This is a genomic window from Neisseria sp. HMSC078H04, assembly GCF_001838135.1.
Classification (GTDB): Bacteria; Pseudomonadota; Gammaproteobacteria; order Burkholderiales; family Neisseriaceae; genus Neisseria.
The window spans coordinates 96,048-210,514 of record NZ_KV835822.1 but is presented as its reverse complement, the minus strand read 5'-3'; the positions used below and the strand labels follow the sequence as shown (position 1 = coordinate 210,514).

Below are 114,467 nucleotides of genomic sequence, written 5' to 3'. Positions count from 1 at the left end.
GGCCTGGGGAGTTGAAGTTGACGGCTTCAACGACTTCGCCTTGTGCAGCTTCGGCACAAATGGCTTTCACTTGTTCGTCTTCCAAACCCAAAATAGCGGCCATTGCGCCTACGCCTTGCGGTACGGCAGATTGCATGAGTTCGGCGCGCAGGCGGACGAGTTTGACCGCGTCTGCGAAATCCAATGCACCGGCAGCGACGAGGGCGGTGTATTCGCCGAGGCTGTGGCCTGCAACGACGGTAGGGATTTTACCGCCGGCTTCCAAGTAGGCGCGGTAGGTGGCAATGCCGGCAGCCAGCATGATGGGCTGGGTGTTGACGGTTTGTCCGATTAATTCGGCATCTTCGCCGTTAATCATTGCCCACAGGTCTTGACCCAATACGGCGGAAGCTTCGTCAAATGTGGCTTTAACGATGGCTTGCTCGGCAAAGCCGTTCATCATGCCTAGGCTTTGTGAGCCTTGTCCGGGGAAGAAGAATGCGAAAGACATGGTAATTCCTTATTGGTTTGAATGTTTGAGGGTATCTGCCAGCAGAAGGAGGGTGGCGACAGTATTGGTTACGGTGGTCAGCCGGAAGGTGCGGACAAAACTGAGTTTGCTGGTTTTGTGCCTGAATGCGAGGCTGCCGCAATAACCGCCCGGCCAGCCACCAAGCAGGTTGAGCAGATGCAATTTTGCTTCGGGTATGCGCCTGCCGTGGTTGCGTGCGCGCTGTTTGTCTCGGTAGTAAAGCAGGAAAACGTATGCACTCAGTGCGAGATAGGCGATTGCCAGTTTGGGCAATATTACAGCCGTTATGCTTAAAAACAGGCTGCTGATGCAGAATGCAAACGTTAGGGATTTCATGGGTTTTAGCAGAATAGGCCGTCTGAAAGGGATGTTCAGACGGCCCAATCGTTAGTATTTCACCAAAACTGCACCCCAGGCAAAACCGCCGCCGATACCTTCGAGCAAGAGGTTTTGTCCGCGTTTGATTTGGCCGTTTTTAATACCGACATCCAGTGCCAGTGGAATGGAGGCTGCGGAAGTGTTGCCGTGGTCTTGGACGGTTAAGATCACTTTATCCATGCTCAAGCCCAAGTGTTTGGCGGTAGAGTCGATAATGCGCTTATTAGCTTGGTGCGGCACAAGCCAATCGATTTGATCGGTGGTGTAACCGGCTTCTTCGATAACGTCATCTGCGATTTTGGACAGCATTTTGACGGCAAACTTGAATACGCCGGGACCGTCCATGCTGATGTAGGGCGAACCGCAAATTTGGCCGTTGGCGATTTGTCCGGGGACGTTCAAAAGGTTGAGGTAGTTGCCGTCGGCTTTGAGTTTGCTGTGGATGATGCCCGGTTCGTCAGATGCGCTTAAGACAACCGCACCAGCACCGTCACCAAAGAGGACGCAGGTGGTGCGGTCGTTCCAATCGACGATGCGGCTGAAGGTTTCCGCGCCGATCACCAAAGCGTTTTTCGCCATGTCGCTTTTGATATAGGCATTGGCAGTGGTCATGGCATACATAAAACCGGCGCACACGGCTTGGACGTCAAAGGCAGGGCAGCCGTTGGTTATGCCTAATTTTTGCTGCACGATGGTTGCCGTAGAAGGGAACTGCATATCGGGAGTGGCTGTGGCGACGATAATCAGATCGATATCGTCAGCCTGCAAATCGGCATCTGCCAAGGCGCGGCGTGCTGACTCGGCGGCCAAGTCGCTGGTTTTTTCGCTGTCGTCTGCAATATGGCGAAATTTGATACCTGTACGCGTGGTAATCCACTCGTCGGAAGTGTCCACTTTTTTGGCAAGGTCGTCATTGCTGACGCGGTTGGCAGGAAGGTAGCTGCCTGTACCGGAAATTTTGGCATATTGCATGAGAACGGCCTTTTTAGAGAGTTGATTCAGATAGTCGGGTATTGTAAGCGAAAATGGGAAAATTCCCAATATTAAGAATGAAGTCGGTGATTAAAGATAAAAACAGGCCGTCTGAACATTTTGGAGTTTCAGACGGCCTGTATATATCAGCCTTAAGCTTCCGTTGTTGGAGTAGCGGTTTCTTCCAGTTCAGCTGCTGCTTTGGCGGCTTCCAAAGCAGCCAACTGGGTGGCTACGCCTTGTTCGATTTGAGCGAGGCCGGCAGATTTGGCTTCGTGATAGGCTTCTTCCAAAGCATAACGGAAGCCGACTTCGTCGGTTCCACCGTGGCTCTTAATCACAATACCGCGTAAACCAAGAAGGATGGCACCGTTAAATTTGCGCGGGTCCAATTTGCCTTTCAAACCTTTGAGTGCGGGCAGGGCGGCAATGGCGGCAAGTTTGTTGAACAGGGTGCTTTGGAATTCGCGTCGGATGGCGCCGCTCATGAATTTAACCGCACCTTCAATGGTTTTGAGCATAACGTTGCCGACAAATCCGTCTGCGACAACGACATCGGCTTCGCCATACAAAACGCTGTTGCTTTCGATATTGCCGATAAAGTTGAGTTTGCTGCTGCTCAACAGTTTAAAGGTTTGTTTGACGGCATCCGTACCCTTGATGTCTTCTGTGCCGACGTTCAAAAGGGCGACACGCGGGCTGCCTTTTTCAGGGTGCAGCGCGTGTACCAGCTCGCTGCCGATGATGGCAAATTGAACCAGTTGTTCGGGCGTACAGTCAACGTTGGCGCCCAAATCCAAAGCCAAAGTAACGTGTTCGCTGTCGGATGGCAGGAATTTGGCGATGGCAGGGCGCTCAATGCCGGGAATGGTTTTGAGGACGAATCGGGCGGTCGCCATCAGTGCGCCGGTATTGCCTGCCGATACGGCGGCTTGCGCGTTGCCTTCTTTGACTTGGTTGATGGCGATGCGCATGGATGATTCTTTTTTATTTTTCAGCGCAGATTGAGGCGCTTCATCCATTTCAACGACTTGCGCTGCATGGCAGACGGTAATGCGGTCCATAGGCGCGCCTGCCGAGCTTAATGCTTGGCGGACTGCTGCTTCATCTCCGACCATAATCAGATGTACGTCGGATTGCTGTTTCAGGAAATCCACTGCACCGGGGACGGTAATCGCAAGGCCTGCATCTCCGCCCATGGCATCTACGGCCAGTGTAATCATGTTGTTCTCCGGTTTGTGTGTTTCAGACGGCCTCAAACAATCGGAAAAGCACACTCATCCGATTTTCAGGAGATTGAATGGAAAATCAGATGAAAAGGCTTGTTGCGATGGTCGTACCAGATTTATTGGTTTTGCGCGGCCAATTTGTTGTGTTCGTCGATGTCCAGCGCGTCCCAAGGATAGTTGATCCACCAGTCTTCAACGGTAATGCCGCTGAAATAAGGGACACCTTCAGGAATTTTACCGACTTTGGCTTTGATTTTTTCATGCAATACTGCCACGCCGACAGTGCCGAAATCTTCTTTCAACAATTCGTTCAGGCAGAACTCCATGGTAACGCGGCTGTCGTCCACTTCGTCAACAACCAGTACGTTTTTGCCTTTCAGGGCATCTGGAACGGGATCAAGCCATTGGACTTTTTTTACTTCCTCGGTCACTTGACCTTCGTTATCGCTGTCGTAGTAGGCTGTGGTGACGGCGTAAATTGGAATTTCCAAGAAGCAGCGCAACATGCGGGCAGGGATAAAACCGCCGCCGCCAATGGCAATCATGGCATCGTATTTAGTGCCGGAGTTTTGGATTTTTTCCGCCAATCCTTTGATTACGCGGTGGATGTCGTCGTAGGTGTACCAGATTTTACGTTTCATGGTGTGCTTCCGAAGAGGAAAATACAGGGTGCAATGCAAAAAAGCCAGTCATTGCATGGCAATATTCTGGCTTTTTCAGTCAGACGAACGGATTATTCGCCTTTAGCTTTTACCACTTTACGGCCACGGTACATACCGTTTGGAGAAATGTGGTGTGGACGATGTACTTCGCCGGTTGCGCTGTCAACAGACAGAGAAGGCGCAGTCAGAGCGTCGTGTGAACGGTGCATACCGCGTTTAGAAGGGGATTTTTTGTTTTGTTGAACGGCCATTTCAAGCTCCTAGATAAATAAACTGTGTCCTAATTAACTGCTTTTCAAACCTGCTAAAACAGCGAAGGGGTTTGGTTTGTCCCGATTGACTTCGTCCAGTGTTCCATTGTTGCCGCAGTCTTCGTGTCGAGGGGAGAAAGGGAGCGACATCAGGATTTGGTCTTCAACCAGAGTCCGCACGTCAAGCTCTTCTTCGAGCAGCATGCCTTCCAATTCTTCATCGGCAAGCATGGCTTCGTCCAAACTCTCTTCATCGGCAAACAGGACGATACGGCTGGTTTCATCGAGTAGAAACGGCATGGGCGTAATGCAACGCTGGCAAATCAGGGGCATGTCGGCTTTGACGTTTAAATCGAGAAACAGACGTTGCAGCCGGTCGCGACCGCCTTGCAGCGTAAACGACACGCGTGTCTGTTTGTCGGCCGGATAATCGTGCGAACTGACTCGTTCATCCAATTCTTCGAGCAGGAAGCTGCCTTGCAGATTCTGCCCTTCGGCGGCGAAAACTTCTGGGTCAATCAAATTAGGGTATGACATAAACGGAGTATGATATAATTTCGGCAGTCTAACGTCAATGTTTTTAAGTAAAAATATGGAAGTAAAACTGCCTTTGGTTTTAGGGTCGAGTTCGGTTTTCCGCTGCGGACAGCTTCGCCGTTTGGGTATCGATTTTCAGACGGCATCGCCTGATTTTGATGAAACGCCTATTGAGGGCGAGCATGCAGGCGAGACGGCGTTGCGTTTGGCGGAAGGCAAAGCCCGTTCATTGGAGGCAACTTTTCCTGCCACGCTGATTATCGGCGCAGACCAAGTCGCATGGTGCGAAGGACGGCAGTTGGGCAAGCCGATGAACGTCGCAAATGCACAACAGATGCTGGCGGACTTGAGTGGAAAACGGATTGAATTTTACAGCGCAATCGTGCTTTTGAATACTGCTACGGGCAAGGTTCAGCATCATATCGATCATACGGTGGTTGCCATGCGACAGTTGACGCAGGGACAAATCAGCCGATATTTGGAACGCGAGCCGGATGCGGTTTATTGTGCCGGTGCGGCGAAGAGCGAGGGTTTGGGCGCCGCTTTGTTGGAGCGGATTGAAAGTACGGATCCGAATGCTTTAATCGGCCTTCCAATTTTCCGTCTGATTGATTTTTTGAAAAACGAAGGTGTGGAAGTTTTATAGTTTGAGGCCGTCTGAATGTGTTCAGACGGCCTGAGATTTTTTGGAGCTGGAAGAATGAAACCGATTTTGTATTTGATTCCTACCCCTTTGGGTGCGCCTGATACGCCATGCCTGTTGCCGCATGAACAACAGGCGATTGTCGGGCTGACGGATTTTGTCGTGGAAGCGGAAAAAACAGCGCGTGCGCATTTGAAACATTTGGGCGTGACTACGCCTATCCGCGAGCTGAATTTGCAAACGCTGAATGAACACACGGATTTGAAGACTTTACCGGAATTGCTGAAACCTTTGCAAGAAGGGCGCAGTATGGGCATTGTCAGCGAGGCAGGTTGCCCGGCTGTTGCCGATCCGGGCGCGAATTTGGTGGCATTGGCGCATAAACACGGTTTTGAAGTACGGCCTTTGGTCGGCCCTTCCAGTTTGTTGCTGGCACTGATGGCTTCGGGTGCGAATGGGCAGAACTTTGCGTTTAAGGGTTATCTGCCGTCTGAAAAAAATGAGCGCATTCAGAGTTTGAAGGCTTTGGAGCAACGTTCACGCCAGCAAAATGAAACGCAGCTGTTTATCGAAACGCCGTATCGCAACGATGCGTTGTTGGCTGATGCGGTGGAAAACCTGCATCCTGAAACGCGCTTGTGCGTGGCTACGGACTTGACCTTGCCGACACAGGAAATCATCAGCCAGACGATTGCGCAGTGGCGAAAAAGAAAAGAAATGCCGAATTTGAAAAAACGCCCGACTATTTTTGTGTTGCATGCCGCGTAAAACTGGATTGGGTTCAATTTCAAACTATATTAGTTTGAGGAAATAAAAAAAGGCCGTCTGAACAACAGACGGCCTTTGTGTTGCCTAAGCTTTTATCAAGAAACGACTTCGCCTTGGGTGCGTTGTTTTTCGATGCTGCGGTTGATGTGCCATTGTTGGGCGATGGTCAAGAGGTTGTTGACTACCCAGTACAGAACCAAGCCGGCAGGGAAGAAGAAGAACATGATGGAGAAAACCAAAGGCATGATTTTCATCATTTTCGCCTGCATAGGGTCGGTTGACGGCGGATTCAGATAAGTTTGTGCAAACATGGTTACCGCCATAATCAAAGGCAGGATGTAGAAAGGATCCGGACGGCTCAAGTCGGTAATCCAACCCAACCATGGCGCTTGGCGCAATTCTACGGAGGCGAACAATGCCCAGTATAGGCCGATGAAGACGGGGATTTGCAACAACATAGGCAGACAGCCGCCCAGCGGATTGATTTTCTCGTCTTTGTAAAGCTGCATCATGGCTTGTTGTTGCGCCATGCGGTCATCGCCGTATTTCTCTTTGATGGCTTGCAATTTAGGTGCGGCGGCACGCATTTTTGCCATAGAGCGGTAAGAGGCGTTGGTCAATGGGTACAGTACGGCTTTGACGATGATGGTCAAAACGATGATTGCCCAACCCCAGTTGCCGATGATGTTGTGCAGTTGGTTCAAGAGCCAGAAGAGCGGGGAGGCGAACCAGTGTACTTTGCCGTAGTCTTTGGCCAGTTGCAGTTTGTCGGCGATGTTGGCGATAACGGAAGTGGTTTGCGGACCGGCATACAGGTTGATGGCAGTTTCGGCTTTTGCGCCGGCTTGGATGGCGGCTAAAGGCACGCTGACGCTTGCGCTGTACAGGTTGTCGCCGCGACGTTTGATGTCGATGTTGCATTCGCCTGCAGAGCATACGCTTTGGCCGTCTTTAGGCTGCAAAATCCAAGTGGACATGAAGTGGTGTTCAATCATGCCGAGCCAGCCGGTCGGAGTTTTGCGGATGTATTCGGCTTCGGGTTTGCCGGATTTGGCATCGTCGTCCAAATCAGAGAAGCTGACTTTTTGGAAGCCGCCTTCAGGAGTGTAAACCACCGGGCCGACATAAGAGCGGGTGAAGTAGCCTTGGCCTTCAGGTTCGCTGTGGTCGCGGACGATGCGGTAGTCTGCGCTCAGGTTAACGGGTTGGCCGTTGCTGTTGGTAATGTCAAAGCGGACGTTAACCAAGTAGCTGCCTTTGGTAAAAGTATAAACTTTGTCGATTTTCAGGCCGTTGGTTTCAGGTGCGCTCAGGCGGACTTCAACTTTGTCACCTTCCAAACTGTATTGTTTTTGCGGAGCAGTAAAGTTGACGCCTTTCAGAACGTTGTTGCCTTGTGCGTCCAAAAGCTCGGATTGGGCAACGTAGGTGTAGTCTTTGCCGTCGTTAAACAGGACGAAAGGTTTGTGTTCGTCGCCGGTTGCTTTGTATTGCAAGAGGGTCAGCTGACGCAGGTCGCCGCTTTTCTCATCGATGACGGCTTTAACCGTGTCTGTGGTAACGGTAATGGGAGAGGCCGGGGCAAGTGCGGCTTCGGCAACGGCTTTTGCCGGAGCGGCGGCCGTTTGCTGTTGCGCAGCTTGTTGCGCCGGATTAGGTTTGGGGCTGGGGAAAAAATGTTCCCAGCCGGCAAAGATTGCCACTGAAATGGCAAAAAACGCCATTAGTCTTTTAAAATCCATAAGAGATTCCTGGAATTGACGGATAGGTAATCGAGATGAAAACTGCTTCAGACGGCATTATATAGAAACCGACGGGAAATTAAAGGAAATCGTGTTCTTTAAATGGTTGACAGCAGCATTATGGAACAGGGTCATGACCGTGTCCGCCGAAAGGATGGCATCGTGCGATGCGTTTGATTGCCAGCCATCCGCCTTTGAATGCGCCGTATTTTTTGACGGCTTCGACTGCATATTGTGAACAGGTCGGGGTATAGCGGCAGCGCGGTGGAATGAGGGGGCTGATGCAGTATTGGTAAAAGCGGATGAGTGCAAGGAAGAGCTTGGAAAGCAGGGTATTCATCGGCGTTTTTTCATCAGCTGGGCAAGTTGGTTTCGGGCTTCCGGAGCAGTTTCCCGATTAAACGCCTGACGCACGCGCACAACAAAATCATGTGGCGGCAGCTGGTGTTGATTCAGCCTGAACCAGTCGCGGATGACGCGCTTCATATAATTGCGGTCATGGGCGCGTTTGGCGGTCTTTTTGCTGACGACCAAACCAAGGCGCGGATGGCCGAGCGCATTGTCTGCGGACTGGGAGACTTGCAGCAAATCGCGGCTGCGTCGGTTTTTCAACGCAAAAACGGATGAAAAATCATCCGTTTTTAATAAGCGATACTGCTTCGAGAAGCCGTAATTCAAAATTATACAGCCAGGCGTTTGCGGCCTTTGGCACGACGAGCAGCCAATACTGCGCGACCACCGCGGGTTTTAGAGCGAACCAAGAAGCCGTGGGTGCGTTTGCGTTTGGTAACGGAAGGTTGATAAGTGCGTTTCATGATGTTTCCTAAAAATTGGTAGATAATTAAACCGTGAATTACACTCCAATTTGCTGCTTTTGTCAATCAATATAAAAACTTTTCGTTGGCCAAAGTGTGACAACGGGTTTGATGCATTGATAGAATTTGTGGATAAAATTTTGCGGCGGTTGTGGATAAAAAAGAGCGGAATGGGTATAATCGCCCAACCTTGCTTTTCTCTGTGCGCAAGGCCGTCTGAAAGCAGCGGGCGTGTCATAAAAATCTGATTTTTATTGGATTGCCTGTCTGCTCCGCCTTCTTGTATTTCCCAAATCTTCCATTTTCCGAGCTTAATCTCATGACGTTAGCTGAATTTTGGCCGCTGTGCCTTTGCCGCCTTCACGAAATGTTGCCTGCCGGGCAGTTTGCGCAATGGATTGCGCCTTTGACCGTGGGTGAAGAAAACGGCGTATGGGTGGTGTATGGTAAAAACCAATTTGCCTGCAATATGCTCAAAAGCCAGTTTGCCGCCAAGATTGACGCCGTGCGTGCCGAATTGGTGCCTCAGCAGGCTGCTTTCGCGTTTAAGCCGGGCGTAGGTACGCATTATGAAATGGCGGCTCAGGCTGTTGCGCCGGTGCAAGTGCAAGAAGTCATTGAAGTTGAAGAATGTGTAGAGCCTGTTCAAATGCCTTTGCAAACTGCTGCGGCAATGGAAGAAGATAGGCCGTCTGAAACGGTTTCCAAGCCTGCTGCTGCCATGACGGCTGCCGAGATTTTGGCGCAGCGCATGAAAAACCTGCCGCATGAGCCTCAAGTGCAAACTGCTGCTCCGGCTGAGTCTAAAGCAGTTGCCAAAGCCAAAACCGACGCGCAACACGATGCGGAAGAAGCGCGCTACGAACAGACCAATCTGTCGCGTGACTATACATTTGAAACCTTGGTGGAAGGTAAGGGCAACCGCCTTGCCGCCGCAGCCGCCCAAGCGATTGCTGAAAATCCGGGGCAGGGCTACAACCCGTTTTTCTTATACGGCAGTACCGGTTTGGGTAAAACCCACTTGGTGCAAGCCATCGGCAACGAATTGCTGAAAAACCGTCCTGATGCCAAAGTGCGCTATATGCACTCGGACGACTATATCCGCAGCTTTATGAAGGCTGTGCGCAACAACACTTATGATGTGTTCAAGCAACAATACAAACAATATGACCTGCTGATTATCGATGATATCCAGTTCATCAAAGGCAAAGACCGTACGATGGAAGAGTTCTTCTATCTGTACAACCATTTCCACAACGAGAAAAAACAGCTTATCCTCACTTGCGACGTATTGCCTGCCAAAATCGAAGGCATGGACGACCGTCTCAAATCCCGTTTCTCATGGGGTTTGACTTTGGAACTCGAACCGCCCGAATTGGAAATGCGCGTGGCGATTTTGCAGAAAAAGGCAGAAGCGGCCGGTATCAGTATCGAAGACGAAGCCGCTCTGTTTATCGCCAATCTGATCCGCTCCAATGTGCGTGAGCTGGAAGGCGCGTTCAACCGTGTCAGCGCCAGCAGCCGGTTTATGAACCGTCCTGTCATCGACATGGATTTGGCGCGTACGGCTTTGCAGGATATTATTGCCGAGAAACACAAAGTCATTACCGCCGACATCATCATCGATGCGACAGCCAAATACTACCGTATTAAAATCAGCGATATATTGGGCAAAAAACGCACGCGTAACATTGCCCGTCCGCGCCAAGTTGCAATGAGCCTGACCAAAGAGTTGACCACGCTCAGCCTGCCTTCTATCGGTGATGCCTTTGGCGGCCGCGACCACACGACTGTGATGCACGGTGTCAAAGCGGTGGCAAAACTGCGCGAAGAAGATCCCGAATTGGCGCAAGACTACGAAAAACTGCTGATTTTGATTCAGAACTGACCCAATGCAATTTCAGACGGCCTGATGTCAATATGAGGCCGTCTGAAAACAAAAAATATTTTAAAATACCCAAATCAACCGATTTCAAATTCAAAGGAATGGAACATGCTGATTTTACAAGCCGATCGCGACAGTCTGCTCAAGCCGTTGCAAGCCGTTACCGGTATTGTCGAACGTCGCCATACTCTGCCGATTTTGTCCAATGTGTTGCTGGAAAGTAAAGACGGACAAACCAAACTTTTGGCAACCGACTTGGAAATCCAAATCAATACCGCCGGCCCTGAAAGTCAGGCAGGCGATTTCCGCATTACGACCAACGCTAAAAAATTCCAAGACATCCTGCGCGCCCTGCCTGACAGTGCGCTGGTGTCACTGGATTGGGCAGACAACCGTTTGACTCTGCGCGCGGGAAAATCCCGTTTTGCCCTGCAAACCCTGCCGGCCGAAGACTTTCCGTTGATGAATGTCGGCAGCGACGTCAGCGCGACTTTCTCGCTGACTCAAGAAACCTTCAAAACCATGCTTTCGCAAGTGCAATACAGCATGGCGGTTCAAGATATCCGCTATTACCTCAACGGCTTACTGATGCAGGTTGAGGGTAACCAACTGCGCCTTGTTGCAACCGACGGCCACCGCCTTGCTTATGCGGCCAGCCAAATTGAAGCAGAACTGCCGAAAACGGAAGTAATCCTGCCGCGCAAAACGGTATTGGAACTCTTCAAGCTGTTGAACAATCCGTCCGAGTCCATTACCGTTGAGCTTTTGGACAATCAAGTACGCTTCCAATGCAATGGCACGACTATTGTCAGCAAAGTCATCGACGGCAAGTTCCCTGACTTTAACCGCGTGATTCCTTTGGATAACGACAAGATTTTCCTCGTATCCCGTACTCAGCTTTTGGGTGCGCTCGAACGTGCTGCCATTCTTGCCAATGAAAAATTCCGCGGCGCGCGACTGTTCTTGCAACCAGGTTTGCTGAGTGTCGTATGTAGCAACAACGAGCAGGAAGAAGCGCGCGAAGAGCTGGAAATCGCTTACCAAGGCGGAGAACTCGAAGTCGGTTTCAACATCGGCTACCTGATGGATGTGTTGCGTAATATCCACTCCGACGATATGCAGCTTGCTTTCGGCGATGCCAACCGTTCAACGCTGTTTACTGTGCCGAACAATCCGAATTTCAAATACATCGTGATGCCGATGCGTATTTAATTAGCGTATTTAATTAGTATGTGAACAAACAAAAAGAGCGTGTACGGTACACGCTCTTTTTTATAGGCTTGGATCAAAAGGCCGTCTGAAAATTGTTTTTCAGACGGCCTTTTGATTAAACCGGGATGATTCGGTTAAATAGGAAAACTGGGATTAACGTGGACGTGGTTCGCAGTTTTTCACCAGGAATGAGCCGTTAGGGGCGTTCACGCCAACTACTTCAGAAGTAGTGTGGGTGTTTTTGTCGATGAAACCGGCAGACATTACATAGCCTTTACGGTTGGTGAAAGTAGTGCCAGTGCTGTCAGAACGTTTTTTGTCGACAACCAAAGAGGCTTTTTTGCCACCGGCGTTTACGTCAGCAGTAACTGCACGGCCGCTACGGTCAAAGCCGTACATCACGTTCAGTGATTTGCCACCGTCACAACGGTAAGAAACGAAGCCGGCAGGTGCAGCGGCAGCAGAGAAGGAAACAGTAGCCAATGCGGCTGCAGTGATAACAGAAAGTAATTTCATGATCTAAGCTCCATATGAGGGTTGTGTGTTATCTTGCAAAGTGAGAAAGGATTTCCGTTTGCAGATGAAGCGTATTTTAGGCGTTTTGTCGGTAGTGGCAATTAGGTAAATTGCAAAACAGTGTTTACTTATGATTACCTGATTGTTTATTAATAGAAAGTTGTTTGTAATTTGGTGTTGCAAAGTGGTTATGTGGGTTGTTGCGGAATATATACATTAATGATTCTTTAAGAAATATAGCGAAAGAATACAAAAAAGGCCGTCTGAATATTCAGACGGCCTTTGATATGAAGCGGTTTACAAGAAGAAAATTGCAGCCACAGTCACGGCGATGATGCCGTAGATGGTCATTGGGATGACAGTTTTCTTAATGATGGCACCTTCGGCGTTGTTCACGTTCAATACGCTGCACACGGCGATGATGTTGTTGATGCAGACCATGTTGCCCATTGCGCCGCCGACAGATTGCAGGGCGAGGATGAGGGTAACGGACAGGCCGGTATCAAGCGCGATTTGTTGTTGAATCGGACCAAAAGTCAGGTTGGATACAGTGTTGGAGCCGGAGAAGAATGCACCGATTGCGCCCAAGTATGGGGAGAAGTACACCCAGTGTTCGCCTGCCATCGCTGCAAATTCTTTACCGATGATTTTCACCATGGAGTCATCGCCGCCAACCATCATCAGTTGAACCATAATCAACGCACCCATCAGGGCAAGCAGAGGTTTTTTGGTTTGGTTGAAGGTTGCAGCGTAGAAAGACCATGCATCTTTGAATTTGGTTTTGTACAGCAGGATGCAAATCCAAACGGTGAAGACAAACGGAATCCAGGCCGGAACGTAGAGGGTTTGGTAGGAAGCGTTTACGCCTTGGCCGAAGATGTTGCCGAAGGTGATGGTCAGGGAGTCGCTGACGGTGATTTTGGACAAATCAAACGGCAGTTGGAAGCTGAACCATTCTTCTTTGCTGGTCAGCAGGCCTTTGATGCCCAGCTGTTTGATACGGGTGACCACCAGCATACCGATCAGCATGCCCAAAGGAGCCAGTGCTTTGGCAACTTGTGCGAAAGGTACTTTTTCTGCATTCGGGTCTTTGGCGTAATCTTTGCTCAAGCCCCAGCCGCGGTTTGCGGCGAATACGGACACCATCAGGCCGATTGCGCCGGCAACCAGAGATGGGAATTCTTCATTGACCATCGCCAATGCAACGTAAGGAAGGGTACAGGAGAATACGGCGATACCGATGAAGCCCAAATTTTTGCGGATTTCAGCCCAAGGTACGATGAAGCTCAAGCCGATAACAGGGATGATGAAACCTGCAAAGAAGTGCATTACACCGGTTTGCATACCGATTTCCATAATGCTCTTTTGATCCAAGCCCAAAGGTGCGAAGCCGAACCAAGTCGGGGTACCTACTGCACCGAAGGAAACAGGCACGGAGTTCATCACCAAAGCGAAGATGGCTACTTTCAACGGATTGAAGCCCAAGCTCATCAGGATTGGCGCGGCAATGGCGGCAGGCGTACCGAAACCGGACGCACCTTCAATCATAAAGGCGAAAGACCAGCCGATGATCATCAACTGGGCAATCGGATTCGGGCTGATGGTAGCCAGCCATTTGCGGATGACGTCGATACAGCCGGTGGTTTCCATCATGCGGTTGAACATAATGGCACCGAAAATCACGGTAATCGGGGTCAGGGTAGAAACGAGGCCTGATGCTGCCGTTGCATTGAGCAACATGGCGTTGTCGCCGAAATAAAACAGTTTGATGACGTAAATCAGCGCAGCGGTAATTGGCAGCGCAATGTAAGACGGCATACTGTTTTTCTTAATCATCAGCCAAATCAGCAGGATGATGGGGAAAATGCTGAGAAAGAGAGCCATAGGAATATCCTCGGGGCAACAAGCACCATAACCGTCAATCAATGGCGGTTTGATGCGATGTGTTGAGTAATAGATGTTTTTCGAATAAGGATTGCCACCTTTTTAGATGCAATCAGTTATCAGGTAAATTGGTTTTACCAATTTATGAAAACTGTTGCACACTTTACGTAATCTTATGTAATCGGTCAAGAGGTTTGTAACAAAAAAGGCCGTCTGAAATTGGGTTTTCAGACGGCCTGAGAGCATTGCCAGTAGTGCATTTGGTCGAATATCGAAAGGTATTTACATTCAATATTTTGTAAAGGTTTTGTTTTTAATTGATTTCAAACGAATTATTCTATTCCTGCCCATTTATGTGTCTGTACGCTTAGTTGCCAATGGACGGGGGCGTCTGGTCGGCTGTTTAATACGCCGATTTGGCGGATGGTGTCGTAGATATTCATCACACCGTCTTGCTCACAAGGCGAGAGGTAGTAATGTTGGGCGCGGATTTTGCGTTCCATCTCTTGACAAAATGCGATGACATCGCCGTCGGCAACAATGCGCACTTCGTCGGCTTTCTCGATGCAGCCGGATTCATATTTGGCGGCATAGCAAGCTTTAGGGCTGGTGGCAACGTAGTCGATTTGCGGTGGCGCGGGGTTGAGGCCGTTTGTTTCGATACACAGAAAATAGCCTTCGGCTTTGAGTGTGTTGAGCAGGGTATCCAAATGCGGTTGGATGGTGGGTTCGCCGCCGGTAATGATGATGTTGCGCGCCGTGTAGGTTTTCAGACGGCCTAAAATATCGGACAGGCTCATCATGCCGAATTTGAGGTAGTCGGTATCGCACCAGTTGCACGCGAGATTGCATTTGCCCAGGCGGATGAAAACGGCGGGCATGCCTGTATTCCAGCCTTCGCCTTGCAGGCTTTCAAAGATTTCGACAATGCGGTATTGGGGATTGTTCGGCGTGATGTGAATGGTCATGAATGTCGGGTGTGTGGGATTGAATCGTTGTGGTGAAGCGTTTTGAGAAATCGGTTGAGGCAGCCATTCTTTCTGTCAGTTCAATAGGAAAGAATGGCTGGGTGTGCTTAAGCGGCAATGACGGCTGCTGCGGCCAAAAATGCCGGCAAGCCTTGTTTGAGCAAAATGCTTTTGTTGCCGGATGAAAACGCGCCCCATGCGGCGGCGATGAGGACGAAGCCGAGGAACAGGATGGTCGCGCCGTAAACCGCGTTGTCGGGTGCGGCAAAGCGCGCCCATACCAAGCCGATGGCGAGGAAGCCGTTGTACAGGCCTTGGTTGGAAAACAGGGTTTGTACGCGTTTTTGTTCCATAAATTCGTAAGGCATGTTGAACAGCTCTGACGCTTTTTCGCTTGGGATTTGCGTCATTTCGAGCCAGGCGATGTAGAAGTGTTCGACAGCGACGAAGAGGACGAGGAGGGTGGAGATGATTTTCATGAAGATTCCTTTTGATGTTTAGCGGATGGGTGTGTTTGGGGAACAGGCCGTCTGAAAAATACAAAATGCCGGTTTATTCCCCTTCATATTCCGCACACGAAGTCGGCGTTTCCCATAGTTTCACGCTGCACACTTTGACACCGGCGTTTTTCAGACGGCCATACATTTCTACGCTCATGTTTTCGGCGGTGGTGCGGCAGGGCAGGCGCAGGGTTTTCATGTTCCAGCCTTCCAAAAGCGCGGCGATTTGGCTTTCGCGTTCGTTGTTGCCGTGATAGATGAAGGCATGGTCGAACGGGTCGGTAATGTGTTGTTTGACGATGGCTTTCAGGTCGGTAAAGTCCATCACCATGCCGTCTTTTGCGCCGCCTTGGATAACGGGCGCGGAGACGGTGATTTCGAGTTTGTAGGTGTGGCCATGCAGGTTTTGGCACTTGCCGTCATGCCCGTCGAGCATGTGAGAGGAATCGAAGGTAAAGATTTTGGTGATTTTCATGAGATGAGGGAAGCCGATCAGGCCGTCTGAACGGTGTAAAACCTGTTTCAGACGGCCTTGGGATTATTGTTCGGAAGGGAGTTTGAGGAAATGCTCGCGATAATGGCGCATTTCTTCGATACTTTCGAGGATGTCGTCCAATGCCTTGTGCGAACCGCGTTTGACCACGCTTTTGGCAACGGCCGGATTCCAGCGTTTGGCCAATTCTTTCAGCGTGGATACGTCTAAGTTGCGGTAGTGGAAATAGGTTTCCAAACGCGGCATGTATTTGACCATGAAGCGGCGGTCTTGATGGATGGAGTTGCCGCACATGGGCGTGGATTTCTCGGGTATCCATGCGGACATGAAGTCCAACAGGTTTTGCTCGACTTCGGCTTCGGTCAGTTTGGATTCGCGCACGCGTTGGGTCAGGCCGGTGCGGCCGTGGGTGGCGGTGTTCCACTCGTCCATGCCGTCGAGCAACTCGTCGCTTTGATGGATGACGTAAACGTCCGACTGCGCCAGTACGTTCAAATCGGAATCGGTAATGATCATGGCGACTTCGATAATGCGGTCGTGTTCCGGGTTGAGGCCGGTCATTTCCATATCGAGCCAGCAGAGATTGTTTGCGTTTTGGGTCATTTCAGACGGCCTTGTGTTTTCAGTTGGCAGTATTATAAAGGATAAAGGTTCGGGCCGTCTGAAAGCATTTGTAACAAGTTGTGCAATCTCTTGATATAATCGTCCGTTACACAAAAAATCACCGCCAAAAATCATGAACCCAAGCCCTTTGCTCGATATTATCGATACGCCTCAGGATTTGCGCCGTCTGGAGAAAAAACAGCTGCCGCAAGTCGCCGCCGAATTGCGCGAATTTCTGTTGGATTCCGTCGGTAAGACGGGCGGCCATTTCGCCAGTAACTTGGGCGCGGTCGAGCTGACGGTGGCACTGCATTATGTGTACGACACGCCCGAAGACCATCTGGTCTGGGATGTCGGCCATCAAAGCTATCCGCACAAAATCCTAACCGGCCGCAAAAATCAAATGCACACCATGCGCCAATACGGCGGTTTGGCGGGTTTTCCGAAACGCAGCGAGTCGGAATACGACGCGTTCGGTGTGGGGCATTCTTCCACATCCATCGGCGCGGCATTGGGCATGGCCGTTGCGGACAAACAGTTGGGCAACAACCGCCGCAGCGTCGCCATCATCGGCGACGGAGCCATGACGGCGGGTCAGGCATTTGAAGCCCTGAACTGCGCAGGCGATATGGATGTTGATTTGCTGGTCATCCTCAACGACAACGAAATGTCGATTTCCCCCAATGTCGGCGCGCTGCCGAAATACCTTGCCAGCAACGTCGTGCGCGATATGCACGGCCTGTTGAGCACCATCAAAGCCCAATCGAGCAAAGTATTGGATAAATTGCCCGGTGCGATGGAGCTTGCCCAAAAAGTCGAAAACAAAATCAAAACCTTGGCAGGCGAAGCGGAGCACGCCAAACAGTCGCTGTCTCTGTTTGAAAACTTCGGTTTCCGTTACACAGGCCCGGTGGACGGCCACAACGTTGAAAATCTGGTCGATGTATTAAAAGACTTGCGCGGCCGCAAAGGCCCTCAGTTGCTGCACGTCATCACCAAAAAAGGCAACGGCTACAAATTCGCTGAAAACGACCCTGTCAAATATCACGCTGTCGCTAAGCTGCCGAGCGAAGTACCTGCTCAGGAAGTCAAGCCTGCCGCGGCCAAACCGACTTATACGCAAGTGTTCGGTCAATGGCTGTGCGACCAAGCGGCGGCGGACGAGCGTTTGGTTGCCATCACGCCTGCCATGCGCGAGGGCAGCGGCTTGGTTGAATTTGAACAGCAATTCCCCGACCGCTATTTCGACGTCGGTATCGCCGAGCAACACGCTGTTACCTTTGCAGGCGGTTTGGCATGCGAAGGCATTAAGCCTGTCGTAGCGATTTACTCCACTTTCCTGCAACGCGCTTACGACCAGTTGGTACACGACGTTGCCTTGCAAAACCTGCCTGTTTTGTTCACCATCGACCGTGCAGGTATTGTTGGTGCAGACGGCCCGACCCATGCCGGTTTATACGACTTGAGCTTTTTGCGTTGCGTTCCGAACATGATTATTGCCGCACCCAGCGACGAAAACGAATGCCGCCTGCTGCTCTCAACCTGCTATCAGGCAAACTCGCCGTCCGCCGTCCGTTATCCGCGCGGTACAGGCACGGGCGCAACTGTTTCAGACGGCCTGGAAACCGTTAAAATCGGTAAAGGCATCATCCGTCGCGAAGGCGAGAAAATTGCCGTTATCGCCTTTGGCAGCATGGTTGCCCCATCATTGGCCGCTGCCGACAAGCTGAACGCGACCGTTGCCGATATGCGCTTTGTCAAACCGATAGACGAAGAACTGATCGTCCGTCTCACCCGAAGCCACGATTACATCGTTACCGCCGAAGAAAACGCCGAACAAGGCGGCGCAGGCAGCGCGGTGTTGGAAGTGTTGGCGAAACACGGCATCTGCAAACCGGTGTTGCTGTTGGGTGTAGAAGACAAAGTTACCGAACACGGCGACCCGAAAAAACTGTTGGACGACTTGGGTTTGAGTGCCGAAGCGATTGAAAAACGCATTGCCGGCTGGATTAAGGCCGTCTGAAAAATGATTAAAACCTATCAATACATTGCATAATTTATGGGAAAAAAACTAATCAGCATCAGCATGGTGCGCAACGAAAACGACGTTATCGAATCGTTTGTCCGTCATAATCTCGAGCTGATGGATGAAATGCACATCATCGATCACGGCAGCAGCGATGGAACAAGGGAAATCCTGATTCAATTGAAAGAAGAAGGTTTGCCGATATTTATCTATCAATATCAAGCACTCAAGTTCAATCATGAGCAATTGGTCAACCAGCTGATGAAGCAGCTTGTAGCAAAAGATGAAGCGATAGATTTCGTTTTTCCGCTGGATGCGGACGAATTTATTTCATGTCCTAGCCGTATCATGCTGGAACAACTTTTGGATGTCATCGGCGAAAACAGGATCGGCATGTACCTTTGGCGCGGCTATTTGCCGACATCGTTGCAATACAACCCCGATTTCACCACTCAATTTACCGAGCAACGCCTCGAAACGCTCTTTACCCCCAAAGTCATTATCCCCAGATGGGCTGCCGAATCTTGCAGCGTGATTATCGGCTGCCATTACATGTTAGATAAAGATGGCAACAAGGTTAAATCAACCCTGTTTCATTCGCCGGATTATCGAGGTTTACATTCCTGGTTTATCGAGCAGTTTTCTGCCCAATTTGCAGAGACCGATTTGTTGTGGCTGGGACATTTCCCAATCCGCTCCTTAAATCAGCACATCAAAAAAATCCTCGAAAAGTCTATCCTGATTGCCATTAAAGACGGGAGTACCGATATTGCCTGGGAAAACCAGTTGCGCGAATTGCTGGACAAAGGCATGAAGATGGACTTGAACAATTTACGGCTGTTGGCGTACAAATACCGTGCCGGTTCTGCAAGTTTAGAGGCCTCACAGTGTGAAGTCAGCCATTACGAACCCTTACGTAAAAAACCGCTGACGCTGAAATACACCTCGCCGGAAGCAGGCGATCCTTTGATGGTTGTCGGACATTTGGTCCTTGCATTGGCAAGCGGCGCGAAAGATTCCTCTTTAGGCCTTAAGGCCGTCTGAAAAACACAGCCCGCGCACACAATAATAGGAAAACCTTATGATCAGTATCTTTGATATTTTCAAAATCGGCATCGGCCCGTCCAGCTCGCACACCGTCGGCCCGATGAAGGCCGCGGCCGCTTTTGCCGATTTGCTGCATGCCGAAAACTTGGATACACAAGTGGCGCGCATTGTCATTGAAGTGTACGGCTCACTTGCTTTGACCGGCATCGGACACGGCACATTCGACGCATTATTGCTCGGTTTGGAAGGCAGCCTGCCGCACGATATCCCGCTTGCGGACATCCCCCAACGCTTGGAACGCATCCGCACGCGGCACGTTTTAAAACTCAACGGCCGTGAAATGGCCTTCAATCCTGAAAAAGATTTGGATATCCGCGGCGACAAAGTGTTGCCCAAACATCCGAACGGTTTGAACTTTATCGCCTACCATTCAGACGGCCAGAAGCTGAAAGAGCAGATCTATTATTCAGTCGGCGGCGGTTTTATCGTAACAGACGAAGGGTTTGCACAAGAAGCGCAAGAAAATTCAGACGTGCCATATCCTTACAAAAACTGCGACGAGTTGCTGGCACAATGCCGTCTGAACCAGTTAAATATTTCCGAAGTCGTGTTGGCCAATGAAGCGGCGTTGGCAGGTTGTGATGAGGCGGAAGTGCGCCGCCGAGTGGCCGCCGTGGCCGATGTGATGGAAAACTGCATCAAGCGCGGCTTGGGTGCGGAAGGACAGTTGCCCGGCGGCTTGAACGTTCGCCGCCGTGCGCCGCAGTTGGCAGCCAAACTCAAAGTCCTGCGCGAAAGCGAAATCGTCAATACCCAACTTTGGCCGATGGTGTACGCCATGGCGGTCAATGAAGAAAACGCCGCCGGCGGCCGTGTCGTAACCGCACCCACCAACGGAGCGGCAGGCATTATTCCTGCCGTCTTGCACTATTTCCGCAAATTTAATCCGCACGCTAACCAATCGCGTGTTGAGGACTTCCTGCTGACTGCCGGTGCCATCGGTATTTTGTATAAAACCAATGCGTCGATTTCCGGTGCGGACGTCGGCTGTCAAGGCGAAGTCGGCGTGGCATGTTCCATGGCGGCGGGTGCATACGCCGAAGTTATCGGCGGTACACCGAAACAAGTGGAAAATGCCGCCGAAATGGCCATGGAACACCACTTAGGCCTGACTTGCGACCCTGTCGGCGGCTTGGTGCAAATCCCCTGTATCGAGCGCAACGGCATCGCCGCCGAAAAAGCCCTCAAGCTCGCCACCCTCGCGCTTTTGGAAGACGGCACAGACAAAAAAGTCTCACTTGATGAAGTGATTCAAACCATGTTGCAAACCGGCCGCGATATGAAGGCAACCTATAAAGAAACCTCACTCGCAGGCTTGGCCATTACCTTGCAGAAAAAAGCCATACCTGTATCCGTGCGCGTGGTGGAATGTTAGCAATAGAGTAAGGGATCTGCACGATAAAAAAGGCCGTCTGAAAAACTTTCAGACGGCCTTCATACAATCAGATATTGATAATTTGTTTTTGAATTTCAGCCCCTTCAAATGTAGAAAGCCAAACAGTATTCTCATTAATTTCGTTGTTGATTTCATCCGTTAAAGGCTGAATTATTCCTTGAGTACGCATATATCGTAGAGTGTCAGTGATGGTTTTGATGGCTAAATCGTCATCGTAAAGGCAATTATGTTCTTTTAAAAACATAATAACATCATGTATGCTCCCTACCTTATGACGTTGGAAGTATAGAACAACGTGATTTTCGGTTTTCTTAAGTTTGTCTTCTGTACTGTTAATAAAGCAAGAAAATAGGGATTTCAGGAAATATCCTGCTGCTAGAGTGGCAATTCCGTAGTAAATCCATGAAGATGTATGGCTGGCATCACTGATAGCAACAGAAAGACTGCCCAAGAAGATGATTGCGTAAAATATTGGGCGAAGTAGCTTCATGATTCTGTAACAGGCTTAGTTACAGCAAATTTCATTTCCTGAGCGATAAGCAGCTCCTCGGCAGCCATTTGATTTAAGTAAACATCTATATCCATCAACGGGCTTTCAATCTGTTTTTGAAACCAGCTACCTTCACTATTTTGATAGTAGAGATCTGCTTTAAACTGCATTTTTCTATCTGATGTTGTGCGAAGAATAATATTACCGGCTTGATAGTCTAAAGATTCCTTTTTTTCTGTAGACAAAATAGTGTTATCCAATGTTTTGGAAAACATGGCAATAAAATCATTTAAAGACAGAAGCTGGTGGCGTTGCAGTTGCTCCAGTTTTTCTAGAAAATCGATGGTAAGATGTTTGCTTATAGCTTTCAAATCATCTATCAATTCTGAAGTTTGCGTTTTCTTTTTTTTGTTTTCAAACATAGTTTGTCATCCAATAAATTAGTTTGCAAGCTGCAATTCTTGGGCTATCTGCTGGCTTATTTCCATTTCTCGCCCATGGGTATTTTGAATTTGCAGTTTTATATCTTGTGGTATATCTTGAAAAGAGACAGCGCGAGTCAATACAGTTTCTTGCCATTGACCATTTGCAGATCGAGAATAGAATTTTTGAATAGCAACTTGTCCGGCCTGATAAAGTGCTTTTGCAAGGTTTCCTTCTTGCAGGAAAGTTTTAAAACCGACAATACTGGCAGGGATAAGAATTTCTTTAATACGATCGAATGATTCTATAACGAATTTTTTAATATCATTCCAAAATGCTCCGATGACTACACCTACACCGATTAATAATGCTGCTCCTGCAATTAAATATGGAATCATGATAATTTTTCCTTGTTGAGTTGTTGTTTGACAAAGTTTTCTGAAACCTCGCGGGTTTCAGTCTTGAGGATTTCCCCTGAGGAAATATCAAATTTTTTACCGGCATTGGCTTCTTTGCCTTTGCGAATATTTTCAATTTTTTCCATTAGGTTTTGATGGGTAACTTCGTGAGCATCCTCGTTTTTTGCGGCAAAAGCCGAAAGTAGGATACCATTGGCAATGTCAGAACCACTGAGCGTGGCTGAGTTTGCGGCAGCATCTACCAAGTCAATGGAATGCGGAAGCTGCTTGGGAATGTATTTTTCAAACAAGCGCAGGCGCGTGGTTTCATCAGGCAGGTCGAATTCGATATGCATCAGAATGCGACGCATGAAGGCTGGGTCGTAGTTGCTAATAAAGTTGGTAGCAAAGAGGACGGTATCGTTGTAATCATTTAATAATGTCAACATGACGGAACGCGTTTGGTTGACGCTGGTATCTGTCGCACTAGTCATATTGGTTACGCGTCTGCTCAAAATAGCATCTGCTTCATCAAAAAATAAAATAGCATTGTTCTCTTTTGCAAATTCAAACGCAGCTTGAATATTTTTTGGAGTTTCGCCGACGTATTTGGATTCGATGTCACCATAATTGACTAAAACTAAAGGGCGGTTGAGATGCTTAGCAATAGCGTGTGCCGCCATGGTTTTGCCTGTACCCGGTTCGCCATAGAGGTTGATGATCATTTTGTTGTCGTACTTGTGGGTATGTTTGAAACCCCATTCTTCAAATACGGCAGATTGGTGTTCTCGCAGGCTGATGGCGCGCTTAAGTTCGTTGAGTGTATGTGCGGGCAGAATCAGATCGGACAGGCTGTAAATCGGCTGACTCAAATCGAATGCAATAGTATTTTTTTTAGGTGCAACTGTTTCTTTTTTAACAGTATTGGGTACGATAGGCATTCTGTTTAGATGATGATGAAATAGAACATATGGATTTTATGTTTTTTTATTTTCTTTTTCAATTATTTATTTTATTTTTAGAAGAAGTTATTGTATGTAAAAGGAATTAATTATTTTCTGAAAAGTAAGGATAAAAAATGTCGTTGGGAAAAATAGTTCCTAGGGGACTTTTTTCTTTATTAAACAAGCAAGTATTTTGATGACATTATTCGTTGGGTGGATTTATGTTTATATACTCATTCATGAGGGTGAATAGAGTTTGGTTGAAACAGTAAATAAAAAAGGCCGTCTGAAAAACTTTCAGACGGCCTTTTTTTGTATGGATCGAATAACTAACCGTTTTTTTGATAAGGGTTTTCCAGCCCGGCCATTAACTCGCGGAAGTATTCGCGCAACTGTTTTTCGGAACAACCCATCAGCAGCGCGTCTTCAAATGCGTCCTGCGCTATTTGGTACAGTTCGTTCAAGTTTTCGGTCATGACTTTGACTTTTTCGGTGCAGGAAACAATCTGACCGTCATCGTCATACCATTTAGGCATTTGCGGCATTGCCATCGTACACCTCAATTCAAGAAACGGGATGGATCGTTTTTCTTCACGCGGCGGGCAAAGGCGTATTTCGCGCTCCAATATTTGTGGCCGAGGCTGGTAATTTCGATACGTTTGCCCGTTCTCGGCGCGTGAATGAAATTGTTGTTGCCGATGTAAAGGCCGACGTGGGAAATACGGCCGCGACCCATGGTGCGGAAAAAGACCATGTCGCCCGGCTGCAATTCCGAACGGCTCACGGCAACGCCCATTTGCGCCTGTTCGGCAGAGGTGCGCGGCAGGTTCACGCCCATGGCGCGTTTAAAGATATGTTGCATGAAGCCGCTGCAGTCAAAGCCGGTAGAAGCTGATGTGCCGCCGTAGCGGTAGGCCACGCCGAGCAAGCCCATGGCGCTGCCGATTAACTCATCTGCATTGCCCGAAGGTGCGCGCGTATTGTTGCTTGCGGCAGGATAGGTATTGGTGGGATGGACAGGGGTTGCCTGACGCGTATTGCCGTAAACGTTGGCGTTGTCGTTGAATTGGTTTAAAACATGCTGACGGGTGGTAATCAGGTTTTCCAAATCATCGGCGTAAGAAAAATTGACGCTCGCGAGCATGGCGACCGAAGTCCAAACTGCTGCGAGCCGGAGTAAAAAATTCATTATAAAAACTTCCGTTTCAGAAGGCATTCCCTGCCGATTGCAGGCACATTGCCGGTTTCTGAGATGTTATCCCGTATCATTCTCTTGTTATCTGCTTGATTGTATTCAAAAACCGTCTTTTTGGCAAAAAAACTGCTGTTATTTTGCGTTAAACCCTTGTTTCCAAACAAACTAGAAAAACATTAAATGCGGTTTCGCTTGATTTATCCGCCGCTGCAACCATATAAGCGGCATTCATTGATTTATTTTCAGAGACTGACATGACACAAAATCACAGCGATATCCGTACACGCTTTATCTTCGACGATATGCCTATCCGCGGTATGCACATCCGCCTTGAAAAGGTTTGGCACCACATCGTCAACCAAAAACATTATCCTGTCGCCATCCGTCGTGCATTGGGCGAATTGTTGGCCGCCGGTGCTTTATTGTCTGCCAACCTTAAAAACGAAGGTGCGCTGATTGTTCAGGTTCAAGGTCAGGGCCGTCTGAAAATGTTGGTGGTGGAAGCGACTTCTGAAAATACTGTCCGTGCTACCGCCCGATGGGATGAAACCGCTGAAATCCGTGATGATGAAAGCCTGACTGCGCTGTTGGGCGAAAACAGCGTGTTCGTTTTGACTCATCAGCCTAAAGATGCCGACCCATGGCAAGGTGTTGTGCCGCTGGAAGGCGACAGCATTGCGCAAATGTTGGTCAACTATATGAAACGTTCCGAGCAGCTCGATACCTATATTACGCTTGCTGCCGACGACCAAGCCGCAGGCGCATTATTGCTGCAACGTCTGCCGGAAGAAGAATTGGATGATGCCGCGTGGGAGCATGTGACTACGCTTGCGCAAACGCTTACTTCGCAAGAATTGACCGGTTTGTATGCGCATCACGCCCTTTATCGCCTTTACCATGAAACCCCGCCCCGCGTTTTTGAACCGGAAGCCATTGAATTTGCCTGCACCTGTTCCCGCGGCAAAGTCAGCGATATGTTGTTGATGCTTGGCGGTCAAGAAGTCGGCGGCGTGGTGGCGGAACAAGGCAGCATTCAAATTGATTGCGATTTCTGCCATACCAAGTATGTGTTTGATGAAACCGATGTCAACGCTTTGTTTGGCGCGGATGTGGTGAATGCCGTACGTCAAGAAAATGAGCGTTTGCAGTAAGCAAGCGATAAAAGTTTCTTAAAGAAATTGGATACCTTAATAGAAAGGCAGGTGTAATACCTGTCCTTTCTTTTTGGGAAAACTGAATATCATCAATAGGGAATGCCGTCTGAAAAAAGCGTGGCTGATTTCAGACGGCATGATTGTTTTAAACGATGCGTTTAATGTTTAAAGATTATTTCCAAACCAACAAAGCGTGGTTGCGTTTGCCGCGGCGGACAATGGTGTATTTACCGAAACGTTTGTGTTCGTCGGTCAGCATGTAGGCATCGTCAGGTTTTTCAGCGGCATGGTTTGGATTGTTGGCTTCAGCAGGTTTGCCGTTGAGCAAAACCGCTTTGCTGTTAACAAAACCGCGCGCTTCTTTGTTGGAAGACGCTAAACCGGTTTTTACCAAAGTCTCAACCACATTGAGGCTCTCGGGAACTTCAAAAGTCGGCAGGCCGTCGAGTGCCAGCTGCTCGAAGTCGCTTTCGGTAAGATGGCTTTGGTCTTCGGCAAATAGGCTTTCAGAAATACGTTGGGCGGCGGCAAGGGCCTCTTCGCCGTGAATCAGACGGGTCATTTCTTCGGCGAGAATGCGTTGCGCTTCTGGCTTGGTGCCGCTGGCTTTATCTTTGGCTTCGATGGCATCGATTTCTTCGATGGACAGGAAGGTAAAGTATTTCAGGAATTTATATACATCGGCATCGGCCACTTTCAGCCAGAATTGGTAGAACTGATACGGAGAAGTTTTCTTCGCGTTCAACCATACCGCGCCGCCTTCGGTTTTACCGAATTTGGTGCCGTCGGATTTGGTTACCAAAGGCAGGGTCAGGCCGAATACTTGTTTTTGGTGCAGACGGCGGGTCAAGTCGATACCGGCAGTGATGTTGCCCCATTGGTCGGAACCGCCGATTTCCAAAACCGCGCCATGGCGTTTGTTCAGTTCGGCAAAATCGTAGCCTTGCAGCAGGGAGTAGGCGAACTCGGTAAAGGAAATCCCCACATCGTCGCGCTCGATACGCTGTTTGACGGATTCCTTGTTCAGCATGGCGTTGACAGAGAAATGCTTGCCGATGTCGCGCAGGAAGTCGAGGCAGTTCATGCTGCCGAACCAGTCGGCGTTGTTCGCCATAATGGCGGCGTTTTCGCCGTCAAAGCTCAAAAAAGGTTTTAGTTGGTTGCGGATGCTTTCTACCCAGCCGGCAACGGTTTCGGCGGAATTTAAGCTGCGTTCAGCGGCTTTAAAGCTTGGGTCGCCGATCATGCCGGTCGCACCGCCCACCAAAGCAATCGGCGTATGGCCGGCTTGTTGGAAACGGCGCAATGCCAATACAGGCAGCAAGTGGCCGATGTGCAGGCTGTCGGCTGTCGGGTCAAAACCGCAATAGAGGGAAATTTTTTGTTCGTTTAGCAAAGCGTCTAAGGCTTCGATGTCGGTAGTTTGCGCGATTAAGCCACGCGATTGTAGGTCTTTGATGACGCTCATTGATATCTTCCAAAAAAATTAGCAGTTTTACAAACTGCTAATTGTAACAAATTTCATCGGATGAATGGCTATGGCTTACTGAAGAAGCGTGTGTTTTTCAGAAAAACGTTTGGCCAGTTCTCTGCCACCGTAAGGGTTGATGTGGTCTCTATCAGAATAAACCGGCAATCCATTGATTTTGAAGTTCTCCGGAATATAGGCAGTGGCATCGATAATGTACACATTGGCATATTTTTCTGCCAATTCTTTGATGCGCTCATTTCCTTTTGAAGTGACTGTTTCATCAATGGCAAGATTTTGACTAAATCCCGGTATGCGGTAAGACAGGATATAGGCGCGCAAGCCGTTGTATGATAGATTAGGGTTGTCTATCATCAGGTAAACCGCTTGTTTTTCCGAAGAAAGTTTTTGCAACATGAGGTCGAATTTTTTGAAAAAATCGGCATCGTAAGCAAGGGAGTGGCTGTTTTCAGGCATTTGGCTGCCCCAGCGCATGGCCAAAAGCACTTTTGAGTATTGGGGCAGATGCTCTTTGGCGTATTCATAAACGGCACGGCAGGAGGCGTTTTGCTTGAATACGGGTGCGGCATAATCTTCTACATAGGCGCAACTGTCCGCAGAAACCATCGCTGCCGACCAGTTTTCTTTTTTGCCGACGGTATCAAAAAACGTTTTATATTGGTCGGCATGCGAATCGCCTAGAATCAGTAATTCCGGCTGTTTGTCGGTATCGCCCCAAACACACTGTTTGTCGGTATTGTTGTGACAAGAAGTATAGGAACGCGCCAATCCCATACGGTCGTATTGCTCTATAAACGGAAGCTTCATGGCAAGAAAAGGCGTAATGGCCAAAACAAGCATGGGGGCAGTATAAACCCATGTAACAGATTGGGCAAAAGAGCCTTTCCAGTTTTTAAACGGCTTCTCGACAAAATAATAAGAAAGCAGAGAGAGTGCAAACATTAAGACAATCGCGGCCGCAGTCGAATACGAAGGCAGATTATTTGAACCGATGTATCTCATAAAAGCCAATACAGGCCAATGCCACAGATACAATGAATAGGAAATCAAGCCTATGCCGACAGTAATCTTCCATTGGAAGAATTTTTTCAACCGGTGTTCAAATTGATTGAAATAAATGAATGCGGCGGCGGCCAAACAAGGAATGATGGCGGCAGGTCCCGGAAAATAGGCGGTTTTTTCCGTATAGGTAAACAGGCAGGCAAACAGTACGCATACGGAAAGTAATGCGCCTGCCGCCGCATATTGTTTGCCGGTATCCAGCGCTTGCTGTTGCCGGTATTGCATCCACACTGCCGTCAGCGAGCCGATCAGCATTTCGCAGGCGCGCAGATGGGGAAGGTAATATTTATCCAGCGCAGTCGGCATAAAAGAAGCCAAAATGCTGAATACGCATAGTGTGATGAGGAAGGCAAACTGGGTGCGCCAGCTTTTGCGGACTACCAGTAACAGCAATATCGGGAAGACGAAATAATATTGTTCTTCGACCGATAAAGACCAAATGTGAAGCAAAGGTTTTTCTTCTTGTATGGGGTCGAAATAGCCCTGACCCTTTGCAAAAAAGATATTGGAGATGAACCCCAAGGTGGACAGGGCTGTCCTCCATAAAAGGGAAAAATCATCTTTGGTGAATAAAAGAAAGCCGCATATCAGCGTTACCGTCAATACGGTAAAAAATGCGGGCAGTATCCGCTTGATACGGCGGATGTAAAATTTTTTGAACGAAAAAATCCCACTGCTCATTTCACGATGGATAATCATCGTGATCAGAAAGCCGGAAATAACAAAAAAGATATCAACACCAAGAAAGCCGCCAGGCAGCCAGTTTTTTTCAATATGGAAAACGACAACGGATAGAACAGCAACGGCACGCAATGTATCAATATCTGGGCGGTAAGATAAAACTTTGCTCATAATATTTTGATTTTAATTAGTTTATTTTAATGGCGTCATCTGAAAAGTGATTCCTGCCGAGAATGACAGTATTTCGGAGGTCGGCCATCGTTTGTCGGAACAGGGCAGTTTGTTTGCCTTCTTAGAATGATTGCTGATGATATGCGTTTGAATAGTAATGGATTAGAGTAGGAATAAAGTTGATAGTTTCAACATAATATTTAATATGTTGTTTTTATAATGAATCAATACGATGTGGTATTGTTTAATTATTTATTGTCATATCAATGATATTGTTATTGATGATGTAACCTTGCGCTATTTTTAGGTAAGGTGTTGGTAAGAGATGAGAGATTTAAAGAGAGAAAAATTACGGGCCATGCCCGTATTTATTATGAAGATAATGTCTTATTTTGTTGATATTTCAAGACATGAGGCCGTCTGAAAATAAATTCAGACGGCCTTAATCTTAGAAAAGGCCGTCTGAAAAAGCGTTACGCTGGGTTTATACGTTAAACAGGAAGTGCATCACATCGCCATCTTGTACGATGTATTCTTTGCCTTCCACACGCATTTTGCCGGCTTCTTTGGCTTTGGCTTCGCCGCCTAAAGCGATGAAATCTTCGTAGGAGATAACTTGGGCGCGGATGAAGCCGCGTTCAAAGTCAGTGTGAATCACGCCGGCGGCTTGTGGGGCTGTGTCGCCTTTGTGGATGGTCCAAGCGCGGACTTCTTTGACACCGGCGGTGAAGTAGGTTTGCAGGCCCAAGAGGTCGTAGCCGGCACGAATCAGGCGGTTCAGGCCCGGTTCTTCCAAGCCCATTTCAGCGAGGAATTCGGCTTTCTCGTCGTCTTCCAGTTCGGCGATTTCGCTTTCCATCGCGGCGCAAACGGCCACAACCGGTGCGTTTTCTTTTGCAGCTAATTCTTTCAGACGGTCGAGGTGCGGGTTGTTTTCAAAACCGTCTTCGGAAACGTTGCCGACGTACATGGCAGGTTTGGCAGTCAGTAGGAACAGCGGTTTGAGCATGGCAAGTTCTTCTGCGTCCAACCCGAAAGCGCGTACAGGCTTACCTTCGTCTAGATGAGGCAGCAGTTTTTTGCACAGATCGACCAGCTTTTGCGCGTCTTTGTCGCCTGAGCGTGCGCGTTTTTCTTCGCGGACGATGGCTTTTTCGACGCTGGCCAAGTCAGCCAGTGCCAACTCGGTGCCGATGGTTTCGATGTCGGCAATCGGATCAACTTTGCCTGCAACGTGGACGATGTTGTCATCGTCAAAGCAACGTACAACGTTAACAATCGCGTCAGTCTCGCGGATGTTGGCGAGGAACTGGTTGCCCAAGCCTTCGCCTTTGCTCGCGCCTGCAACCAAACCGGCGATGTCGACAAATTCGACGATGGCAGGCTGCATTTTTTGCGGATTGACGATTTTTGCCAATTCGGCCATACGTGGATCGGGGACTTCAACGATGCCGACGTTGGGTTCGATGGTACAGAAAGGATAGTTTGCCGCTTCGATACCCGATTGGGTCAGCGCGTTAAAGAGGGTGGATTTGCCGACGTTGGGCAAACCGACGATGCCGCATTTCAAGCTCATGGTTTTTCCTGAAAAGATAAAAGTTTAACGGCGAATTATAGCATATTGTGGAGGTACTCAAAACAGCCGCAATGCTGGTGTGTTCTTATAATAAAAGGCCGTCTGAAAAAAGAGGGGCAGGCATTCAGCTTATTGTGCTTCCGAAGAATGAGTAAATGAATAAAGCCGTTAAATAAAACAATTTTTCAGACAGGAGGCTTAAGATCAAACCCAAAAGAATGCCCAGTACCCAATAAATCATCTGCCGGTATTTCGGGTCGGATGTGGTACGCAACATTTTAAAATACAAAACTAGACAGCCGAACATGCAGATTGTTTGAAACAGAATGAGGGGGAGGCTGTTAATGGCTTCGGAAATCGAATCATGAACGATGATTGTCCCTATGCGTATGCATAAATAAATTAAAGCCGAGCCTACCGCCGAATGCCCAAAAGGGACGGGCGTGTCGGATGAGTCGGGTGTTTTGTGGGGCTGAAGCCTGCCGAATAACAAGATAAATACAATGTCAAACATAATGATAGTTGCCTTGGCGTAAGATGTTTTCGTTTTTCAGACGGCCTCAGGGTGTCTGAAAGCTTATTGTGCGGCGATATGGGGTGGTGCCGCAGTAAGGTATGTCAGTAGGCCGACCATCCATCATGCTGAAGTGGTTGTCATGCTTAAGTGAACACTTTGATTTAGCAGAGGGTTATCTGCTATTTCTCCAAATAGTCTGAAATACAGGGTAAGTTAAATGAATAGGGTCAGAGTGGCAAGCAGGTTGAGAAACAGTATGGAGTTTGTGGGTAAAACCTTTGCCGCGGTTCGCAGTTAGTTTAAAGGCCGTCTGAAAAACTGTTTCAGACGGCCTTTTTTCCGTACTGACTTAACCGGTATTACGCAAACCTTGCGCCACGCCGTTGATGGTCAGGTGAACCATCAGCAGTGCGTGCGGATTATCGGGCTCTTTGCGCAGGCGTTTGAGCATGGCGACTTGCAGGCCATTGAGGGCGTTCAGGTATGGAATCCTCAAGGCAAGCGAACGGGCGAGGCTGCGGTTGTCGCGCAGGAGCTCTTCGGTTTGCAGCAAGTCGAGCAGTGCTTTGCGGCTGCGTTGGTATTCTTCCTTAATCATGCCGAAGATGACTTTTGCTTTATCGGGCGATTCGCTCAAGCCGGCATAGTTTTCCGCCAAGGTGATGTCGGTTTTTGCCATTACTTGCTCCATATTGGAGAGCATGGCTTGGAAGAACGGGTTGCTTTGGGCGTGTTCGCGCAGGGCGGCCAGTGTGTCGGGATTGCCTTCGCACAAGGTTTCCACTGCGCTGCCGAAACCGTACCAAGCCGGCAGCATGAGGCGGTTTTGCATCCATGAGAATACCCACGGAATCGCACGCAAGTCCTGAATCCGCGCCAAGGTTTTGCGGCTGGCAGGACGGCTGCCGAGGTTGAGGGTGGCGATTTCCTGAATCGGGCTGGTTTGCAAGAAGTAGTCGATGAAGTCGGGGTGGGTAATCAGCTCGCGGTAGTATTTGAACGATACGTCTGACAAATCCTGCATCAGTTTGGCATCAGGGTCTTTTTTGTCCGGCAGGATGCTGGCTTCCAAAGTCGCGGCAACCAAGGTTTCCAAGTTGCGTTGGGCATTGCCCGGGTCAGCGTATTTGGCGGTAATGACTTCGCCTTGCTCGGTAATGCGGATTTGTCCGGCAACGCTGCCTGCAGGTTGCGCCAAAATGGCTTGGTAAGATGGGCCGCCACCGCGGCCTACGCTGCCGCCGCGGCCGTGGAACAGGCGCATGCGGACATCGTATTTTTTGAAGAGTTCGACCAAGCCCAACTCTGCCTGATACAGACACCATGAGCTGGTAACGTAGCCGCCGTCTTTGTTGGAGTCGGAGTAGCCGAGCATGATTTCTTGGATGTTGCCGCGGCTTTCGAGCAGGGCATCATACCAGTCGAGGCGGAACATGGTTTCCATGACCGGACAGGCGTTTTCGAGTGCTTCGATGGTTTCAAACAGAGGCACGATATTGATGCGGCTGTGCGGTTTGCCGTTTTCTACCACCAACAGGCCGCTTTCTTTCAGTAGCAATGCCAAGGCAAGCAGGTCGCTGGGTTGTTCGCAGTTGGAAATAATGCTTTGTGTAACGGCATCTTCGCCGAATTCGTCTTTGATTTTGCGCGCTTCGTTGAAAATTGCCAGTTCGTGACGGGTATGGTCGCTGTATGTGATGAACGGGCTGTACAGCGGACGTTGATGGCTCAATTCGCGCAACAGAGCGGTTTGTTTTTGCTCTTCGTTCAGACTGTTGTAGTCTTCCAAGCCTGCGTGTTGGAAGAGCTCGGCAACTACATCGGCGTGTTTGCCTGCGTGTTGGCGCAGGTCGAGCGGCATCATGTGGAAGCCAAACACGGACACGCTGCGGATAATGTCGGCCAGACGGCCTTCTGCCAGCAGTTGGCTGCCGTTTTCATGGAGCGAGCGTTGCAGTTTTTTCAGGTCGTTGAGGAACTCTTCAACCGTGGCATAAGGCTCGAGGAAGCCGAATTTGCAGCCCATGCCCAAACCGAGTGAGCGTGCCTTGCCCATGGCGCGTGCCATGATGTAGGCGATGGCGCGGCGGTAGGGTTCTTCGGTGCGGGCGATTTCTTCGTCAGGCGAGAGGGTGGCCAGTGCCATCACGTCGTCGTTGACTTTGACGCGGCGGATGGAGAGTGGCAATTCGCGGTAAAGTTTGTCGAGTTCGCCGCGATAGAAACGGAACACTGCGTCGGCATGCCGTCTGAACGCAAAACGCAAGGTTTCGGCAGAAACGAACGGGTTGCCGTCGCGGTCGCCGCCGATCCAGCCGCCGATTTTAAGGATATTCGGAACGCGGACGCCGGGATAGGCCGTCTGAAAATCGCGTTCCATTGTGCGGTAGAGTTTGGGCAGGGCTTCAAAGAAGCTCATCGGGAAGATGGATACACCGTTGTTGATCTCGTCGTTGACGCTAAGTTTGTGGCGGCGCGTTTCACTGGTCTGCCACAAGCCCAAAAGGACTGTGTCGATTTCTCGGCGTAACTGAGCCAGCGCATCAGGATTGGTGCAGCGTTCGCGTTGCGGCAGCAGCGCGCGGATGCGGCGGTTGAAGCTCAAGACGGTTTGGCGTTGCACTTCGGTCGGGTGCGCGGTCAAAACGGCGGTAACGACTGTATTGTCCAGTTGTTGTTGCACCGCTTTGCCGTTGACTTTTCCGGCTTTGAGTTTACGCACGGTTTCCGTCAGGCTGCCTTCGGCACTGTTGTGTCCGGCCTCTTCGTGGATTTGGCGGCGGCGTTCGTGGTGCACGTCTTCGGCGATGTTCAAAATCTGTGCGAACAGGCCGCAGGCCAAGGTTAAATCGTGGGTTTGTTGTTCATCTAATTGCGGCAACACCTTTTCAATCAAGGCAGCGCTGTCGTCTGAAGTCGATAATAACTTAACGGTTTCGACCACCAAAGGCGACGCTTCCTCATGCAGCAGATTGAAAAGAGACTGTTTTAAAAATTCCGCATCCGCTGCCAAAGCGGCATCTTTGGGATTGTTTAAGATATGCAGTTGCATGATTTTTCTCTTATTTAAATGTTAATTTGGGTGTATCGTGAATCCATTGTATAGCAAATTTTTGTAAACTGCCAATGCTGCCGTCCGATACATTTCAAACCAGAAAACAGCCGTCCGTATCCGCTGCGTGGCCGGTGTCTGTAAAATGCCGTAAAATATTGACTGTCAAAATAGAGGCGAGAACCCCATGATCGAATTCCCCAACCAGCCCGATTTTCCTGAACAACACACCGCCGTCGCCGTCGGCACCGTCAACATGAGCCAGCAGGCGATACGGGTGTTGATAGAGAATGCCACCGAAAAGGCAAGTATCCTGACCATCGCCCGCGTTGCCGCCATTCAGAGCATCAAACAGACCGCCAACCTGATTCCGCTGCACCTGCCCGGACGCATCATCGGCGTGCAGGTTGATTTCGATATTAACGTTGAGCTGGCCTGCCTGAAAGCCACATTAACCGTCCAAGCGCACAGCAACGGCAGCATTGCCACCGAAGCCCTGACCGGCCTCAATTTGGCACTCTTGAGCGTTTACGACATGATGAAAGACGTTGACCGCAATATGATGCTCAGCGGCATCCGCCTCGAATCCGAAACCAGCAGCGAAGGCCGTCCTTTCCTGTTTGACAACGCATACGAAAATATTAATTTCTAAACCACTCAGGCCGTCTGAACGTTGGGTTTCAGACGGCCTTATTATTATGATGAACGATCAACAACTTTTGCGGTTCAGCCGCCATATCCTGCTTGACGAAATTGGTATCGAAGGCCAAGAAAAACTCTTGGCCGCCCATGCGCTCGTTGTCGGTTGCGGCGGGCTGGGTGCGGCGGCCTTGCCGTATCTTGCCGCCGCCGGTATCGGCCGCCTGACGATTGCCGATGCCGATACTATCGACGAAACCAACCTTCAACGCCAAATCACGTTTACCGAAGCCGACATCGGTAAAAACAAGGCTTTGGTCATGCAAGGCCGTCTGAAACAGATCAACAGCCAAACACATATTACCGCCATTGCCGAATTTCTCGATGAAGCCAAGCTTGTCGAATTGGCAAATGCCGCCGACATCATTCTTGATTGTTCCGACAATTATCCCACACGCCAGGCGGTCAACCGTGCCGCCGTTGCCACGCGCACGCCTTTGGTTTCCGCCGCGGCCGTCGGCTTTGACGGACAAATTGCCGTGTACCGTCCCGATCTTCCCGATACGCCTTGCTATGCCTGTCTGTTTGACGGCGAACAAGCCAGCGACGGCGCTTGTGCATTGTTCGGCGTTTTTTCACCATTGGTCGGCGTTATCGGAACGACCCAAGCCGCCGAAGCGCTTAAAGTGCTGATCGGTATCGGTACGCCGTCGCACGGCAAACTTTCCACCTATAACGCGTTGAGTGGAAAATGGCAGCAATACGGGGTAAGACGTAATCCCGAATGCCCGGTTTGCGGCGGCCGTTAAAGACAAAAAGCAGGGTAAGGGTTTCGACATTGCCTAAGCAACCCGCTAGAGTAATCATACTTATCTTTCATTAAACTTGTAGGAAGGCGTTTCTTCCCTTTTCAGACGGCCTGTGGCACGATATGATTCAATGATTAATAAATTTTTTGAGGCCGTCTGAAAAAGGATAAGGAGAAACCGGCTTAATGAATATTATTCGTGCCTTATTGGTGGTATTGGGTTGCCTGGCTTTGGGCGAGACGGCCGTTTGGATTTTGGGGTTGAAGCTGCCGGGCAGTATTGTCGGCATGGCTTTGCTGTTTGCCGCGCTTCAGGCAGGCTGGGTCAAATTGTCTTGGGTGGGAGAACTGGCAGACATTTTGATGGCAAACCTGACTTTGTTTTTGGTGCCGCCTTGCGTGGCCGTCATCAGCTATTTGGATGTGATTGCAAACGACTGGTTTTCGATTTTGACGGCCACAATCGGCAGTACGATCTGCGTATTGTTGGTAACCGGCAAAGTGCATGAGTGGGTCAGGAGGCTGATGTGATGGGCGATATCGACAATTTGTTGCGTATGCCCGTGCTTATGCTGTTTCTGACTTTGGCCGTTTATGCTTTGGCGGTGCAGATTCGGGTGCGCACGGGAAACGTTTTGTGCAATCCGGTATTGATCAGCACGCTGGTGTTGATGGGGTATTTGAAGGTATTTGCCATCGATTACGAGCTGTATCACGACGCGGCGCAGTTTATCGATTTTTGGTTGAAACCGGCGGTCGTATTGCTGGCCGTGCCGCTTTATCGAAATTGGGACCGTATCCGCAGCCAGTGGTTGCCGGTGGTATTGTCGCAGTTGGCGGGCAGCGTAACAGGCATTGTTACGGGCGTATATTTTGCCAAATGGCTGGGCGCTTCACGCGAAGTGATTCTGTCGCTGGCTTCCAAATCCGTGACCAACCCGATTGCGATTGAAATCACGGCATCGGTCGGCGGTATTCCGGCGATTACAGCGGCAACGGTGATTATTGCCGGACTTTTTGGCCAGATGGCCGGATATAAAGTGTTGAAAGGGGCGTTGTATATGCCTTCTTCAGTGGGAATGTCTTTGGGTACGGCCTCGCATGCGATGGGTATTGCGGCGTCTTTGGAATACGGCCGCCGTATGGCCGCATATGCCGGCTTAGGTTTGACGCTCAACGGCGTGTTGACGGCGATATTGGTGCCTATCTTGATTCCCTTATTGGGCGTATAGCGTTTAGGCCGTCTGAAAATAGTGTAAACAGGAGAAAATGATATGGCTGTAAATTTGACTGAAAAACGTGCAGACGAATTGTTGGAAATCGACGGCATCCGTCTGTTTACAGGTCGTGCCGGCATCAAGCAACAAGACCGCGACGATTTGACGCTGATGGTGTTGGGCGGCGGTCATACGGTGGGCGCGGTGTTTACGCAAAACCGTTTCTGCGCCGCGCCGGTGCATATTGCTAAGTCGCATCTGTTTGACCAAGACGGTGTGTGTGCCTTAGTCATCAATACGGGCAATGCCAATGCGGGTACCGGCGCACAAGGCCGGTTGGACGCGATTAAAGTGTGCGCGGCGGCGGCAGAACAGGTCGGCTGCCAATCCAATCAGATTATGCCGTTTTCGACCGGCGTGATTTTGGAGCCACTGCCTGTGGATAAAATTGTGGCTGCTTTGCCGCAAGTGCGCCCTGCATTCTGGTCGGATGCGGCTCGTGCCATCATGACGACGGATACTGTACCGAAAGCCGCTTCACGCACAGGCCTGGTAGGCGAAAAACACACAGTCCGCGCCACCGGCATCGCCAAAGGCTCGGGCATGATTCATCCGAACATGGCGACCATGTTGTCGTTTATCGCCACCGATGCCAAAGTGTCCCAACCGATTTTGCAACTGATGACGCAAGAAATCGCAGACGAAAGTTTCAATACGATTACCGTGGACGGCGATACCAGTACCAACGACAGCTTCGTGATTATGGCGACAGGCCGTTGCGGTCAGAGCGAAATCGACAATACCGCCGATCCGCGCTACGCGCAGCTCAAAGCCTTGCTCGGTTCGCTGGCATTGGAATTGGCGCAGGCGATTGTCCGTGATGGCGAGGGCGCGACCAAGTTCATCACGATTGAAGTGCAAAACGCGAAAACCCGCGAAGAAGCGCGCAAGGTGGCTTATGCCGTCGCCCATTCGCCTTTGGTGAAAACTGCTTTCTTTGCCTCCGACCCGAACTTGGGCCGTCTGTTGGCAGCCGTCGGCTATGCCGGTATTGAAGACTTGGACGTCGATGCTTTGAAAATGTGGCTGGATGACGTGTTGGTTGCCGAAAATGGCGGCCGCGCGGAAAGCTATACCGAAGAAGCAGGACAAGCGGTGATGAACCGTCCGGAAATCACCGTCCGCATCGATTTGCAACGCGGCGATACGACGGCGGCCGTCTATACCTGCGATTTGTCGCACGAATATGTGTCGATTAACGCGGATTACCGTTCTTAAAAACCTTTATTCTTGTTTTCAGACGGCCTTTGAGAAAAGCATCAAGGCCGTCTGAACACATTGACTGCGTGTTTATGATGAAATTTCCCCAAACTTGGGCGGCGCGCCTCGCCCACAAAATCCGCCAAACCAAACGCCTGTCGAAAAAGAGCATTGCCCTTCTGTTTTTGCTGGCAGGCTCGGCGCTGGTTGCCCTGACGGCTTTGATGTTTGCGTACTTGGCGGATTTGGCTTTGGAATGGAACGCTTTGTTGGTAGGGAAATATCCGTGGTTTGCGTGGGTGGCTTTGCCGTTGGGTTTGCCGCTTTTGGCGTGGTTTACGCGCAAATTTGCGCCGTACACTTCCGGCAGCGGTATTCCGCAGGTCATCGCTTCGTTGTCTTTGCCGTATGGCGCGCAGAAAACCCGTTTGATTCGTCTGGGCGAAACCTTTTTTAAAATTCCGCTGACGTTTTTTGGCATGATTTTGGGGGCGTCGATCGGCAGGGAAGGGCCGTCTGTGCAAGTGGGTTCGGCGGTCATGAACGCTTGGGGTGCGTGGTGTAAAAAGCACGGGCTGGCGTTTAGGGGCATGCAGGAAAACGATTTGATTGCCGCAGGCGCGGCCGGTGGTTTGGCGGCGGCGTTTAACGCGCCTTTGGCCGGCGTGGTGTTTGCCATCGAAGAATTGGGGCGCGGCGTGATTTTGCGTTGGGAACGCCAAATCCTGATGGGCGTGTTGGCGGCCGGTTTCATCCAAGTGGCGATACAGGGCAACAACCCGTATTTTTCAGGGTTTCAAGGGCATGAGCTGCCAAACATGCTGATGTGGGCCGCGGTGTCGGGCATCGTCTGCGGCGTGGCTGGCGGATTGTTCGGCAGCTTTTTGTATCGCGGTGCGGCGGCATTCGCACCGGTGCGCTGGCGTAGTTTCATCCGCCGTCATTTGTTGGTGGTCGCCTTTGTAATGGGTATCTTGTTGGCGTTGCTCGGTACGTTTTATCAAGGTAAAACCTATGGTACGGGCTATCACGAAGCCGCAGCTGCACTCAAAGGCGCATATGAAGCGCCGTTCGGCTTGGCCGCCGCAAAATGGGCGGCAACCGTGTTCAGCTATTGGGCAGGCATTCCCGGCGGCATTTTCACGCCTTCTTTAACCATTGGCGCGATGATAGGCGAACACATGGCTTCTTTTGCGCAACTGGGCGACGCGTCCAATGTCGCGGTTTTGCTCTGCATGGCCGCATTCCTTGCCGCCGCGACCCAATCGCCGTTGACCGCCGCCGTGGTGGTAATGGAAATGACGGGTGGACAGAATTTACTGTTTTGGATGCTGCTGACTTGCATCTTCGCTTCGCAAGTCTCGCGCCAATTCTCGCCACATCCGTTTTATCACGCCGCAGGTTTGCGCTTCAGACGGCATATCGAAGCCGAAAGCGGACATGTTCCGCATGAGAAAAAAGAATAGATAGGCATACAAAAGGCCGTCTGAAAATCAGATTTCAGACGGCCTTTTGTATGTCGTTTAAAGCTGTATTGAGGTTTATTTAAACAGCAAAATCAGCAGCAAAACAACCGCAATCACAGCCAACCAAAGGCTTTGGCGTTGCTGCACTTTGACCAAATGCACATAGGCATCGCGCATTTCCTGCTGGCGGTTTTCATCAACCAACGCACTGATTTTGCGCGGCAGGGAAGGGATGATTTGCGCCCAGTCGGGGGCTTCGTTTTTTAGGTTGCGCCAAAGGGCTTTGGGGCCGACCTGTTCGTTCATCCAGAGCACCAAAAACGGTTTGGCGGTTTTCCACAAGTCCAAATCGGGATCAAGCTGGCGGCCCAAGCCTTCGATGTTGAGCAGCGTTTTTTGCAGCAACACAAGCTGCGGTTGGATTTCGACATTGAAGCGGCGGCTGACTTCAAACAGGCGCATCAGCACCAAGCCGAAGGAAATCTGCGAAATCGGTTTGTTGAACACAGGCTCGCACACGGCGCGGACAGCGGCTTCCAATTCTTCCGCACGCGTGTCGGCAGGTACCCAACCCGATTCGATGTGGGCGGTGGCGACGCGGTGGTAATCGCGGTTGAAGAAGGCGAGGAAGTTGATGGCGAGATAGCGTTTGTCGTAATCGGTCAGCGTGCCGACGATGCCGAAATCAAGGGCGATGTAACGGTTGTCGGCGGCGACCAGAATATTGCCGGGGTGCATATCCGCATGGAAAAAGCCGTCGCGGAAGACTTGCGTGAAGAAGATTTCCACGCCGTAATCGGCAAGTTTGTGCAAATCAATGCCGTCGGCTTTGAGTTTGGCGATGTCCGATACCGGTGTGCCGTCCATCCATTCGATGGTCAGTACGTCGCTGGTGCAGTAGTCGTAAAACACCTTCGGCACAATCAGCATATCGCTGTTTTGGAAATTGCGACCGAGCTGGCTGGCATTGGCGGCTTCGCGCATCAAATCCAATTCGTCGTGCAGGTATTTGTCAAATTCGGCCACCACTTCGCGCGGCTTCAAACGCTTGCCGTCTGAAAACAAATGCTCCACCCAGCCTGCACCAAAGCGCATCAGCGACAAATCCTGTTCGATAACGGGTAAAAGGTTGGGGCGTAAGACTTTCACGGCGACCTGTTCGCCCGAATGCAGGCGGGCTTTGTGTACTTGGGCGATGGACGCGCTGGCGACAGGCTCGGTTTCAAATTCCGCGTATAAAGTGTCGATGGATTGTCCCAGTGATTTTTCGATTTGCGAGCGTGAAAGTTGCGCGTCAAACGGCGGTACTTTGTCTTGCAGCCTTGCCAGTTCGACCGCGTAATCATGCGGAATCAAATCGGGGCGCGTGGACAATACCTGTCCGAATTTGATGAAAATCGGCCCCAGGCTTTCCAACGCCAAACGCAGGCGCACGGCAGGCATCTCGTGTTTGAACTTGGACGACTGCGGCAGCATATTGAGGAAAGTCCGCGCCCAACCCGGACGGACCAGCGAGGCAATCAGCTCGGCAAGGCGGTAGCGGTAGAGCGTGCAGAGGATGGTTTTAATGCGTTTGAGGCGGTTCATGATGGACGCAGATAAATCGAAAAAACAGAATTATATAGGAAAAACGGGTAAGGGCTTCAGACGGCCTGAGACTTTTGCAAAAACATTTGCCGCATAGCTAACAATTTTATAGAGGCTCAGGTTTTGCCATCCCAATAAAAAGACGAATATTCACATCATAAATATTCGTCGGCTACTTGCCCAAACCGCCGATTCAAGACATAATCGGGAAATGTGCAGGAGAGTGTTACAACCAACTACAATGTAACCACCGAAGGCGCAGACACCCTTAAATCGCTCAGGTATCAGGGACTGCACATTGAAACAAACAATCTGGAGAGCGGCGTTTGAATAACGTCCACCGAAGGGGAGAAGGCCGTCTGAACCACCATTCAGACAACCGCGCAAAGCAGTGAGCAGACTGGTTTGCCATCATGCGGATACGGCCGAAAATCTCAGGTTCAAGGACAGATAGGGTCATCCGCGCACAGGTGCGCGGGCGGCATCTGAACAAAAAATCCGGAGAAACTTGAGAATGACTGCTCTGAAAACCACCCCATTTCATCAAGCCCATCAAGATGCAGGCGCGAAGCTGGTAGATTTTGCCGGCTGGGAGCTGCCCATCCATTATGGTTCACAAATCGCCGAACACGAAGCCGTGCGCACCGACGCCGGTATGTTTGACGTATCCCATATGCTCGTTACCGACGTAGCAGGCGCAAATGCCAAAGCCTTTTTCCGCAAATTGATTGCCAACGATGTCGCCAAACTCGCTTTTGTCGGCAAAGCCCTTTATTCCGCTTTGCTCAACGACAACGGCGGTGTGATTGACGACTTAATCGTTTACCGCACCAATGAAGCCGAAACCCAATACCGCATCGTGTCCAACGGCGCGACCCGCGAAAAAGATACGGCGCAATTCCACAAAGTCGGACAAGAGTTCGGCGTTGCCTTCAATCCTCGTTACGACCTCGGCATGCTTGCCGTACAAGGCCCGAAAGCCATCGAAAAACTCCTGACCGTCAAACCTGAATGGGCAGACGTGATTCACGGCCTCAAACCGTTCCAAGGTGCAGACTTGGGCAACGACTGGTTTGTCGCCCGTACAGGCTATACCGGCGAAGATGGCGTCGAAGTGATTCTGCCGGGTACTGAAGCCGTCGCATTCTTCAAAGCCCTGCAAGCAGCAGGCGTACAGCCTTGCGGCCTCGGCGCACGCGACACCCTGCGCATGGAAGCCGGTATGAACCTCTATGGCAACGATATGGACGACAATACCAGCCCGCTCGAAGCAGGCATGGGTTGGACCGTTGACTTGAAAGACGAAAACCGAGATTTCGTCGGCAAAGCTGCCTTGTTGGCATTGAAAGAAAAAGGCGTTGCCGTGAAACAGGTCGGCCTGTTGCTCGAAAAAGGCGGCATCCTGCGCGCGCATATGGAAGTGTTGACCGATAAAGGCAAAGGCGAAACCACCAGCGGCGTATTCTCGCCCAGCCTGAAACAATCCATCGCCATCGCACGCGTACCGAAAGACTTTGACGGCGATACCGCCAAAGTGCTGATGCGCGGCAAGGAAGTGGACGTACGCGTACTGAAGCTGCCGTTTGTACGCAACGGACAGAAACAGTTTGATTAATATCGGTTCAGACGGCCTTTATTTGTTAAGGGACGTCTGAAAGTAGGTTTTAAGGAATTGTTGTTTCCTATGAAAGCAACCTTTGGCAGTTTATTGTTGTTATTGATGTTATCGGCTTGCGCTTCGTCTGCCGGCGAGCGCGGATTGATGTTTTTCGATACAGAAGGAAAATCCCGTACTGCAACATTTATGAAAACTGTCGGCAGCAATGGAAAGATTGCCGGCGAGGTGATGATAGACGGAGAATATGCTCTTGATATTATCCGCATGAATGATGATTTGAGTATTGCCGTGCAAGATAATAAGGGTAGAAGCCGTGCTTCCGACCTGAAATCGTTGTCGCAAGCGAAATCATTTACCCTGTTTGCGTTCAGCCGTTATGCAGGAACAGTTGAAGTGGATAAAGTATCGGCTGTTACAGGCATTTGTGCAGATTACCGCAGCAAGGGTCTGAAGGTTACCGTTGCAGACAATATGAGGTCCAAACAAGGAATCGTTGTATTCCGCGCAAGTGGCGTAATGGCAAGTAACAAGCGCAAGATAAACGAAGCATATTTGGATTATTCAGCATCCCCTAAACTTCCTTCCGCCCAAAAGCAAAAATTGGAACAAGATAAAAACAATATGATTGCCGTCTATTACGGACGCTTGGAAGAATTAATCTCACGAGGTATCTGCGCACGCTAAGCTGTGCAGATGCCGTCTGAAAATAACCCCCTATCAATGGAGTATCAAACCATGAGCAACATCCCAGCAGAACTGAAATACGTTGCCAGCCACGAATGGCTGCGCCTTGAAGAAGACGGTACCATCACCGTCGGCATTACCCATCACGCGCAAGAGCTGTTGGGCGATATCGTGTTTGTCGAGCTGCCCGAAGTTGGCGCAAACCTGGCTGCCGAAGAGCAAGCCGGTGTGGTTGAGTCTGTGAAAGCAGCGTCCGATGTGTACGCGCCGATTGCAGGCGAAGTCGTTGCCGTCAACGAAGATTTGCCAAGCGCGCCGGAAACTGCCAACAGCGACCCTTACGGCGCAGGCTGGTTCTTCAAAATCAAACCTGCCAACCCTGCCGATTACGACAGTCTGCTGACTGCCGAACAATACGCAGGCGAAGTAGCTTGATTTTTGCAAACATCCAAACAGGTTTTATGCCTGTTTGATATTGCAGGTCTTAGGTCGTCTGAAAATACTTTCAGACGGCCTTTGTTTCAATTTTTCCCAATAAACATGAATTACTGCGAATTTGTCGCCACGCTACCCGACGATACGGACAATCCCAACAAACATTATCACGACACGCAATACGGTTTTCCGATTGAGGACGACAATGAATTGTTTGAGCGGCTGGTGTTGGAAATCAATCAGGCAGGATTAAGCTGGACGCTGATGCTGAAGAAGCAGCAGGCATTTCAGACGGCATTTAAAGGTTTTGACATCGATACGGTCGCCGCATTTGACGAAGCCGATATTGAGCGACTGCTTGTCGATGCAGGCATCGTCCGCAACCGCCTGAAAATCAACGCAGCCATTTATAACGCGCGACAAATCAAACAAATACAGCAAGAATACGGCTCATTCAAAAACTGGCTGGATACACACCATCCGCTCGACAAGGCTGAATGGGTGAAGCTGTTTAAAAAACATTTCAAATTTGTCGGCGGCGAAATCGTCGGCGAATTTCTGATGAGTACCGGCTACCTGCCCGGCGCGCATGTGGAAAACTGTCCGGTTTATAGGGAAATATTGGCATGTCGTCCAAAGTGGGCGGGGGCCGTCTGAAACAACATCAGCAAGAAAAAACAGTGTTGATATCGATAACACCGAAGGAGTAGAAATGAAACTATCTGAATTGTTCAACCCGAACGAATTTGCTGCGCGCCATTTGAGCTTTGGCGACGAGGCTGCGCTTTTGGAAGCGCTCGGAGAGAAGAGCAAGGATGATTTTGTCGGCAATACCGTGCCGCAAAGCATCCGTATGCCGTCCGAACTCGATTTGCCCGAAGCGTTGACCGAGGCGGACGCGTTGGCGAAATTGAAAGGCATCGCGTCGAAAAACGTGATCAACAAGTCCTATATCGGTTTGGGCTATTATCCGACCCGCGTGCCGAACGTGATTTTGCGCAACGTATTGGAAAACCCGGGTTGGTACACCGCCTACACCCCGTATCAGGCGGAGATTGCCCAAGGTCGTTTGGAAGCTTTGTTGAACTTCCAACAAGTGTGTATCGATTTGACCGGTTTCCCTGTGGCAGGCGCGTCTTTGCTGGACGAGGCAACTGCCGCCGCTGAAGCGATGGCGATGGCGCACCGAGTGGGCAAAGTGAAATCCGAGCGTTTCTTTGTGGATGCGCGCGTGTATCCGCAAACTTTGGACGTGATGAAAACCCGCGCCAAATATTTCGGCTTTGAATTGGTGGTCGGCGATTTTGCCCAAGCGGATGAAGGCGAATACTTCGGCGCGCTGTTCCAATACGTCGGCAAAGACGGCGACGTGCAAGACTTGCAGGACGTTATCGGCCGTCTGAAAGCAAAAGGCACAATCGTTGCTGTTGCCGCCGACATCATGAGCTTGGTTTTGCTGAAATCGCCTGCCGAGTTGGGCGCGGATATTGCTTTGGGCAACACCCAACGCTTCGGCGTCCCGATGGGCTTCGGTGGTCCGCACGCTGCTTATTTCGCGTTTAAAGACGAGTTCAAACGTTCCGCTCCAGGCCGCATCATCGGCGTATCCAAAGACGCATCGGGCAAACCTGCCTTGCGCATGGCGTTGTCCACCCGCGAACAACACATCCGCCGCGAAAAAGCCACGTCCAATATTTGTACGGCACAAGCATTGCTGGCGAACTTGGCCGGTATGTATGCCGTTTACCACGGCCCTGAAGGCGTGAAACGCATTGCCAACCGCATTCATGCGCTGGCTTCTGCCTTTGCCGATGCGCTGGTTTCAGACGGCCTGAATGTGGTTCACAAGGTCTTCTTCGATACCGTTACCGTTGATTTCGGCAGCAAAGAGAAAGCAGACCAAGTGTTTGCTGCTGCTTTGGAGTCGGGTTACAACCTGCGCCGCGTCAACGATACTCAAATTGCGGCTGCATTCCATGAAACGTCGGCATACGAAGATTTAACCGATTTGTACCGCGCGTTTACCGGCAAGGATACGTTCGCATTTGCCGATGATGTCAAAGGCCGTCTGAACGCCGAATTGCTGCGTCAGGACGATATTCTGCAACATCCTGTGTTCAATAGTTACCACACCGAACACGAAATGCTGCGCTATCTGAAGAAACTCGAAGACCGCGATTTGGCGATGAACCGCAGCATGATTTCGCTCGGTAGCTGCACCATGAAGCTCAATGCGACTGCGGAAATGTTGCCGATTACTTGGGCAGAGTTCACCGACATCCACCCCTACGCCCCCAAAGACCAAGCCGCAGGCTACCGCGCGCTTTTGACCGACATGGAAAACAGCCTGAAAGCCATCACCGGTTTTGACGCGATTTCCTTCCAGCCCAACTCCGGCGCGCAGGGCGAATACAGCGGCATGCTCTCCATCCGCCGCTATCAAGAAGCTAACGGCGAGGGACACCGCAACATCTGCCTGATTCCCAAATCCGCCCACGGCACCAACCCTGCGACTGCGGCCATGCTGGGTTTGAAAGTCGTCGTTGTCGATACCGACGAACACGGCAACGTCAACATCGACGATTTGAAAGCCAAAGCCGAGCAATACCGCGACGCTTTGTCCGCCATCATGATTACTTACCCGTCCACCCACGGCGTGTACGAAGAAGGCATCCGCGACATCTGCCGCATCATCCATGAAAACGGCGGACAGGTTTACATGGACGGCGCCAACCTCAACGCCCAAATCGGCATCATGCAGCCTGCCGAAGTCGGCGCGGACGTGTTGCACATGAACCTGCACAAAACCTTCTGTATCCCTCACGGCGGCGGCGGTCCTGGCGTCGGCCCTATCGGTTTGAAAGCTCACCTTGCCCCGTTTGCACCGGGACACGCTTTGACCGACACCCACAGCGCCAGTGCCGACCAAACCGCCGTTGCTGCTGCGGCCTTCGGTTCTGCGTCCATCCTGCCGATTACTTGGATGTACCTGACCATGATGGGCAAACAAGGCATGGAACAGGCGACACGCTGGGCATTGCTCAACGCCAACTACGTTGCCAAACGTCTGAGCGAAGACTATCCGATTCTGTATACAGGCAAAAACGGCCGCGTTGCGCACGAATGTATCGTCGATTTGCGTCCGCTTAAAGCCGAAAGCGGCATCACAGAAACCGACATCGCCAAACGCCTGATGGACTATGGCTTCCACGCGCCGACGGTTTCCTTCCCTGTTGCCGGTACGCTGATGATTGAGCCGACCGAGAGCGAAAGCAAAGCCGAACTCGACCGCTTCATCGCTGCCCTGAAACAAATCAAACAGGAAGTGCTGAAAGTCGAGCGCGGCGAATGGCCGAAAGAGGATAATCCGCTGGTGAATGCTCCGCATACCGCAGCAGATGTAACCGGCGAATGGGCGCATCCATACTCCCGCGAAGAAGCTGTCTTCCCATTGCCGTTCGTTCGCGAACACAAATTCTGGCCGAGTGTCAAACGGGTAGATGAAGTGTATGGTGACCGCAATCTGGTTTGCTCCTGCTTGCCGATTGACGCATACGAAGATTAAGCCTGAAGAGGTTTAAAATTGAACAGGCCGTCTGAAAATGAAAATAGTTTTCAGATGGCCTTTTGTTTGTTAAGATATTCCGCCCGAGAACGTACGTTTGTTTTGGGTAAAACAACAAATAAGACTTTCGGAAAGATAAACGGCGAATGCCTTTGTTTGCGGATAAAACCAAAACGGCTTTCAACAACGATAAACACAAGGCCGTCTGAAAAACAGGAGGATATGATGGACGAACTTTTTATTCAAACGCTGACGATTGCCGGCTCTGATTCCGGCGGCGGCGCGGGCATACAGGCAGATTTGAAGACATTTCAGATGCGCGGCGTGTTCGGTACCAGCGTACTGACAGCGGTTACCGCACAAAATACTTTGGGCGTATCGGCAGTGCATCCGATACCGACCGACATGATTGCTGCGCAAATTGCCGCGATTCAGGAGGATTTCCAAATCCGTGCCTATAAAATCGGCATGTTGGGTACGGCGGAAATCATCGAATGCGTGGCGGAACAAACCGCCGAATGCGACTTCGGCAAACGCGTGTTGGATCCGGTCATGATTGCCAAAGGCGGAGCGCCGTTGTTGGAAAATTCAGCCGTTGAAGCCATGAAACGCCTGCTGTTGCCGCATACGGACGTATTGACCCCCAATCTGCCCGAAGCGCAGGCATTGACGGGTATCAATATTGAAAACCGCCAAGATGCGGAACGCGCCGCCAAAATTCTTCAGGATTGGGGTGTGAAAAATGTGGTAATTAAGGGTGGCCATCTTGCCGACAGCCAAAGCGAATATTGCACCGACTGGCTGTTTACGCAATATGAAACCATCGAGCTGAACAGCAAACGTTTCCCAACGCCGCATACCCATGGCACGGGCTGCACATTTTCTGCCTGCATCACTGCCGAGTTGGCAAAAGGGTTTAGCGTACCCGAGGCGGTTCAAACGGCAAAAAACTATATTGCCGCCGCCATTTCCTATCCTTTGGGCATCGGTGCAGGGCACGGGCCGGTCAACCACTGGGCGTATCGGGATGAATAATGCGTTCAGACCAATTGTAATTGATTGTATTTTTCAGACGGCCTGACTAGGTTTATCACTTGAAATTGTTTACAATATCGGATTAATGCTTTTACGGATAAAAAAGACACCATGCAAGTTACCTCAAAATGGATAGACGGAATGTGCTTCGTCGGTACAACGGCAAACGGACACAGCGTTGTGATGGAAGGCGCGGCGGCTGAAGGCGAAGTCAAACGCGGCCCTAGCCCGATGGAAATGCTGTTGTTGGGTGTAGCAGGCTGTTCCAGCATCGATGTAGTGATGATTGCCGAGAAACAACGCCAAAAAATCACCGACTGCCGCGCTGAAGTGACTGCCAAACGCGCCGACACCGTGCCGCGCGTGTTTACCGAAATCCATATCCACTTCAAAGTGTATGGCCGGGGTTTGCAAGAAAGCGCGATTGAGCGCGCCGTACAGATGTCTGCTGAAAAATATTGCTCCGCATCGATTATGCTGGGCAAAGCGGCAAAAATGAGCCACAGCTTCGAGATTGTCGAAACAGAATAAGGCGGTTTTCAAGGAAAAAGCCGGAGCGTGAGACGGCTGCACACAAAAAAGCAGATATATTCACGCATTAACATGAATATATCTGCTTGCTTTTTATTCCTTTTTCTCTCTCTCTATCAGCCTTTATAACTTGGCTTGTTGATCTCATTGTGCAAGTTTCGTTTAACATTGTCAACAATTTTTAATTATATTTTAAACAACCCCGAAAGATGCAGGTTTGTAAACGCTTGCGCCTTAATACGGATACTGGGGAAACATTATGGATTACGAAAATAATACCAACGTTGCGCCTGCAACTTCATCGCTTATTTTGGAAGAGCGTCACGATTCGGAACTCTTCCGCGTGTACGCATTGATTTTGGACGGCATTACCGACCATCTGCTGCTGCCGGGCAAAAAACTGACTGAGTCCGAGCTTTGCCGACAAATGGTTTGCTCGCGCAATACCGTGCGTGGCGCATTATCGCTTTTGGCGCACGATAAAATCGTCGATTTGCAGCCCAATCGCGGCGCATTTGTTCATGTGCCGGACTTGAAAGAAATGAAAGACGTGTTCAACACGCGTATCGAAATGGAAAGCATGATTTTGAGCGTCCTTATCGATATGCCTGATTTGGAAACGCGTCTGCAACCGCTTTACGCCATGATTGAGCAAGAGGGCGCAGCCTCCGAAAGCGGCGACCGCGTGGGCTGGAACCGCCTGTCCAATGCCTTCCATGTCGAATTGGCGCGACTGCTGGACAACGATGTCCTGTTTGAAATCATGAATACCTTATGCGCGCGCTCTTCATTGATTGTGGCCGTTTCCGATCCGCTTCGCAAAGAAAAGCGCAACATCGATTCCAATTCACACCATGAACACCGAGAAATCCTCGATTTGTTGCTGGCAGGCAAGCGCAACCGTGTGACCAAAGTCATGCGCCGTCACTTGGGCGCGTGTATGGAACGCTTGGAACAAAAACTCGAGATGTAATCGGGTTGACAATAACAAGGCCGTCTGAAATATTCAGACGGCCATTGGTTTATCCCTACAAAGCGAAACGCTATGAAACCCAAAATCCAAAGACACGAACATATCCTCACCCTTGTCCGCGAACATAACTTCATGACGGTGGAAGAATTGGCGGCGAATTTGGATGTTACGCCTCAAACCATACGCCGCGATGTGCAGGAGTTGAGCGAAACCGGACAGCTCAAACGCTATCACGGCGGCGCATCTTTGGGCGACGTTTCAGTCGTAACGGCAGGGCAGGAGCGGCGCAACCATCAGCAGCAGGAAAAAAACGCCATTGCCCGATTGATTGCTTCTACCATTCCCGACAATGCCTCGCTGTTTATCAGCATCGGCACCACCATGGAAGCCGTCGCCGCCGAGTTGGTCAGACAGCGTAAAAACCTGCGGATTATCACCAACAATATCTACGCCGCCTCCATCACTGCGGCGCGTACCGATTACACAGTCATCATCGCTTCCGGCGTAGTCCGCCCCTTGGATGGTGGTATTACCGGCGTGGCGACCGTCGATTTCATCAACCAATTCAAAGTCGACTATGCCATCATGAGCACCCACGGCATAGAAAACGACGGCTCGCTTTTGGATGACGATTACAAGGAAGTCAGTGTCATGCAGGCGATGGTAAACAATGCCCGCGTGCGCTATCTCGGCGTCGACCACAGCAAATTCAACAGCAATGCCTTGGTCAGACTGGGCGATATCGGCGCATTCGATAAGCTGTTTACAGACCGCACACCATCCGCCGCCATGCAGAAAACCCTAAACGAGCGCGGCGTAGCGTGGCAGGTTGCCGACCCTGTATCAAAGTAGCCAAGTCGGGTACAATTAAGCCATCATTCCATTCCTTTCAGACGGCCTGATTGAATGCCCAGGCCGTCTGAAAACAGAAAATCATTTTCCTATCAAAGAAATATTATGTTGAATAAAGACCAATTCGCGGACAACCACTTTATCCGCACCATTATCGAAGAAGACCTCAAAAGCGGTAAGCATACAGCCATCCAAACCCGTTTCCCGCCCGAGCCGAACGGCTATTTGCACATCGGCCACGCCAAATCCATCTGCTTGAACTTCGGTTTAGCTTATATTTATGACGGTTTGTGCAACCTGCGTTTTGACGATACCAACCCTGAAAAAGAAAACGACGAATACGTCAACGCCATCAAAGAAGACGTTGAGTGGTTGGGCTTCCATTGGGCGGGCGAGCCGCGTTTTGCCTCCAACTATTTCGACCAGCTTTACGACTACGCCGTAGGTTTAATCAAAGACGGTAAAGCGTATGTCGATGATTTGACGCCAGAAGAAATGCGTGAATATCGCGGTACGCTGACCGAAGCGGGTAAAAACAGCCCTTACCGCGACCGCAGTATCGAAGAAAACCTCGACCTGTTTACGCGCATGAAAAACGGCGAGTTCCCCGACGGCAGCAAAACCCTGCGTCTGAAAATCGACATGGCATCAGGCAACATCAATATGCGTGATCCCGTCATCTACCGTATCCGCCGCGCCCATCACCACAACACCGGCGATAAATGGTGCATCTACCCGATGTACGACTACACGCATTGCATTTCCGATGCCATCGAAGGCATCACGCATTCCTTGTGTACGCTCGAATTTGAAGCTCACCGCCCGCTGTACGACTGGGTGTTGGACAACATCCCCGCGCCGCACGCCACCCGTCCGCGCCAATACGAGTTTTCCCGTTTGGAGCTTCTGTATTCCATCACGTCCAAACGCAAGCTGAACCAACTGGTTTCAGACGGCCACGTTGCCGGCTGGGATGATCCGCGTATGCCGACCATTTCCGGTATGCGCCGCCGCGGCTACACGCCCGAAGGCCTGCGCCTGTTTGCCAAACGCGCCGGTATTTCCAAATCTGAAAACATCGTCGACATGAGCGTGTTGGAAGGCGCGATTCGTGAAGAGCTGGAAAACTCTGCGCCACGCCTGATGGCGGTTTTGAATCCGCTCAAGGTGACCCTGACCAACTTTGAAGCGGGTAAAACCCAAAGCCGCCGTGCCGCGTTCCATCCGAACCACGAAGAAATGGGTGATCGCGAAGTACCTATTTCACAAACCATCTATATTGAAGCCGACGACTTTGCCGAAAATCCGCCTAAAGGCTTCAAACGCCTGATTCCAGGCGGCGAAGTGCGTTTGCGCCACGGCTATGTCATCAAATGCGATGAAGTAGTCAAAGACGAGGCAGGCAATGTGGTTGAACTCAAATGCAGCATCGACCACGATACCTTGGGCAAAAATCCCGAAGGCCGCAAAGTTAAAGGCGTGATTCACTGGGTGTCTGCTGAACACGCCGCCGAAATTAAAGTCCGCCTGTACGACCGCCTCTTTACCGTCGAGCGTCCCGATGCTGTGCGCGGCGAAGACGGCAACTACCTACCGTTTACCGATTTCCTCAATCCTGAATCCATCAAGGAAATCACTGCTTACGCTGAACCTGTCGCAAAAGATCTGCCGGCAGAAAGCCGTTGGCAGTTTGAACGCATCGGCTATTTCGTCACCGACCGCAAAGACCACAGCAAAGATACGCCGGTGTTTAACCGCACGGTGACGTTGAAAGATTCTTGGCAGCCTAAGTAATCTTTTTGCAGTCGTTAAATTGAAGGCCGTCTGAAAACGTGAAATCCGGTTTTCAGACGGCCTTTGTCGATAAAAGGGATGAGATGGAACGTTATTCTGTACATTTGAAACTGCTGGGAATGGCGGTGTTGTGGGGTGCATCTTGGCCGATGGGGCGGATGTTGGGGCAGTCGCTGCCGCCGCTGACGGGCGGGGCGGTTCGGTTTGTCTTGGCTTCGGTTTTGTTGTTGGGCTGGTTGTTTGCGCGCAGCAGGTTCGCGACTTTGGCGGCTTTGTCGGCGCGGCAATGGCTGGGTTTGACGGCAGCCGCTTCTGTTGGCGTGTGCGGCTATGCGGTGTTTTTTATGCTGGGTTTGCAGACTATGCCGGCAGGCAAGGCTGCGGTGGTCGTGGCAGTGAATCCAGTATTGACATTGCTATTGGCAACTTGGTTTTTCGGCGAGCGTTTAAATGCGAAGATTTTGGCGGGTATGCTGCTGGCGGTCGGCGGTGCCATTATGGTGGTAACGCAAGGGCAGCCGTTGACGGTATTGTCGGGCGGCATCAAGGCGGGGGAGTGGCTGATTTTCGGCTGCGTGGTCTGTTGGGCGGCTTATACCTTAATCGGGCGTGCGGTCTTGCGCGGAATAGATGCGCTGACGGTAACGACGGCAACGTCGTTCATTGGTGCGCTGATGTTATCGGTGGTGGCGTTGTGGACGGACGGAATGCCGTTTGAGGCGATAGCGGCAATGGATGGGCGAGGCTGGACAGCCTTAGCGTGGCTGGTCATCGGCGCGACGGTATTGGCCTATGCGTGGTATTTTGAAGGCGTGAAGACTTTGGGTGCAGGCAGCGCGGCGGCGTATATTACGCTCGTGCCGATTTTCGGTGTGCTGTCTTCGGCGTGGTTTTTGGGCGAACCGCTGCATATTTCGCTGGTTGCGGGCTGTGCGACAGCGGTCGGCGGCATGACGCTGATGCGGTACGGGCAAAAGGCCGTCTGAAGTTGGGTAAATACTCGGATTTTTGATGATAAGATTGCGGTTGCCACGTTACTTCCAGCCGTAATCTTATTGCAGGATAAGACCAAGGTCTCGGTCTCAGTGTTCGATTTAAAAATTTGACACCCTGCCTCCAACTGCCTAAAATTCAACTTTCTCAAAAATCTACCGTATCCTGCGGCACGATTTCATGCTTTCAGACGGTCTTTGTGCCATCTCTCTGATACCATTCAAAATATATCAATACTATGCACGTTTCAGAACTCCAAACCCTCCACATTTCCAAACTCTTGGAAATGGCAGAAGAACATGGCATTGAAAATGCCAACCGTTTCCGCAAACAAGACCTCGTTTTTGCCATCGTCCGCCAGATGATGAAGCAGAATGTCAGCTTTACCTGTTCCGGTACGCTCGAAATCCTGCCCGACGGCTTCGGTTTCCTGCGCAGCGCAGATACTTCTTACCTTGCCGGCCCTGACGATATTTATGTTTCACCCACGCAAATCCGCCGCTTCAATCTGCATACCGGCGACACCATCGAAGGCAGCGTGCGCGTACCTAAAGACAACGAGCGTTATTTCGCGCTTGTCCGTCTCGACACCATCAACGGCGATCAACCCGAAGTCTGCAAACACAAAATCCTCTTTGAAAACCTCACGCCTTTATTCCCAACCGAACAATTCAAACTCGAGCGCGACATCAAAGCCGAAGAGAATCTGACCGGCCGCGCCATCGACTTGGTTTCCCCAATCGGTAAAGGCCAACGTGCATTGTTAGTGGCGCCGCCTAAAACCGGTAAAACCGTGATGTTGCAAAACATTGCCCACGCCATTACCGCCAATTATCCCGATGTCGAGCTGATTGTCCTGTTGATTGACGAGCGTCCGGAAGAAGTAACCGAAATGAGCCGTTCTGTACGCGGCGAAGTGGTTTCCTCTACGTTTGACGAACCTGCGCAACGCCATGTACAAGTGGCCGAGATGGTGATTGAAAAAGCCAAACGCATGGTCGAACACAAAAAAGACGTGGTGATTTTGCTGGATTCGATTACCCGTTTGGCGCGCGCCTACAATACCGTCGTGCCGACTTCGGGCAAAATTCTGACCGGCGGTGTCGATGCCAACGCCTTGCACCGTCCGAAACGCTTTTTCGGTGCGGCGCGTAATGTGGAAGAGGGCGGTTCGCTTACCATTATTGCGACGGCACTTGTTGAAACCGGCAGCCGCATGGACGACGTGATTTACGAAGAGTTCAAAGGTACGGGCAATATGGAATTGCACCTTGACCGCCGCATGGCAGAAAAACGCCTGTTCCCGGCCATTAGCATCAATAAATCCGGTACGCGCCGCGAAGAATTGCTGGTGCCGAACGATCAGTTACAACGTATGTGGCTCTTGCGCAAATTCCTGCATCCTATGGACGAAATCGAAGCGACCGAGTTTTTGGTGGGCAAACTCAAAGACTCTAAAAATAACGACGATTTCTTTGAATTGATGCGCGGTAAATAAGCATAAGGCCGTCTGAATATGTTTCAGACGGCCTTTACTTTGCTTGAGGAACCTTTATGACCATCCGAATGAATTGGCAAAACTTATTATCCACCCAACGCTTCCGTACTAAAAACGGCGAAATCGTGCCGACCGTTACCCCTTCGACTCAGGAAGGTGCCGATGCTTTGCGTACGGATTTTCACATCGACTACGACCGGGTCGTTTTTTCTGGATCCTTCCGCCGCCTTGGCCGTAAAACGCAGGTGCATCCGTTGGCGCAACATGACTTGACGCACAACCGCCTGACGCACAGCGTTGAAGTTGCCAGCGTGGGCAGGAGCTTGGGCAACCGCGTGGGCGTGATGTTACACAACGGCGGTTTTCTGCCGCAGGGCAATACGCCTAGCGATATTGGTGCCGTAGTGCAGGTTGCCTGTTTGGCGCATGATTTGGGTAATCCGCCGTTTGGCCATACCGGCGAAGATGCTTTGCGTGATTGGTTCAGACGGCCTGAACATCAAATTTATCTGAACACATTAAACGAAGCGGAGCGCAACGATATTCAAACCTATGAAGGTAATGCGCATAGCCTGCGTATCGTCGCCAGCCTTGAAATGTATCCGGAAGCAGGCGGAATGCGCCTGACTGCGGCAGCCATTGGCGCATTGCTGAAGTATCCGTGGACAACGCAACATCCGAACGGCAGAAAGAAATTCAATATTTATCAAACCGAGTTGCCGTTTATCCGTCAAGTTGCCGACGAATTGGGGCTGGTTTCCGCAGGAGTAGACAGCTGGGCGCGCCATCCTTTGTCTTATTTGATGGAGGCTGCCGACGATATTTGTTACGCCTTGCTGGACTTGGAAGATGCCGTCGAATTGGATTTGCTTACGGATACGGAAGTGGAGAGTATCTTGTCCGAGCTGACCTTTGCCGAAAGCGCATGGCACGCCAGCTCCAGTCGTCAGCGTTGCGCCATGTTGCGCGGCATTGCGATTGGCAAGGCGATTGATGATGTCGCGCAAACCTTTATGCTGCATCAGTCCGACTTGTTGGACGGAACATTCAAAGGCAAAGACTTGCTTGCTCTGTGTAGCCCGCAAGTGCAAAACACTTTGGCAAAAGCGAAAGAATTGGCGCAAACGCGGATTTTCCGCCATCACACCAAACTCTTGACCGAAATCGCCACGTTCCCATGTTTAGGCTCCATCTTGGATTTGCTCGTCCCTGCCGCCTATGCCCTGATTGCTGAAAAACAATTGGCAACGCGTCAGTCTTTGGCATTGGAATTATTGAAAAAGCACAATCCGATTCTTCCTGAAGACAGTCTGTATCAGGCCTATATGAAAATCTTGGATTTTGTCGGCGGTATGACCGATAACTCCGCTGCCAAAATGGCGCAGGATTTGTCAGGAGTAGGGATTTTGCGTTAATTTTATATTTTTTAATTTCAATCAGTTAAATAAAAATATAAGAAATATCCGTGAAAAGAGTAGACAGGTTTTAGTAAAACCTATATTATTCGGTCTTCTTGATTCACAACGCACTAGCGAAGTGATGAGGATGCACCCGTAGCTCAGTTGGATAGAGTATCTGGCTACGAACCAGAGGGTCGGGCGTTCGAATCGCTCCGGGTGCGCCACAAGATTTATCCGCGCCCATCGTCTAGCGGTTAGGACATCGCCCTTTCACGGCGGTAACCGGGGTTCGATTCCCCGTGGGCGTGCCAGTTTTCAAAAAAAACGCAATCTGTTTAGATTGCGTTTTTTTATTGCATTTACTGTTTGTGTTCTAAGGCCGTCTGAAACGCTCAGTAACTCAAGAGACAGAAGTGTGTAAAATAAATTGCTCAGACTTTTGGTCGTCTCTATGCGCTTTTCAACCTCATTTTACCATTGTCAAAACCCAATTTATTGACAACAGTATTCATCTTAAGAGTTCCTAAACCTGAATTTACATGATTTCATATTTATAATTTCTTGATTTTAGAAAATAAAAATATTTATTTGAACTTTTCTTAAAAAATGCCGTCTGAGATAAAGACAAGACGGAATATCTCTGTTAATGTGTAAATGTCAGCCGGCGTTTGCCGGTTTTTTATTGAAACCATTTGGGAGTCAATTATGAATATGAATGTTAAATTAATCGTTCCTGCCATTTTGGCGGCTGTTGCCCTGACTGCATGTAGCAGCGGTTCTAAAGCCAAACCTGAAGCTAAAGCTGCGCCTACTGCGCAACAACAAGCTCAGGCTCAACAAGCTCAAGCTCCAGTACCTAATACTTTGAAAGTAGACTCTATCGACGGTACTAAAGAAGTTCACTACAAATGCGGTAAAGACGGCAAAGAGCCTCTGAGCGTAATGTACGGCTTCAAAGGCAACGAAGTTGTTGCTGCACAAGTAAAATACAAAGGCCAATTAACTGAAAACCTGTTCCGTATCACTGACAGCAGCAAAGACGTAAACGCATTCTGGGGCGGTAATGTCGCTTGGGTTGCTGAAGCAGCCACTGCAGCCAACGTAGACAAAGTTGACGGCAATATGCTGACTATCCGCGGTACTACCGAAGTAAACGGCAAACAAGAAGTGGTTGATCAAATCGTTACCCGCTTCTGCGCATTGGACAAAGGCGCGAAAGCTGCCGCTAAACCAGCCACTAAAAAAGTGAAAAAATAATCTTTTGCCGACAGCTTTAAACGCTGGGTAAAATAAAACAGGCCGTCTGAAAAGTTTTCAGACGGCCTGTTCTTTTGAGCGGTTTAACCCAAGAACCAGAATTTCAGTGCCCACAACACGGCGACAATCCATACCATAGGCGGTACGTCTTGGGTGCGGTTGCACAAGAGTTTGATGAGTGCGTAGCTGATAAAGCCAAACGCAATACCGTCGGCAATCGAGTAGGTAAACGGCATGAAGACGATGGTCAGGAATGCCGGTGCGGCTTCGGTCATGTCATCCCAATCGATTTCACGCGCGCTACGCAACATTTGCGCACCAACATAGAGCAGGGCGGGTGCGGTAGCGAATGCAGGAATGCTTTGAACCAGCGGGGAGAAAATCAGACAGGCCAGCATCAGTACGCCGACGGTAACGGCAGTCAGGCCGGTACGGCCGCCGGCAGAAACGCCTGCCGCGCTTTCAACGTAAGGGGTAGTAGAAGAAGTACCCAGGGTGGCGCCAGCGATAATGGCGGTAGAGTCGGCAAGCAGGGCGCGTTTCAAACGCGGCAGTTTACCGTCTTGCAATAGGCCTGCGCGGTGCGAAACGCCGACCAATGTGCCGGTAGAGTCAAACAGGTCAACCAGGAAGAATACAAAAATCACGCTGACCATGCTGACGGTGAACAAGCCTTTGAAGTCCATCTGCATGAAGGTTGGCGCAATGCTCGGAACTTCGCCGACCACGCCTTTGAACTCGCTCAAGCCCAAGATGGTGGAGACGGCGGTCAGCGTCAGAATGGTAATGATGATAGAGCCTTTAACGCGGAAGTGGCCAAGTGCAACTACCATGACAAAGCCTGCCATCGCCAGCAGCGCGGTAGGCTGGTGGATGTCGCCCAAACCGACCAATGTGGCAGGATTGGCCACAATCACGCCTGCGCCTTTGAGTGCAATCAATGCCAAGAAGAGGCCGATGCCTGCGGCAATCGACATTTTCAAGCCCATAGGCAGGGCGTTGACCAGCATTTCGCGCACTTTAAAGAAGCTGAACAGGATGAAAATAATGCCGGAGATGAAGACGGCACCCAAAGCCACACGCCAATCCACGCCCATGCCTTTGACGACGGCAAAGGTAAAGTAGGCGTTCAAACCCATGCCCGGAGCGAGGGCGATCGGGTAGTTGCCGACAAAACCCATCACGAAACAGCCGATGGCGGAGGCGATACAGGTAGCCACAAATACTGCGCCCATATCCATGCCGGTTTCACCCAAAATCAGGGGGTTGACGATGATGATATAGCACATGGCGAGGAAGGTTGTTACACCGGCCATAATTTCCGTGCGGACATTGGTCTGATTGGCGTTGAGGTTGAATAATCTTTCCAAAACGCTTTGATTTGAAGAACTCATTCGAGATATTCCTTTGGGAAAGCCGTTCAAGGACGGAATCAGCGGGTTTAACTGCCGGAAGCTCGGATTTTTGCCTTAACTTCTCAACAGATAAGGGAATTTTCGGGCGGTATTATACTGAAAAGCCTTTTGTTCGGGTAATAAAAATACATGAATCAGATAATGCCGGGCCGAACCAAGATAAAGGCCGTCTGAACAGTTTCAGACGGCCTTTGTTTGTGTGTGCTTATACCGGTTTGCCTTTCAGGGAGAAGGTGTAGGCTTCGGTGATTTCCAAATCGATCATTTGGTTGATCATGTCGGGTGTGCCGGTAAAGTTGACCACGCGGTTGTTGGCGGTACGGGCTTGCAGTTGGTCAGGGTCTTTTTTGGAGATACCTTCAACCAAGCAGCGTTGAACTGTGCCGACCATGGTTTGGTTGATGCGCGCGGTTTCGGCTTCAATGACTTCGTTCAAAGCTTCGAGGCGGCGCACTTTTTCTTCATGCGGCGTGTCGTCGTGCAGGTTGGCGGCAGGCGTGCCCGGACGCGGACTGTAAATAAAGACGAAGCTTAAGTCGAAGGCGATGTCTTTGACCAGTTTCAAGGTTTGCTCGAACTCACGCTCGGTCTCGCCCGGGAAGCCGACGATAAAGTCGGAGCTGAGGCACAAATCAGGACGGATGGCGCGCAGTTTGCGGATGATGGATTTGTATTCCAAAGCGGTGTAGCCGCGTTTCATCGCGCTCAATACGCGGTCGGAACCGCTTTGAATCGGCAGGTGCAGGTGGGAAACCAGCTTCGGCAGGTCGCGGTAGCACTCGATAATCGCGTCGGTAAATTCGCGCGGATGGCTGGTGGTAAAGCGCAGGCGTTCTATGCCGGGGATTTCGTGGACGATGCGCAACAAGGTGGCAAAGTCGCAGATTTCGCCGTTTTCCATTTCACCGCGATAGGCATTGACGTTTTGGCCTAAGAGGTTGATTTCTTTAACGCCTTGTTGCGCCAAACCGGCAATTTCGGTCAATACGTCGTTAAGCGGGCGGGAGAATTCTTCGCCGCGGGTGTATGGGACGACGCAGTAAGAGCAGTATTTGGAACAGCCTTCCATAATGGAAATGAATGCCGAGCCGCCTTCTACGCGCGCAGGCGGCAGGTGGTCGAATTTTTCGATTTCTGGGAAGGTGATGTCGATTTGAGACAGGCCGGTGGTTTCTTTGTCGACGATGAGTTTGGGCAGGCGGTGCAGCGTTTGTGGGCCGAAAACCACGTCCACATACGGAGCGCGTTTGACGATGTTTTCGCCTTCTTGAGAGGCAACGCAGCCGGCAACGCCGATGATGAGGTCGGGATTTTTTTCTTTGAGCGGGCGTACGCGTCCCAAGTCGGAGAAGACTTTCTCTTGCGCTTTTTCACGCACGGAGCAGGTGTTGAACAAGATGATGTCGGCGTCGTCAGGTTGGGTAACCTGTTCGATGCCGCCGTGTTCTTCGGCGAGGACGGACAGCATTTTTTCGCTGTCGTACTCGTTCATTTGGCACCCGAAGGTGCGGATAAATACTTTTTTCATGGTTTGTTTTGATTGATTTGCTTGTTGTAAAAGGGTTCAGACGGCCTGTGAAATATTCGGGCCGTCTGAAAAATTATTCTTCCGCCTTTTTCTGCTTTTTGGCGTGTTCGATGAACCTGTCGGCTTCGGCGTCGGTCAAAATCCAGATTTCGCGGACGAGGCGGCTTTCTTCGTTGTATTTGAACGCAACGGCTTTGCCGGTTTGGTTCAGCAGGCGGCCCATGGGGATGAAACGGTCGTTTTCATCGTGGATTTTGGTAAAGCGCGTGATTTGCAGTTTGGCCGCATTGCCGTCCACAATGCCCAACGTCAGCAGGCGCGTCCAAGAAAAACCGCCTTTGCTGACTTTCAGATAAGGCAAATCGACCGTCTTTAAAACGGCCACATCCATATCGTCAGGCAGGCTGCGTTGTGCATGGACGAGGGAGGACGCCAAAAGGGCGAGGCTGAGTATGAATCCGCGTAACATGATGCTTTTCTTTTATTGTTTCAATAGGTCGCGGATTATAGCACAAGCAGGAAAAATGTGGATAGAGTGTTTGTTTTTAAAGAATAATTTTGATTTTGCGCCCGATTCTTATTTTGAAGCTTGGGACGTCTGAAAAGGATTTGGTGTTAAAATGGCACCGATTTGATTTTCAGACGACCTCTTACGAAAGAATTGACCATGAACCGTAATGAAAGCTTGTTCAACCGCGCCAAAGCCATTATTCCCGGCGGCGTGAACTCTCCTGTGCGCGCATTCGGCAGCGTCGGCGGCGTACCGCGCTTTATTAAAAAGGCGGAAGGCGCGTATGTTTGGGATGAAAACGGCACGCGTTATACCGACTATGTCGGCTCTTGGGGCCCTGCGATTGTCGGCCACGCCCATCCTGAAGTCATTGAAGCCGTGCGCGAAGCAGCATTGGGCGGTTTGTCGTTTGGTGCGCCGACTGAAGGCGAAATTGTCATTGCCGAAGAAATCGCCAAAATCATGCCGTCCGTCGAGCAGCTGCGCCTTGTCAGCTCCGGCACGGAAGCAACGATGACTGCCATCCGTCTGGCACGCGGTTTTACCGGTCGCGACAAAATCATCAAGTTTGAAGGCTGCTACCACGGCCATTCCGACAGCCTGTTGGTTAAAGCAGGTAGCGGTCTGCTGACGTTTGGCAATCCTTCTTCTGCCGGTGTGCCTGCCGACTTTACCAAACATACTTTGGTACTCGAATACAACAATATTGCCCAACTGGAAGAAGCCTTTGCCCAAAGCGGCAATGACATTGCCTGTGTGATTTTGGAGCCTTTTGTCGGCAATATGAATCTGGTTAGGCCGTCTGAAGCCTTTGTCAAAGCCTTGCGCGAATTGACTGAAAAACACGGTGTCGTATTGATTTACGACGAAGTGATGACCGGTTTCCGCGTGGCGTTGGGCGGCGCGCAATCTTTGCACGGCATCAAGCCTGATTTGACCACCATGGGCAAAGTGATCGGCGGCGGTATGCCTTTGGCGGTGTTCGGCGGCCGTAAAGACATTATGGGATGTATTTCCCCGTTGGGCGGCGTGTATCAGGCAGGTACATTGTCCGGCAATCCGATTGCGGTTGCAGCCGGTTTGAAAACGCTGGAAATCATTCAGCGCGAAGGCTTCTATGAAAACCTGACTGCCTTGACCCAACGCCTCGCCAACGGTATTGCCGACGCGGCTAAAGCGCATGGCGTTGAATTTACGGCGGACAGCGTGGGCGGTATGTTTGGTTTGTATTTTGCCAGCCATACGCCGCAAAACTACGCCGACATGGCGCGTTCCAATATCGACGGTTTCAAACATTTTTTCCACGGTATGCTCGACCGCAATGTCGCATTCGGCCCGTCAGCTTACGAAGCCGGTTTTGTTTCCGCCGCGCATACGCCTGAGCTGATTGACGAAACCATTGCTGTGGCACACGAAGTGTTCAAAGAAATGGCAAAATAAAAGCTTAAGCTGTCATGTGAAAAAAGGCCGTCTGAAAAATATTCAGACGGCCTTTCGCTATTTTAAATAAATGTTTGATTATGCTTCTTCAGCTTTGCTGCGGATAATCAGCAGAGGCAGGTGGCTTTGACGCATTACGGTCTCGGCGAAGCTGCCCATCAGCAGGTGCATCAGGCCGGTGCGGCCGTGTGTGCCGAGTACCAGCAGGTCTGCGCCGTTGTTGTCGGCGTAGTCAACCAAGTCTTGCGCCATTTCGCGCGCGCCTTTGTTGGCAACCAACAGGTGTTTCACGATGTTTTCAACGCCGCTTTCACGCGCTGTTTTTTCTGCGAAATCCAAAACTTCGTTACCTTGAGCCACTGCGGCGGCTTCGTAGCTTTCGTGTTGCAGGAATTCAGGAGCCAAAGCCATGTATTCGGCAGGGTTGGCAACGTGAACCAAAGTCAGTTGGGCTTTGTTGAGGCTTGCCAGTTCGGCAGCGTGTTTCAATGCATTGAGGGAAGTCTCGCTACCGTCAACGGCTACAACCAGATGTTTGTACATATTTATTCTCCTTTTGCGCCGAGTAGCGGCACTTTCGTTTAATATGAAATCAGAACTTGTCTGAATGTGAAACGATTATAAACTCTTTCGGGCAGGTACAACAGCCCATCTGCTTTCAAGTATAATGTCTGTCCGAATCGCCTGTCGCGTTTTTCATTAATTTATTGATATATCACAAGGTTACTTATGCAGGACGCCGCTTTTCTTTCTTCGCGCCGCTTTGGCGGCATTGCCAGACTTTACGGAGACGAAGCACTGGCGCGCTTTTCGCGTGCGCATGTGTGCGTGGTCGGTGTCGGCGGCGTCGGCTCGTGGGCGGTGGAGGCTTTGGCGAGGAGCGGTATCGGTCGTTTAACGCTGATTGATTTGGACAACGTCGCCGAGTCCAATGTCAACCGCCAGTTGCACGCTTTGACCGATGATTTCGGTAAGGCAAAAGTTACTGCTTTGCGCGAACGCATTGTCCAAATCAATCCGCAATGCGAAGTGACGGAAATCGAAGATTTTGTTACCGAAGACAATCTGGACGAGCTTTTCAGACGGCCTTTTGACTTCGTTATCGACGCCATTGACCAAATCCGTGTCAAAGCGGCGATGGCAGCGTATTTCGTGCAACATAAACAACCGTTTATTATCAGCGGCGGCGCGGGCGGACAGAAAAATCCAGCTTTAATCCAAACCGCCGATTTGAGCCGCGTTACCCACGACCCGCTGCTTTCCAATTTGCGCTATACCTTGCGCAAGCGCTACGGTTTCAGCCGCGATACCAAAGAAAAAATGCGCGTGCCTTGCGTTTATTCAACTGAGAATATCACGCCGCCGCAATCCGGCGAAGCGTGTTCGACCGATGCAGCGCCGCAAGGTTTGTCCTGCGCGGGCTATGGCGCGAGTATGCTGGTGACGGCTTCGTTTGGGCTGTATTGTGCGCAGGCGGCGGTGGAGCATATCGCAGGGCGGAAGTGAGGGGTAGGAAATGGGTAAGAGCCGATTTTTTAAAGCCTACTTTATTGCCAGTCTGATTTATGCGATGTGGTTCGGCGTATTGATGTATGCCGTCGATCCGATGTTTCTCGATGTGATGGAATGTAATACGTTGCCCGGCGATTATTTGTGTGTGCAAAGCGGTTATACCCGCCCGTTCACCACTTTTCTTTATCCGTGTCTGTCCGTCGTGATATTCAGCCTTTTGCACGCCGGTATCATGAAATGGCGCAAACGCCGTTCGGTTAAAATGATTTGGCTTTTGGTCGGCTGCGAAAGTTTGCTGTTGTTGGCTTTGATGGTGGCGATGCTTGCGAGGGATGGTTTTGTATTGTCCCGAGATATCGGTTCGGTACTGACGGGTTCAGTTTTTGCCAGCCTGCCGCTGTGGGGTATGGCCTTGGCCCAGACCTTTGCCGTCGCTATTGTTTCTTTGCAAATCAATCGTAAAAAACGTTGATTTTTATATTAAAAATGGGTTGTCCTCGTTTCAGACGGCCTTTTGTTGATGAAACTTCTTACTAAACTTAAAAAGAAAAAGACCCTTTAACCATGCCTTCAGAACACCTTATTTCTTCCACTGCCGCAACGCCGTCTGAACATACCGTTGCGTGGGTGTTCGGTCAGCCTGTCACCGATGTGCCGCAGGATTTGTTTATTCCGCCTGATGCGCTGAAGGTGGTATTGAGCAGCTTCCAAGGGCCGTTGGATTTGTTGCTGTACCTTATCCGCAAGCAAAATATCGATGTCCTCGATATTCCGATGGTGAAGATTACCGAGCAGTATCTGCACTATATCGCCCAAATGGAAGCGTATCAGTTTGATTTGGCGGCAGAATACCTGCTGATGGCGGCGATGCTGATTGAAATTAAATCGCGCCTGCTGTTGCCGCGTCCTGAAGAAGTTGAGGATGAAGAGGCGGATCCGCGTGCCGAGTTGGTGCGCCGTCTGTTGGCTTACGAGCAGATGAAACTGGCGGCTCAGGGCTTGGATGCGTTGCCACGTGCCGGACGTGATTTTGCTTGGGCGTATTTGCCGTTGGAAATTGCGGTCGAAGCGAAGTTGCCGGAAGTGTACGTTGCCGATTTGACGCAGGCTTGGTTGGGTATTTTGTCGCGAGCCAAGCATACGCGCAGTCATGAAGTGGTGCGGGAAACCATTTCCGTGCGCGCGCAGATGACGGCGATTTTGCGCCGTTTGAACGAAAGCGGCATCAGCAAGTTCAGCGATTTGTTTAAGCCGGAGCAGGGCGCGACATATGTGGTGGTCAATTTTATTGCATTGCTGGAATTGGCTAAAGAAGGCTTGGTGCGTATCGTACAGCCTGAAAATTATGGCGAAATCGAAATCAGCCTGAAAGACGGTTTGGAAACAAACGAAGCCGAAATGCTTTCAGACGGCCTTGAAGCCGATGAAACCGATAACGAAAATTTGAAAAAAGAGAACTAAAATGAATTCGACGACGAGTCATACCAAAGCTTCTTTATGGGCGGTGGGCTTAATGCTGTTTGCGCTGTTTTTTGGGGCGGGGAACCTGATTTTTCCTGCTTTTTTGGGACAGCAGGCCGGTGATAACTGGCTTTTGGCCATGTTTGGCTTTTTGCTGACGGGCGCAGGTTTGCCATTGTTGGGCGTGATTGCCGTTGGCTATTCCGGCTCGCGTGATGTGGAGGCACTGGCTTCCCGTGTTGCGCCTTGGTACGGCGTGACTTTTGCCACTGCGCTTTATTTGGCAATCGGCCCTCTGTTTGCCATGCCGCGTACGGCGACAGTGTCTTTTGAAACTGCAATTTCTCCTTTCATTGATGAATCTTGGAAAAATATCGCATTGGCCGTATTCAGCCTGGTGTTTTTCGGCATGACTTATTGGCTGTCGATTTCTCCGGGTAAGCTGGTTGACCGTATCGGTAAAATCCTTACGCCCGTTTTGTTGTTGTCAATTGCGATATTGGTCGGCTATGCCGCCATTAATCCGATGGGCGTGCCGCAGGCGGCGCAAGGCGATTTTGCTACTCATCCGTTGGTTAAAGGCATTTTGGAAGGCTACGGCACCATGGACGCGCTGGCTTCGCTGGTGTTTGCCATTATCGTCATCGATGCCGTTCGCGCCATGGGCGTGGACAACCGCGCAGACTTGCTGAAGACCACGACGATTTCCGGTGTGTTGGCGGCTTCTTGTTTGGCAGTGGTTTACCTGTTTATCGGCTATATGGGCGCGACAGGTGTGGCCGGTATCGGCTTGCAGGAAAACGGCGCGTCGGTTTTGTCTAAAACCGCACAGCACTATTTCGGTACGGCCGGTATTGTGTTGCTTGGCGTCATGGTGCTGCTGGCTTGTCTGAGTACGGCGGTGGGTTTGATTACTTCATGCGCCGAATATTTCAACCGTCTTTGCCCGGGCATTTCTTATAAAGCCTTTGTGATACTGAATACAGTGGTGTCTATCCTGTTGGCCAACAAAGGCCTGTCAGCGATTTTGCAGTTTTCCATCCCTATGTTGATGCTGTTGTATCCGCTGACCATTGTCATCATTTTGCTGGCCTTGACAGATAAACTGTTTGGCGGTGGCCGTATTGTCTATTTCTGCACCATGATGGCGGCTCTTATGGTCGGCTTGCTCGATGCCTATAAGGCCGCGTTTGGATTTGATACCGAAACCGCGGCTGCTATCGAGCGTGCATTGCCGTTTTACAATATCGGTTTAGGGTGGGTTGTTCCCTCTTTAGCCTGCTTTATACTCGGCTGCATTTTGAATGCGGCGTTGAAGAAAAAAGCATGACGATAAACAGGCCGTCTGAAATGTTCAGATGGCCTGTTTATTTCGCCGACCACGCAAACGACAGATGATTTTTTTGAAGAAATCCGTTATAATTGAAAAGTTAAGGCTTTGCGAGATACCGTTTCGCAGATGCAACATATTGAGAAGATTTATTTCCACAAATCCCGTTTTTTCAGTAAACGACTTGAACTGAGGGCGGATTTCGTGGTATAAATTGCGTTTTACTATTTTAGAAGTTTGGAGACTAACCATGGCACGAGTTTGCAAAGTGACCGGTAAGCGCCCGATGTCTGGCAATAACGTATCACACGCCAACAACAAAACCAAACGTCGTTTTTTGCCTAACTTGCAATCACGTCGTTTCTGGGTAGAAAGTGAAAACCGCTGGGTTCGCCTGCGCGTTTCTAACGCTGCATTGCGCACCATCGATAAAGTAGGCATTGATGTCGTATTGGCTGATTTGCGTGCTCGCGGCGAAGCTTAATTTAAACACCATTAATTAAGGATTACTGCAATGCGCGATAAAATCAAACTGGAGTCCAGTGCTGGTACTGGTCACTTCTACACAACTACTAAAAACAAACGTACTATGCCTGGCAAACTGGAAATCAAAAAATTTGACCCAGTAGCCCGTAAACACGTTATTTACAAAGAAACTAAATTGAAATAATCTAGTTTCTTCCAAGAAAAAGCTCCTGTTTTGCAGGAGCTTTTCTTTTTATTTTCTGATTGGTTTTTGGGGGCTTGTTTTAAATGTGTATGTAAGATATTTTTGGATTGCTTTGGAAGAGACAAAATAAAAGAGTGTGTATCAATTGGGATTACGCTCTTTTATTTTTCAGACGGCCTGATAGGGGATAAGCAGCCTTAAATCATGAATAAACATTCAACAACGACTTAATGATCAACCTTGATGCCTTGGTTGTCGGAATGTTGTTTTTTATCCAGCTCTTTTTGCAAGGTATCGCATGGCGTGTCGCAATCGCACATTTTTTTCATGCCGAGAGAGGAAATGCCGCCGCAGCTACCTTTGATGGTGCGTTTAGAGAAAATATAGCCGACTGCCATGCCGAGGATGACAATGATAAAAATGCCGAAAGTAAGGAGGAGGGTTTTCATGTGTGTATTCCTGAAGGTTAGTTTAATAATTTCTTGAATGCGCTGGACATTTCAGTATGGTAACCGCCTTGCGGAGTTCGGATGATAAGGAAAACGGCGAGATTTTCTTGCTCGGCAAGTTTAAGTGCTTCGGTTTCTCCGAGGACGAACAATCCGGTTGAAAGGCCGTCTGCAAGTGTGGCGTTTTCAGCTACTACGCTGATAGAAGCAAGGTTGTGGCTGATGGGTTGTTTGGTTTTAGGGTTGATGATATGGGAAAGGCGGCGGCCTGACTTATCGACATGGAAAATACGGTAGTCGCCGGACGTGGCCAGTGATTTATTGTCCAATGGAATGGTGATTTGGGTGGCGCCGCCTTGAACGATATTGGGCTGCTCGATGCCGATACGCCAAGGATTACCTTGCGCATTGTGGCCTTTGCCATGCAACTCGCCTCCGATTTCTACCAAATAATTGCCGATATTGAGTTTTTCAAGTTCGGCTGCGGTTTTATCCACGCCAAAGCCTTTGGCGATGGAGGATAGGTCTAAATAGACTTCGGGATAGGTTTTGGCGAGTGTAGGCTGCTGTCCGTCTTGGGAAAGTTTGAGTTTGTCCGTACCGACCATTTCTGAAGCATGTTGGATTTCTTGTGCAGTCGGTTCGTGTGTGATTTCTTTTTGCGGGCCGAATCCCCAAAGATTAACCAAAGGACCGACGGTTACGTCCAGTGCGCCGTGCGTCAGTTTGTTTAAACGCAAGGCTTCGCCGGTTACATAGGCAAAGTCTTGGGAAATAGGCATGGCCTGATTGACGGTGCGCAGCTGGTTGAATTGGCTGATTTCGGAATCGGTCTGGTAGGTAGACATTTGCCGATTGACTTCTTTAAGCGCATCATCAATGCGTTTTTGTATTTCGGCAGGGGAGGGGAGTTTGTCTTGGTCGTCTGAAAGATATTTGACGGTATAGGTTGTGCCCATGGTCTCGCCTTGCAGGGTAATGGTTTGTTGTTTTTCAGGTTGGCAGGCAGAGAGTGTGAGTGCGGAAACGATGGCAACGGTGCAACCGATTATCGGACGGTAAAACGAATTGGAAAGAAACGGCATAGGGGATTTGCGGATTATTTTTTGAAGCCTTTATTGTATCGTAAAAGAAAGGTTCAGGCCGTCTGAAAGTATGGTTTTCAGACGGCCTGGCAATAAAAAAAGGAAGAAACCGAAGTTTCTTCCTTTTTGTCTGTTAACCGCCGAAATCGTCCAAGAGGATGTTTTCGTCTTCCACGCCCAAATCTTTGAGCATTTTGATCACGGACTGGTTCATGATCGGAGGGCCGCACATATAGAATTCGCAGTCTTCAGGTGCTTCATGGTTTTTCAGGTGGTTTTCGTAAACCACGTTGTGAATGAAGCCTGTGTAACCGTCCCAGTTGTCTTCAGGCAATGGGTCGGACAGGGCGACGTGCCATGTGAAGTTCGGGAATTCTGCTGCGAGTTGGTCGAAGTCTTCGACATAGAACATCTCGCGTTTAGAACGTGCACCATACCAGAAGGTAATCTTACGTTTGGAGTTCAAACGTTTCAGCTGGTCGAAAATGTGGGAACGCATCGGCGCCATACCTGCACCACCGCCGATGAATACCATTTCGGCATCGGTATCTTTGGCAAAGAACTCACCGAACGGACCGGAAATCGTTACTTTATCGCCGGGTTTGAGCGACCAGATGTAGGACGACATTTGTCCTGGAGGCGCATCGGGTACGCGCGGAGGCGGCGTGGCGATACGCACGTTCAGCATGATGATGCCTTTTTCTTCTGGATATGAAGCCATGGAGTATGCGCGCAAAATCGGCTCATCCACTTTCGAAACATATTGCCACAGATTGTATTTGTCCCAGTCTTCGTGGTATTCCTTAGGAATGTCGAAGTCTTTGTAGGCAACAGTGTGAGGAGGGGCTTCAATTTGAATGTAACCGCCGGCTCGGAAAGGAACTTCTTCGCCTTCGGGAATGGCAAGCTTGAGTTCTTTAATGAACGTTGCTTTGTTGTCATTGGAGATGACAGTACATTCCCATTTTTTCACGCCGAATACTTCTTCCGGTACTTCGATGTCCATGTCGGTTTTAACGTTGACCTGACAAGACAGACGGCAGCCTTCGCGCGCTTCGCGTTTGCTGATGTGGGACAACTCGGTCGGCAGAATGTCACCGCCGCCGCTTTTCACGACAACACGGCACTGACCGCATGAGCCGCCGCCACCGCAGGCGGAAGGAACGAAGATACCTTGGCTGGCAAGCGCACCCAACAGTTTGCCGCCGGCAGGCATCGTCAGCTCTTTTTCGTTATTGACTTTGATGGTGATGTCGCCTTCGCTCACCAACTTGGATTTGGCAAACAGAATCATCAGTGCCAAAACCAAGACGATGAGGGTAAACATCACGATACCTAAAATAATCTCCATGCCGATTCCTTTCTTATAACTGGATGCCGGAGAACGACATAAACGCCATTGCCATCAGGCCAGCAGCGATAAAGGTAATGCCCAAGCCTTTGAGGCCTTTAGGGACATCCGAATATTTCATTTTTTCGGTAATGCCCGCCAAAGCGACAATAGCCAAAAGCCAGCCCAGACCTGCACCGAAACCATATACAACGGACTCGCCGAAGTTATATTCGCGTTGCGCCATAAACGATACGGCACCGAAAATCGCGCAGTTTACGGTAATCAGGGGCAGGTAGATACCCAATGCGTTGTAGAGGGCAGGGACGAATTTGTCCAAGAACATTTCCAAAATCTGCACCAAAGCGGCAATTACGCCGATGAAGGTGATGAATTTCAGGAAGGTTAAATCCACGCCTTCAACCAGCGCGCCGTCTTTTAACAGCGAGTAAACAAGTTGGTTGGCAGGGACAGACAGGCCGAGTACGAAAGTTACAGCCACGCCCAAACCGAATGCAGTGGATACTTTTTTAGATACTGCTAAAAATGTACACATCCCTAAGAAGAAGGAAAGTGCCATGTTTTCCAGAAAGACGGATTTTACAAAGAGGCTTAAGTAATGTTCCATGTCTTATTTCTCCGCCTGTTCAGGTTTCCAAGTGCGCAGACCCCATACCAAGAAGCCGATGATGAAGAACGCGCTAGGGGCGAGCAAGAACAAGCCGTTGGTTTGATACCAGCCGCCATCTTGTACAGTTTGGAAAATGGTGTAGCCAAAGAGCTTGCCAGAGCCGATCAGTTCGCGGATGGTTGCGATGATGATCAACATCATGCCGTAACCTGCGCCGTTGCCGATACCGTCAACCAAGCTTTCCAGCGGCGGCTCTTTCATGGCGAACGCTTCGGCACGGCCCATTACGATACAGTTGGTAATAATCAGGCCGACGAATACGGAGAGCTGTTTGGACAGCTCATAAGCAAATGCTTGGAGCAGTTGGTCAACCAGCGTTACCAAGGAAGCAACAATCGCCATTTGCACGATAATACGGATGCTGTTAGGGATATAGTTGCGTACCAAAGAAATGAAGAAGCTGGAAAAACCGGTTACCAAAGCTACGGAAATACCCATTACGATGGCCGTCTGAAGTTTGGTGGTAACCGCCAAAGCCGAACAAATACCCAAAACCTGCAAGGCAATCGGGTTATTGTCGATAAAGGGTGAAAACATCAAATGTTTCAAGCGTTTCATGTCAGCCATTATTGTGCTCCTGCTGATTTCAATTTGTTCAGGTAGGGGATATAGCCGTTTTCGCCGAACCAGTAGGCGAACGAACCTTGCACGCCTTTAGATGTCAGCGATGCGCCGGAGAGGGCATCTACGCCGTGTTCTTTGTCCGAACTTGCGCCTTTGCCGACGTGCAGGGCAAGTTTTCCTTGTTCGTCAAACAGTTTTTTGCCGACGAATTTTTGTTGCCACAGAGGGTTGCCGATTTCGCCGCCCAAACCCGGGGTTTCGCCTTGGTCGTAGTAGGTGATGCCGTTGATGGTGTTGCCGTCAGGTTGAATGGCGACAAAACCGTACATGACAGACCACAAGCCGTTACCGTGCATAGGCAGGATGATTTGGCTGACTTTGCCGTCTTCGCCTTTTACCAAGTAAACCTCGGTGTATTTGGCACGGCTTTTGATGCCGGCCAAATCGTCTTCGGGTTTGATTTGGATGCTTTGGGCAGGGTCTTTGCTGGCAACGCGTGCGCTGAAGTCTTTAGGCGCATCGGCGACGTATTCGCCGGTTGCCAAATCGACAACGCGTTGCTCGATACGTTCGGCAAAGGTTTTGCTGATGTCGGTGTTTTTATCCATCAAACCGGCTACGCTCAAGATATAGCCTTGTTTATCTTGGAGTTTTTGTTTCTCTTGGATGGGTTTCAAGCCGACGACTGCACCAGCAACGATGATGGAACAAATCAGGCTGACAACCAATACCACAATCAGCGTGCCGCTGAAGCTGTCTTTATCGAATTTCTTAGCCATTGCTGCGCGCCTTTCTGCGTTTGATGTTCGCTTGTGCGACGAAATAGTCGAAAATCGGGGCAAACAGGTTGGCAAACAGAATCGCCAACATCATGCCTTCGGGGTAAGCAGGGTTGACCACGCGGATCAACACGCACATCACACCGATAAGCGCGCCGTACCACCATTTGCCGACATTGGTAAAGGAAGCGGAAACAGGGTCGGTCGCCATAAACAGCATACCGATGGCGAAGCCGCCGACCACCAAGTGCCAGTACCAAGGCATGGAGAACATGGCGTTGGTGTCCGAACCGATGAAGTTAAACAGTGAAGACATCGCAATCATACCGATCATCACGCCGGCAATAATGCGCCAAGAGGCAATGCGGGTGAACACGATAAACGCGCCGCCGATTAAGAGCGCCAAAGTGGATACTTCGCCGATTGAGCCGGGTACGTTACCGATAAACGCATCCATCCAAGAGATGTTTTGACCGGTTACAGCGTTTTTCAGGCCGTCTGCACCGTGTGCCGCCCATTGCGCCAAAGCAGTAGCACCGGAATAGCCGTCAACCGCAGTCCAAATGGTATCGCCGGTAATATTGGCAGGGTAGGCGAAGAACAGGAATGCACGGCCTGCCAGAGCAGGGTTCATGAAGTTTTTACCTGTACCGCCGAATACTTCTTTCGCAACCACAACGCCGAAAGAAATACCCAAAGCCGCTTGCCACAAAGGCAGGGTAGGGGGAACGATCAAAGCAAACAGAATCGAAGTCACGAAGAAACCTTCGTTGATTTCATGTTTGCGTACAGTGGCGAACAAAACTTCCCAGAAGCCGCCCACGACAAATACAGTCGCGTAAATCGGCAGGAAGAAAATCGCGCCGAAGAGCATTTTGCCCAACACGCCCGCTTCAGACGACATATTGATGCCCAAAGCGTTGGCAAGGGCGTAATGCCAGTCGTTGGCGATATTTTGTTGCAGCAAATCAGGCGTTAACGCACCGAATGCCTGCGCGCCGACGTTGTACATGCCGTAGAACATGGCAGGGAACAAAGCCAGCCACACCAAAATCATCATGCGCTTGGAGTCGAGCGCATCGCGGACGTGGGCCGCTTTGCGCGTTACCGCGCCGGATGTATAGAAAATCGTCGCCGCAGCTTCGTAGAGGGCATACCATTTTTCATGTTTGCCACCCGGCAGGAAGTGCGGTTCGATTTTTTCCAGAAAATGTTTCAAGCCCATAATCAGCCTTCCTTCTCAATGGTTTCCAGCACCTTGCGCAACAGCGGGCCGTATTCGTATTTACCCGGGCAGACGAAGCTGCACAAAGCGAGGTCTTCTTCGTCCAATTCCAAGCAACCCAATGCCTGAGCGCTGTCGGTATCGCCGACGATTAAATCGCGCAAGAGCAGGGTAGGCAGGATATCCAAGGGCATCACGAGCTCGTAAGTGCCGATCGGTACCATGGCGCGGTCGCCGCCGTTGACGGCTGTGTTGAACTTGAAGAGTTTGTTTTTCAGGAAATGGCCGAGGGTTGTGCGCGTGATGGAGTATTTGTCCGGTTGTGGCGCAACCCAGCCGAACAGCTCTTTGCTGCGGCCTTCTTCGATAACGGAAATCTGATTGTGGTAGCGGCCGAGGTAATCGTGCGCGCCTTGTGCGATCGCGCCGTTTAATACTGAGCCGGAAATCACGCGGTTGTCTGCATCAACCAATTCGCCCGCAGTAATTTGCGATACTTTCGCACCCAAAACGGTACGCAAGAGGCGTGGTTTGTTGACTTGAGAGCCACCCAAGGCAATCACGCGTTCGGTGTTCAGACGGCCTGTTGCAAACAAACGGCCAATGGCAATCACATCTTGATAATTGATGGTCCAAACAGTTTTGTTCGCACCGACCGGCTCGATGAAATGAATGTGCGTGCCACTCAAACCGGCAGGATGCGGACCGCCAAATTCATGTGTTTCGATATTGGCAGCGTTTTCAGACGGCACGTCTGCGCCTGCTGCTTTACACACATGGATTTTACGTTCGGTCAGGCGGCTCAATACAAACAGGCCGCGTTTGAAGTCTTCGGCGGCTTCTTTGATGATGACCGTAGGATCGGCAGCCAGCGGGTTGGTGTCCATCGCATTGACGAAGATGGCGAACGGCTCGGCATCGACGGCAGGAATTTTGCTGAACGGACGGGTACGCAGTGCAGTCCACAAACCGGATTGGATCAGGTTGCGGCGCACTTCTTCGCTGCTCAATTTTGCCAGCGCTTCAGGTGCGTAGCGTTCGAACTCGATTTCGTCGTTGCCTTCAACGGCAATTACGACTGACTGAAGTACGCGCTTTTCACCACGGTGAATCGCGGCGATTTTGCCTGAAGCCGGAGCAGTAAATACTACGCCCGGATTCTTTTTGTCTTCAAACAGCACTTGGCCTTTTTTGACGGCTTCGCCTTCCTTGATTTTCATCGAGGGGCGCATGCCGACATATTCTTCGCCAAGCAACGCGACTTCGGTAATGGCCGGGCCGTCATAAATGACTTGCTCCGGTCTGCCCGCGATAGGCAGGTCTAAGCCTTTTTTTATCTTAATCATAAGGATGCGTTACTTTTTGGTGGGTTGAGATTCGGATGTCGGATTGTTTTTTCAGACGGCATGTAATGCTTTGAAACAAAGGATGGGCCGTCTGAAAAAAGCAGAGGTTTGCTATAAAAACAACGAATAAACGCAAACAACAAAGCTTCAGATTTTATCAGGTATAGGCTGCTTTATGTCAGTTTTACGCTTATTTTTACGGGAAAAGTGGGAAAAAAGTAGGAATGTGTAATCGAGTGTTAAGGGAAATAATTTTTAACTGATTGATATTTAAACGCTATATTTGATGGTATAGCTGAAAATAAAAGGCCGTCTGAATTTCAGACGGCCTCTAAGTTTAAAAGAGCTGCCAAACGAAGAAAATCATCGTATGCAGGGCAAACAGCGGTACCAATACAATCACCGACCATGCCATGTAGCCGAAGAAGGAAGGCATCGGTACGCCACGTTGTTCGGCAATGGCTTTGACCATGAAGTTCGGCGCATTACCGATATAAGTGAGCGCGCCCATAAATACAGAGCCCATGGATACTGCCAGCAATGAATGGAATAGGTGGCCTGTCATCAAGGCTTGGGCATCGCCACCGGCCATATTGAAGAACACCAAATAAGTCGGCGCGTTATCCAAGAATGCCGATAAAATGCCGCTCATCCAGAAATACATCACATTAATCGGATTGCCTGCCGCGTCGTGAACCAAAGAAACAACGGAAGCCAATGCGCCTGTTTCTCCGGCTTTCAAAATCGCCAAAACAGGCGAAATGGTAATGAAAATACCCAAAAACAGTTTGCCCACTTCGGCAATCGGCTCGAAGTTGAATTCATTACCTGCGCGTACCTGTTTGGGTGTAATAATCCAAGATACGGCGGTCAAAGCCAGCAAAATGCCATCGCGCATCAGGTTTTGCAAGGCGTAATGGCTGCCCAAGATTTCAAAGCCCGGATGATTTGGTTTCCACAAACCGGACAGCAAAACCGCGCCGACTACGCCGGCCAGCAACAGGAAATTCCATTTGCCGTAGATTTTGACTTTTTCTTCTTTATCGGAAGGAGCGGGAGCAAGGTGTTCGCTTTGTTCGCGGTTGAAGTGTCGGCTGTCGATGATGTAGAAAACGGCCAGCAAAATCACAGAACTGATCAATACAGGCAGCAGCATGTGTTTGACCGTCCACATGAAATCTACGCCTTTCAGGAATCCTAAGAACAGCGGAGGATCGCCTAAAGGAGTCAGACCGCCGCCGATATTCGCCACCAAGAAAATGAAGAAAATCACGATGTGAACGCGGTAGTGGCGTTTATGGTTGGCCTTCAAAAGCGGACGAATCATCAACATCGCCGCGCCTGTTGTCCCCATGATGGAAGACAAAGCCGTGCCGACTGCCAACAGGGTTGTATTCAATTTAGGCGAGCCGTGCAAATCGCCGCTGACAAAAATACCGCCTGAAATGGTATAGAGCGCTAAAAGCAGCAGGATAAAGGGGATATATTCTTCAACCAACGCATGGGCAACGGTATGTACGCCGGCTCCGAAACCAAAGGTGATGATAAACGGCGTTAAAAACAGCAGCGTCCAAAACGCTGTAATTTTGCCGAAGTGGTGGTGCCAAATATGGGAGAAAAACAGAGGTCCGAGTGCAATGGATAAGAGAATCAGTGCAAACGGCAGACCCCAAAGCAGGCTTGCGGATGAGCCGTCAAAATCGGATGCCGCAGCAGGAAAGGCGGCAAGAAGTAGTAAAAATGAGAGAGAGCGCATAGTATTTCCTTTTTATTCTGTTGCGCCGTGAGGAACTTCATTGAGAAAACACGGCGGTGAAATATTCAGGCCGTCTGAAAATATCCAGACGAACTGCGCGGTTGTGTCAGGGGAAAGTATAACGCAAAGCAAGTGTTAAGGGACGGTTTAGGGTGTTGGAATCAAAAGAAATGTTGATACAAATAAAGGAATCAAAATGAGTAGAGTAGTTGGAGGTAGTAAAAAAATGGTTTTGAAACAGGAGTTTGAAATCTCGGAAATAATACTATCGAAAAAATACTTTGAATTAATTTTAGCTAAAATTTACATTTAATTGAATAAATGGAGGCCGTCTGAAAAATGAGGGTCGAATAGGGTGTTTTGGTTCTTACTGATTGTTTTAATGGATAAGTTAGGTGTGAAAACAAAAAACAGGTGAGTGAAAATGCCCACCTGCTTTATTTATGCTTCCGGCCGCAGCCACATCCACACAGCCACGCAGCTGCAACAAATTGACGATATGACACCAATCCACCAGCGTTCTGGAAATTGCCAAAACATAAACAGGCAAGAAAGGGCCATCATGCCGATAGCGAAGAACTTTGCCTTGCGCGGCACTGCGCCGTTATTTTCCCAATTTTGTATGATCGGGCCGAAATGGCGGTGATGATACAGCCAATTGTGGAAGCGCGGCGAAGCTTTTGCCCAGCAGGCGGCGGTCAATAAAATGAAAGGCGTAGTTGGCAGTAATGGCAGGAAAATGCCGATAATGCCCAAGACGAGCGACAATGCGCCGCAAAAAATCAACAAATAGCGAACCATATTCCCGTCACCAATTATTTGTTTTCAGACGGCTTGTGATGTGGAAATGGACAACGTGGAATGTCCAACTTATCCCAGCCATCGTGCCCCATTTTTTCCAGCAGCGCGATATTGCGGTCAAAAATTGCCGAGGCGTCGGGAAATGCTTCAGCCGCTTTAGCAATACTGTCTTCACGAATCAGATGCAAGGTCGGGTAGGGCGAGCGGTTGGTGTAGTTGCTGATGTCGTCGGCTTCTGTGCCTTCAAATTGAAAATCGGGATGGAACGGCGCAATTTGGACAATGCCTTCCAATTCGTTTTCTACAACCGCATCGTCGGCAATTTCCAGCATTTGGTTGAAGGTTTCAAAATCAGGGAACAGTGTCGGATGAACCAGTAAAGTGGTTTCCAATTCCGAAGCGGAAGTATTGCCCAGAAGCTGCAATTCACGATCCAAGTCTTCAAGAAAACCGTCCAAATGACGGGCTTTGCTGACAACGATGCGAACCAGGTTTTTAACGTGCGGCGCTTTGGCAAACGGGCAGAGATTCAGTCCAATAACGGCTTTTTCCAGCCATTGTTTGGTATGTTCTGAAACAGTATTGGTATCAAGATGGGCGGTGTCAGTCATAGTAAAAGCTTATGTGAATTATTCTTAAAAAGTATACAAGTGTATGGACGTGAAAGCAAACCATTGGAATTTAAAAGGCCGTCTGAACAACAGACGGCCTTTATCGGTTTCAAATCATCAATCCTGAACCAAATGAACCAAAGGCAGAGCGGTCGTGTTTTTAATTTCTTTCAACACAAAACTCGATTGCGCATCTTGCACTCCGTGGTGCGAAAGCAGCGTGTCCAAAACAAAATGGGAAAACGCGTTCATATCGGTAAAAAAGGCATGGAGCAGATAGTCGGTTTCACCCGTTAACGCAAAGCAGCTCAATACTTCAGGCCAAGCGCGGACAGATTCGGAAAAATCCTCACGCGCATCTTTTGCCTTGCTAATCGATACACGGATAAAAGCCTGCAAACCCAAGCCCAAAGATACGGGAGAAAGCTGGGCGGCGTATTTTTGAATAATGCCAGCATCTTCAAGCTGTTTGAGACGGCGCAGGCAGGGAGAAGGGGAGAGCGCCACTTTTTCAGAAAGCTCAACATTGCTCAACCGCCCATTTTCCTGCAAAACCTGCAGAATCTTTAAATCCGTTTTATCCAAGTTTAGATGAGGCATGATGGTTCTCCCAATGTAGACAATGTATGTTTTGAAAATGAAAAATGCTTAAAAATAAAGACTTGTATGGTTAAATTATATATTGAGTTCAGATAGGCGACAAATTGTCTTATAAGGAGTGTTGCGAATTTGTTTTATGTCGTGGTGAAAAGATGAAGGCCGTCTGAAACTAATCAAGATTAAAGTTTTATGCCATATTAGGATTGGATATAAAGAGGCCGTCTGAAAATGAATTTCAGACGGCATTTATTTTCGTAATGTGATGATTCAGGCTCTTAATGACCTTGTTTTGGAGAGTTTTGTTCTTTTGCTTTGATTCGTTTTCCACGTTTGTATTTGGCTTTGTTTGGGGTGTTTTCTTCGCAATGTATTTTTGTGTTTTTCTTAAGGTATATGCTTGGTCGTTATCCGTTTGAGTTGTCTCGGCACATGGCGGGAACCATCATCGGATCCAGTGTTCCGCCGCATTGCCAGTTAAACAACCAAGTCGAATCATTGTTAATTCGATATGGGGTCAGGGTAAGGACTTTGCCTTTGTTTTGACCTTTATCGAAAGGAATGCTGATTTTGCCTGTATCTGCTTCTACAGTTACGCCACCGTTTTGGATGTATGTGCCGCCGATGCGTTGAGCGGTAACGCCGATTGCGCCTTGTTTGCTGACATCCTCTGCATTGGGCAGGCGATTATTTACCGCTGAGGCAATGCTGATTTCGGTTTTTAGGTTATCGGCAAGGTATAGCGCTTCGGAGGCTTGCGCCCTACCGATATAGTTTTGGTAAGTGGGTATGGCGACAACAACCAGAATACCGAGGATGGCGATAACTATCATCAGCTCAATCAGGGTAAAACCTTTTTGGGCTTGAAATGGGGTATTCATTTGAGCGTATCGTTTTCTTATTTTTATAAAGCAAATCCCATAACCGCGTTATGGGATTTGCTTATATTTTAGACTGCAATACCAATATTAGCGGCAGTTAGCGGGAACGTGTTTAGCATCACTATTCTTGAATTTACAAGTCCAAGTAATAGGAGACTCAGGATTTTCTTGTTTAGGAGTCAGAGTAAAGATAGGTTGTTTACTAGCACCAGTATTACGAGTAGTTACTGTAATTACACCTGTTTTTGCTGCGATAGTGATACTTTGAACGTAATTAGTAGGTTTAGGAAGGCTATAACCAGTATTAGTCGTAGTAATTTTATCTAAACCACCCAAAGCAGCAGAAGTTTCTGCTACAGCCAGTTTTGCTGGTTCAGCTAAGCTCAGACCTTCAGATACTTTGGCGCGGATGGTGTAGTCTTGGTATGCAGGCAGAGCGATTACGGCCAGAATGCCCAAGATGGCGATGACGATCATCAATTCGATCAGGGTAAAACCTTTTTGGATTGCTTTCATTGTTTAAAACTCCAGTTTGAAAGTGTGAATAATTATGTTTAAGTAAAAAGTCCGTAATGTGCTTGGCACTATGTATTATGAGTAAACCATAAAGTAAGAAGGAATATACAGCTTCCGTCGGGCTTGCTGCTTTGAGGCTTGGGCCTTATCGGACGTGTTGTTTCAAGCAGTCGGTGTGCCAAGTGTGGAAAACTGGTTAAAAAATTTATTTTTTATTTTTTGTTTATTGTTTTTATTGGGTTTATTTTTTAATTTTTAAGTTTTATGAGGTTTTGTTTGAAAGTTTCAGGATTTTAGGGAATTTTGGTGGTTGACGTTTTTTGTCAGTTTTGTGTTTTTTGTGACAGGGAAGGGAGATAAGTTTGGGTGTGTGACGTTTTTTGTCAGAAATTAAACTTGTTCAATAATATGTTAATTGATTTAGATAGGCGGTATCTTTATGGATTAATCGGTAGGTTTAATATTTTGTGATTTTATTTTTTTGTTTTTTATGGGTTTTATTTTGTATACGTATTTTGTTTGAATATGGATGAGGAAAAGATTTGGAAGGAAGGATTTTTTACGAGGGTTTGGTGTAATAGGTGAATGAAAATTTATTATCAGAATTATATTCATTTGGGTTATGATTTTAGAATGTAGTTTTATGTCAGAAGGAAGTTTTGGTTTCGAATTTTAAGGCTTTGGATTTCTTGAGTGTTTTAGAAGGGTATATTCAGGATGTTTATATATTGAATGCGATTAGGGTGAGCAAAAAATGCTCACCCTGTATTTTTAAGATGTTCAGACGGCCTTTATGGGGTCAGGACTTCGATTAATGCTTGTTTTAGGGTGTTTTGGGTTTGCGGGTCTTGTAGAGATGGGCTATAGGTGATGAAGCTATCCTCAATGCGCTGATCCAGGGTGGTGATTTTGGCGTAGCGCAGGCTGATGTTGTGTGCAAAGAAGGTCTCGGCGATGTCGGCGAGGAGGTGGGGTCGGTTGACGGCGGTGATGTCTATGGTGTGCCAGCCGGGATAATCTTCTTCGGGGGTGATGATTACGGTAGGCGGGATGGGAATGTGGCGGATGCGGCGGCTGATGTGTGGGCGGCCGCTTTGTTTTTGGACGGTGGTATTGCCGTGGATGAAGCTGTTGAGTTCGGCTTCGAGTGCGCTTTGGCGGTCGGGATATTCTTCGGGCGGGAGATTGTCGGGAAGTTGTAGGATAAAGGTGTCGAGGATGTAGTCGTGCTCGGTAATGAAGGCACGGGCGGCTTGGATGTCGAAGCGGTGGCTGCTGAAGATGCGGCAGAGGCGTGCGAAGAGGCGGTCGCCATTGGGCATGAACACCATGACTTGAAGGCTGTTGCTTTGGGGAAGGATGCGGCTGCGGACGGCCGGACTTTGGGTGTCGTAGGCGAGGTTTGCGGTGTGCCAGAGGATTTCCCGTGTTTGATGGCGGACGTAGTATGCGCTGCCGAGGATGCGGCGGAGTTTTTGTTGGTTTTTGAGGGGAACGGCCGCGCGCGTGAGCTGATCGGTCGAGGCTTGTTCGCGTCGGTTGGGGAGGCGTTCGGGGTCGTGGTGTTTGCTGTTTAAAACGGCGGCGGTGCTGTGGTAGAGGGTTTGGAGCAGACTGGCGCGCCATGTGTTCCAAAGTTTGGGGTTGGTGCCGCGGATGTCGGCAATGGTAAGCAGGTAGAGTGCGTCGAGGTATTCGCGTGTGGGAATACGGCGGCAGAAGGCTTGGAGGACGTGCGGATCTTGGATGTCTTCTTTTTGGGCAACGGTGGACATGAGCAGGTGGTTTTCAACCAGCCATGCGAGGAGGTGGCTTTCTTCTTCGGTGTAGTAGTGGTTGGCGGCGAATTGTTGTGCGTCTTTGATGCCTTCTTTGGCGTGATCGCCGCCACGGCCTTTGGCGATGTCGTGCAGCAGGGCGGCGGTGTAGAGGACATGTGGTCGTGGGTAGGCTTGCATGATGGCGCTGGCCTCGGGCATTTCGTGGCTATGGGTTTCGATGGCGAGACGGCGCATATTTCGGACGACGGTCAGAATGTGGTCGTCCACGGGGTAAATATGGAAGAGGTCGTGTTGGAGCAGGCCGGTGATTTTTTCCCATGCGGGGAGATAGCGGCCGAGTACGCCGTAGAGGTTGAGAAAACGGAGGGTTTGGGTAAGGCCGGTGCCGTGTTTGAAGAATTGGATAAAGCGGCGGCGGTTTTCTGGATTTTGGGTAAAACGGGTGTTGATTTTTCGTGTGGCCGCCCACCATGCGCGCAGGGTTTGCGGCTCGATGGTGGTGATGTTTTGCTCCTGCATGGTTTGAATAATGGTGAAGATGTGTTCGGGATTTTGTTCAAATAGGGCAAGGTCGTTGGCGGCGATTTGGTGGCCGATGCGTTTGTAGTGGCTGTCGATGGGGTGGATATGTTGGGGACGGCTGGAGGTTTGATGGTTTTTGAGAACCGGAATGAGGATGCCGTTGAGTTGTTTGATGGATTTGGTGGCACGGTAGAAGGTGTGCATCAGGGCTTCGCTTCTGCCGCGAATGTCGGGTTGGGTATAGCCTAAGCTTTCGGCAACTTGGGACTGGTAGTCGAAAAGCAGCCTGTCTTCGGGGCGGTCGGCGGTAAGGTGGAGGTGAATGCGGATGTTGGCGAGACGACGGTAGCCATGGGCCAGCATGCCGGCTTCGGTGCGTGTGAGGACGCCGGCGGTAACGAGGGCGGTGGGGTTGCTGTCTATGCCTTGTGCTTTGGCTGTCCAAATCAGGGTGTGGATGTCGCGCAGGCCGCCGGGGCAGGTTTTGATGTTGGGTTCGAGTTGTGCGCCTGTGCCTTGGGATTTGGTGTGGCGTTGCTCCATTTCGAGGAGTTTGGCTTCGATAAAGGCGGCTGTGTTGCGGCGTGTGTTGAGTTTGTTTAGAAGTTGGGCGGTAAGGTTGGGATTGCCTTGGAGATGGCGTGCTTCAAGAAAGGCGGTTTCGCCGGTAATGTCGTTTTGGGTGCTTTGGAGGATTTCTTCTATGCTGCCGCTTTTGATGGCGGGATTGAGGCGTGCGTCCCAAAGGGTTTGGATAAATTGGGTGGTTTGTTGTTGCAGGCCGTCTGAAAATGGTGTGGTGGAAACAATCGCTAAATCCCAGTCTGAATGGGGATAGAGTTCGCAACGCCCGAAGCCGCCGATGGCAATCAGACTGATGTCGTTGCTGTCGGGAAAGTGGATTTGCCAGAGGGTTTGCAGTAGGGTTTCGGCAGCGGCGATATGGTCGCGGAAGTAAGCGGTAGGGCGGTTGTTTTGGCGGTAGGCGGCTTCTGCTGCGGCTTTTTGCTGCCGGTAGGTTTGGATGGCTTGTTGGGCGGCGGTCATGATGGTGTCTGGCTGTGAATTAGGCTTGGGTATCGGCAGGCTCGGTCATTTGGCGGAGCATTTCTTGCGGTGGAAGGAGGAGTTTGTAAGGGGCGATTTTGAGTGCGGATGCGATTTTTTCGATGTTGGAAAGGGCGATGTTCCAGCGTTTGCGCTCGACGGCGGAGACGTAGGTGCGGTCGAGTCCGCATTGGCGTGCGAGTTCTTCTTGCGACCAGCCGTGATTGACGCGGTAGAGGCGCATGTTGTAGGCGATAACGGCGCGGAGGTCTTGCGGATCGGGCAGACTGGGAGGGGGAGTGAGTTTGTTGACCATGGTGTTTTGGGTTTGTGGTTTGAACGATAAGGGGATTTTATACTATTTTTGCTAGGGGAAAGGAAAGGCCGTCTGAAAGTTTCAGACGGCCTTCAAGAGGGTAGGTATAAAAAAAGGGGGTGGCACTCAGCCACACCCAAACACACACACATCAAGAGGAAAGAAAAATCATTTAATAAGAGAGCTGGCTCTTATCGAGGAAACTGGAAGATTCGGGCATGGCCCTGAATCATTGAAAGGCATTATAAATGAAAATAGGATTGGGGTATTGACACAGGTCAATTCTGTTTTAATTTAGAAAATATATCTCCAAGATAGTGGAAATAAATTATAAATAAGCTAAGGCCATCAGGCCGTCTGAATAATCGGTTTCAGACGGCCTGATGGCCTTAAGGGCTACTAGTTACTATATAAATTAGGTATTAAGCCAAACCTTTATCTTTGGCTTCTTGCAGGCGAGCTTCAAAGTTGCTGAGGTTAACGCCTGCCTGTTCGGCTGCGGCAACCACTTCGGCTACGGATGCGCCGTGTTGCACTTGATGATAACCCCAAAGCAGGGAGCAACGTGTGCCGGTACGACAGAAGGCAAGAATAGGAGTTGGAGATTGTTGCAACAGATTTTGAAAGGCTGCAACATCGGCTGCGTTGATTTGAGGCGCGACAACGGGCTGGTGTGAGAATTGGTTGATGCCGGCCTCTTTAAACCAGTTTTGCACTTCGGCAAAAGCCGGTTGGTTTTCTTCTTCGCCGTCCGGGCGGTTGCAGATGACGGTTTGGATGCCGAGGCGTACGGCTTCTTGAACATCGGCTTCGGTCAGTTGGGGGGCGATATAGAGGGAGTCGGTCAGCTTGCGGATGGGCATAGTTTTTCCTTTCTTTATATTGAATGGGTATGTTGATTTCAGACGGCCTGTGAAGTAGCAGGCCGTCTGAAGTTTTATTTAATGATTGTACAACCAGTTTTCGAGTTTTTGGCGATCGGTAATGTGCAGCAGGGCGGTATTGGCTTCTGCTGCTTGGACTGTGATGCTGGTCTCGCGCAACAAGCCTTGGCGGAAGAAATGGATGGTGGTGCGCGTGCCGATAGGCAGTTTGCTCCACTGCGCTGCAAGGTCGTTGCAGGCGTAGCCGCCCAAGGCGATGATTTTGTCTTGCGGGCAGAGTCCGGCATTTTCTGCGCTGCCGCCATTGAATACATGAGTCAGGACGGCATAGTCGCTGTTTTGTTTGAAACGTGCGCCCAAATCGTTGGCTGGGGCAACCGATTGGGGTTCGCTTGCAAATGCTCCACCGTGTTGACGAGGTAGGGGGATAAAGTCGAGTTTGACACCTACGCTTTGCAGACATTCTGCGAGCGGAAGATCATCGGTGCTGTATAAGGCCGTCTGAAAGAAGGTTTCTAAATCTAAACCGGTTATTTCTTGACAGCGGATTTGCCAGTGTTTTTCGGGTATGCCTTGATGGGTGTTGCACCAGTCGCGATAGTGTTGCTGCATCACGCTGTCGAGGTTGTATTTGCCTTGGCTTTTTTCACGGCTGATAAGGTCGAGGCAAAGTGCGGCCAGTGCGCCTTTTTGATAATAGCTGACGATGGCGTTAGGGCTGTTTTCGTCTTGTTTGTAGAACTTGTCCCATGCGCTGAAACTGGATTGGGCAAGTGTTTGTTTCAGACGGCCTTGTGTCTGCTGTACGCGTGTAATGCCTTGTGCAAGCAGGGTAAGGTAGGCTTCGGGGCTGATGGTTTTGCTTCTAGCAAGAAAGAGGTCGTCGTAGTAGGACGTAATGCCTTCAAATGCCCAAAGTTGCTCGGTGTAGTTTTCTTGGTCGAGATTGTAAGGTGCGAAGACGGCCGGTTTGATGGATTTAACATTCCATGCGTGGAAGTATTCATGGGAGAAGAGGCCGAGTAATTCGGTATAGGCTTTGTCGGCTTCGCCCATATCGTAAGATGGCAGGCTGTGGCGGTCGGCGAGTAGGGCGGTGCTGCTGATGTGTTCCAGTCCGCCGTAGAGGTTGTCGCCCAGATGTAGTAGGAAAAGGTATTCGGAAAACGGGGCAGGGGAGGGGAACATCGCCAACTCGGTTTCGCAGATTTTTTGAATATCGGCGAGGAAGCGGGCGCGGTCAAAATCGGGGTAGATACCGCTTAATGCAATACGATGGGGAATACCTTGTGCTTCAAAGTCGAGGAATTCGATGATGCCTGTTTCAACAGGGTGGTCGATAAGCTCGGCATATGAGGCCGTCTGAAAAGGGGTTGCCGAAATTTGTGGCAGGGTTGTGGCTATCTGCCATGTATGTGGCAGGGTAGGAAATTCGACTTGGTGCGGTTGTTCCTCTTGTCCGTGTACTTTTAAGAATAGGCATGCGCCGTCGAAAAAGCCGCGCTCGGTACTGAGGAACGAGCCGCGAACTGATAAGTCGAATGCGTAAACAGTGTAGTAAATTTCCCACTCTCCACTGAGAGCAGGGGTTTGCCAATGGTTTTTGCTGGTTTGTGTCAGCGGCTGGGCTTTGCCGTTGCAGCGCGCGCTGATGTGCGTGATATGGCGGGCAAAGTCACGGATGAGATAGCTGCCGGGAACCCAGTTCGGCAGGCTGATTTCTGTTTCAGAATCATTGGTTTGAGCGAATGATAAGGTGATGTGCCATTCATGAGACAGGAAATTGGGGGTAATTTTGTAATTAATCATGGCTATTGGTTAATTTGCTAAAGTTTATTAAGAATAAAGGGGTTTAAGGGGTGGGCTTAATCTATATCAATAAAACTGTATGAAAAAGGGGGCTTGAAAAAATACTATGTCCGATTTATGGGATATGTTTAAATAATTTATTGATTATAAAAGAAATGAATTTATGTCTTGCTAAATATTTTATGCAATGTGGAATGTAATTTTGCTTGGCATGTTGTGGTGTCTATGTTAAATTTAGAAAAATTTGAGCCTTGGCCGTATTGCGCTTTTCGTAAATGCAGGGGTTGGGGTGAGATAAAAATTTTTTATACCCATAATTTATGGAGACTTCCATGGACACACAAACTTATAACTACAAAGTGGTGCGCCAGTTCGCCATCATGACTGTAGTTTGGGGTATTGTGGGCATGTTGGTTGGCGTTATCGTCGCTGCCCAGCTTTTTGCTCCGGCCCTCGATTTATCCAATATCGGACCTTGGTTCCACTTCGGCCGCCTGCGTCCTCTGCACACCAATGCGGTTATTTTTGCATTCGGCGGTTGCGGGTTGATCGGTACATCATACTACGTTGTTCAACGTACATGTAATACCCGTCTGTTTGGTGGTTGGTTGCCTGCATTTACCTTCTGGGGTTGGCAGGCTGTTATCGTGGCTGCGGCCATCAGCTTGCCTATGGGTTACACCCAAGGTAAAGAATACGCCGAGTTGGAATGGCCTATCGACATTTTGATTACGCTGGTGTGGGTTGCCTACGCCATCGTATTCTTCGGTACGATTGCCAAACGTAAAATCAAACATATTTACGTTGCCAACTGGTTCTACGGCGGCTTTATTTTGGCCGTTGCGCTGTTGCACATCGTCAATAATATCAGCATCCCTGCCGGTTTGATGAAATCTTATCCGGTTTACGCAGGTGCGATTGATGCGATGGTTCAATGGTGGTACGGCCACAATGCGGTGGGCTTTTTCCTGACAGCCGGCTTCTTGGGTATGATGTACTATTTCGTACCTAAACAAGCAGGCCGTCCGATTTACTCTTACCGCTTGTCCGTTGTCCACTTCTGGGCTTTGATTTTCACTTATATGTGGGCTGGTTCTCACCACTTGCACTACACCGCATTGCCTGACTGGACTCAATCTTTGGGTATGGTATTGTCTTTGATCCTGTTTGCGCCTTCTTGGGGCGGTATGATCAACGGTATCATGACTCTGTCCGGCGCATGGGACAAACTGCGTACCGACCCGATTTTGAAATTCTTGATCGTTTCTCTGTCTTTCTACGGTATGTCTACCTTCGAAGGCCCGATGATGTCTATCAAAACCGTTAACGCTCTGAGCCACTACACCGACTGGACTGTTGCACACGTTCACGCCGGCGCATTGGGCTGGGTGGGCTTTGTAACCATCGGCTCCGTTTACTATATGATTCCCCGCTTGTTCGGCAAAAATGAAATGTACAGCACCAAATTGGTTGAGGCGCATTTCTGGATCGCGACCATCGGCGTGGTTCTGTATATCGCTGCAATGTGGATTGCCGGCGTAATGCAAGGTCTGATGTGGGGTTCTTTGAATGACGACGGCACGCTGACTTATTCCTTCGTTGAATCCGTAAAACGTACCATGCCTTACTACATGATTCGTTTCACCGGCGGTCTTCTGTACCTGAGCGGTATGTGCATCATGGCATATAACGTTTACCGTACTGCTATCAGTGGTAAAGCAGTTGATGCTGAGATTCCTGCGGTTTCTCAAACTCAACACCACTAATGACAAGAAAGATAGGCTACCAAAATGAAATTACAACAATTAGCTGAAGAAAAAGTCGGTGTACTGATTGTATTCACCCTGCTTGTAGTCAGCGTCGGCCTTCTGATTGAGGCTGTTCCGCTGTTCTTCACCAAGGCAGTTACCGAACCTGCACCCGGCGTGAAACCATATAACGCCCTGCAAGTGGCCGGTCGCGATATTTATGTGCGCGAAGGCTGCTACAACTGCCACTCTCAAATGATTCGTCCATTCCGTGCAGAAACTGAACGTTACGGTCATTACTCTGTTGCCGGTGAGTCTGTTTATGACCATCCGTTCCAATGGGGTTCTAAACGTACCGGTCCGGATTTGGCTCGTGTTGGCGGCCGTTATTCCGATGAATGGCACCGCATCCACCTGCTGAACCCGCGCGACGTTGTGCCGGAGTCCAATATGCCTGCATTCCCATGGCTCGCACGCAATAAAGTCGATGCCGAGGCAACTGTGGCGCATATGAAAGCCCTGCGTAAAGTGGGTACACCTTACAGCGATGAAGAAATTGCCAAAGCACCTGAAATGCTGGCTAACAAATCAGAGCTGGACGCTGTTATCGCCTATCTGCAAGGCTTGGGCTTGGCATTGAAAAACGTAAGGTAACATCATGGACGCTAACTGGGCTCGCTCGCTCTTTACTGTTTGGGTATTTATCAGCTTTATTTTAGTTCTCTATATTGTGTTCAATAGACGCAATAAGAAAAACTATGACGATGCTGCCAGCAGTATTTTCGATAATGACGAACAAAGGCCGTCTGAAAAGGACGATCAAGCTCAGTCAGTCCGTGATCACGGAGCAAAATAATGAACACAACATCCCAATTTACCAGTAGTTTCTGGAGTATATATATTGCCGTTATCGTCGTGCTCAGCTTCATCGGCCTGGCTTGGCTTCTGCTTTCGCAAAACGTTGTGAAACGCCCTAAAAAAGGCGAAGAAGTAAAAACCACAGGTCATGAGTGGGACGGCATTTCGGAGTACAACAACCCTCTGCCACGTTGGTGGTTTTGGCTTTATGTCTGCACATGGCTGTTTGGCGTCGGCTACCTGATTATGTATCCAGGTATTGGCGATTACAAAGGCCTGTGGGGCTGGAGCAGCCATGGTCAATATGAAGAAGAAGTTGCCAAAGCCAATCAGCAATACGGTAAAGTGTATGCTAAATTTTCCAATATGCCGATTGAGAAAGTGGCTAAAGACCCTGAAGCCCGTGCTATTGCACAAAACCTTTTCAATACCTACTGTATCCAATGTCACGGCTCAGATGCCAAAGGCTCCAAAGGCTTCCCGAATTTGACCGACGACGACTGGTTGTGGGGTGGCGAACCTGAAAAAATTCAGGAAACCATTGAAAAAGGCCGTACTGCCGCCATGCCTGCATGGGGTCCTGCTTTAGGTGAAGAAGGCGTGAAAAACGTAACACAATATGTTATGTCCCTTTCTAAACCTAAAGGTCAATACGACGAAGAACGTGCAGAGCGTGGTAAAGCCCTGTTTAGCGGCCCACCTGCCAACTGTTTCACTTGTCACGGCGACAAAGGTCAAGGTATCCAAGGCCTCGGCCCGAATCTGACCGACGATGTATGGTTGTGGGGCGGTACTCAAAAAGCGATTACCGAAACCATTACCAACGGCCGCAGCAGCCAAATGCCTGCTTGGGGGCACTTCCTCGACAAAGACAAGCTGCACATCATGACCGCTTATGTTTGGGGTTTGTCCAACAAAGACGGTAAAAAAGCTCCTGCTAAAAAAGCCGAGCCTGCTCCGGTAGCTCAACCTGCCGATGCTTCTGCTCCGGCGGCTGCTTCAGCTCCTGCTGCCGATAAAGCTGCTTCAGATGCTAAAGCTGCTCCTGCTGCTGAAGCCAAACCTGCTGAAAAAGCAGAAGCAGCTCCGGTTAAGGTAGACGGCAAAGCTGTTTTTGAAGCCAACTGTAAAACATGCCATGGCGGTATGATTCCGGGCGCACCTGTTGTCGGTAAAAAAGACGACTGGGCTCCTCGAATTAAGCAAGGTAAAGATACTTTGCACAAACACGCGCTTGAAGGTTTTAATTCAATGCCTGCCAAAGGCGGCAACAGCAGCTTGAGTGACGATGAGGTTAAAGCGGCTGTAGACTTTATGGCAAATGAGTCCGGTGCAAAATTCTAATTTTGAGTCGGATTGAAAAAAAGCGTACCTAACAAGGTACGCTTTTTTATATTTGATAAAACCAATAAGAGAAGACATATCAAAGAGGTGAAATATATAAGGCCGTCTGAAACATTCAGACGGCCTTTGTTCTTGTTTCAACCAAGATTAATCAATCCAAAGTGGACGTACTGCGTTTCAGGAACCATTCGCTGAAAGGCCACTCGACGCTGTCGAGTAAGTTTTTGGTAATTAGCCCCAGTTCCGTATCGCCTTCGATTTGCAATTTACGGTTGAAAAATAAGGTATCGGGATCTTCCTCGCGCATCATCATGCGCATGAAGTCTATACCGTTAGCGGCCAGTCTCAGATCGGGGGCGCCGCTGAAGTTGTCGTCCAGGAATTTTTCCGTATCGGCACTAAACCGCACTTTGATACCGGCATCCAAAACTTCGATTTCGAATTTTCTTCCGGCAAAAAGTTCCATATCGGCAGGCAGTAAACCTTTTCTCAGCATGGTATTCAATACGGAGACCAAAACAAAGCGTGGAGGTTTGCCGGGAAGTTTGGTACCGATTTTTGTCATCCATTTGGGTAATATGATTTCAGGCAGCGCCATAATATGCCTCCTTCACGGTTTCAATACCGGGCTGACCGCGCCAATAGCCGTCAACCAGTGTTCCGGTAGTCAATCGTTCCAACTCAGGGTGGACATCTTCCCATGTGGCTTTTCCGTCCAATACATCGCGGTGAATTTGGATAATTTCAGCCATGCCGTGCATTTGTGGCGACAGTCTGAGCATATTCACGCCGATTTTATTTAAGTCTTCATGGTGGGGCAGTAGGTTTTGGCAGCCGTAAGACATGGTTTGGATGCCGTTGATGGTGAGAAACGGCTGGCCTTCGCGCGTATTCATGGCCATACCGTGCTCGTGGTCGAGGCAGCGGAACTCGCAACTGTCTTTATTCAGATTGTAATGGCGGGCGGTAAAGCAACGTGATGAATAGGCGAGCGGCATTTTACCCCAAGCGAAGAGTTCGGTTTCAATGCCGTCTGAAGCCTTGATGATTTCGGCAACCTTATCGCGGCTCAGCTCGGACGGTGCAATCCAGCGGAATGCCCCTAATTTTCGGAATACGTCCAAAGTAGTTTCGTTGTAGATATTCAGGCTTGCACCGGCAACAAACGGGATGCCATGTTCGCGTGCCAATTTGACCGCCCCCATGTCGTTGGCCTCAACTTTAAACTTTCCCTGCTCCGTGATTTTGCGCAGGCGTTTTAGATCGGATTCGCTTTCGAGCAGGACTTGTGAAGAAAGAATAATCTCCTTACCGCTTTCCGCCAAGTCTTCAGCCAGTCCGAACCAGTCGGCAAAGCGCATTTTCTGACGGCGTGAGCAGACTACCTCGCCCAAATAGACCGTATCCAACGGCGTATCCAGCATGGAAACGTAAAATTCCAGTAGGGCTTCTTTTTGCCAGAAAAATAAAATAGGGCCCAGCGACAATTTCAATGAATTCATTTTTTTCCCCTTATTTCCATGGGCGGTTGTATGCGCCCAAAGTTGTCTGATGACCTTCCGAAACTTTGCTCAAGGCATTGTTCCAGGACGGATTGACTTTGAAATGCGATGGGTCGGCTGCAGCTGCATCCAGTGCTTGGCGCAGGGATTTGGTTACTTGCGCCGTATACATCGGACTGCGTTGGCGTCCCTCGATTTTGATGGCGGACACACCGATTTTGATGAGTTCGGGCAACATTTCCAAAACATTCAGGCTGGTCGGTTCTTCCAAAGCATAGTAAGTTTCATCATGGACTTCAAAGCGGCCTTTGCACAAGGTTGGATAACCTGCCGGTTCATTGGGTTTGTATTGGTCTATCAATACCTGGTTTAGACGTACGTTCATGCGGTCGGGCAGTTGTTCCCAGCGGACGGATTTTGCCGGAGAGCAGACACCTTGCATATTGGGCGATTCGCCTGTTGCATAGCTCGACAAGATGCAACGGCCTTCCACCATCACACACAAACTGCCGAAGCCAAAGACTTCAATTTCCACATCAGTATTGTCAATCACATGTTTGACCTGATCGATGGTCAGCACGCGTGGCAAAACGGCACGACGGATGCCGAACAGCTCTTTCATCATATTGATGGCTTCGTAATTGGTGGCCGAACCTTGTACCGACATATGCAGGCGTAAATTCGGATGTTTGTCTGTCGCATACGCCATGATGGCGGGGTCGGCAACAATAATCGCATCGGCACCCAAATTCGCCGCCGTATCCACAGCGGCGTGCCAACGCTCCACTTGGCCGGCTTGTGCAAATGTATTGATGGCCATCAGTACATTGCGCCCGCGCGCATGGGCGTAAGCTACGCCTTCCCGCGCAGATTTCATATCGAAATTCAGTCCCGGAAAGTTTCGTGCATTGGTCGCATCTTTCAAACCCATGTAAACCGTGTCCGCACCGTTGTCCACAGCGGTTTTCAGTGCAGGCAGGTTGCCGGCGGGGCAGACCAATTCTGGAATTTTCTGCATATTGTGTTCCTCGTCTTGATGATAACCTCTATCGGGTTAATCAATATTTTGTAGAATTCCGGATATTTTATGGATTAATGACACAAGATATGCTGATTTAAATCAAATCGAAAAATTCAGGTTGACGTAGACATATTGTTTACAAAATCTTAACAGACGTTGTTTTTTATATATTTCATGTGCTTAAAAATTTTAATGACGGGTTTTGTTTTAAAACCGGTGCATGTTTTTAACTATCGCATTTATTAATTTTTACAATAATAGTGATGGGAAAATAAAAAAGGCCGTCTGAAAATCCAGTTTCAGACGGCCTTCTGCTTTAAAGGGATATATTTAAGAGAAACCCAAGCGTTTATCGGGTCGGGTAAACATAAAAATAAACAGGGAAGTTAACGCGCCCAAAGTATCGGCAAGCATGTCTTTTTGCGCGTCCCAAATATCGCCTTGAGAGCCCAAGAACTCCAGTCCGGCCTCTCCACCATCGATGACGGCATATTGCCATTCGATAATTTCATAGGCGGCAGCCACGCTCATAATGAAGAACAAGGAGAAAAATAAGGCCAACGGCAGGTTGCACAGTTTGCGGCGCAGCAGCCATTCAGTCATTGGATAGGCGTAGAAGCCGATGATGTAATGGGCAATACGGTCGTAATGATTGCGGTTTTCGCCCAAAATTGGTTCAAAAAAGCGGTTGATGGATTCAAACGGTACATCTGCAAAAGTATAGTATGCACCGATTGAATGCATAATCAGCCAGAAACTCATGAATAAGTAGGCCAGGTTGCTGAAGCGGAAAATGCGGTAGGTGGCAACAAGAAGGAAGAATACGGATGCTACGGGAATGATTTCAGCGTACCAGACCGCGCGGTCATGGGGATTGATGCCTGACCAAACAATGAGGGCAAAGATAATTGTGGCAAGAAAAATGGGAAAGATTGGAGAGGGTTTGTTCATGTTGTGTGTATGTAGTAATAATGGTTACGTATTGTATAACGAATTGGTAGGACTGGAAGTTTCGATCATTAAAGGCCGTCTGAAAAACAGCTTTCAGACGGCTTGAAGTTTAGCCATTCCAGAAATAACGGGTGATGTGGAAAAACACGGGTGCGGCAAAACAAATCGAATCCACGCGGTCAAGCATACCGCCGTGGCCGCGTATCATATTGCCCCAGTCTTTGACACCGTAATCGCGTTTGATGGCGGACATAACCAGGCCGCCAAAGAAGCCCATCAGGCAGACGATAAAGCCGATAATGGCCGCTTGGCCGTGGGAGAACGGCGTAATCGGCGCCATCAACGCGGCAATGGCCGTGGCCGATAAAATACCGCCGACAGTGCCGGAAATGGTTTTGGACGGAGAAAGCGAAGGCATGATTTTTGCACCGCCAATCAGTTTGCCCCAAACGTATTGCAACACATCCGATACTTGCACCACGCCAATCAGGAAGATCAGCAACAGGATATTGTTGCCGTTATCGAAGCCGTCCAAGTCTAGAAACATCAGCGCCGGAACATGGGACAGGCAGAAGATGCAAATCATCGCCATCCATTGTGTTTTGGCGGCGCGTTCCAAAAAGTGTGCCGTTTGGCCGCTGAGGCTGGCAATAATCGGTAGTATCAAAAAGCCGTAAACTGGAATAAAAATGCTGAACATGCCATACCAGCCGTCATAGACGAAATAGTATTGCACCGGCAGAAGCAGGTAAAAGCAGACCACCATGCTGTAATAGTCGCTGCGGCGGCGATAGACGAGGGTCATAAACTCGCGCAGTGCGGCAAATGAAATCAGGAAAAACGGTACAACCGTCCCGATTTTGCCGAACCAAAATGCACCCAGTAACACCAGCGTCATCAGCCACCATGCGTAAATACGGGCGTTGAGGTTGGCGATGGTGGCATTATCTGCGCCGTTTTTACGCTTGAGCCATTGTCCGATGATGCTGGCAAAACACAATACGGCAAATACGCCGACAAAAATATAGCTGGCTTGCGGAGTCAGATGAGCGGCGGCTTGTTCGACAATGATTTGTTGGGAAGTCGTAGAAAGGCTCATGCTTGTCCTCCTTTGTTTTGATGAACTTCAGATTCATTTTGGCGAAGCTCGCTGCGGTCGTTTTCAGACGGCCTGAGTGCCAGCAATGCTTCACGGCTGCGTGTCAAAAAGCTGTCTTTGTCTTCGTTTTCCTGCAAGGTAAGCGGTTGTCCGATATGGACTTCACACAAAAGCGGGATAGGCAGGATTTTGCCTTTGGGCAGTACGCGGCTGATGTTGTCTATCCAAATCGGCACAAATTCGGTATTGGGTTTGCTTTTTGCCAGATGATAAATGCCGGACTTGAACGGCAGCAGGATGGTGTTATCGTCAGTGTTGCGCGTGCCTTCAGGGAAAATAATCAAGGAATCGCCTGCGTTCAGCGCATCTTTCATCTGTTCGGTAATCACCTGCGGATTATCGCTATGGCGCGGAATCAGCAAGGCATTGAAAACGTTTTGAATGATGAAGCGTTTGAGTTTGCTCGTCAGCCAGTAATCCGAACCGGCGACAGGGCGCGTGGACAAGCGCCAGCGGTGGGGCAGGGAAATCCACACCAATACAAAATCACCATGGCTGCCGTGATTGGCGTAATAGACCTTTTGGTGCTGATTGAATGTCAGCTCGCGCGGACTTTTGGGGCGTACGCCCGTAAGAAAAGAGACCGACAGACACAAGGCTTGGTCGGTCAGCCAGGCAAGTTGTTTTTTGAGGAAGTTTTTCATTGTTTCTGCCTTTTGAAATGAGATACCGCTCTAGATTTGGTTTGGGTAAATCAGCAAAAATAATCAAATGCTTTGGATAAGCAAAATTAAAAATTGTGCGGCGGTCAGGTATAAGCTTTTGCGCCATAAGGAAAGTGCGCCGTTTATCCGTTGGGTCAAAGTACGGCTGCCTGAAGTTTGACGCAAACCGTTTTGCTGTAAGGCGTGGTCAAAGTCTTCAGGAGAGTAGCGGTTGTCGGCAAAGTCTTGGAACACGCGGCGGTCGAAGTGAACGCGGATATGGCAGTACAACAAAACTGCTGCCAAGACAAGTTGTACCGCAAACCATGCACCGCCATATTTTGCCGACAAGGCGAGCAGCAGAGCGTTGCAGGCGGCAACATAATGTGCGGTAGAGAGCAGGTGGGCAGTAATACGGCTATCGGTTGCGTTGTCCATCATTATCCTTGTTTTAAACGGTTGGCCGCAGCTTCAACTGCTTGGGCAGTGGCCAGCGATAATACCATTTGCGGCCGAGCCTGTTTGAGTTCGGCCTTTGCCTGTGCCAAGTCTTGGCAGCCACCATAGACCAGCAGCCACGTCAGCACCACTGCGGCACTTCTTCCATAACCTAAAGCGCAACATGCCAGCACTTTGCCGTGTTTTTGGCGCAAGGTTTCCAATATCAAGGCCGTCTGAACCAAATCGTTTTCAGACGGCGTTACCATATCCAGTAAAGGCAGAGCGCGATATTCTCCTTGATAGCTACGGTAGGGATATTCGGCGCATACATCCAATACGGCAGGCAGATGGTTTGAAATACCCAAAACGCTGCCAATCCATACATCATTGCGGACTTGTGCCATTTTCGCCTTACCGCGTAACCAATACGCCATGTTTAGCCGTACGCCCACCAGATAAGGCAACAGCAAAACCGTCGCTGCCGCCGATAATTTACTGTTAGCCTGTTTTTGGAATACGTTTGCATTTCCAGTCAAATAGGCAAAAGCCACCATCAGCAAAGACACGCTAATCCATATCAACCACAGCCACACACCACCCAGCAGCGCAGGCAAAGCCATCAAACACGCACCAAGCAAATACAGCAACGCAATCTTTCTTGAGCGTACATTACTCAAGCCTAGTCTTAACGGCGAAGTCATCTGACGCGGGAAAGCCCATAACACCAGCCAGCCAAGCAATGCTCCGGTCGGCACGTCAATAAAATGATGTTGATAAGTTGTCAGTACCGACAGGGCAATCAGGCTTTGCCATAAGAAAAGAGGCAGGCGGATTTTGGGAAAGCGCGTCCAATAAAATGTACCCACGATAATCGCCAGCGCGATATGCAAAGATGGTGCTTGGTTGTACGGCAAATCAAATGCAGCCAATGAATCAAACAGCCAGCCTGACAGCCCATCGGCAGGCGGTTTAGGCCACCCGAAACGCAGCGGAAACAGCACAAAGCAAACAGTCGCAATCAGTTGGGCGGCTACAAGGTGCGCTACATATCGGTTTTGTTCATGTGTATCACGGCAAAGAAAAAATGCCGCAGCATACATCAGGTTTAGCGACCAATAAGGCACAATCGTCCATGCCCAAAACGGAATATTGCTTTCCCATGTAAAAGCGATTTCAGGCACATAGTCCAGCGATGCTGCATAATGATTGGAGATGCCGTAGCTGGTGTAAAACAAGATACCGACTGAAATCAGCTTGAGTAGGGAGGTTTTGAGGGAGGGTTTCATGGGGGATTAGTTAATAATTAAATATTTTGATTCCGTGAGCCTATTTAAGATAAGTGATATTCGTACCATCAATGCTAAGAACTTTTCTATTCAGTAGATGCTGTAATAGTTTTTCAGTTTCATGATTGTTGGATTTTGCATGTGCTTTTATAGTGTTTCGTAATGTATTGACTTTACCTGGGCGTTTTGATGGTTCAACTGACAGTGCGGCAATTACTTTTTTCCACATGGTTTCATCAGGCAAATGGAGTATTTTCTTTTGAGATATGGGATTGGGATTAGTATGGGGAAATGGAGCATATTCAATTTTTCCATTGTTTTGGCGAATATGGTTTTGTTCGCGTAAATGGCGTGCAAAGGCTTGAATATCAGCTTGACTAATAGTAAGTGAGAGAGCATCTGCACGTTTCTGTACGGCATCTTGAAAATCAGTATAAGTTTTGGGTTTGATATTCAAAATATAACGTTGGATTTTCTGTAATAGATCATTGTCACTGATGTGGTAAATCACTATACCTTGCTCATCAACACTAATTAAGTTTTGTGTTTTAAGTTTATTAATAATATGAGCAGTCGTTGTTTCACATTCTTCGTCTGTTTTACCTTGAAATTGTTCGCGTAAAATATATTTACACAGATTTTGTTGCAAATTATGTAAGCGAGATGGAAGAAAAGCGTTGGGCTGACGCAAAGCAGTTAAGGCTGCTTGAAAATAAGGTGCTAATGACTGGGGTGGTTTGAGGGAATTTTCAGGTTGAGGGTGGGGTTCTAGTAGTTTTGTTGGAGGTGTAGTATTAATTTTTGTGTGCTGCACTTCATCTATATTTGCTAGGCGTACAACACCTTTTGCCTCCTGCTTTTCTAAGATATGTTCTACTAAGATATCGTAACCACCATCACGAGAAAGTATACCAATTTGAGCATCTGTATCTGTAGCTATAATTTTTCCAAGATAATAAGAAAGATAAAAATCTAATGCGTTTTTGCCTGATTTCTGTAAGTGAATAAGATGGACACGTTCGCCAAATGGAAGCAATGATGCCACTAAACTAATGGGTAATGATTTATGTTGTGTGCCTAAAAATAACCAAATATGAGTATCTTCAGTTGGTAATTTGTCCAGATTTTGCGGTTGGATATTTTCAAAGTCGATTAGTAAGTGTTTCATAGTATTATTTAATTGGACTGACGTTTATACCCAAAATCCCTTTTAATATTATTTTTGTTGAGTTATTAATGCTCAACTTATATACCAGGCCGTCTGAAAGTTAAAAAATTGTTCAGACGGCCTTTATTTTTATTTCTTTACTGCCAAGCTCACGGTGAAAATACCGTCTTCGTCTATCCATTGATGGATTTTTTCAAAGCCGGCTTTTTCAACCAACTGATCCATTTCCTGCTGACTGCGGCGGCGCATTACCCAGTTCGGGCTGCCTGCTTTATGGCTGGTCAGGGCGCGGGCAATCATTTCCAGTTGTGGATGCCACGGCTGGCCGGTATAGATCAGGTAGCCGCCGGTTTCGATGGCTTCGCCGAAGCCGTAGAGTGAGTTCAAAATCAAATCGTTGTCGGCAAACAATTCGTGCAGGCCGGAGACGATGCTCAACGTTGGACGCGGCTGTAAATCGTGATAATTGGCGCGGTCGTAGGCATTGACTTCATTGAAGGTTACCGTGTTTTGCAAGCCGCGTTCTGCAATCAGTTTGCGGCCGGCTTCGACATTAATCGGGCTGTAATCGCGCAAGCGTACGGAATCAGGCAATGTGTCGGCAGTCAGGGCATCCAATACATAGCGGCCATGACCGGACGCAATATCCAAAACGTGTACAGGTTTGCCTGCTTCGCGCAGTTTGGCTGAGGCCGTCTGAATGGCTTTGCCGATATTGACTTTGCGTTGGCGGATACCGCGCCAGCCGATGGCGTTGAGATAGTATTTGTCCACCCATACACCGAAAGCGTTGCTGCCTTGCGGTTGATTGCGGTAAACGTAATCCAGTGTGCTGCCCGAATCAAAACCTGTTTCTTGACCGATTCTCAAACCTTCACTCCAGCGCGAACCCAGTTTGAGCGAGGCGCGATATGTCGCCCAGAATGCGCCGCGAGGCGTACAAACAGGCAAAGGTGTAGCCAGTTCGTCAGCTTCGCGACGGCTGTCTCCGAACAAGTGCGCTTGAGTCAGATCGACTTGTTGCAAAGGCTGATTGAAACGCTCGCGGATAAAACGGCGCATTTCAACAAAGGCGATTTCACGGTTTTGTTCGCCTAAGGTGTCGTGGTAGAAACCGGGCAGGATATGGCGCTCTTTAATATGGCTGCCCAAACGGTTGTAGAAATCATGTTGCGGTTTATGATGAACAACCCAATCACTGCCTGAAATCAACAGTTGTATAGGCGTAGTAATCGCTTGTGCATCGGCAACCACACGTTCGGCCGCGTCATATAAACCCAGCAGGATACGCACAGAAATAGCGCGGGCAATAAGCGGATCGTTGTCGTAGCTTTTTTGACGTTCGACATTGTGGGTCAGATAGTGGGCTTTGACGTAGCTGTTGACAAAGAAATTACCGCGCCATTTTTGCATCATTTTCAAACCGGTACGGGCAAACGGAACATAGAGTTTGACTTTGAACGCAGGCGAAGCCAATACGGCGCAACGGATTTTCGGCGCGTAATCGTGCAACCAAGTAGAAACCAATACCGCTCCGACACTTTGCGCAATCACGCAAATGTTTTCAGGTTTGATACCGTATTCGCTTTGAATGTGTCGGATAAAATCATCTACGTCTGAAACCGAAGTGCTGATGCTCGGACTATCGCCGCGTTCACCGGGGCTGTAACCATGACCGCGCGCGTCCCAAGCAAAATAGGCAAAATCATCAAAACCCAGCTCATCGGCAACAAACATCATCCGGCCGGAATGCTCATGCCCGCGATGGAACAGCACAATGGCTTTATCGGAAGAACCATCGGCAGCAGGGCGATAGCGGTAGAAAAGCGAAGTACCGTCTTGAGTGTAAAAGTATTTTTGCTGTTCGGACATGAAGAACTCCTAATAGTCATATTTTTTGGACAGTATCATGACATATCGAATAAATGCAATGATTATCCGATAGACGGACGAATGCAATGATGGAGAGATATGTTAAGTGCCGATTATGGTTGATACGATGAGTCAGTCAGTGGTTTGTTTAAGATTTCTAGCATTTTTTTCTCATGATCTTTTATCTCGCTTTCTGTCCAGTTTTCGTAACTCATCATAATAGCTTGTTTTAAGCTATCATAAGTATCCTTTTCTTTGTAATACTGCCGTTTCCAATCTGGAAGTTTATTACTGAAACTGGAATTTTTACTTTGAGATAACAAATATAGATTGCCAAAATTATCTAAGACATTTGTATCTAATTTATCTAGGCCAAAATCTTGAGAGGGATTTTGTGGGTAATGGTGCTCAACCGAGCTTCTAAAACTAAATCTAAAATTTTTCCAGATAGATTGTTTAGATTGGTCAATAGCTGAAAAGACCTCTACCTTGTCTTGATATTTCCATAATTGATAATCCAAGCGATTAAATACAAAATTTGGGACGTTTACTCCATCATTCCAAGACTTATGTACTGAAGGGGCGGTGTAATTATCATTTAAGATAATTTTCATAAAATCCCTGTTTCCATTGCAGTTGTTTTCAAAATAAAATTTATCACAAAGATTTTCAAGAAATTGAATATATGTCTCTTGAGTAATACTTTTCTTATTCGCGAATAACCAACGCAATGTAGCATATAGCCAGTTTTTATAGATTCGGGATGGATTAGAAACATGAAACATAGAAAGCAACATTATTACGTTCTTAGTTTTATCATTAGTTTCTTCAGTATCATCGGAATCATTATTATCGTCACTAAAAACATTTTTATAGTAATACTTATTTGATATTTTTTTAATTTTCTGTAAAGACCAATGCTCATTTTCTGAACGTGGTGAATTTGATTTAATAATATATTTATCAAATAAATACCGACAAGATAGCAATGTATCTATGAAATTTACAATCTTTTCTTTGTTCCAGTCTTCATTGTGAAAAGCATGCAAAAGTTCTTTTTCATCCAGAGGAATCTCTTTAAAGAGAATTTTATTAATGCCAGTAGGAAATTTTTCTAGATAAATTTTTAAGATATGCATCAAAAAGTTAGGGAAATCAATAACGGAATTAAAACGCCCATCTGTAAGCTCGTTTGTTTTTTCTTGGGAAGAGTGGATATCCCCATTATCGGCGGTTATTAATTGAAGAATTGATTGTTCTTCATTTGCGGAGCCGTTATCTGAATGTTGAATTTTTTCTGCATCAGCAATATTCTCAATAATGCCATTGAATTTTTTTGGAATAGTATTTTCGCAATTCTTGCCAAAAATATTTTCTCTAAGTGGCGAATCAATTCCCATTACAACATATCGGCTCATGTCAGAACACGCATCCCAAATTTTGGCGAAAATAGAGCGTTCACTATCTGTGTCTAAAACCTCCATTAAAGCAGCCTTGATAATCTCATGTTTTTCTAGTTGCTCTCCCCGCGTATTCATAATTTCAAAGTAATGATTGAGGTCGGTGTCTTCGGGTACTTCGGTTCTAATAATTTTGACATTTTCTTGTAAGAACTCTGCCAAACTCATTCTCTCTTCTTTTGTCCTATCTGTTTCCCAATATTTTTTTATTGATTTTAAAGCATTTTTAAAAACATCAGGTATAGAGTCGGAGTCAAGATCTCCTAAGGCATCGTCGGAGTCATGTCTATGCTCAAAGTATACATTTCTAACAAAGGTATCTGATTTTAAGTAGTGCATGATTTTTAAGTAGTGCATGATTAAAGTCAGTGTGGTCAATCGTTGTTGTCCATCTATGACTTCTAAATATCTATTTTCTCTTTTATAAATGACTAAGCTGCCAATATAATAATTATTCTTATTTTTTGCATTCCGTAGGTCTTGGATAAGAAGGCTGATCTCATCATCTCCCCATGCGTAATTACGTTGATAAATAGGAATAATATATTTGTCTTTATTTAAATTTAATAATTCATTTATGGTTAATGTTTTTACGTAATCATTATTTGTTTTCATCTTTAATTTCCAAAATCTCTTTTATTTTAGGGTCTACATGTTTTGAAAAATTGACTTTTCCTGTTTGTTGAATAAAACGCATGACTTGTTCGGGTGTGATGGATCTTTCAATATAAGAAATTAATCCAGCTTTATCATGAACTTTATCATGAACTTTATCATGAACTTTATTTTCAATGGTCTTAAAGGTAATACGCTGATATTCTACCCGAGTACGGTAAGCCCATAGAAAAGCTTTGGTTATAAATTCTTCAAAATGGCTTTCTCCAAATTTATCAAAGTAGAACAATACGGTACATTCAAATAAATTTCTAATGTATTTATCACCAGTTCGATAGCTGTATTTATGATTGTTTAAAAAATCCATTACTCCTTTTTCTAAATCAATTCCATTAATAGAATGAATTTTATCTAACAATCCATCCTTTTCTTTGAATAGTTTTGCATAGATGGCTGTGTAATGTTCAATGTAATCAAAGAAATATTTTCCATTGATTAACACTTGTGTGGCCTGAAATGCTGATATTGATCGATATAAAAATGGATTTTCATGTAATAATTTTTGTATGGCATGAGTAGCTAATATTCCGTGTAAGTAAGGATAATCAACTTTTTCATGAACGCCTTTAAATGTATCTAATTCATCTGATGTAAATATTTCTGCATTCTCTTTGTAATGCCAGCGGCGAAGTCTAAATAAGATATAATTGATAATTTTATCTAAATTATTTATATCATTAGACATTGCAGATTTCTCCCAGCGTTCGACACATTGGTGAATAATCCGCTTGTCTTTATCTCTCATGTCTCTTAAATGATAGGCTTTTAAGAGGTCATAAGATTCTAAAGGTTTGCCTCTGGCATTTTATGAATCAAAAAATTGAAAAGCCTCATCTAAGTCATTTAGTTCAATACAAACCATTTCACACGTGCTAAGGAGGTAATCCTTAAATTCATTTGTGAAATTATAGTTTTTAAGAAAATTATAGTTCGTTGTAATATTATTTTTGCTGATGCTATGATTCGGTTTTTCCTTTAAAAGAGACACATCCTTCCCCAGTTTATGAAGCAATAACGAGAGTGTAATAAGCCGCTGTTGGCCATCTACTATTTCAGAACAGCCTTTATTCTTATTCTTATTTAAAACAATTGTTCCGATGCGGTATATTTTTTTCTCCTCCCTAAAATTTTGGAGAAGATCATCGATTAATTGTTGTACATTTTTAATTGTCCATTTGTATGGTCTTTGATAATTAGGGATACTCAAATTTAATTTAAATATGTCATCAATCTTGAGTATTTCTGCTTTTTCTATGCTCATATAGATACCCTTTAGTATGAAAAATAGGTAAACATTATAGACTACAATCGGCAAACTACTACCGACATATCATCATAAACTCTTTGTTTTGCAATTAATTTACGAAATACAGTCAGACGAGACTTATCGTTATCATATTGTTGCCAAATTTTTTCTCTGATTACTGCTGATAGTCCATCACTTAGGCCGTCTGAACAAAGCAGCAGGCTTTCTTCTGCTTTAAGCGTAAGTTCGATATGGCACATTTTGTCTTGGAATTCGGAATAATCTGCTACTAGATAAGAAGAAACGCCGCCATATATGGTGGCGAACTCTTCTTCTTTTTTATCCGATGAACCATCCAGTAATTCGGAGAGTATCGAGTGATCTTGGGTCAGTTGCTTCCATTTTCCTTGTGTATCAATCAAATAGGCGCGGCTGTCGCCTACGCTGATGATTTTGGTTTTGCCGGTGGTTTGGTCGATTTCTGCGGCAACAAAAGTGGTTGAGGAACCAAAATAATCTTCTGCCAACTCTTTAGATAAAGCGGCTTGTATATGATTGATGGTTTGACGGCTGAGTTTGGCTGTGCGGCTTAATAGGTGCATGGCGGATTTGCTGGCCTTTTCGGGACGGTTGCTATTGGAAATGCCGTCAGCTATCCCGATGATAAAGCGTGGACGGGTTTCAAGACGTGTTTCAGCGGTTTTGAGTTTATATTGAAACACTTGTTCGCCGTTAAAAAGGGCATCTTGGTTGTGTTGTTTGTTGCTGCCGATTTGTTGGCAAAAGGTGATTTCGCAAAATTTGTTCATGATTTGTCCATTTGTTGGGTGAATATTCGCTGCAGGCTTTTCATCGTTTCTAACCCTCCGGATTTACACTTGGGCAATACGTTTGAAATTTGATGACTAAGGATCAAGGCCGTCTGAACAGTTTTCAGACGGCCTTTACTGCGTTTAACCAAGTACTAATTAACTGCTAATTTTGTCATGTTTTAATACATCCATCGAAACCCGAATACACATTTTAAAAGGAAATCAAACATGAAAAAATTCTTATTGACCGCCATCGTTGCTTTGTCTGCTGCTACTGCCGGTGCCAGCGATTACATCGAACACAAAATCTACAGCGACAAAAACTTCGAGCAAAACCGTGCTAAAGCCGTAAGAATGTTGGAACAACGCGGCTATCAAGTTCATGATGTTGATGCCGATAGCCGTCGAGGTCAGCCTGTGTTGGAAGTTGAGGCTTTTAAAAATGGCCGTGAGTACGACATTGTTTTGTCTTACCCTGATTTGCAAATTATCAAAGAGCGCATCGATTATTAATATTTCGATATAAAGTAGATTGTCGCAGGGCTTTTGGTCCTGCGACAGTTTGCTATTTAGGCATTTAAAGAATGTAAACAGCATGTAAATTACCTGAAATAAATGAACTAAATATCCTTTTTATTTTCCATGTAGTTCAAAGTGTTTGATGTTGGGAGTCATGATATGAGTTTGAATGATTGGAAGGAAGATGGTCAGCCGAAGCAGATAGGCGACCAAGAAAAACCTTTAAACGACGGCGCAGCTGCCGAATCCCAACAGGATGTTGATTTTTGGAATCACAGTCAAAACGGTGTGGTTGAAAATGAAGTTGAGGTTGTGGCTGCTGCGGTAGAAATTCAGGAAACGGTAGAAGGTCAGGGAGTAGTTGAACATCCTGAGATGCCGTCTGAAAAAAACGAGAAGAAAGCCAAACGCAAAAAAGACAAGGCGAAGAAGAAAAAAGATAAAGCCGAGGATTTAAATGCGTCTGATTTGTTGGGTACGAATAAGGGCGTGGAAACCATGTTCCGCAACGCCGTACGCTCGGAGATGGAATTGTTGGCGCTGGCGGCAACCAAAGCGAACATTATGATTTCGCTCAATGGTTTTATTGTTTCTGCATTGATGATTTCGGGCGCGTTTATTTTTTCATCGTCGCCCGAATTTTTGATTCCGGCCAGTACGTTTATGATTACTGCCGCCGCGTCTATCGTGTTTGCATTGCTTTCTGCTTCGCCGGAACGTATCGGCAAAATGCAGGCGGCGCGTACATGGTTGAAGGATTTTGTCCGCGGCCGTTCTAAGCTGCGGGATTTGAAAACCCGTCTCAGCAGTACCGAAACGCGCTTTTTTGGCGGCAGCCAACCCAATATTTTGATTTATGAAGACCGAGTAAAACTGCAAAAAGATCAATATTGGGAAATGATGCAGGAGATTATGGGCGACCGTAAACAAATCTATGAAAAGATGAGCGACCATCTTTACTGGCTTGGTTTGTTGGCGGATAAGCAGTTTAAATACATTAACTTATCTTACGCGGTATTCCGCTGGGGTTTGCTGGCTTCGTTGGCGGCATTTATCGGCGTGAAAACACTGCCGTCATTGCTGATGCCTCCGGCCAACAACGCGGCAGAGCTACGTTCGCTGGGTATCAATATGTTTAACGGCGTATTTGAGCCTTCTGCCGTACAACAGCTTCCGGATGGTAAGTTGCTGATCGCGGAAGACGAACCCAACCATGCGTTCAGTATCATCAGCATTGATAAAACCGGCAGGTTTGTGGAAGACGAGGCATTGGATACGCGCGTGATTACCGGTTTCAAACGTCGTCTCAGCGACTTGGAAGCCTTGGCTCGCGACGATGAAGGCTTTATCTACGCGCTGACTTCACACTCGCGCACCCGTAAAGGCAACCGCTCACCTGACCGCGAACACCTGATGCGCTTTAAAATTCAAGACGGCAATGTGTTGGGGCTGACCAGCTACGACAATCTGACGCAAGTTTTGGAAACCGATCATAAGCTGCATGATTTGATTCGCGAGCGAACCAAGGCAGAAGTTTCTTTTGAAGAAATCAATATTGAGGGCATGGCGTTTGATCCGGTGAAAAAACGTCTCGTTTTGGGATTCCGTGATCCTGAGTTCAACAACATGGCGTTGGTCGCGTTTATCAGCAATCCGAAAGATGTATTTGAGCGCAATGCCAAGCCTGAGTTTGATGAAGTGGCCGTGATTGATATTGATGGCGGCGGTATCCGTTCCCTCAACTATGATCCTGTGTTGAAAACCTACGTGATTGCCAATGAAGTGAAGGATGAGAATGGACAGAAATTCTCACAACTGTGGACTTGGAGCGGTAATCCGACCGATGAACCGCAAAAAATCTCTCTGCCTAACCTGCAACACATCACCAACGTTGAGGCCGTCGATTCGATTACCGTTAACGGCAAGCCGCAGATGATTCTGATGGGGGATGAAGGCAATGCTTCACAGAAAATTACTGCCAAGTATATGTTGGTAGATTACAGCCAACTGGGTAAACAGTAAGTTATCTTGGCTACTGAATAAAAGGCCGTCTGAAACCATAAACTATCGGTTTCAGACGGCCTTCTTGTTTTCAGTAAAACGGAGAAATGGGTCTAGACACTCTAATTAACGATGATTAACCTAAGAACGCGGACAAGTTTCAGACGGCCTTCAAGCCATTGATGACACGTTTGTAGCAGGTATAAACCAATGCTGCGCAGGCCAGCCACATAAGGATATAGAAAGTTGAATGGAAGCTGCCGTCGATTGCATACCATACGGCCAAGGCGCCGATAAAGAATGCGCGGTCGCTTTTGCCGAATGGTCCGTCATAACGACGGCCGTTGCCATGAACTTGTCCCAAAACACCGCAAAATTCAGTCATTGTCGCCAGCCAAATAAACAGGGCAATTTGTACGCCGCCGAAAGGTGCAATGAAGGCAAAAGGCAGATACAAAGCAGCATCTGCGGCAATATCAGTGATTTCATTCAAATAACCGCCCAATGCCGATTGTTGGCCGAACTCCCGTGCCAGCATACCGTCCATCGCATTCAGTGCCATACGGATGAACAACCAGATCGGTAAAAGCCAGAATAATGTGGATACACCTGCAAACAATGCTAAAAGTAAACCGATCAAAATGGAAACAGCGCAGGCAAACAGAGTGACCTGATTAGCAGTAATGCCTTTTTGATACAGTCGCTTAACAATGGGGCGCAACAGGTTTTGAAATTTTGGTTTCAGGGCGTAGATGCTCATAATTATGCTATATAAAAGAAAATGAAGTGCCGTGATTATAGACGAAATCCGTTATAATCCGTCAATCTTCAAATCACGCGGTTCGCAAACCTCCCGCGTTAACAAAACTAGGAATTTACTATGGAAAAACAGCAGGCCCTCGTTATTTTTTCGGGCGGGCAGGATTCAACAACCTGCCTGATTCAGGCAATTCAAACATATGGCCGTGAAAATGTGCAGGCCATCACTTTTCAATATGGACAACGCCACGCCATCGAATTGGAGCGCGCGCGTTGGATTGCCCAAGATTTAGGCGTGAAGCAGACCGTACTCGATTTGAGCCTGATGCAACAGATTACGCATAACGCGTTGATGGATGATACAGCGTCCATTGAAACAGCTTCAGACGGCCTGCCCAATACATTTGTAGATGGACGCAATGCTTTGTTTTTGCTTTACGCCGCTATTTACGCCAAAGGGCAGGGAATACGCCATATCATTGCCGGCGTGTGCGAAACCGATTTTTCCGGTTATCCCGACTGCCGCGATGTGTTCGTCAAGTCGATGAATGTTACGTTGAACTTGGCCATGGATTACGCTTTTCAAATCCACACGCCCTTGATGTATTTAACCAAAGCGCAAACTTGGGCATTGGCGGATGAAATGGGTGTGTTGGATTATATTCGCGAGCATACGCATACCTGTTATAACGGCGTGGTTGGTGGTTGTCATGAATGTCCGAGCTGTATTTTGCGCGAGCGTGGTTTGTCGGAATATTCGGAAAGTAAAAAGGCCGTCTGAATTAAGAGGGGCATTTTTTCCAATATCCAGTTGTACGAAAAGGCCGTCTGAAAAATTCATTTCAGACGGCCTTTGGCTATGTATTTTATTCTGCTTAGAACAGCAAATCTGCCGGTTCGCTGCTTGCCGGAGCATCTTTCACAGGAGCAGAGGCAGGGGCAGTAGCCGGTTCGGAAGCGGCTTTAGGCGCAGAAGCAGGAGTATCGGCAGGAGTAGTTGCCGGTTTGGCAGCAGGTTTTGCCGGTTTCACCGGAGTCGGACGAACGCTTTGTTTCGGTTCGGATGCTGCCTTGTTTGTATCGTCGGTAGCATCGACTTCGATTTCAGTGCCTTGAGGCAATACCACATCTTTAGCAGGAGCCGGTTTTGGCATGACTTTTGGTTTGCTGTAAGCATCCGTGCCGCTGGTCCATGCCAAAGATTTTAAAGGCGATTTGAGTTTTACGCCTTTGGCGCAGGTCAGACAGTTTGCCGCTCCGGTGCGTCCTTTCAGGATTGCATCCACACGCGCGGCTGGAATGGTTTTACCGTGCGCTTTTGCCCAAGCGGCAATGCTTTTTTTCAGGGCAGCCGTATCAAGGTTTTTCTTGTCGTATGGGTCACGATAGGCAGCCAGCCACAAGTTTTGGTTGGCATCTTCGTTCAGGCTCGCCATTTGGTAGATAACGGAGGCAGGAGAACCTGTTGCGATGGTTTTGGCGAATTCTAATGCATCAGGCGATTTCATGCGCACGCAACCATGGCTGCGGACGCCGGGTACGCTGGCAGGGGCATTGGTGCCGTGAATGCCAAGGCTTAATTTAGGGTCGCCAAGGCGGACAAATACCGGGCCCAGCGGGTTATTTGGGCCGGCCGGTACGCTTTTAACGCCGTCATTGCGTTCTTTTTGGATAGATTTAGGGATGTGCCAAACCGGGTTGTAGGCTTTTGCACCGATTTTATGTTCGCCCAGATTGGTTTGGGTCATGGCTTTGCCGACGGCAACAGGATAAATTTTGCTCAGTTTACCGTTGTCGTAGAGGAACAAACGCTGTTGCGTAATATTGATAACGACGTGTTGTCCGGAAGAGGCGGGGGAGACGTCTGGAATAAGTGTGTTTGCAGCAGTGGCCGAGGTCAGAAGGGCGGCTGTCAGGCCAAGGAATAATTTTTTCATGTCGTCTTTTTTTTGTAGGGATTGAAATGAAAGTTTTTGGCGCATGATACCTGAAACTCTGTGTTTTTGTGAGAAAATATGCGCTTTCGGTATTAGAAGACAGTCAAACGGTCGGGCAACGGCTGAGTGACGGAAACGGTATGGGTGTGAAAGAACAGTATCAAGAGACGGAAGTTTTTTCTTTGGATTATGAGGGCAGGGGTGTTGCCAGAGTTGATGGGAAGACCGTATTTATCGGCGGTGCGCTGCCTGGAGAGCGTGTAACGTTTGTCATACATAAAGAGAAAAAGCAGTTTGCCGAGGCTCAAGTTGAAAAGGTTTTGAAGGCTTCTTCCGAACGTGTCGAACCAGCCTGTTGCTATTTTGATACATGTGGCGGCTGTTCGCTTCAACATGTTTCTTTCGGAGCGCAAGTTGCGTTAAAGCAACGGATTTTGGAAGAGCAGTTAGAACGGATAGGTAAGGTCAAACCAGAAATAATTTTACCTCCCTTATATGGTTACTCCTGGTATTATCGCGATAGGGCGCGTTTAAGTGTTTCGGTGGATAAAAAAGGCCGTCTGAAACTTGGTTTTCAGGCCAAAAAAAGCCATGATGTCGTCAATATCCGCCATTGCCAGATTTTGCCTAAGCATGTGTCCGATAGATTGCCTGATGTCCGCAATTTGTTGCAAAAGCTGCATGATGAAGGTGTAAAAGTAAAATTTGTTGAGTTTTATTGCGGGAAAAATGTGACGGTGCTCAACATTCGTTTCGTAAATCAACCGTTTGGACAAATATTAAGCGAATTGCGTAATTGGTTTGATAAGATATTGTCGGGTACTGAAAAGGCATGGCAAATATGGTTGCAAGATCATGCCGAGTCCTTGCCATTTTACCCTGAGAACGCGCCTGACCTGAACTATACTTTTACTCAGTTTGATGTGGAAATGCCTTACAAACCCGGTGATTTTACGCAGATTAATGCGCAGCTGAACGAAGTGATGGTAGCAAGGGCTGTCAGACTTTTAAACCCTCAAAAGGGGGAGCGGATTGCCGATCTGTTTTGCGGTTTGGGCAATTTCAGTTTGCCACTGGCGAAAAGTGGCGCATCGGTTGTCGGTATTGAAGGTGCCGATTATTTGGTGGATAGGGCAAGGGAAAATGCTCGCCTGAATCGTTGTGCCGAGAATATGACGTTTTCTGTTGCAGACTTATTCGATACCGATGAAAAGACTGTCGAGTCGTGGGGGCAATTTGACAAGATGTTGCTCGATCCGCCGAGAAGCGGGTCTTATGCTGTTGTCAAATCGCTACACAAACCGTTTTTACCGCAGAAGATAGTGTATGTTTCGTGTAATCCATCAACATTTGCACGAGATGCCGGTGTCTTGGTTGATAAGGGCTATAAGTTTAAGGCGGCGGGAATCATGAATATGTTTGCACAAACCTCGCATGTTGAATCCATCGGTGTGTTTGAGTTGTAAATTGGTATCAAGTCCTTTATGTGAGTAGGGTTTTTAATGTAAAAATGAGTGCATTCATGTTATCATCATTCGTTTGGGGAATTCATAACGTTGAAGTTGCGTGTAAAGCAACAGATGTTAATAAATGCAGTTTGCAGCACAAGACCGGGAGGTGTTCTTGAACTATCAACTTTTAACTATTTTTTTGCTGGTGCTTTTTTTGCTGGTGTTGTTTTTTGTTCGTCATAAACAAAGTAACAATTCAGACAAACAAAGCGCACATGCATCAAAAAGCGGCCGTACATCTGCTGCTCATACAGCCTCCTCTGAGGATGGAAACGACTGGATTGAGAAAGTCAACCAGACAGTTTCCAATGTGGATAATCAAGACTGGGAATGGGGCGGAAGCGGCTCAAACGATGCAACAGCTTCTGTTTCCGCACAAGAAGTTGATCCGTTGACCGAATATCAGGTTTATAAACAGTTCGGCTATGAGAGCAAAGCAGCGGAGTCTTTGGCCGGTTATCTCAATACTTTGGAAGACGGCGCTCCAGAAAAACTGGTTCATGAATTAATTGGTTTGAATCTGCGAGTCGGCAATATCGACATGCTGGCGGATACACTTGAGCGTCATAGTGCTTCCCTTTCTGAAGACAGTGTAGCTGAATACCTGAAAGCCGGTCTGGCTTTGGATTCTACCAACCTGCGCCTGCGTGTTTTCGCCGAGCATCATCTTGGTTGGAATATGCAGGAAGTGGACCGTCAAATTGGCGAACACAGCGGTTTGGAAGTTGCTTCCGACGAGCATATTGCCTTTGAGAACGATTCGGTTGAACGCATTGTCGTTCCGGGTATGGGCAAACGTGCGCCTATCGTATTAGGCAAGAAAGATTTTGGCGAAATCAGTCCTGAAGAGATGGGTGCGGTTATTGGTTTTGCCAAACCGGAGCGTAGTGCAAAAATCCTGAAAGACAAGATTAGCTACGAGACTGCTTTGCATCAATACAACAAAGCAATCCAAACTTCTGCGAAGCCTGCTGGTCTCATTATCGATGCCTTGCGTCTGGATTATCAGAATGAAGAAGTAGGGCAGTTTGCCAAGCATCTGTGGAAGCTTTACCACTCTTTGGGTCAATATGGCCGTCAAGTAAAAGAACGTATGCTTGGTTGGGGTTATAGCCTCGGTTATCACGAAATTTTTGATGATTTGGAAAAAGGGCCGTCTGAACAGCAAATTAAAGAGATTGGCTTAAAGCGCGGTTATATTCAGCCAAGTTCTTTGCAGATGAAAGCCAAATATCGTGAGTTGGTTCAAAAAGACTCTTCAATCATCAGCGCCAGCTCTTCACCAGCTGATGAAGCTTTGAAAGAAGTGGAATCTTTGTTGGCCTACGGTCAGTTGGATTTGGCCATCGGTACTTTGGAACAGGCTGTTTTGCAGTATCCTCAAGAATCGCAGTTGTACATTATCTTGTTTGATTTGTACGAACGCGTTGAAGATTGGGGACGTTTGGAACAATTTCTGCGCTTGTTGCGTGAACGTGTTGTCAGCCTGCCTGAAGAGGTTGTCTTGGCAATGAGCCGTCTCTTGCAACGAATGAACCAATATTCAAAAAAATAAGATAATCGTAGAAAGTACGAGTGATGAATAATCATTTACCAAAAATTAAAACCATACGGGTTATGTTACAGGAGATGGGTGAGCAACAGCAGGCGGTATTCCGTATGGCATTTAAAATGCACAATACGACGAATTACGTCATCGTTTCCCCTGATTCTGATGAAAAACCGGATTTGGTATTGGTTGATACCGATACCCCGGCAGGTGTAGAAGCTTGGAAAGAGTCGAAGAAAACTTATCCGGAAGTGCCTGTGGCAATGTTTTCTTCTGAATTGCCAACCGTAACGACTCCTTATTTGGCTAAGCCGGTCAAATTCGATACCTTATTTCCTGTTTTGCGTAGCCTGGCTCAAGGCGGCAATGTTTTTGAGCCGTCTGAGCAACAAGCGGCTGAAGAGAATAAAAGACAATCAAATTCCGATGGCACAAGAAAAGCAACCATTCGCCGATTTAATCCAAATAAAGGCTTGTTGGGCGCGCTGAAATTTGCCAGTCAAGGACACCAAGATATTGCCGTCTTGCATGAAGGCAAGCCGATATTAATCGTGTTTCCTAGTATCCAGCGAGTACTGTTGACAGTCAGTGCCAATGAGTTGGAGAAATTGTGTAAGAACGATAACTTGGCTGTCGTGTGTAAGGCTGTTCCTGATAATCCTCAATGGAAAGAAAAAGCCAAAGTCACCATTATGTCATGCTTGTGGCAAATGGCTATTTGGACTGCATCAGGCCGTCTGATTTATCCGATGACGCCGCAAACTGTTTTTACACTCAAGCGTTGGCCAAACTTAACCCGTTTGGCACATGTTCCGGAATCTATGCGTCTGTCGGCATTTCTGACAAAAACGTCTGTTAATCTGAACATCCTCTATAAAGTCATGCCTTTAGAAATGCCTGATATTTTGAACTATTTATCGGCAACATATATGACAGGCTTTTTGGCGACAGATACAGAGTTTGCAACTGATGCGAACAATACGCCTTCGTTGAATGAACAGATTGATGTGAATAGCAAAGACGTACCTGAAACAGCAATGAGCAAAGAGGCTCAAAAAATTGCCGGTCCGTCGAAAGAACAACCTCGCGGCCTGTTGCAACGCCTGATGCGTAAGTTGCTGGGTAAATCGTAAAGGACACGTCATGAAAGAAAATAAAATTATCTTTACCGGTCCTGTTGGCGTAGGTAAAACCACTGCAATTTCAGCTTTATCTGATGAACCACCAGTTCAAACCGATGCATCCGCATCTGATATGACACTTGTCCGCAAGGGGTACACGACTG

The 114,467-nt window shown here is 48.7% G+C and carries 112 protein-coding genes, 2 tRNA genes and 2 riboswitches (2 of these 116 cut by a window edge); of the genes, 48 read left to right on the top strand and 66 right to left on the bottom strand.

Going from position 1 to position 114,467, the window contains the following annotated elements:
- From fabD to HMPREF2560_RS01195, 7 genes are all read right to left on the bottom strand, one after another.
- Positions 1-490 carry the 5' portion of an ACP S-malonyltransferase gene (fabD, locus tag HMPREF2560_RS01225; RefSeq protein ID WP_070607121.1) on the bottom strand. The gene continues 437 nt to the left of window position 1, outside the view, so only the first 490 of its 927 coding nucleotides appear in the window; the start codon lies at positions 488-490; its stop codon lies beyond the left edge, outside the window.
- A gap of 9 nt (positions 491-499) precedes the next feature.
- A complete protein-coding gene (locus HMPREF2560_RS01220; RefSeq protein WP_070607118.1) occupies positions 500-847 on the bottom strand; it encodes a DUF1294 domain-containing protein in 348 nt (115 codons plus the stop codon).
- A 51-nt stretch (positions 848-898) separates the two neighbouring features.
- Entirely contained in the window at positions 899-1,861 is a 963-nt protein-coding gene (locus tag HMPREF2560_RS01215; RefSeq protein ID WP_070607116.1) for a beta-ketoacyl-ACP synthase III, read from the bottom strand.
- Between the two features lie 152 nt (positions 1,862-2,013).
- Entirely contained in the window at positions 2,014-3,084 is a 1,071-nt protein-coding gene (gene plsX / locus HMPREF2560_RS01210) for a phosphate acyltransferase PlsX (RefSeq protein WP_049332639.1), read from the bottom strand.
- A 122-nt stretch (positions 3,085-3,206) separates the two neighbouring features.
- Positions 3,207-3,731 carry a phosphoribosyltransferase gene (locus HMPREF2560_RS01205; RefSeq protein WP_070607112.1) on the bottom strand — a complete coding sequence of 175 codons (525 nt, stop codon included), beginning with the start codon at positions 3,729-3,731 and terminating at the stop codon, positions 3,207-3,209.
- Between the two features lie 92 nt (positions 3,732-3,823).
- Positions 3,824-4,003 carry a 50S ribosomal protein L32 gene (gene rpmF / locus HMPREF2560_RS01200; RefSeq protein ID WP_002240035.1) on the bottom strand — a complete coding sequence of 60 codons (180 nt, stop codon included), beginning with the start codon at positions 4,001-4,003 and terminating at the stop codon, positions 3,824-3,826.
- A 33-nt stretch (positions 4,004-4,036) separates the two neighbouring features.
- A complete protein-coding gene (locus HMPREF2560_RS01195; RefSeq protein ID WP_070607108.1) occupies positions 4,037-4,540 on the bottom strand; it encodes a YceD family protein in 504 nt (167 codons plus the stop codon).
- A 55-nt stretch (positions 4,541-4,595) separates the two neighbouring features.
- Here HMPREF2560_RS01195 and HMPREF2560_RS01190 point away from each other — a divergent pair, with 55 nt between their 5' ends.
- A complete protein-coding gene (locus HMPREF2560_RS01190) occupies positions 4,596-5,186 on the top strand; it encodes a Maf family protein (protein ID WP_070607389.1) in 591 nt (196 codons plus the stop codon).
- Positions 5,187-5,240: 54 nt separating this feature from the next.
- Complete coding sequence (locus tag HMPREF2560_RS01185; protein ID WP_049328886.1) at positions 5,241-5,951, top strand: SAM-dependent methyltransferase; 711 nt, start codon at positions 5,241-5,243, stop codon at positions 5,949-5,951.
- Between the two features lie 95 nt (positions 5,952-6,046).
- Here HMPREF2560_RS01185 and yidC read toward each other — a convergent pair whose 3' ends face one another.
- From yidC to rpmH, 4 genes are all read right to left on the bottom strand, one after another.
- Positions 6,047-7,693: a membrane protein insertase YidC gene (yidC, locus tag HMPREF2560_RS01180; RefSeq protein ID WP_070607106.1), complete on the bottom strand. Its 1,647-nt coding sequence runs from the start codon at positions 7,691-7,693 to the stop codon at positions 6,047-6,049.
- 118 nt (positions 7,694-7,811) lie between these two features.
- A complete protein-coding gene (gene yidD, locus HMPREF2560_RS01175) occupies positions 7,812-8,033 on the bottom strand; it encodes a membrane protein insertion efficiency factor YidD (protein ID WP_003684591.1) in 222 nt (73 codons plus the stop codon).
- On the bottom strand, positions 8,030-8,371 hold the full coding sequence (gene rnpA / locus HMPREF2560_RS01170) for a ribonuclease P protein component (RefSeq protein WP_003748912.1): 342 nt from the start codon (positions 8,369-8,371) through the stop codon (positions 8,030-8,032). The genes yidD and rnpA overlap by 4 nt, the downstream gene beginning before the upstream one ends.
- 2 nt (positions 8,372-8,373) lie before the next feature.
- Positions 8,374-8,508, bottom strand: coding sequence for a 50S ribosomal protein L34 (gene rpmH / locus HMPREF2560_RS01165; RefSeq protein WP_002214728.1), 135 nt, complete (start codon positions 8,506-8,508; stop codon positions 8,374-8,376).
- Positions 8,509-8,827: 319 nt separating this feature from the next.
- Here rpmH and dnaA point away from each other — a divergent pair, with 319 nt between their 5' ends.
- Entirely contained in the window at positions 8,828-10,396 is a 1,569-nt protein-coding gene (gene dnaA, locus HMPREF2560_RS01160) for a chromosomal replication initiator protein DnaA (RefSeq protein ID WP_070607103.1), read from the top strand.
- Between the two features lie 105 nt (positions 10,397-10,501).
- Positions 10,502-11,605 (top strand): DNA polymerase III subunit beta, encoded by a 1,104-nt coding sequence (gene dnaN, locus HMPREF2560_RS01155; protein ID WP_004520410.1) that lies wholly within the window; start codon positions 10,502-10,504, stop codon positions 11,603-11,605.
- A gap of 153 nt (positions 11,606-11,758) precedes the next feature.
- Here dnaN and HMPREF2560_RS01150 read toward each other — a convergent pair whose 3' ends face one another.
- The 6 genes from HMPREF2560_RS01150 to orn all read right to left on the bottom strand — a co-directional run bounded on the left by HMPREF2560_RS01150 (position 11,759) and on the right by orn (position 16,569).
- Positions 11,759-12,121, bottom strand: a complete 363-nt coding sequence (locus tag HMPREF2560_RS01150; RefSeq protein ID WP_004520408.1) for an ACP-like domain-containing protein — start codon at positions 12,119-12,121, stop codon at positions 11,759-11,761.
- Positions 12,122-12,418: 297 nt separating this feature from the next.
- Positions 12,419-14,005, bottom strand: coding sequence for an L-lactate permease (locus HMPREF2560_RS01145; protein WP_070607099.1), 1,587 nt, complete (start codon positions 14,003-14,005; stop codon positions 12,419-12,421).
- A gap of 332 nt (positions 14,006-14,337) precedes the next feature.
- Complete coding sequence (locus HMPREF2560_RS01140; RefSeq protein WP_070873652.1) at positions 14,338-14,973, bottom strand: 7-carboxy-7-deazaguanine synthase QueE; 636 nt, start codon at positions 14,971-14,973, stop codon at positions 14,338-14,340.
- 107 nt (positions 14,974-15,080) lie between these two features.
- A complete protein-coding gene (locus tag HMPREF2560_RS01135; protein WP_004520404.1) occupies positions 15,081-15,452 on the bottom strand; it encodes a DUF1304 domain-containing protein in 372 nt (123 codons plus the stop codon).
- Positions 15,453-15,525: 73 nt separating this feature from the next.
- A complete protein-coding gene (gene queD, locus HMPREF2560_RS01130; protein ID WP_003748900.1) occupies positions 15,526-15,948 on the bottom strand; it encodes a 6-carboxytetrahydropterin synthase QueD in 423 nt (140 codons plus the stop codon).
- Between the two features lie 63 nt (positions 15,949-16,011).
- Positions 16,012-16,569 (bottom strand): oligoribonuclease, encoded by a 558-nt coding sequence (orn, locus tag HMPREF2560_RS01125; RefSeq protein ID WP_070873651.1) that lies wholly within the window; start codon positions 16,567-16,569, stop codon positions 16,012-16,014.
- A 133-nt stretch (positions 16,570-16,702) separates the two neighbouring features.
- On the opposite strand from orn, the gene dxs reads away from it, so the two are divergent.
- The 3 genes from dxs to HMPREF2560_RS01110 are packed head-to-tail and all read left to right on the top strand — an operon-like array spanning position 16,703 to position 21,077.
- Positions 16,703-18,592 carry a 1-deoxy-D-xylulose-5-phosphate synthase gene (dxs, locus tag HMPREF2560_RS01120; protein WP_070873650.1) on the top strand — a complete coding sequence of 630 codons (1,890 nt, stop codon included), beginning with the start codon at positions 16,703-16,705 and terminating at the stop codon, positions 18,590-18,592.
- A gap of 36 nt (positions 18,593-18,628) precedes the next feature.
- Positions 18,629-19,639 carry a glycosyltransferase family 2 protein gene (locus HMPREF2560_RS01115; RefSeq protein ID WP_070607087.1) on the top strand — a complete coding sequence of 337 codons (1,011 nt, stop codon included), beginning with the start codon at positions 18,629-18,631 and terminating at the stop codon, positions 19,637-19,639.
- A 37-nt stretch (positions 19,640-19,676) separates the two neighbouring features.
- Entirely contained in the window at positions 19,677-21,077 is a 1,401-nt protein-coding gene (locus HMPREF2560_RS01110) for an L-serine ammonia-lyase (RefSeq protein ID WP_070607085.1), read from the top strand.
- Positions 21,078-21,144: 67 nt separating this feature from the next.
- Here the strand turns inward: HMPREF2560_RS01110 and HMPREF2560_RS01105 are convergent, their stop codons facing one another.
- The 6 genes from HMPREF2560_RS01105 to HMPREF2560_RS01080 all read right to left on the bottom strand — a co-directional run bounded on the left by HMPREF2560_RS01105 (position 21,145) and on the right by HMPREF2560_RS01080 (position 24,542).
- A complete protein-coding gene (locus tag HMPREF2560_RS01105) occupies positions 21,145-21,588 on the bottom strand; it encodes a hypothetical protein (RefSeq protein ID WP_070591443.1) in 444 nt (147 codons plus the stop codon).
- A complete protein-coding gene (locus HMPREF2560_RS01100) occupies positions 21,585-22,010 on the bottom strand; it encodes a hypothetical protein (protein ID WP_070591441.1) in 426 nt (141 codons plus the stop codon). Before HMPREF2560_RS01100 ends, HMPREF2560_RS01105 begins: the two co-directional genes overlap by 4 nt.
- A gap of 18 nt (positions 22,011-22,028) precedes the next feature.
- Complete coding sequence (locus tag HMPREF2560_RS01095) at positions 22,029-22,409, bottom strand: hypothetical protein (protein ID WP_070607082.1); 381 nt, start codon at positions 22,407-22,409, stop codon at positions 22,029-22,031.
- Positions 22,406-23,350, bottom strand: coding sequence for an ATP-binding protein (locus HMPREF2560_RS01090; protein WP_070591438.1), 945 nt, complete (start codon positions 23,348-23,350; stop codon positions 22,406-22,408). Before HMPREF2560_RS01090 ends, HMPREF2560_RS01095 begins: the two co-directional genes overlap by 4 nt.
- 332 nt (positions 23,351-23,682) lie before the next feature.
- Complete coding sequence (locus tag HMPREF2560_RS01085; RefSeq protein ID WP_070607078.1) at positions 23,683-23,904, bottom strand: hypothetical protein; 222 nt, start codon at positions 23,902-23,904, stop codon at positions 23,683-23,685.
- A gap of 8 nt (positions 23,905-23,912) precedes the next feature.
- Complete coding sequence (locus tag HMPREF2560_RS01080; RefSeq protein WP_070607076.1) at positions 23,913-24,542, bottom strand: C40 family peptidase; 630 nt, start codon at positions 24,540-24,542, stop codon at positions 23,913-23,915.
- 260 nt (positions 24,543-24,802) lie between these two features.
- On the opposite strand from HMPREF2560_RS01080, the gene hslO reads away from it, so the two are divergent.
- Positions 24,803-25,699, top strand: a complete 897-nt coding sequence (gene hslO / locus HMPREF2560_RS01075; protein ID WP_070607073.1) for an Hsp33 family molecular chaperone HslO — start codon at positions 24,803-24,805, stop codon at positions 25,697-25,699.
- 175 nt (positions 25,700-25,874) lie between these two features.
- Here the strand turns inward: hslO and tyrS are convergent, their stop codons facing one another.
- From tyrS to ppc, 4 genes are all read right to left on the bottom strand, one after another.
- A complete protein-coding gene (gene tyrS, locus HMPREF2560_RS01070; protein ID WP_070607070.1) occupies positions 25,875-27,170 on the bottom strand; it encodes a tyrosine--tRNA ligase in 1,296 nt (431 codons plus the stop codon).
- A 75-nt stretch (positions 27,171-27,245) separates the two neighbouring features.
- A complete protein-coding gene (locus HMPREF2560_RS01065; protein WP_070734727.1) occupies positions 27,246-29,105 on the bottom strand; it encodes an acyltransferase family protein in 1,860 nt (619 codons plus the stop codon).
- A gap of 484 nt (positions 29,106-29,589) precedes the next feature.
- Positions 29,590-30,681 (bottom strand): redox-regulated ATPase YchF, encoded by a 1,092-nt coding sequence (gene ychF / locus HMPREF2560_RS01060; RefSeq protein WP_070607064.1) that lies wholly within the window; start codon positions 30,679-30,681, stop codon positions 29,590-29,592.
- Positions 30,682-31,547: 866 nt separating this feature from the next.
- On the bottom strand, positions 31,548-34,250 hold the full coding sequence (gene ppc, locus HMPREF2560_RS01050) for a phosphoenolpyruvate carboxylase (RefSeq protein ID WP_070607058.1): 2,703 nt from the start codon (positions 34,248-34,250) through the stop codon (positions 31,548-31,550).
- A gap of 187 nt (positions 34,251-34,437) precedes the next feature.
- Here ppc and HMPREF2560_RS01045 point away from each other — a divergent pair, with 187 nt between their 5' ends.
- The 6 genes from HMPREF2560_RS01045 (at position 34,438) to HMPREF2560_RS01020 (ending at position 39,640) form a co-directional block, all read left to right on the top strand.
- Positions 34,438-34,902, top strand: coding sequence for a cyclic pyranopterin monophosphate synthase MoaC (locus tag HMPREF2560_RS01045; RefSeq protein WP_070607056.1), 465 nt, complete (start codon positions 34,438-34,440; stop codon positions 34,900-34,902).
- Between the two features lie 49 nt (positions 34,903-34,951).
- Positions 34,952-35,698, top strand: coding sequence for a HesA/MoeB/ThiF family protein (locus tag HMPREF2560_RS01040; RefSeq protein WP_199901395.1), 747 nt, complete (start codon positions 34,952-34,954; stop codon positions 35,696-35,698).
- A gap of 185 nt (positions 35,699-35,883) precedes the next feature.
- Complete coding sequence (locus tag HMPREF2560_RS01035; RefSeq protein WP_070607051.1) at positions 35,884-36,228, top strand: CidA/LrgA family protein; 345 nt, start codon at positions 35,884-35,886, stop codon at positions 36,226-36,228.
- A gap of 8 nt (positions 36,229-36,236) precedes the next feature.
- On the top strand, positions 36,237-36,929 hold the full coding sequence (locus HMPREF2560_RS01030) for an LrgB family protein (RefSeq protein ID WP_128580389.1): 693 nt from the start codon (positions 36,237-36,239) through the stop codon (positions 36,927-36,929).
- A 42-nt stretch (positions 36,930-36,971) separates the two neighbouring features.
- Positions 36,972-38,192, top strand: a complete 1,221-nt coding sequence (gene argJ, locus HMPREF2560_RS01025) for a bifunctional glutamate N-acetyltransferase/amino-acid acetyltransferase ArgJ (RefSeq protein ID WP_070460366.1) — start codon at positions 36,972-36,974, stop codon at positions 38,190-38,192.
- Positions 38,193-38,269: 77 nt separating this feature from the next.
- Positions 38,270-39,640 (top strand): chloride channel protein, encoded by a 1,371-nt coding sequence (locus tag HMPREF2560_RS01020; protein WP_070607385.1) that lies wholly within the window; start codon positions 38,270-38,272, stop codon positions 39,638-39,640.
- A 75-nt stretch (positions 39,641-39,715) separates the two neighbouring features.
- Here the strand turns inward: HMPREF2560_RS01020 and ubiB are convergent, their stop codons facing one another.
- A complete protein-coding gene (ubiB, locus tag HMPREF2560_RS01015) occupies positions 39,716-41,227 on the bottom strand; it encodes a ubiquinone biosynthesis regulatory protein kinase UbiB (RefSeq protein ID WP_070607044.1) in 1,512 nt (503 codons plus the stop codon).
- A gap of 206 nt (positions 41,228-41,433) precedes the next feature.
- A riboswitch (glycine riboswitch) is annotated at positions 41,434-41,531 on the top strand.
- Positions 41,532-41,741: 210 nt separating this feature from the next.
- On the opposite strand from ubiB, the gene gcvT reads away from it, so the two are divergent.
- From gcvT to HMPREF2560_RS00935, 16 genes are all read left to right on the top strand, one after another.
- Positions 41,742-42,842 carry a glycine cleavage system aminomethyltransferase GcvT gene (gcvT, locus tag HMPREF2560_RS01010; protein WP_070607041.1) on the top strand — a complete coding sequence of 367 codons (1,101 nt, stop codon included), beginning with the start codon at positions 41,742-41,744 and terminating at the stop codon, positions 42,840-42,842.
- Between the two features lie 147 nt (positions 42,843-42,989).
- Positions 42,990-43,529 (top strand): hypothetical protein, encoded by a 540-nt coding sequence (locus HMPREF2560_RS01005; protein ID WP_141748406.1) that lies wholly within the window; start codon positions 42,990-42,992, stop codon positions 43,527-43,529.
- 36 nt (positions 43,530-43,565) lie between these two features.
- Positions 43,566-43,964, top strand: a complete 399-nt coding sequence (gene gcvH / locus HMPREF2560_RS01000; protein ID WP_070607037.1) for a glycine cleavage system protein GcvH — start codon at positions 43,566-43,568, stop codon at positions 43,962-43,964.
- A 105-nt stretch (positions 43,965-44,069) separates the two neighbouring features.
- Positions 44,070-44,621: a DNA-3-methyladenine glycosylase I gene (locus HMPREF2560_RS00995; RefSeq protein WP_070607034.1), complete on the top strand. Its 552-nt coding sequence runs from the start codon at positions 44,070-44,072 to the stop codon at positions 44,619-44,621.
- A 55-nt stretch (positions 44,622-44,676) separates the two neighbouring features.
- Entirely contained in the window at positions 44,677-47,529 is a 2,853-nt protein-coding gene (gene gcvP / locus HMPREF2560_RS00990; protein WP_070607031.1) for an aminomethyl-transferring glycine dehydrogenase, read from the top strand.
- A gap of 225 nt (positions 47,530-47,754) precedes the next feature.
- Positions 47,755-48,564 (top strand): bifunctional hydroxymethylpyrimidine kinase/phosphomethylpyrimidine kinase, encoded by an 810-nt coding sequence (thiD, locus tag HMPREF2560_RS00985; protein WP_070873649.1) that lies wholly within the window; start codon positions 47,755-47,757, stop codon positions 48,562-48,564.
- Positions 48,565-48,675: 111 nt separating this feature from the next.
- Positions 48,676-49,095 carry an OsmC family protein gene (locus tag HMPREF2560_RS00980; protein ID WP_070873648.1) on the top strand — a complete coding sequence of 140 codons (420 nt, stop codon included), beginning with the start codon at positions 48,676-48,678 and terminating at the stop codon, positions 49,093-49,095.
- Positions 49,096-49,354: 259 nt separating this feature from the next.
- Entirely contained in the window at positions 49,355-50,068 is a 714-nt protein-coding gene (locus HMPREF2560_RS00975; protein ID WP_004519550.1) for a GntR family transcriptional regulator, read from the top strand.
- Between the two features lie 72 nt (positions 50,069-50,140).
- The gene (locus HMPREF2560_RS00970) at positions 50,141-50,920 is read left to right on the top strand and encodes a DeoR/GlpR family DNA-binding transcription regulator (RefSeq protein WP_004519551.1); all 780 of its coding nucleotides are present in this window, start codon (positions 50,141-50,143) and stop codon (positions 50,918-50,920) included.
- Between the two features lie 105 nt (positions 50,921-51,025).
- Positions 51,026-52,714 (top strand): glutamine--tRNA ligase/YqeY domain fusion protein, encoded by a 1,689-nt coding sequence (locus tag HMPREF2560_RS00965; RefSeq protein ID WP_063076678.1) that lies wholly within the window; start codon positions 51,026-51,028, stop codon positions 52,712-52,714.
- 83 nt (positions 52,715-52,797) lie between these two features.
- Positions 52,798-53,700, top strand: a complete 903-nt coding sequence (locus HMPREF2560_RS00960; RefSeq protein ID WP_070873647.1) for a DMT family transporter — start codon at positions 52,798-52,800, stop codon at positions 53,698-53,700.
- 245 nt (positions 53,701-53,945) lie between these two features.
- Positions 53,946-55,205, top strand: a complete 1,260-nt coding sequence (gene rho / locus HMPREF2560_RS00955; RefSeq protein WP_003680905.1) for a transcription termination factor Rho — start codon at positions 53,946-53,948, stop codon at positions 55,203-55,205.
- A gap of 56 nt (positions 55,206-55,261) precedes the next feature.
- Positions 55,262-56,620 carry a deoxyguanosinetriphosphate triphosphohydrolase gene (locus HMPREF2560_RS00950; RefSeq protein WP_070734747.1) on the top strand — a complete coding sequence of 453 codons (1,359 nt, stop codon included), beginning with the start codon at positions 55,262-55,264 and terminating at the stop codon, positions 56,618-56,620.
- Positions 56,621-56,752: 132 nt separating this feature from the next.
- Positions 56,753-56,829, top strand: a tRNA-Arg gene (locus HMPREF2560_RS00945).
- A 12-nt stretch (positions 56,830-56,841) separates the two neighbouring features.
- Positions 56,842-56,916: transfer RNA gene (locus HMPREF2560_RS00940), tRNA-Glu, on the top strand.
- A gap of 394 nt (positions 56,917-57,310) precedes the next feature.
- Complete coding sequence (locus HMPREF2560_RS00935) at positions 57,311-57,862, top strand: hypothetical protein (protein ID WP_070873664.1); 552 nt, start codon at positions 57,311-57,313, stop codon at positions 57,860-57,862.
- 83 nt (positions 57,863-57,945) lie between these two features.
- Here the strand turns inward: HMPREF2560_RS00935 and HMPREF2560_RS00930 are convergent, their stop codons facing one another.
- The 3 genes from HMPREF2560_RS00930 to HMPREF2560_RS00920 form a co-directional block, all read right to left on the bottom strand.
- Positions 57,946-59,256, bottom strand: a complete 1,311-nt coding sequence (locus HMPREF2560_RS00930; protein ID WP_070873646.1) for an NCS2 family permease — start codon at positions 59,254-59,256, stop codon at positions 57,946-57,948.
- A gap of 226 nt (positions 59,257-59,482) precedes the next feature.
- On the bottom strand, positions 59,483-60,805 hold the full coding sequence (miaB, locus tag HMPREF2560_RS00925) for a tRNA (N6-isopentenyl adenosine(37)-C2)-methylthiotransferase MiaB (RefSeq protein WP_070873645.1): 1,323 nt from the start codon (positions 60,803-60,805) through the stop codon (positions 59,483-59,485).
- Positions 60,806-60,878: 73 nt separating this feature from the next.
- A complete protein-coding gene (locus HMPREF2560_RS00920) occupies positions 60,879-61,274 on the bottom strand; it encodes a hypothetical protein (protein ID WP_049333912.1) in 396 nt (131 codons plus the stop codon).
- 198 nt (positions 61,275-61,472) lie between these two features.
- Here HMPREF2560_RS00920 and hemL point away from each other — a divergent pair, with 198 nt between their 5' ends.
- Positions 61,473-62,756: a glutamate-1-semialdehyde 2,1-aminomutase gene (gene hemL, locus HMPREF2560_RS00915; RefSeq protein ID WP_070607010.1), complete on the top strand. Its 1,284-nt coding sequence runs from the start codon at positions 61,473-61,475 to the stop codon at positions 62,754-62,756.
- 78 nt (positions 62,757-62,834) lie between these two features.
- On the opposite strand, the gene HMPREF2560_RS00910 is transcribed toward hemL, so the two are convergent.
- A complete protein-coding gene (locus HMPREF2560_RS00910) occupies positions 62,835-63,299 on the bottom strand; it encodes a universal stress protein (RefSeq protein ID WP_003680896.1) in 465 nt (154 codons plus the stop codon).
- Positions 63,300-63,485: 186 nt separating this feature from the next.
- Between HMPREF2560_RS00910 and HMPREF2560_RS00905 the strand changes: the two genes are divergently transcribed.
- The 6 genes from HMPREF2560_RS00905 to rpmG all read left to right on the top strand — a co-directional run bounded on the left by HMPREF2560_RS00905 (position 63,486) and on the right by rpmG (position 67,729).
- Positions 63,486-64,262 (top strand): tRNA threonylcarbamoyladenosine dehydratase, encoded by a 777-nt coding sequence (locus HMPREF2560_RS00905; protein ID WP_070607007.1) that lies wholly within the window; start codon positions 63,486-63,488, stop codon positions 64,260-64,262.
- A 10-nt stretch (positions 64,263-64,272) separates the two neighbouring features.
- Positions 64,273-64,740: a hypothetical protein gene (locus tag HMPREF2560_RS00900; RefSeq protein WP_070607004.1), complete on the top strand. Its 468-nt coding sequence runs from the start codon at positions 64,273-64,275 to the stop codon at positions 64,738-64,740.
- 92 nt (positions 64,741-64,832) lie between these two features.
- On the top strand, positions 64,833-65,729 hold the full coding sequence (locus HMPREF2560_RS00895) for a segregation and condensation protein A (protein ID WP_070607002.1): 897 nt from the start codon (positions 64,833-64,835) through the stop codon (positions 65,727-65,729).
- A gap of 1 nt (position 65,730) precedes the next feature.
- The gene (gene brnQ, locus HMPREF2560_RS00890) at positions 65,731-67,059 is read left to right on the top strand and encodes a branched-chain amino acid transport system II carrier protein (protein WP_070607000.1); all 1,329 of its coding nucleotides are present in this window, start codon (positions 65,731-65,733) and stop codon (positions 67,057-67,059) included.
- 250 nt (positions 67,060-67,309) lie between these two features.
- A complete protein-coding gene (rpmB, locus tag HMPREF2560_RS00885) occupies positions 67,310-67,543 on the top strand; it encodes a 50S ribosomal protein L28 (protein WP_002216391.1) in 234 nt (77 codons plus the stop codon).
- Positions 67,544-67,573: 30 nt separating this feature from the next.
- Positions 67,574-67,729 carry a 50S ribosomal protein L33 gene (gene rpmG, locus HMPREF2560_RS00880; RefSeq protein WP_003684373.1) on the top strand — a complete coding sequence of 52 codons (156 nt, stop codon included), beginning with the start codon at positions 67,574-67,576 and terminating at the stop codon, positions 67,727-67,729.
- A gap of 227 nt (positions 67,730-67,956) precedes the next feature.
- On the opposite strand, the gene nqrM is transcribed toward rpmG, so the two are convergent.
- The 18 genes from nqrM to HMPREF2560_RS00790 all read right to left on the bottom strand — a co-directional run bounded on the left by nqrM (position 67,957) and on the right by HMPREF2560_RS00790 (position 86,719).
- The gene (gene nqrM, locus HMPREF2560_RS00875; RefSeq protein ID WP_003680888.1) at positions 67,957-68,178 is read right to left on the bottom strand and encodes a (Na+)-NQR maturation NqrM; all 222 of its coding nucleotides are present in this window, start codon (positions 68,176-68,178) and stop codon (positions 67,957-67,959) included.
- Between the two features lie 17 nt (positions 68,179-68,195).
- Entirely contained in the window at positions 68,196-69,263 is a 1,068-nt protein-coding gene (locus HMPREF2560_RS00870) for an FAD:protein FMN transferase (protein WP_083306162.1), read from the bottom strand.
- 133 nt (positions 69,264-69,396) lie between these two features.
- Positions 69,397-70,614: an NADH:ubiquinone reductase (Na(+)-transporting) subunit F gene (gene nqrF, locus HMPREF2560_RS00865; protein WP_004519569.1), complete on the bottom strand. Its 1,218-nt coding sequence runs from the start codon at positions 70,612-70,614 to the stop codon at positions 69,397-69,399.
- A gap of 13 nt (positions 70,615-70,627) precedes the next feature.
- Positions 70,628-71,221, bottom strand: a complete 594-nt coding sequence (gene nqrE, locus HMPREF2560_RS00860; RefSeq protein ID WP_003684365.1) for an NADH:ubiquinone reductase (Na(+)-transporting) subunit E — start codon at positions 71,219-71,221, stop codon at positions 70,628-70,630.
- A gap of 3 nt (positions 71,222-71,224) precedes the next feature.
- Positions 71,225-71,851 (bottom strand): NADH:ubiquinone reductase (Na(+)-transporting) subunit D, encoded by a 627-nt coding sequence (locus HMPREF2560_RS00855; protein WP_049329022.1) that lies wholly within the window; start codon positions 71,849-71,851, stop codon positions 71,225-71,227.
- Positions 71,851-72,627 (bottom strand): Na(+)-translocating NADH-quinone reductase subunit C, encoded by a 777-nt coding sequence (locus tag HMPREF2560_RS00850; RefSeq protein WP_070606997.1) that lies wholly within the window; start codon positions 72,625-72,627, stop codon positions 71,851-71,853. Before HMPREF2560_RS00850 ends, HMPREF2560_RS00855 begins: the two co-directional genes overlap by 1 nt.
- Complete coding sequence (locus HMPREF2560_RS00845; protein WP_070606994.1) at positions 72,620-73,852, bottom strand: NADH:ubiquinone reductase (Na(+)-transporting) subunit B; 1,233 nt, start codon at positions 73,850-73,852, stop codon at positions 72,620-72,622. Before HMPREF2560_RS00845 ends, HMPREF2560_RS00850 begins: the two co-directional genes overlap by 8 nt.
- A gap of 2 nt (positions 73,853-73,854) precedes the next feature.
- On the bottom strand, positions 73,855-75,198 hold the full coding sequence (locus tag HMPREF2560_RS00840; protein ID WP_070606991.1) for a Na(+)-translocating NADH-quinone reductase subunit A: 1,344 nt from the start codon (positions 75,196-75,198) through the stop codon (positions 73,855-73,857).
- Positions 75,199-75,535: 337 nt separating this feature from the next.
- A complete protein-coding gene (locus HMPREF2560_RS00835; protein WP_070606988.1) occupies positions 75,536-76,954 on the bottom strand; it encodes a sodium:proton antiporter in 1,419 nt (472 codons plus the stop codon).
- 441 nt (positions 76,955-77,395) lie between these two features.
- Positions 77,396-77,755, bottom strand: coding sequence for a YbaN family protein (locus HMPREF2560_RS00830; RefSeq protein WP_070606985.1), 360 nt, complete (start codon positions 77,753-77,755; stop codon positions 77,396-77,398).
- Between the two features lie 14 nt (positions 77,756-77,769).
- The gene (locus tag HMPREF2560_RS00825; RefSeq protein WP_070606982.1) at positions 77,770-78,366 is read right to left on the bottom strand and encodes a DUF1415 domain-containing protein; all 597 of its coding nucleotides are present in this window, start codon (positions 78,364-78,366) and stop codon (positions 77,770-77,772) included.
- A gap of 117 nt (positions 78,367-78,483) precedes the next feature.
- Positions 78,484-78,966: an Lrp/AsnC family transcriptional regulator gene (locus HMPREF2560_RS00820; protein WP_003684427.1), complete on the bottom strand. Its 483-nt coding sequence runs from the start codon at positions 78,964-78,966 to the stop codon at positions 78,484-78,486.
- A gap of 404 nt (positions 78,967-79,370) precedes the next feature.
- Positions 79,371-79,844 carry a pilin gene (locus tag HMPREF2560_RS00815; protein ID WP_070606979.1) on the bottom strand — a complete coding sequence of 158 codons (474 nt, stop codon included), beginning with the start codon at positions 79,842-79,844 and terminating at the stop codon, positions 79,371-79,373.
- 87 nt (positions 79,845-79,931) lie between these two features.
- Positions 79,932-80,360 carry a pilin gene (locus HMPREF2560_RS00810; protein ID WP_070606976.1) on the bottom strand — a complete coding sequence of 143 codons (429 nt, stop codon included), beginning with the start codon at positions 80,358-80,360 and terminating at the stop codon, positions 79,932-79,934.
- Between the two features lie 791 nt (positions 80,361-81,151).
- Positions 81,152-83,710: a [protein-PII] uridylyltransferase gene (glnD, locus tag HMPREF2560_RS00805; RefSeq protein WP_070873644.1), complete on the bottom strand. Its 2,559-nt coding sequence runs from the start codon at positions 83,708-83,710 to the stop codon at positions 81,152-81,154.
- A gap of 19 nt (positions 83,711-83,729) precedes the next feature.
- On the bottom strand, positions 83,730-84,026 hold the full coding sequence (locus tag HMPREF2560_RS00800; RefSeq protein ID WP_003680870.1) for a helix-turn-helix domain-containing protein: 297 nt from the start codon (positions 84,024-84,026) through the stop codon (positions 83,730-83,732).
- Between the two features lie 422 nt (positions 84,027-84,448).
- Positions 84,449-84,889, bottom strand: coding sequence for a TIGR01244 family sulfur transferase (locus HMPREF2560_RS00795; protein ID WP_049323902.1), 441 nt, complete (start codon positions 84,887-84,889; stop codon positions 84,449-84,451).
- Between the two features lie 78 nt (positions 84,890-84,967).
- Complete coding sequence (locus HMPREF2560_RS00790; RefSeq protein ID WP_070873643.1) at positions 84,968-86,719, bottom strand: M61 family metallopeptidase; 1,752 nt, start codon at positions 86,717-86,719, stop codon at positions 84,968-84,970.
- Between the two features lie 332 nt (positions 86,720-87,051).
- Between HMPREF2560_RS00790 and ccoN the strand changes: the two genes are divergently transcribed.
- From ccoN to ccoP, 4 genes are read left to right on the top strand one after another with little or no spacing between them, the layout of a single operon-like run.
- A complete protein-coding gene (gene ccoN / locus HMPREF2560_RS00785) occupies positions 87,052-88,485 on the top strand; it encodes a cytochrome-c oxidase, cbb3-type subunit I (protein ID WP_003748780.1) in 1,434 nt (477 codons plus the stop codon).
- A 24-nt stretch (positions 88,486-88,509) separates the two neighbouring features.
- Positions 88,510-89,121: a cytochrome-c oxidase, cbb3-type subunit II gene (gene ccoO, locus HMPREF2560_RS00780; protein WP_003748778.1), complete on the top strand. Its 612-nt coding sequence runs from the start codon at positions 88,510-88,512 to the stop codon at positions 89,119-89,121.
- 4 nt (positions 89,122-89,125) lie between these two features.
- Positions 89,126-89,323, top strand: coding sequence for a cbb3-type cytochrome oxidase subunit 3 (locus tag HMPREF2560_RS00775; protein ID WP_003748776.1), 198 nt, complete (start codon positions 89,126-89,128; stop codon positions 89,321-89,323).
- Positions 89,323-90,669: a cytochrome-c oxidase, cbb3-type subunit III gene (gene ccoP, locus HMPREF2560_RS00770; RefSeq protein ID WP_083306161.1), complete on the top strand. Its 1,347-nt coding sequence runs from the start codon at positions 89,323-89,325 to the stop codon at positions 90,667-90,669. The genes HMPREF2560_RS00775 and ccoP overlap by 1 nt, the downstream gene beginning before the upstream one ends.
- 151 nt (positions 90,670-90,820) lie before the next feature.
- Here the strand turns inward: ccoP and HMPREF2560_RS00765 are convergent, their stop codons facing one another.
- The 14 genes from HMPREF2560_RS00765 to HMPREF2560_RS00705 all read right to left on the bottom strand — a co-directional run bounded on the left by HMPREF2560_RS00765 (position 90,821) and on the right by HMPREF2560_RS00705 (position 104,903).
- Positions 90,821-91,267: a ubiquinone anaerobic biosynthesis accessory factor UbiT gene (locus HMPREF2560_RS00765; RefSeq protein WP_070606966.1), complete on the bottom strand. Its 447-nt coding sequence runs from the start codon at positions 91,265-91,267 to the stop codon at positions 90,821-90,823.
- Complete coding sequence (locus tag HMPREF2560_RS00760) at positions 91,254-92,171, bottom strand: U32 family peptidase (RefSeq protein WP_070606962.1); 918 nt, start codon at positions 92,169-92,171, stop codon at positions 91,254-91,256. The genes HMPREF2560_RS00765 and HMPREF2560_RS00760 overlap by 14 nt, the downstream gene beginning before the upstream one ends.
- Positions 92,172-92,181: 10 nt before the next feature.
- Complete coding sequence (locus HMPREF2560_RS00755) at positions 92,182-93,189, bottom strand: ubiquinone anaerobic biosynthesis protein UbiU (protein WP_070606959.1); 1,008 nt, start codon at positions 93,187-93,189, stop codon at positions 92,182-92,184.
- A gap of 333 nt (positions 93,190-93,522) precedes the next feature.
- Positions 93,523-94,143, bottom strand: a complete 621-nt coding sequence (locus HMPREF2560_RS00750; RefSeq protein ID WP_070606956.1) for a DUF2238 domain-containing protein — start codon at positions 94,141-94,143, stop codon at positions 93,523-93,525.
- A gap of 109 nt (positions 94,144-94,252) precedes the next feature.
- A complete protein-coding gene (locus HMPREF2560_RS00745; protein WP_070873642.1) occupies positions 94,253-95,242 on the bottom strand; it encodes a phosphatidate cytidylyltransferase in 990 nt (329 codons plus the stop codon).
- On the bottom strand, positions 95,239-95,946 hold the full coding sequence (locus tag HMPREF2560_RS00740) for a lysophospholipid acyltransferase family protein (protein WP_070606953.1): 708 nt from the start codon (positions 95,944-95,946) through the stop codon (positions 95,239-95,241). Before HMPREF2560_RS00740 ends, HMPREF2560_RS00745 begins: the two co-directional genes overlap by 4 nt.
- A 63-nt stretch (positions 95,947-96,009) precedes the next feature.
- Positions 96,010-96,384, bottom strand: coding sequence for a hypothetical protein (locus HMPREF2560_RS00735; RefSeq protein WP_070606949.1), 375 nt, complete (start codon positions 96,382-96,384; stop codon positions 96,010-96,012).
- 2 nt (positions 96,385-96,386) lie between these two features.
- Complete coding sequence (locus HMPREF2560_RS00730; protein ID WP_070606947.1) at positions 96,387-97,673, bottom strand: phosphatase PAP2/dual specificity phosphatase family protein; 1,287 nt, start codon at positions 97,671-97,673, stop codon at positions 96,387-96,389.
- A 40-nt stretch (positions 97,674-97,713) separates the two neighbouring features.
- Positions 97,714-98,841, bottom strand: coding sequence for a PIN domain-containing protein (locus tag HMPREF2560_RS00725; protein WP_070606944.1), 1,128 nt, complete (start codon positions 98,839-98,841; stop codon positions 97,714-97,716).
- A 129-nt stretch (positions 98,842-98,970) separates the two neighbouring features.
- Complete coding sequence (locus HMPREF2560_RS00720; protein ID WP_070606941.1) at positions 98,971-100,713, bottom strand: bifunctional alpha/beta hydrolase/class I SAM-dependent methyltransferase; 1,743 nt, start codon at positions 100,711-100,713, stop codon at positions 98,971-98,973.
- Between the two features lie 113 nt (positions 100,714-100,826).
- Positions 100,827-102,788 (bottom strand): DUF262 domain-containing protein, encoded by a 1,962-nt coding sequence (locus tag HMPREF2560_RS00715; protein ID WP_070829666.1) that lies wholly within the window; start codon positions 102,786-102,788, stop codon positions 100,827-100,829.
- Positions 102,775-103,593, bottom strand: coding sequence for a DUF7834 domain-containing protein (locus HMPREF2560_RS11305; RefSeq protein WP_210400182.1), 819 nt, complete (start codon positions 103,591-103,593; stop codon positions 102,775-102,777). The genes HMPREF2560_RS00715 and HMPREF2560_RS11305 overlap by 14 nt, the downstream gene beginning before the upstream one ends.
- A gap of 60 nt (positions 103,594-103,653) precedes the next feature.
- Positions 103,654-104,109 (bottom strand): DUF262 domain-containing protein, encoded by a 456-nt coding sequence (locus HMPREF2560_RS11300; RefSeq protein WP_210400181.1) that lies wholly within the window; start codon positions 104,107-104,109, stop codon positions 103,654-103,656.
- A gap of 41 nt (positions 104,110-104,150) precedes the next feature.
- On the bottom strand, positions 104,151-104,903 hold the full coding sequence (locus HMPREF2560_RS00705; RefSeq protein ID WP_070829664.1) for a PP2C family protein-serine/threonine phosphatase: 753 nt from the start codon (positions 104,901-104,903) through the stop codon (positions 104,151-104,153).
- Between the two features lie 231 nt (positions 104,904-105,134).
- Between HMPREF2560_RS00705 and HMPREF2560_RS00700 the strand changes: the two genes are divergently transcribed.
- Together HMPREF2560_RS00700 and HMPREF2560_RS00695 are read left to right on the top strand one after the other, a co-directional pair.
- The gene (locus HMPREF2560_RS00700) at positions 105,135-105,419 is read left to right on the top strand and encodes a PepSY domain-containing protein (RefSeq protein WP_070460093.1); all 285 of its coding nucleotides are present in this window, start codon (positions 105,135-105,137) and stop codon (positions 105,417-105,419) included.
- Between the two features lie 381 nt (positions 105,420-105,800).
- Positions 105,801-107,447 carry a Pycsar system effector family protein gene (locus HMPREF2560_RS00695; protein WP_283122229.1) on the top strand — a complete coding sequence of 549 codons (1,647 nt, stop codon included), beginning with the start codon at positions 105,801-105,803 and terminating at the stop codon, positions 107,445-107,447.
- Positions 107,448-107,586: 139 nt separating this feature from the next.
- On the opposite strand, the gene HMPREF2560_RS00690 is transcribed toward HMPREF2560_RS00695, so the two are convergent.
- Positions 107,587-108,186, bottom strand: a complete 600-nt coding sequence (locus tag HMPREF2560_RS00690) for a CDP-alcohol phosphatidyltransferase family protein (RefSeq protein WP_070606934.1) — start codon at positions 108,184-108,186, stop codon at positions 107,587-107,589.
- Between the two features lie 71 nt (positions 108,187-108,257).
- Positions 108,258-108,303, top strand: a riboswitch (PreQ1 riboswitch).
- 3 nt (positions 108,304-108,306) lie between these two features.
- On the opposite strand from HMPREF2560_RS00690, the gene queC reads away from it, so the two are divergent.
- A complete protein-coding gene (queC, locus tag HMPREF2560_RS00685) occupies positions 108,307-108,966 on the top strand; it encodes a 7-cyano-7-deazaguanine synthase QueC (RefSeq protein WP_070606931.1) in 660 nt (219 codons plus the stop codon).
- A gap of 94 nt (positions 108,967-109,060) precedes the next feature.
- On the opposite strand, the gene HMPREF2560_RS00680 is transcribed toward queC, so the two are convergent.
- On the bottom strand, positions 109,061-110,122 hold the full coding sequence (locus HMPREF2560_RS00680; RefSeq protein ID WP_070607377.1) for a L,D-transpeptidase: 1,062 nt from the start codon (positions 110,120-110,122) through the stop codon (positions 109,061-109,063).
- Positions 110,123-110,262: 140 nt separating this feature from the next.
- Between HMPREF2560_RS00680 and rlmD the strand changes: the two genes are divergently transcribed.
- The 4 genes from rlmD to HMPREF2560_RS00660 all read left to right on the top strand — a co-directional run.
- Positions 110,263-111,588, top strand: a complete 1,326-nt coding sequence (gene rlmD, locus HMPREF2560_RS00675) for a 23S rRNA (uracil(1939)-C(5))-methyltransferase RlmD (protein ID WP_070606928.1) — start codon at positions 110,263-110,265, stop codon at positions 111,586-111,588.
- A 124-nt stretch (positions 111,589-111,712) separates the two neighbouring features.
- On the top strand, positions 111,713-113,188 hold the full coding sequence (locus HMPREF2560_RS00670) for a 23S rRNA methyltransferase (RefSeq protein ID WP_070606926.1): 1,476 nt from the start codon (positions 111,713-111,715) through the stop codon (positions 113,186-113,188).
- A gap of 23 nt (positions 113,189-113,211) precedes the next feature.
- Positions 113,212-114,315 carry a response regulator gene (locus HMPREF2560_RS00665; protein ID WP_049330701.1) on the top strand — a complete coding sequence of 368 codons (1,104 nt, stop codon included), beginning with the start codon at positions 113,212-113,214 and terminating at the stop codon, positions 114,313-114,315.
- A gap of 10 nt (positions 114,316-114,325) precedes the next feature.
- Positions 114,326-114,467 carry the beginning of a GTP-binding protein gene (locus HMPREF2560_RS00660; protein WP_003748733.1) on the top strand. 395 nt of this gene lie beyond the right edge of the window, so only the first 142 of its 537 coding nucleotides appear in the window; it begins with the start codon at positions 114,326-114,328; its stop codon lies off the right edge, out of view.

Coding starts and splice junctions, on each gene's coding strand:
- HMPREF2560_RS01220 (WP_070607118.1), bottom strand. CDS start 847: ATGAAATCCCTAACGTTTGCATTCTGCATCAGCAGCCTGTTTTTAAGC.
- HMPREF2560_RS01215 (WP_070607116.1), bottom strand. CDS start 1,861: ATGCAATATGCCAAAATTTCCGGTACAGGCAGCTACCTTCCTGCCAAC.
- plsX (WP_049332639.1), bottom strand. CDS start 3,084: ATGATTACACTGGCCGTAGATGCCATGGGCGGAGATGCAGGCCTTGCG.
- HMPREF2560_RS01205 (WP_070607112.1), bottom strand. CDS start 3,731: ATGAAACGTAAAATCTGGTACACCTACGACGACATCCACCGCGTAATC.
- rpmF (WP_002240035.1), bottom strand. CDS start 4,003: ATGGCCGTTCAACAAAACAAAAAATCCCCTTCTAAACGCGGTATGCAC.
- HMPREF2560_RS01195 (WP_070607108.1), bottom strand. CDS start 4,540: ATGTCATACCCTAATTTGATTGACCCAGAAGTTTTCGCCGCCGAAGGG.
- HMPREF2560_RS01190 (WP_070607389.1), top strand. CDS start 4,596: ATGGAAGTAAAACTGCCTTTGGTTTTAGGGTCGAGTTCGGTTTTCCGC.
- HMPREF2560_RS01185 (WP_049328886.1), top strand. CDS start 5,241: ATGAAACCGATTTTGTATTTGATTCCTACCCCTTTGGGTGCGCCTGAT.
- yidC (WP_070607106.1), bottom strand. CDS start 7,693: ATGGATTTTAAAAGACTAATGGCGTTTTTTGCCATTTCAGTGGCAATC.
- yidD (WP_003684591.1), bottom strand. CDS start 8,033: ATGAATACCCTGCTTTCCAAGCTCTTCCTTGCACTCATCCGCTTTTAC.
- rpmH (WP_002214728.1), bottom strand. CDS start 8,508: ATGAAACGCACTTATCAACCTTCCGTTACCAAACGCAAACGCACCCAC.
- dnaA (WP_070607103.1), top strand. CDS start 8,828: ATGACGTTAGCTGAATTTTGGCCGCTGTGCCTTTGCCGCCTTCACGAA.
- dnaN (WP_004520410.1), top strand. CDS start 10,502: ATGCTGATTTTACAAGCCGATCGCGACAGTCTGCTCAAGCCGTTGCAA.
- HMPREF2560_RS01150 (WP_004520408.1), bottom strand. CDS start 12,121: ATGAAATTACTTTCTGTTATCACTGCAGCCGCATTGGCTACTGTTTCC.
- HMPREF2560_RS01145 (WP_070607099.1), bottom strand. CDS start 14,005: ATGGCTCTCTTTCTCAGCATTTTCCCCATCATCCTGCTGATTTGGCTG.
- HMPREF2560_RS01140 (WP_070873652.1), bottom strand. CDS start 14,973: ATGACCATTCACATCACGCCGAACAATCCCCAATACCGCATTGTCGAA.
- HMPREF2560_RS01135 (WP_004520404.1), bottom strand. CDS start 15,452: ATGAAAATCATCTCCACCCTCCTCGTCCTCTTCGTCGCTGTCGAACAC.
- queD (WP_003748900.1), bottom strand. CDS start 15,948: ATGAAAATCACCAAAATCTTTACCTTCGATTCCTCTCACATGCTCGAC.
- orn (WP_070873651.1), bottom strand. CDS start 16,569: ATGACCCAAAACGCAAACAATCTCTGCTGGCTCGATATGGAAATGACC.
- dxs (WP_070873650.1), top strand. CDS start 16,703: ATGAACCCAAGCCCTTTGCTCGATATTATCGATACGCCTCAGGATTTG.
- HMPREF2560_RS01115 (WP_070607087.1), top strand. CDS start 18,629: ATGGGAAAAAAACTAATCAGCATCAGCATGGTGCGCAACGAAAACGAC.
- HMPREF2560_RS01110 (WP_070607085.1), top strand. CDS start 19,677: ATGATCAGTATCTTTGATATTTTCAAAATCGGCATCGGCCCGTCCAGC.
- HMPREF2560_RS01105 (WP_070591443.1), bottom strand. CDS start 21,588: ATGAAGCTACTTCGCCCAATATTTTACGCAATCATCTTCTTGGGCAGT.
- HMPREF2560_RS01100 (WP_070591441.1), bottom strand. CDS start 22,010: ATGTTTGAAAACAAAAAAAAGAAAACGCAAACTTCAGAATTGATAGAT.
- HMPREF2560_RS01095 (WP_070607082.1), bottom strand. CDS start 22,409: ATGATTCCATATTTAATTGCAGGAGCAGCATTATTAATCGGTGTAGGT.
- HMPREF2560_RS01090 (WP_070591438.1), bottom strand. CDS start 23,350: ATGCCTATCGTACCCAATACTGTTAAAAAAGAAACAGTTGCACCTAAA.
- HMPREF2560_RS01085 (WP_070607078.1), bottom strand. CDS start 23,904: ATGGCAATGCCGCAAATGCCTAAATGGTATGACGATGACGGTCAGATT.
- HMPREF2560_RS01080 (WP_070607076.1), bottom strand. CDS start 24,542: ATGAATTTTTTACTCCGGCTCGCAGCAGTTTGGACTTCGGTCGCCATG.
- hslO (WP_070607073.1), top strand. CDS start 24,803: ATGACACAAAATCACAGCGATATCCGTACACGCTTTATCTTCGACGAT.
- tyrS (WP_070607070.1), bottom strand. CDS start 27,170: ATGAGCGTCATCAAAGACCTACAATCGCGTGGCTTAATCGCGCAAACT.
- HMPREF2560_RS01065 (WP_070734727.1), bottom strand. CDS start 29,105: ATGAGCAAAGTTTTATCTTACCGCCCAGATATTGATACATTGCGTGCC.
- ychF (WP_070607064.1), bottom strand. CDS start 30,681: ATGAGCTTGAAATGCGGCATCGTCGGTTTGCCCAACGTCGGCAAATCC.
- ppc (WP_070607058.1), bottom strand. CDS start 34,250: ATGCAACTGCATATCTTAAACAATCCCAAAGATGCCGCTTTGGCAGCG.
- HMPREF2560_RS01045 (WP_070607056.1), top strand. CDS start 34,438: ATGATCGAATTCCCCAACCAGCCCGATTTTCCTGAACAACACACCGCC.
- HMPREF2560_RS01040 (WP_199901395.1), top strand. CDS start 34,952: ATGAACGATCAACAACTTTTGCGGTTCAGCCGCCATATCCTGCTTGAC.
- HMPREF2560_RS01035 (WP_070607051.1), top strand. CDS start 35,884: ATGAATATTATTCGTGCCTTATTGGTGGTATTGGGTTGCCTGGCTTTG.
- argJ (WP_070460366.1), top strand. CDS start 36,972: ATGGCTGTAAATTTGACTGAAAAACGTGCAGACGAATTGTTGGAAATC.
- HMPREF2560_RS01020 (WP_070607385.1), top strand. CDS start 38,270: ATGAAATTTCCCCAAACTTGGGCGGCGCGCCTCGCCCACAAAATCCGC.
- ubiB (WP_070607044.1), bottom strand. CDS start 41,227: ATGAACCGCCTCAAACGCATTAAAACCATCCTCTGCACGCTCTACCGC.
- gcvT (WP_070607041.1), top strand. CDS start 41,742: ATGACTGCTCTGAAAACCACCCCATTTCATCAAGCCCATCAAGATGCA.
- HMPREF2560_RS01005 (WP_141748406.1), top strand. CDS start 42,990: ATGTTTTTCGATACAGAAGGAAAATCCCGTACTGCAACATTTATGAAA.
- gcvH (WP_070607037.1), top strand. CDS start 43,566: ATGGAGTATCAAACCATGAGCAACATCCCAGCAGAACTGAAATACGTT.
- HMPREF2560_RS00995 (WP_070607034.1), top strand. CDS start 44,070: ATGAATTACTGCGAATTTGTCGCCACGCTACCCGACGATACGGACAAT.
- gcvP (WP_070607031.1), top strand. CDS start 44,677: ATGAAACTATCTGAATTGTTCAACCCGAACGAATTTGCTGCGCGCCAT.
- thiD (WP_070873649.1), top strand. CDS start 47,755: ATGGACGAACTTTTTATTCAAACGCTGACGATTGCCGGCTCTGATTCC.
- HMPREF2560_RS00980 (WP_070873648.1), top strand. CDS start 48,676: ATGCAAGTTACCTCAAAATGGATAGACGGAATGTGCTTCGTCGGTACA.
- HMPREF2560_RS00975 (WP_004519550.1), top strand. CDS start 49,355: ATGGATTACGAAAATAATACCAACGTTGCGCCTGCAACTTCATCGCTT.
- HMPREF2560_RS00970 (WP_004519551.1), top strand. CDS start 50,141: ATGAAACCCAAAATCCAAAGACACGAACATATCCTCACCCTTGTCCGC.
- HMPREF2560_RS00965 (WP_063076678.1), top strand. CDS start 51,026: ATGTTGAATAAAGACCAATTCGCGGACAACCACTTTATCCGCACCATT.
- HMPREF2560_RS00960 (WP_070873647.1), top strand. CDS start 52,798: ATGGAACGTTATTCTGTACATTTGAAACTGCTGGGAATGGCGGTGTTG.
- rho (WP_003680905.1), top strand. CDS start 53,946: ATGCACGTTTCAGAACTCCAAACCCTCCACATTTCCAAACTCTTGGAA.
- HMPREF2560_RS00950 (WP_070734747.1), top strand. CDS start 55,262: ATGACCATCCGAATGAATTGGCAAAACTTATTATCCACCCAACGCTTC.
- HMPREF2560_RS00935 (WP_070873664.1), top strand. CDS start 57,311: ATGAATATGAATGTTAAATTAATCGTTCCTGCCATTTTGGCGGCTGTT.
- HMPREF2560_RS00930 (WP_070873646.1), bottom strand. CDS start 59,256: ATGAGTTCTTCAAATCAAAGCGTTTTGGAAAGATTATTCAACCTCAAC.
- miaB (WP_070873645.1), bottom strand. CDS start 60,805: ATGAAAAAAGTATTTATCCGCACCTTCGGGTGCCAAATGAACGAGTAC.
- HMPREF2560_RS00920 (WP_049333912.1), bottom strand. CDS start 61,274: ATGTTACGCGGATTCATACTCAGCCTCGCCCTTTTGGCGTCCTCCCTC.
- hemL (WP_070607010.1), top strand. CDS start 61,473: ATGAACCGTAATGAAAGCTTGTTCAACCGCGCCAAAGCCATTATTCCC.
- HMPREF2560_RS00910 (WP_003680896.1), bottom strand. CDS start 63,299: ATGTACAAACATCTGGTTGTAGCCGTTGACGGTAGCGAGACTTCCCTC.
- HMPREF2560_RS00905 (WP_070607007.1), top strand. CDS start 63,486: ATGCAGGACGCCGCTTTTCTTTCTTCGCGCCGCTTTGGCGGCATTGCC.
- HMPREF2560_RS00900 (WP_070607004.1), top strand. CDS start 64,273: ATGGGTAAGAGCCGATTTTTTAAAGCCTACTTTATTGCCAGTCTGATT.
- HMPREF2560_RS00895 (WP_070607002.1), top strand. CDS start 64,833: ATGCCTTCAGAACACCTTATTTCTTCCACTGCCGCAACGCCGTCTGAA.
- brnQ (WP_070607000.1), top strand. CDS start 65,731: ATGAATTCGACGACGAGTCATACCAAAGCTTCTTTATGGGCGGTGGGC.
- rpmB (WP_002216391.1), top strand. CDS start 67,310: ATGGCACGAGTTTGCAAAGTGACCGGTAAGCGCCCGATGTCTGGCAAT.
- rpmG (WP_003684373.1), top strand. CDS start 67,574: ATGCGCGATAAAATCAAACTGGAGTCCAGTGCTGGTACTGGTCACTTC.
- nqrM (WP_003680888.1), bottom strand. CDS start 68,178: ATGAAAACCCTCCTCCTTACTTTCGGCATTTTTATCATTGTCATCCTC.
- HMPREF2560_RS00870 (WP_083306162.1), bottom strand. CDS start 69,263: ATGCCGTTTCTTTCCAATTCGTTTTACCGTCCGATAATCGGTTGCACC.
- nqrF (WP_004519569.1), bottom strand. CDS start 70,614: ATGGAGATTATTTTAGGTATCGTGATGTTTACCCTCATCGTCTTGGTT.
- nqrE (WP_003684365.1), bottom strand. CDS start 71,221: ATGGAACATTACTTAAGCCTCTTTGTAAAATCCGTCTTTCTGGAAAAC.
- HMPREF2560_RS00855 (WP_049329022.1), bottom strand. CDS start 71,851: ATGGCTGACATGAAACGCTTGAAACATTTGATGTTTTCACCCTTTATC.
- HMPREF2560_RS00850 (WP_070606997.1), bottom strand. CDS start 72,627: ATGGCTAAGAAATTCGATAAAGACAGCTTCAGCGGCACGCTGATTGTG.
- HMPREF2560_RS00845 (WP_070606994.1), bottom strand. CDS start 73,852: ATGGGCTTGAAACATTTTCTGGAAAAAATCGAACCGCACTTCCTGCCG.
- HMPREF2560_RS00840 (WP_070606991.1), bottom strand. CDS start 75,198: ATGATTAAGATAAAAAAAGGCTTAGACCTGCCTATCGCGGGCAGACCG.
- HMPREF2560_RS00835 (WP_070606988.1), bottom strand. CDS start 76,954: ATGCGCTCTCTCTCATTTTTACTACTTCTTGCCGCCTTTCCTGCTGCG.
- HMPREF2560_RS00830 (WP_070606985.1), bottom strand. CDS start 77,755: ATGGTTCGCTATTTGTTGATTTTTTGCGGCGCATTGTCGCTCGTCTTG.
- HMPREF2560_RS00825 (WP_070606982.1), bottom strand. CDS start 78,366: ATGACTGACACCGCCCATCTTGATACCAATACTGTTTCAGAACATACC.
- HMPREF2560_RS00820 (WP_003684427.1), bottom strand. CDS start 78,966: ATGCCTCATCTAAACTTGGATAAAACGGATTTAAAGATTCTGCAGGTT.
- HMPREF2560_RS00815 (WP_070606979.1), bottom strand. CDS start 79,844: ATGAATACCCCATTTCAAGCCCAAAAAGGTTTTACCCTGATTGAGCTG.
- HMPREF2560_RS00810 (WP_070606976.1), bottom strand. CDS start 80,360: ATGAAAGCAATCCAAAAAGGTTTTACCCTGATCGAATTGATGATCGTC.
- glnD (WP_070873644.1), bottom strand. CDS start 83,710: ATGACCGCCGCCCAACAAGCCATCCAAACCTACCGGCAGCAAAAAGCC.
- HMPREF2560_RS00800 (WP_003680870.1), bottom strand. CDS start 84,026: ATGGTCAACAAACTCACTCCCCCTCCCAGTCTGCCCGATCCGCAAGAC.
- HMPREF2560_RS00795 (WP_049323902.1), bottom strand. CDS start 84,889: ATGCCCATCCGCAAGCTGACCGACTCCCTCTATATCGCCCCCCAACTG.
- HMPREF2560_RS00790 (WP_070873643.1), bottom strand. CDS start 86,719: ATGATTAATTACAAAATTACCCCCAATTTCCTGTCTCATGAATGGCAC.
- ccoN (WP_003748780.1), top strand. CDS start 87,052: ATGGACACACAAACTTATAACTACAAAGTGGTGCGCCAGTTCGCCATC.
- ccoO (WP_003748778.1), top strand. CDS start 88,510: ATGAAATTACAACAATTAGCTGAAGAAAAAGTCGGTGTACTGATTGTA.
- HMPREF2560_RS00775 (WP_003748776.1), top strand. CDS start 89,126: ATGGACGCTAACTGGGCTCGCTCGCTCTTTACTGTTTGGGTATTTATC.
- ccoP (WP_083306161.1), top strand. CDS start 89,323: ATGAACACAACATCCCAATTTACCAGTAGTTTCTGGAGTATATATATT.
- HMPREF2560_RS00765 (WP_070606966.1), bottom strand. CDS start 91,267: ATGGCGCTGCCTGAAATCATATTACCCAAATGGATGACAAAAATCGGT.
- HMPREF2560_RS00760 (WP_070606962.1), bottom strand. CDS start 92,171: ATGAATTCATTGAAATTGTCGCTGGGCCCTATTTTATTTTTCTGGCAA.
- HMPREF2560_RS00755 (WP_070606959.1), bottom strand. CDS start 93,189: ATGCAGAAAATTCCAGAATTGGTCTGCCCCGCCGGCAACCTGCCTGCA.
- HMPREF2560_RS00750 (WP_070606956.1), bottom strand. CDS start 94,143: ATGAACAAACCCTCTCCAATCTTTCCCATTTTTCTTGCCACAATTATC.
- HMPREF2560_RS00745 (WP_070873642.1), bottom strand. CDS start 95,242: ATGAGCCTTTCTACGACTTCCCAACAAATCATTGTCGAACAAGCCGCC.
- HMPREF2560_RS00740 (WP_070606953.1), bottom strand. CDS start 95,946: ATGAAAAACTTCCTCAAAAAACAACTTGCCTGGCTGACCGACCAAGCC.
- HMPREF2560_RS00735 (WP_070606949.1), bottom strand. CDS start 96,384: ATGGACAACGCAACCGATAGCCGTATTACTGCCCACCTGCTCTCTACC.
- HMPREF2560_RS00730 (WP_070606947.1), bottom strand. CDS start 97,673: ATGAAACCCTCCCTCAAAACCTCCCTACTCAAGCTGATTTCAGTCGGT.
- HMPREF2560_RS00725 (WP_070606944.1), bottom strand. CDS start 98,841: ATGAAACACTTACTAATCGACTTTGAAAATATCCAACCGCAAAATCTG.
- HMPREF2560_RS00720 (WP_070606941.1), bottom strand. CDS start 100,713: ATGTCCGAACAGCAAAAATACTTTTACACTCAAGACGGTACTTCGCTT.
- HMPREF2560_RS00715 (WP_070829666.1), bottom strand. CDS start 102,788: ATGAAAACAAATAATGATTACGTAAAAACATTAACCATAAATGAATTA.
- HMPREF2560_RS11305 (WP_210400182.1), bottom strand. CDS start 103,593: ATGAGAGATAAAGACAAGCGGATTATTCACCAATGTGTCGAACGCTGG.
- HMPREF2560_RS11300 (WP_210400181.1), bottom strand. CDS start 104,109: ATGAGCATAGAAAAAGCAGAAATACTCAAGATTGATGACATATTTAAA.
- HMPREF2560_RS00705 (WP_070829664.1), bottom strand. CDS start 104,903: ATGAACAAATTTTGCGAAATCACCTTTTGCCAACAAATCGGCAGCAAC.
- HMPREF2560_RS00700 (WP_070460093.1), top strand. CDS start 105,135: ATGAAAAAATTCTTATTGACCGCCATCGTTGCTTTGTCTGCTGCTACT.
- HMPREF2560_RS00695 (WP_283122229.1), top strand. CDS start 105,801: ATGCCGTCTGAAAAAAACGAGAAGAAAGCCAAACGCAAAAAAGACAAG.
- HMPREF2560_RS00690 (WP_070606934.1), bottom strand. CDS start 108,186: ATGAGCATCTACGCCCTGAAACCAAAATTTCAAAACCTGTTGCGCCCC.
- queC (WP_070606931.1), top strand. CDS start 108,307: ATGGAAAAACAGCAGGCCCTCGTTATTTTTTCGGGCGGGCAGGATTCA.
- HMPREF2560_RS00680 (WP_070607377.1), bottom strand. CDS start 110,122: ATGAAAAAATTATTCCTTGGCCTGACAGCCGCCCTTCTGACCTCGGCC.
- rlmD (WP_070606928.1), top strand. CDS start 110,263: ATGGGTGTGAAAGAACAGTATCAAGAGACGGAAGTTTTTTCTTTGGAT.
- HMPREF2560_RS00670 (WP_070606926.1), top strand. CDS start 111,713: ATGCAGTTTGCAGCACAAGACCGGGAGGTGTTCTTGAACTATCAACTT.
- HMPREF2560_RS00665 (WP_049330701.1), top strand. CDS start 113,212: ATGAATAATCATTTACCAAAAATTAAAACCATACGGGTTATGTTACAG.